Origin of the sequence: Acinetobacter sp. ME22, from assembly GCF_022012315.1 — a bacterium.
In the GTDB taxonomy this organism is placed as follows: Bacteria; Pseudomonadota; Gammaproteobacteria; order Pseudomonadales; family Moraxellaceae; genus Acinetobacter; species Acinetobacter brisouii_A.
Genome location: NZ_JAKLTL010000008.1, coordinates 1 through 115,343, shown reverse-complemented (window position 1 = coordinate 115,343; position 115,343 = coordinate 1). Strand labels below are relative to the sequence as shown.

The following is a 115,343-nucleotide window of genomic DNA, read 5'->3' as shown; positions in this document are numbered from 1 at the left end:
TCTTGGTTTCTAACGTGTAGATAAATTACCCCATAACATTAAATAGAGAATAGACACCATGCCAAACGTGAACAAAGTAATCCTTATGGGTGTATTAGGTCGTGACCCTGAGAGCAAGAATTTCCCCAATGGGGGCAGCCTGACCACATTCAGCATTGCAACGACTGAACACTGGAAAGACAAGACTACCAACGAGCGTAAAGAGGCTACAGAATGGCATCGTATTGTCACCAGTAACCGATTGGCAGAGATTGCCAGTAAGTACCTCAAGAAAGGCAGCAAGGCTTATATTGAGGGCAGCTTACGGACAAGGAAGTGGAAAGACCAAAATGGGAATGAAAAGGAAGTCACAGAGATTCGAGCCGATGTGCTGCAATTGCTGTGAGATATAGCCCCTTTGATATAACTATTCCATCATGTTTACACTATGAGCAGAAATCGACATATGCTTTGCAACATGTTTGTACCATCGACACATTACCCATATCATGTTTATTTAAAGAAAGTTTATCGACATAAGGGTATATTCATGTTTACACCATCGACATATATTACTAATCATGTCGATATTTCATAATAATATCGACATATAAGGCTTTTTATGTTTATGCTAGCGACATAAAGTAAATGTCATGTCGATAGCAGTTGCTACAAACGACATAAGAAAAGAGATAAGTGTTATGAGTCTATGGCAAGCAGACCAACCATATAATCAATTACCACATCTACCACCGAAGCAAGATGTTGAAACTAAAGCTGTACTTAAATTATGTATTGAAGCTCGATCAACTTTAGCTGAGTTAAAACAAGCTGGCGAACTGATTCCTAATCAAACAATACTGATTAATATTATTCCGTTGTTAGAAGCTAAAGATAGTTCTGAGATAGAAAATATTGTGACAACAACAGATAAACTTTTTCAGCATGCTCAAGGTAATGAAGAAAATGCCGACCATGCAACAAAAGAAGCTTTACGCTATAGAACGGCATTATATAAAGGTGTTCAATCTATTAAAGAAAGACCTCTTTGTACAGGTACAGCAATTGAAATATGCCAAACAATCAAAGGGGTAGACTTAGGAATTAGAGCTACTACAGGTACGGCATTAAAAAACAGTTATACAGGTGAAGTTATTTATACACCTCCTGTAGGTGAAAATATTATTCGTAATTTATTGTCAGACTGGGAGAAATTTCTTCATTACAATGAAGATTTAGATCCATTAGTTAAGATGGCAATATCACACTATCAATTTGAAGCAATTCATCCTTTTATTGATGGTAATGGTCGAACAGGGAGGGTTCTCAATATTCTATACCTAATGGATTCCAATCTATTAAGTTTACCTATTCTGTATCTAAGTCGCTTTATAATTCAAAATAAATCAAAATATTATGAACTTCTATTGAGTGTAACTAAGGATGAGGACTGGCATTCATGGGTTATGTTTATGCTACAGGCTGTAAAAAGTACAAGCCAATGGACAATAGATAAGATTACAGCAATTAAAAATTTACATGAACATACTGTGGACTATATCAAAGGGTATGCAGAGAAAATTTATACTAGAGAATTAGTTGACATCATTTTTGAACAGCCTTATAGCCGTATTGCAAACTTGGTCGATAGAAATATTGCAAAACGTCAAGCAGCATCTACTTATTTGAAAAAATTGGTAGAAATAGGAGTATTACAAGAATTACAGCTTGGTAAAGAAAAGTTATTTATACATCCTAAATTACTACAATTATTACAGGATGATAGTAATCAATTTATTCCCTATAAATAGGAATCAACAGCCCCTTAACTGGGGCTTTTTCTTGTTTGACAAGGTATTTAAATTTAGGTTGACAGGATTCAGTGAAAACCATGCCATAAATCATCCTCAAAGCCTTATCTATCAATGCTTTCATGGCTTTTCTAAAAAACCCAATCCGCCCATCTACGTCAACCTAAATATTTTAATTTCGTCATACTACGTCAAACAAAACTGGGGCTTTTTACTAAGTCCGTCACAAAAAACGACCTTTTAATTTTGTTTTACAATAACCCAATAAAAACCACCTCAAAACAGCCCTTAAACCCATATACAGCAAGCATTACAGCCACTTATTAAAAACTGCATTTCGTATCACTACGTAAAACAAAACATCCTCATTCCATCAACGTACATCAACGTAAATTGCTTTACAGACCTGCCCCAAAAACACCACTAAAACCATGCTCAAATATAGACGGTTCAAGGCTTACGCCGTTTTGGACGACAATCCATTCCGTCTAGCTACGTCTAGCAAAACACAACCAACTAACTGGCTAAAATGTCTAGCCAAATGTCACAACAAATTTAAATACAATCAATTAATTACATTATTTCATAGCTAAATCATGTCAAAGAAAATGACTAAACTTAGCTACTCTTACAAAGCACACATCATTTAGCACGACAACACCACCCAAAAAAACCAGTAAAAAACACACTCAAAGCCATATATATCAAGGGTTATAGCTATTTTTCATAAAAGGCGTTTTGTCATGCTACGTCATGCAAGATAAGCCCATTCCGTAAGACTACGTAAGGGTAAATTTCCTTGATCAACTATCAAAAATCTTGTTGGACAACCCCAATCAATTTACCTTTACAGCAAATAATTTAAAAACCACCTCAAAGCCATACAGAACAAGGTTTTCAGGCAGTTTTATAATTTCCATTTCGTACAGCTACGTACAGCAAAAAAACCTGTTTTGTCATGCTACGTCCAACAAGATAAGTCTACATAGGGATAAATCTATTCAATCCGCCTTTTAGCATTTCCTTGATAGGCTACCAGTAAAGAAGCCATCAAAATGACCTCTAATTCATATACAGCAATGTTTACCGCTATTTTGAGAAAAACCCATTTCATCAAGATTCATCAAGGAAAAGTTTGAAAAATTCCTCAATCTGACAAGGTACAACAAGGTAAAGATTGAAAAAGGGATACTCCCCTTAACTTTCATCACTGGTGAAAGTTGAAACGTCCACTATTCTGTCCAAGTACGTCCAAGTAATACGTGCCATTTCCACCATTCCCACTAAGTACAACTAAGTAAAATGTGAAAAGAGCAGCTTTCCATCAACGTACATCAACGTAAAACTTGAAAAGTACGGCGTTTCATCCAAGTACATCCAAGTAAATGCCTGATCTAAATTTGCCATTTCAAATGTGGAATATGAGCAAACTTGCCCACATTTCAAATCCGATCAAGTGGAAATTGATTTTTAATGTCAGGTTTTGTGAGGTTCTAGCCTGAGTTTTCTACAGTTCAAAAATTAGGTTTTATAAGGTTTTGAATGTCAACAATTGTCAACATGCCCCACCTTCACCCTTTCGGATTTAAAATCTAATAGGGTTAGATTTAGAATCTATCCCCTGTCACCAGTGGCAAGCACTCACCCATCGGTATTTCAAATGCCACCCTTTCAATGAAAGCAGACACGGCGCACCTGAACCACAGATTCAGGGAGCAGCTTATAGAAATGTTTTTCGTCAAAATTGGCAAAAACCTAATTGCCCAATCATTTACGGCGTTTAATTGACTACCGTATTGTTTTCAAAGCAAAGCGCAAAAGTGCGTTTTGCGAAACAAACCTTATGAAAGAGGTTTTTCTATGCGTACCAAGCTGCGTACCTTGTGGTGCGCACCAATTCTTAATCATGCTTTTCTATGCGCACATCACCGCGCACACTTAGGGAGCTATAGCACTTCCTCAATTTGAGGATGCGAAAACACACAACCCACCAGTATTGAAAAGATGCAGAATCAAGAAACGCGCGCGGGACAGTGCTTAATACCCTACTGGTGAGGCATAACCGAATTTCGGATTTTAAATCCAATACAGCTACAACCTCATTCAGCATGGGTAATCAATTTGACTCTAAAACAGGGATTCGAACCCACGTTCAATAGAGTACATTGTGAAATGAGGATACATATGGGGATACATTGCAACATATAAAAACACTAAAGCCTTATATACCAATACATACAAGGAAAAGTTCTATACGCGCAGACCGCACCAAACCAATACTATTTATTTCAAAACCTATTTTATAAAACATCCTCACACACCACCTTAGACTTCTTTTTACGAGTCCACTTCATTTCACTCAGAATCACGCCGAATACCACACACAATCCTCCAAGCAAAGCCATAACACCCAAACGTTCCCCAGCTAAACGTCCAAATATCCCCGCCCACACAGGTTCACCTGCATAAATAATCGCAGCTTGCGCAGAATCCACCGAACGCTGTGCCCAATTCATCGTGAGTTGGATAATCGCACTTGCCAAACCCATTCCCACTGCTGTCAAAGCTAAAGTCCAACTAAAAGCAGGAATATGCGTTTCTCCAAGCACAGGCATACTGATAAAGGCACATAATGATGCAATTGCAAGCTGAATCACGGTGACACGTTGTGCATTGACCTTCCCTGCAAAATGCCCAATCCAAATAATTTCCATGGCAATTGCCACTGCACCAAATAAAGTGACAATTTGACCTGAATTTAACTGGATAGATGAAAAACCATTGCCTGTTAAAAGTACCAAGCCCACAAATGCCAATACTGCTGCACACCACATCATAGGTTTTGGATATTTTTTAAAAATCAGCAATTGTAAAATCGGAACCATTGGCACATACAGCGCAGTTAAAAATGCCGATTCGCTACTTGAAATCGTTTTTAAACCAATCGTTTGAGCACCGTAACCAATCGCAATCATTAAACCAATACCAGCTCCTGCGACTACATCCTGTCGAGTCACGCCTTTGAGCAATTTCCAAGACAATAACAACATGATGCTTGCTGCTGCGGCAAAACGACAACCCACGAAGAACATCGGTGAACTTGCAGTCAGTGCATGTTGTACCACCAAAAAAGTCCCCCCCCAAACAACGGTGATGAGAATCAAGGATAACTGAGGCGCATAACGCTGTATGAATGATTTTGACATGACAGAATCTAAAGTGTGCAATATATTGCACATCATATAAGCAATTCAGCTTTTGTGCAATATATTACACAACTGTGCTACACTGCGATTTTTCGCAGACAGCTCAACGGTAAAATGACATGACACAACAGGGAATTTTGGAATATGTCAGTGACAACCTGAAACGCTTACGCGAACAGCATCAATTCAGTCAGCAACAATTGGCTGACCTTGCCAGTGTCAGTCGACGTACCATCGCAGGTTTAGAATCTGGGGAAATGAACATTAGCCTGACCAAACTGGCTGCAATTGCCAGTGTGTTAGATGTTTCTTTTGCTGAATTGGTCAGTTCACCAGCGGCAAAAAATCCACATATTCATCAAGTCAAAACATGGCAAAGTGCCAATGGAAAAAGTTTTGCAGAACTCAACTGCTCTGCACCCGCACAGCAGCAAGTTGAGCTTTGGACATGGTCTTTGGCAAGTGGTGAGACCTATGAAGCCGAAGCCGACCCACAAGGCTGGAGTGAATTGTTATATGTAGTACACGGCACCCTAACGCTGACTTTAGACAAAGTACAACACCAACTCAGTGCAGGTTCATCCTTTGTTTATGCCAGTTCAGTTCCCTATCGCTATGCCAATTTAGGAACTGAACCGTTGCTCTTTACGCGTACTGTGGCTTATTGATTTGAGGGTGCTGAGATAAAATCAGGACGCTTCACCATTAAAAAGCAGAGAATACAACCGAGTAAGCCTAGACAGCCGCCCACCATACCAATTGACTGCAAGCCATAATGCAGACTAATGATACTACCGAGTAATGCTCCACCACCAATTCCGACATTATAGAGTCCTGAAAAGAGCGACATGGCAACATCCGTAGCATCGGATGCCAGTTGCAATACACGCGATTGTAAAGACAAGCCAAAACTCATAATGGCAATGCCCCATAACACGGTTAAGCCCATTAAACTCATGACATGAGATGCAAAGGGTAAAAGCAGCAACATAGAAATGCTGATGCCTAAACTAGATGCCATCACAAAAGTTCGTGGTAATTTTCGGCTAAAGCGGCTAAATAAAATTGAGGCTAAAATACCCGAACCACCATAAATCAATAAAATTGCTGTGGTCTGAGCCGATTGAAAATGCGCAATATGCAATGTAAAGGGTTCAATATAACTATAAGCCGTAAATTGTGCTGTAATCACCACAATCGTTGCCAAATACAGAAGCACCAATGCAGGACGTTTCATGAGTACAGGTAAGCTGCTCAATGAACCCGAATTTTGACTTGGTAATTTTGGCAGTGTTGTTGCCAGCACCAACATAGTCAATAGTGCCAAAGCTGCAATCAGTGCAAAGGTATTGCGCCAGCCAAATAACTCACCCACCACGCGCCCAAAAGGAATTCCCAACACCAACGCCAACACAGTTCCTGTAGACAGTAAACCCAATGCCTGAATGCCCTTCCCAACAGGTGCAACCCGAACAGCGAGAGAGGCTGTAATTGACCAAAAAATGGCATGTGCAAATGCAATCCCAATTCGACTGATCAACAAAATCATAAAATTACTGGCAATACTAGAAAGCAGATGGCTCATCATAAACAACAGAAAAATTGACAATAATAAAGCCTTACGCTCCATATTTCGGGTAATCAGCATCATCGGTAGAGATGCTAAAGCCACAACCCAAGCATAAATGGTGAGCATAATACCGACTTCAGCAGCCTGCATATTGAAACTTTGTGCAATGTCACTCAAGAGAGCAACTGGCACAAATTCAGTGGTATTAAAAATAAAAGCGGCTAAAGCGAGTGCAATAACACTAATCCAGCTTCCTTGCTGCGCTGGTTGTGTAGAGATAGACATAGAAATTGCTAAAATTTGAAGAATAAATGTGCAGGCTTATTATAGCGCCAAGTTAAAAATGGCATACCTGATTCAGTATAAAAAGTTGACTATTTTAGTTTGTTTTAACTCAATCACAACGAAAAAAGGCGCTAAATGCGCCTTTTAAGTTACTCAGGAATACTGCGTTGCGATACAGATCGAATCGCTTGTTTTAATTGCTCATAACCATGAATTGCGGGGAACTGAGGAAATTCTGCAATCACATTATCAGGTGCATCAAATAAGAAGCCATGATCTGCTTCACCCAACATGGTGGTATCATTATATGAATCGCCCGCAGCAATCACTCGAAAATTCAGACCATGTAATGCTTTGACAGCTTCACGCTTTTGATCAGGTTGGCGTAATTTATAATCTGTAATTAAACCATTTTCATCTGTTTCCAACTTATGACAAAAAATCGTTGGCCAGCCCAATTGCTGCATCAAAGGATGCGCAAATTCATAAAAAGTATCTGACAAAATAATCAGTTGAAAATGAGTACGCACCCATTCAACAAATTCTTTTGCACCAGGTAAAGGTCCCATATCCGCAATTACGGCCTGAATATCAGGTAAACCCAAACCATGTTGTTTTAAAATATTTAAGCGTTGGGTCATCAGCACGTCATAATCGGGAATATCACGTGTCGTGGCTTCTAATTCCTTAATCCCTGTTTTTTTAGCGAAATTAATCCAAATTTCTGGAACCAATACCCCTTCGAGATCAAGACAAACTATTTCCATGTGCACTCTCTGTGTCGTGAGTTGTTTAAAATTTGAGTATCATACCTGAAGATCGCATCAATGGAAGGATATTACTGAAATCGATTTTACTTATAAGTATTTACTTTTTCTTGATCGCTACATTTTATGCTTTACTTTACATCATTTTCACTTTATCTCTGTCTTATTAATGAGCCTCCAAGCTGACAGCCAGGAATAACCATGACCAACACCATTCCATCTATTGACCTTATTGATGCACTTGCTGCCGAATATACCCATAAATCACCAAGTGAAATTCTTGAGCTTGCTTTAAACCAACAAGGTGAAGTTGCCATTTCTTTTTCAGGTGCAGAAGATGTGGTGCTGATTGACATGGCCTATCGCCTGCGTAAGCCATTTCGTGTATTTAGCCTCGACACTGGACGCTTACACCCAGAAACTTACCAATTCCTCGAAGCTGTTCGTAAATTTTATAAAATTGATATTGAAATCTGCTTCCCCGAATCTGAAGCAGTACAGAAACTGGTCACAGAAAAAGGCATGTTCAGTTTTTATCAAGATGATCACAAAGAATGCTGTGGCATTCGCAAAGTTCAGCCTCTTCGCAAAAAACTGGCAACGCTTGATGGCTGGATTACAGGTCAACGCAAAGACCAAAGCCCAGGTACACGAAATGAAATCCCTGTGATTCAAGCCGATGCTGGCTTCTCAGGGCCAAATAAACAACTGATTAAATACAATCCACTGGCAAACTGGTCAAGTGCTGATGTTTGGAACTATATCCGTATGATGGAAATTCCATACAACGCATTGCATGAACGTGGCTTTACTTCAATTGGCTGTGAACCGTGTACTCGCCCTGTGCTTCCTAACCAACACGAACGCGAAGGTCGCTGGTGGTGGGAAGAAGCCACCCACAAAGAGTGTGGCTTACATGCAGGTAACTTAAAGTAATTTGTCGCAGTTCCTTACATATTGACCACTGCTCTGCAGTGGTTTTTTTATTTATACTGAGCGTTCGGATGTATGACTAGTTTTTCAATCCGTAGTGTTTATACTTATAACAAAAGTCAGCAAAAATAGAATGACTATCAGTCATATACTGATATACACGCATAGGCAGTGAGGCACAAGGTAATGCGACCATTACACCCAATCGACTTTATTTTTTTATCTCTAGAGAAAAGACAGCAGCCTATGCATGTGGGAGGACTGTTCCTATTCCAAATTCCCAAAAACTCACCATCAACATTTATTCAGGATTTGGTTGCAGACATTCGTAACTCAAAATGCAAACCGATTGCGCCATTCAACAACAAAATTGATGGCTTATTTTGGGATGAAGATGAAGATTTTGATCTTGATCATCATTTTCGTCATATCGCACTGCCTCATCCAGGGCGTATTCGTGAGCTATTGGTTTATATTTCACAAGAACATGGTACTTTAATTGATCGTGCGAAACCCCTCTGGACATGCACCATCATTGAAGGAATTGAAGGCAATCGTTTTGCGATGTACTTTAAAATCCACCATGCCATGGTCGATGGTGTCGCCAGTATGCGCCTCATGGAAAAATCATTTGCCAAAGACCCGAATATTCATAGTATTGTGCCGCCATGGTGTATTGAAAAACGTCGCCCACCTCATGAAAAGAAAAATCCAATTCGTCGTCTAAGTGGGAAACTCAACCATTTAAAACAGCAAATGAATATTGTGCCAGGCATCTACCATGAACTGACCCAAGCTGTACATGACCGTCGCCATGACCCTGACTATGTTTCAAGCTTTCAAGCTCCTGCGAGTATTTTAAACCAAAGAGTAAGTGCCTCACGTCGCTTTGCAGCGCAGTCCTTTAGCTTAAATCGTTTCCGACATATTGCTAAAGTTCTAGAAATCACGCTCAATGATGTGATTTTGTCGGTATGTTCAGGTGCCCTTCGGGAATACTTACTCAGTTTAAATAGCCTGCCTGAGAAACCACTCATTGCTATGGTACCCACGTCAATCCGTTCTGATGACTCAGATACCAGTAACCGTATCACCATGATTCTTGCTAATTTAGCAACGCATATCAGTGATCCAATTGAACGTGCCAAAATCATTTCTCGCAGTGTGAGTAATTCCAAAGCACGCTTCAAACGCATGACCCAAGAGCAAATTTTAGGCTATAGTGCTTTTGTTTATGCCGCAGCAGGGTTAAATATCATCTCAGGTTTAAGACCTAAGCATCAGGCATTTAACTTGGTGATTTCCAACGTTCCAGGCCCACGTGAGCCATTATACTGGAATGGTGCGAAACTCGAAGCACTTTACCCTGCTTCAGTCGTCTTTGATGGTCAGGCGTTAAACATTACCTTAACCAGTTATTTGGATAAACTTGAAGTGGGAATTGTGGCATGTCGCAATACTTTGCCGAAAGTACAAAGCTTGCTGATGTTGCTTGAACAAGAAATTCAACGCTATGAACAAAGTATTGGAATAAAACCTGTCACACAGGATGAATCACATCATCAGCCACATTTAAAACAGGTGGGTTAATATCAAATAAAAGGGCGTACAATTCGCCCTTTTATTTTAACTTCTGACTATACGACATTGTTCAAGCAATTGAATACAGATATCTTGCACCATTGAAGTGGTGATCTGAACTTCTTTACCATGCTCATCGACCATGTAACAGTCATTTTTTACAGGACGATGCTCTTGGTTCGGTTGGGTATGATTTGTCAAGTTGTTGTCTTCTCTCATATGCATTTTCAACTCCCCATCTGGCTAAGACTGAAGGTCTTTGGCTACTGACTAAGGTTATAGTATTGGTAAATGCATAATGAAAGTAAACAGCGAGTTGTAACAAGGCTTATGCGAAATTCTGTTACAAAATCAACTGAGAATGATATCGTATTGCTCTTGCGTATAGAGGTTTTCCACCTGAAATTTGATAACTCGGTTAATAAAGTGCTCTAAATCGGCCACTGCGGGTGCTTCGGCTGTTAACAATTTATCAATCACTAATGGATGTGCAACCACGGTAAAACCTGCTTGTGACTGATAGGCACGGGCATAACGTAAAATTTCACGGAAAATTTCATAACACACGGTTTCTGCTGTTTTGACAAAACCACGCCCCTGACAGGTTGGACATGACTCGCACAGCAAATGCTCTAAAGACTCACGCGTACGTTTACGGGTCATTTCCACAAGCCCAAGTTCAGAGACTTGAGTAATCTTGGTTTTGGCATGATCACGCTCAAGCATGCGCTCAAACTGTTTCATCACTTCATCGCGATGCGTTGCTTCCTGCATGTCGATAAAGTCAATAATGATAATGCCACCCAAATTACGCAAACGGAGCTGACGCGCTATGACTTGGGTCGCTTCCATATTGGTTTTAAAGACCGTGTCTTCTAAGCTACGACCACCCACATAAGAGCCTGTATTGACATCAATCGTGGTCATGGCTTCGGTCTGGTCAATCATCAGATAACCGCCAGATTTGAGTGCTACACGCGTCTGCAAAGCTTTTTGAATATCTTCTTCAACATTGTACAAGTCAAATAAAGGACGCTCACCTGGATAATGAATCAGGCGACTTTGCATTTCAGGCATAAACTCCTGAATAAAGTCTTTGAGCTTGGCATGAATTTCACGTGAATCGATACAAATTTTACTGGTCGATTCAGATGCCAAATCACGCACAATCCGTTGATGAAGAGGTAATTCTTCAAAAATCAGTGAAGGTACTGCAATGATTTTTTGCTTACGCTGAATATATTCCCAAAGCTTTGCCAGATAATTCATATCTTGGGCAATTGAAGCTTCATCAATCCCCTCCGCCGCAGTACGCACAATCACGCTGCCAGGGAGCTGATGTTCTTTCTGAATTTTTTCAATCAGACTGCGTAAACGGTCACGTTCTTCCTCGGACTCGATTCGCTGTGAAACCCCAATATGGCTTCCAAACGGCATCAGCACCAAGTAACGTGAAGGAATCGAGAGATCGGTACTCAGGCGAGCGCCTTTGGTACCCAACATGTCTTTCATGACCTGAACTGTTAAGATCTGTCCAGGCTGAAGTAAATCAAAGACATTTGGCGTTGGTTGATTACGTGGCCAGACCATATCATTGATATGTAAAAATGCCGTTCTTGACAAGCCAATGTCAACAAAAGCCGCTTGCATACCCGGTAAAACGCGAACCACTTTACCTTTATAAATATTGCCAACCAAACCACGTTTAACTGTACGTTCAACAAACAGTTCGTTGACTGTTCCATTTTCAATTAATGCAACGCGGCATTCCATCGGCGTCACATTAATCAGCAATTCATCTGACATAATAAGCCCAAAACATTATAAGAATTCTTGTAAGCGATTAGTTTAATGCATCAATCGCTTTTAATAGCTCAATGGTTTCATGTAAAGGTAAGCCAACCACATTGGTATAGCTTCCCAAAATACGGGGAATATACTGCGCTGCTTGTCCTTGTATGGCATAAGCACCTGCTTTCCCTACAGGTTCCCCTGTTGCCCAATAATTTTCCATATCATGTGGCGCGAGTTGCTGAAACTCAACTTGTGTTTGCACAACTCGATGCAGAGCATTTACTGCATTTGCAACACACACCCCTGTCAAAACATCATGACAACGTCCTGAGAGTTTCTGCCAAATTGCAAAGGCATGTGCCTTTGACTGTGGTTTTCCAATAATTTCGCCATCGACTGAAACTGTTGTATCGGCAGCAATGACAGTCGCATTTGGAAAACGTTGCAATACGGCATATGCTTTTGCTTGCGCCAAACGTGCAACATACTGCTCAGCGTTTTCATCTGGCAGTATGCTTTCATCAATTTCAGGACTAAACACCTCAAACGTCAAGCCAAGCTGTAACAACAACTCTCGGCGACGAGGTGAACTCGAAGCTAAAATTAAATGCGCCATTTTCTTAAGAAATAATATAACACAGGCCAAGCCAAAACACTGCTGATCAAGGGTGGCCAACGGCGCATGACTGGATAATTAATTTCTAGCATGACTTGAGTTGCCCAAATAAAAACCAAATAGGCCACGATTGCCATAATCGCGATAATCCATAGGTTTAAAAAGGTCAATACTCGTCGTTCACGAATAAAATAGCGTGCCACAAAAGTAATGACGACATAAATCAGCGCACTTTGCCCAAGTGGTGCATCGAGCAAAAGGTCTGTAAAAATCCCCAAACCAAATGCAAACCATACGCCACACCATGTCGGCTGACACAATACCCAAAACAGCATGACCAACAACATGATAAACGGACGCCATGCAGACAAGTCATAAGCTAACGGATAAACCGTCAGCACAGAGGCTAGCAAGATTGAAATTACAATCCAAATAAAGGGATCACGCGGTTTTTCAGGACGATAATTAGCGACTAGCATAAGGTTGCTCCTTCGCTAAAGAGTCAGAAAATAGCACAACCACATAATGTCCACCCGCCAGTTGACCTGCAGGTGCAACATCAATCTGAGCAAATTCACCTGAATTATGCCGTTGAATTTTAGACACAATCCCCACCAGATAACCTGCTGGGAAATGCTCACCTAAACCAGAGCTATAAACACGGTCACCCACCATGAGGTCAGCACTGGTTGGGACATATTGCATCTGCAATACACCTGAGTCACCTGTACCAGACACAATGGCACGCATCCCTGTCCGCTCAATACGAATCGACAGTGAGCTTTCTTTATCAGAAAGTAATAACACACGGGCACTATGCGAGTAGACATCAATAATCTGCCCCATGATGCCGTGATCATCCAAGACCGTCTGCCCTTGATATAAGTGATCGGCTTGACCACGGTTAATCACGATAATATGTCGTAGTGGATCCGCATCCGTGCCAATCACTTCAGCAATTTCCATACGACCATCAATAATTAAAGGTGTATCAAGCAGACCGCGCAAGCGGGTATTTTCTGCTGAAAGTTCAGAGAGTTTTTGCAGGCGTACTTGTCCTTGTAACAACTCTGCGCGCATTGCCGTATTTTCACGACGCAGCTGTTCTTCAGACTTGGTTTGTTGATTCAACCACTCTCGCGACATGACAGGATAGCTTGCAATGGCATATATCGGATTATATGCCGCGTACAAGACATCCCTTGCAGGTTGTACTACATGCGGCATGCGCCAATCAAAGAAAAGCACAAGTAGGCAGGTAATGACCGCAATAATAAATGAGCGAAAAGATGGCGGTTGTCTTGAAAAGATGTTCGGTTGCACCGCCCTGTCCTATTTTATCCTACAAAAAGCATGTCATGGTTTGGATTGTCAAAGAATTCTAGGACTTTTCCACCGCCACGTGTTACGCAAGTTAAAGGATCTTCAGCCACAACCACAGGTAAGCCAGTTTCTTGTGCCAATAGTTTGTCTAAGTTGCGAAGCAATGCGCCACCACCCGTCAATACAATACCACGCTCAGCAATATCGGATGAAAGTTCAGGAGGGGTTTGCTCTAGTGCAGATTTTACCGCACTGACGATGCTTTGTAGAGGATCAGCAATCGCTTGCATCACTTCGTCAGAAGTCACGGTAATCGAACGGGGTACACCTTCAGCCAAATTACGACCGCGCACTTCGATTTCCAACTTTTCAGTGTTTTCATCGGCAATCGCCATACCGACTTCTTTCTTAATCAGTTCGGCTGTGGTTTCACCAATCACACAACCATGCGCTTTACGCACATAATTAATGATTTGTTCATCAAAAACATCGCCACCGATACGTAAAGAATCTGCGTAAACACACCCTTGTAAAGAAATAATGGCAATTTCTGAAGTACCACCACCCACATCAACCACCATCGAACCACATGCTTGCTCAACAGGTAAGCCTGCACCAATCGCTGCTGCCATTGGTTCTTCAATCAGACGTACATCACGTGCGCCAGCGTTATACACTGCTTCGCGGATTGCACGGCGCTCAACCAGTGTCGATTTGCACGGTACACACACCACCACACGTGGTGCAGGTGGGAATAAACGTTTTTCGTGCACTTTGCCAATAAATTGGTTTAACATGGTTTCGGTGACTTCAAAGTCTGCAATCACACCGTCTTTCATTGGTCGAATCGCAGAAATATTGGCAGGGGTACGACCTAGCATTTGTTTCGCATCTAGACCTACGGCTGCAACAATTTTTTGTGAACCACTGTGACGGATTGCCACCACCGTCGGTTCATTCAAGATAATGCCCCGTCCTGGTGCATAAATGAGTGTGTTAGCTGTACCTAAATCAATCGCAAGATCTGGCGAAAACAAGCCAATTAGTCGTTTTAAAATCACGGGTCGTACTCAGTTTTTACAAATGTGGACGCAAGGTCGCAACTTTAACTAAATGTGATGATTTGAACAAGTCAATCGCTTATCATATAGCGCGATATTTTGAAATTTTTTGATACTGACAAGGTGATGTTATGTCTACATCGGATGCTCAGCATTCAGATCTAAATGCTCAAACCGTATCACAAATTGCCAATCTTGCACGTTTATCGTTCAATGATACGCAATCTGCTGAGTACGCACAAAGTCTAAATAAAATTTTAGGCATGATGGAAACCTTAAAAGGCATTGATACTACTGGTGTTGAGCCATTAAAAAGTCCATTTGATCATCCACAGCCTTTACGCCCTGACGTAGTGACTGAAACCAACCACCGTGAAGAATATCAAGCCGTTGCACCTGCAACCCAAGATGGCTTGTATTTAGTTCCTCGTGTGATCGAATAATCTTTGTTTCATTTTGTAAATTTTGGCAGTTTTGTGGCGCTTTTCACAAAAATCAGCTCGGCTGCCATTTCTAGGCTAGATTTTAAATTATGACTGATTTACATCGCCTCTCTATTCGCGAATTGTCAGAAGGTTTGCAAAGCAGCAAATTTTCTTCTCGCGAACTGACACAACATTATTTAAAGCGTATTGAAAAAATTGATGCTCAGGTTAAAAGTTATGTCACGGTAACCCCTGAGCTGGCACTTGCCCAAGCCGATGCTGCTGATGCTGCCATCCAAGCAGGCAATGCTTCTGTCCTTGCAGGGATTCCACTGGCGCATAAAGACATTTTCTGTACCCAAGGTGTTCGCACTTCTGCGGGTTCAAAAATGCTCGACAACTTCATTTCACCTTACGATGCCACTGTGGTGAGCAAAGCCAAAGCCGCGGGTCTCGTGACTTTGGGTAAAGTGAACATGGACGAGTTTGCCATGGGTTCAACCTCTGAAAGCTCATACTACGGCGCAACGAAAAACCCGTGGAACTTGGACTATGTGCCAGGGGGTTCTTCAGGCGGTTCAGCAGCAGTGGTTGCGGCTGACCTTGCACCGTTTGCCACAGGCACAGATACAGGCGGTTCGATTCGCCAACCTGCATCATTTTGTGGTTTGACAGGTTTAAAACCAACTTATGGTCGCGTCTCTCGTTTCGGGATCATTGCGTTTGCTTCATCTTTAGACCAAGCAGGTCCAATGGCACGTTCGGCTGAAGACTGTGCTTACCTGATGAATGTGATTGCAGGTCACGATGCCAAAGACTCAACATCTGTAGAAAAAGACGTTGATGATTATGTCGCGAACCTCAATGCAACATCTGTGAAAGGTTTACGTATTGGTATTCCGAAACAGTACTTCAATGTTGCAGGTTTAGCCGCTGACGTGAAAGCACGTGTTGAAGCGTCATTAAAGAAACTTGAAGACATGGGCGCGATTTTGGTCGAAGTTGACCTGAATATGGTTGAAGCTTATGTGCCAACGTATTATTTGATTGCTCCTGCTGAAGCGTCTTCAAACTTGTCACGTTATGACGGCGTGCGCTATGGCTACCGCTGTGAAAACCCTGTGGACTTGATGGACTTGTACAAGCGTTCTCGTTCGGAAGGTTTTGGCGAAGAAGTCAAACGTCGTATCCTGATTGGGACGTATGCACTGTCTGCGGGTTATTACGATGCCTACTATGTCAAAGCACAAAAAGTTCGTCGTTTAATTCAGCAAGATTTCTTAAAAGCCTTTGAACAGGTCGATGTGATTGCTGCGCCTTCTGCACCAACTACAGCGTATAAGATCGGTGCGAACCTTAGCCCAACCGAAATGTATTTGGGTGACGTGTACACCCTTGCGGTGAACTTGGCGGGTCTGCCTGCGATTAACGCACCTGTCGGTTTAGATGATCACAACTTGCCTGTCGGCTTACAGTTGATTGGTAATTACTGGTCAGAATCACAATTGTTGTCGATTGTGCATCAATACCAACAAAACACTGACTTCCACACCCAACGTGCGGCGATTGCTGAGGAGAATGCATAATGGCACAAGCTCAAAAACAATCCTCAAAATCAGCTAAATCAAACCTGATTGATGGTTGGGAAGTGGTGATCGGGATTGAGATTCACACACAACTTGCCACAAAATCTAAAATCTTCTCAGCTTCATCGACTGAATTTGGTCAAGACCCAAATACTCAAGCGAGTTTGGTTGACTTGGCAATGCCAGGGGTTTTACCTGTATTGAATAAAGAAGTGGTTGATCTTGCGATTCGCTTTGGTTTGGGGATTGATGCTTACATCGACCAAGCCTCTGTGTTTGCGCGTAAAAACTACTTCTACCCTGACTCGCCTAAAGGCTACCAAATTAGCCAGATGGACAACCCGATTGTGGGCTTGGGTCATATTGACATTCAACTTGAAGATGGCTCGATCAAACGTATTGGCGTGACGCGTGCCCATCTTGAAGAAGATGCGGGTAAATCAATTCACGACCAGTTTGAAGGCATGTCAGGCATCGACTTGAACCGTGCAGGTACGCCTTTACTTGAAATCGTGTCTGAGCCAGACATGCGTTCGGTTGAAGAAGCAGTTGCCTACATCAAAGCGATTCACACCTTGGTACGTTGGTTAGGCATTTCTGACGGTAACATGGCTGAAGGTTCGTTCCGTGCTGACTGTAACGTGTCTTTACGTCGTCCGGGTCAGCCTTTTGGTACACGTTGTGAATTGAAAAACCTCAACTCATTCCGTTTCATTGAGCAAGCGATCAATGTTGAAATTGAACGCCAAATGGAAATTTTGGAATGGGATGGCACGGTAGATCAAGAAACACGTTTGTTCGACCCTGTGAAAATGGAAACGCGTTCAATGCGTTCCAAAGAAGAAGCGAACGATTACCGCTACTTCCCTGACCCTGACTTGTTGCCTGTGATGATTGCTGATGCTCAAATCGAAGCAGCTCGCGCAGCATTGCCTGAGCTACCTGCAGCACGTCGTGCGCGTTTTGTGGCTGACTTTGGCGTGACCGAGTACGATGCGCATGTGTTGACGCTGACCCGTGAAATGTCTGACTTCTTTGAAGCAGTCGTGGCAGCGGCAGGCGGTGCGGCTCAAGGTAAAGTCTCTGCAAATTGGGTGATGGGTGAATTCTCAGGTGCGCTCAACAAAGCAGGCTTGGACTTGGCTGATTCTCCTGTGTCTGCTGAGCAACTTGGCGGCATGATTGCTCGTATTGTCGATAACACCATTAATGGAAAAATCGCGAAGCAAGTGTTTGGCTTTATGTGGGAAGAAGGCAAAACTGCCGATGCCATTATTGCTGAAAAAGGCTTGAAGCAAGAAACCGATACAGGCGCGATTGAAGCGATTATTAAAGACGTGCTTGCAGCCAATGAAAAAATGGTTGAAGAGTACAAGTCTGGTAAAGAGAAAGCCTTTAACGGTCTTGTCGGTCAAGTGATGAAAGCTGCAAAAGGTAAAGCTAACCCTGCACAAGTCAATGAATTGATGAAGAAATTGATTGGTTAATCTGATCTAATTTTAAAAGAAAACCCGCTTTAGAGCGGGTTTTTTTATATAATGCTTCCATTACAAATTAGTACAACAGCCAATAAATGTCTCACTCTTACTTTTTTTGCATTAGCGCCGGTCAAACTATCACGAGAAAAAAGAAAACTCCATTTTCTTTAAAACATCGTTATTTAAACTATGGCTTACTTTCATTAGCAACACTGTTGAAGGAGCAAAATATTCCTGCAATACAAGTTCAAGGATTGTTTGATGCTCCTCAACAAACTCTTCAAATTTGTATTAATAAGTATGATTTTTTAAACTCAGAGTACCCTCTTTTTTTGTCTATACCAAGCTTTTATGCATTAGAGTGGGCACAAGAATTTATTGATTTGATCTATAAAATCAAACCTGAACAAAAAATTATTGTTGGTGGTCGTTGGGTAATAGGTAATTCAATACAAAATATTCAGAAAGTTCTTCCGCCAGTTGATCATGTTATAACAGGTTTAGGAGAACTTAAGCTATCTGAAATACTCTCAAAATATGGCATAGTATTTATACAAAAAATATCAAAACATTATGAACTTAACTATGAAGCATTACATGACAGCCATCTTTATCAACCAAGTTTTGAAATATCTCGTGGATGTGGTATGGGATGTGCTTTTTGTCAAGAGAAAGATGAGCCTTTAACTCCATTAAAACCCGTAAAGCAACTAATAGAAGAAATAAAAAAATTTATATCCTTTAATAAATCTAATGATATTACCCCATATTTTGAAACCTCCATGTTTACACCTAATCGTAAATGGTCAATTCAATTGAAAGAACAATTGGTAGAGGAAGGATTGAAAATTAAATGGCGAACAGAGGCAAGAATTGATTCTATAAAGCCTGAAAATCTTGAATATCTATTTGAAGCTGGGCTATCAGTATTAGATTTAGGCTTGGAAAGCGCATCTCACCAACAACTCCTATCAATGAAAAAAACAGAAAATCCTCAAAAATACTTAGATAGAGCTTCTAAATTAATAGTTAAAGCTTATGAGCTTGGAATCAAGGTTAAGATTAATATTTTATTATATGCTGGAGAAACCAAGAAAACCCTAAAAGAAACAGAAGACTGGCTTGAAAAACATAAAACTTATATTACTGGTGTATCTATAGGCCCGGTAACTGTATATGGTTGGGACGAAGATACATCTGTATATATGGATGCATTAGAGACTCTGGGAGCCTCTATATATCGCTCATCTACAGGAATAAAATATTTAAATTTAAGTGCAGAAATTACATTCGATGAATCAATAGAAATTTCCAGACAACTTAGTCAAAAGTTTATGACGAAAGAAAACTTTTTCTTCCTTAAATCTTTTTCGTATTTACCAAGAGATTATAAATATGAAAACTTTTTGACAGACTTAGACAAAGTCGAGAATAAAAATGATTTAAGTTTTTCTATTAATTAGAAGTTTTTGACATCATGAAACAGTATCCTCCATCAACAAACTCGAAGACTTAGGACGTATCCAACTTTCAAAGTCCTTTTTTATGCGTGACTTCTAAATACCCTCATCCCCCGCCTTCTCTTGCACTTTGCTTAAAGCAGTGCTTTAAGCTCGCTCAGGGAGAAGGAGCTTTCATTATAAATTAAATGCCGTCATGAATTTAATATTGGATATTCTCTCTCCTTTTAGGAGAGGGCTAGGGAGAGGATTTAAAATTACTTCCCTCTGATCACACCCAACTGATTCCAAATATCAGGCGTCAAAAACGTCACCACCAACTTATTCAAATCCACATAACGGAGCAACCCATTCAACTGCTGCTTCACTTCAGGGATTTTCAAAATTTCTTCGCCCGTAATCTGTCCCAACTGCTGAAAACTCTCCCCAACTGCCTGTACGCCATCCGCCTGAATCACCGCTTTGGTCTGCGCCGAACATTGATCCACCAAAATACGCTGCAACACCTGCGCCACGCTTTGATCTAACGCATTTTTCTGTGCTTCGGTCACATGACTAAACTGCTTTAGCTCAGGATGATTCGACAACGCTACAAACGTCCATTGCAACACGGTAGTTTTATCGCTTGCCGTGGTGGACTTCACCAAACATTCACTGAGTCGGTCAACTGCTGGGCTTGCTTGAGTCACTTGGGTTGTACCCAAAACTGCGGCTGCGAGCAAAACGGCTCGACCTAAAACTAAACCTGTACGTGCTGTGGACATGAACGCCCCTCCATTCAATCATCGGCTTCTTTGTAGCACAGCAAATCAAGATTCACTGTTATGACTCTGTATCGTAGCAGTCGATAGCGTCAACAATGCAAGTGTGTGCTTGACCCTGATATTGGCATCTGCCCGATACACCGCATAAATCGGCGCTAAACAAGGTGGTTCGGCTTTGAGTGTTTTATAAATGATTTGTTTATTCCAAAAATCCTGAATCGATGCAGGGACAATCGACACGCCAATTCCCGCTGCAATCAGGTTTAAACTGGAGGTTAAGCGTGGCGCTTCTTGGACAATATTGGGACTAAACCCCGCCTGATAACAATGTGCCAAAATATTGTCAAACAAGTCCTGCCCTGCCATCCGCCGATACAACACAAATTCATACGGTTCCAAATCGAGTAAATGGATCGCTCCACTTTTATCGGCTAAAGCATGATTATTGGGTAACGCCACAATCAGCGGTTCATCAAGCACATGAATACTCGCAAGTTCCGCATGTAGCGATGCTGGACGGCGCAAAAAAGCAATATCCAGTTTTTCATTGAGTACGGCATCGATCAGATCTCGACTGCTTTCCTCTTCAAGCTGAATTGCCACCGCAGGGAACTGTTCACGAAACTGGCGTAACAGATTGGGTAAAAAGGGATGCAAACCCACCGAGTTGGTAAAACCAATATGCAATTGTCCTTCCAAACCCTGCGCGATATTTTGTACACGCTGGGGAATCGCTTGCGCATGTGCCAAGATGCTCAGCGCTTCCTGATATAACACTCGCCCTGCTTCGGTCACTTCGACTCCACGTGGCAAGCGCTTGAATAGTGCTGTACCGAGTTCCTGCTCCAAACTTTTAATCAGCCGTGTCAACGGTGGTTGTTGCATGTACAAACGGTTGGCTGCTTTGGAAATATTACTTTCTTCAACCACCGCCACAAAGGCGTTGAGTTTGTGAATATCAATCATATCTATACTTTTTAGGTATGTTTTATGCAAAAAATAGCATTGGTAAATATAGCACAAGCGCCGCATGCTATTACACAGAATCAATGGCTTTAGGATCAAATTGTGGATACACGGGTGCTGCATACACCGACTTGTCGAGCATTATTTTTAGGCTTTTTAAAACTGGGCTTAATGGGCTTCGGCGGCGTTTTGCCGTTGGCACACCGCATGATTGTTGAAGAAAATAAATGGCTCAGTACCACACAATTTACCGACTTGCTCGGCATCTGCCAAATCTTGCCAGGGGGCAATATCATCAACATGTCCGTTGCCATTGGCATGGAATTTCAGGGAGTGAAAGGTGCATTTTCAGCAATTCTAGGATTGATCTGCGCGCCTACTATTATTGTGCTGTTGATCTATCAAATTTATAGCCAGTTTCAAAATCTGCCTGCCGTTCAACATGCCATTCAGGGTTTGGCTGCGGCTGCCGCGGGTTTACTGTTATCTACAGGCTTTAAAATGCTGAAACCGATTGCTAAAAGCTATCTCACCGCAAGTAGTATTGTGCTGACGTTTCTGTTGATGATCATCATTAAAATACCGCTGCTGTTCACTTTGATGCTGTTGTTGGCACTGAATATGTGGCTGTTAAATATGGGAGCAAAACGCGCATGATTTGGGTGTTATGGTCGCTCGCCTTATTGTTTACCGAACTGTCTTTATTGGCTTTTGGCGGTGGCAATGCGATTTTGCCTGAAATGCAGCATCAGGTGGTTCATGTTCACCACTGGCTGACTGCGCAAGAATTCAGTTCACTGTTTGCGATGGCTCAGGCTGCACCTGGCCCGAACATGATGATTGTGCCCTTAATCGGCTGGCATGTTGCAGGGACAGCAGGCTTGATTGTCAGCTCGATTGCGAAATTTGCCCCTTCTTCGGTCATTACGGTGTATGCCATGAAATTTTGGCGACAGGTCAAAGATCATCCATTACGTGCCCGTTTTGAAAAAGCCTTGAAACCGATTACTGTGGGTTTGGTTTTGGTCAGTGGATGGTTGATTGCATCGGCATCTGCACAAAATTTATTGCTCGGTGGAATTGTGATTGCCACAGCAGCATTAGGTATGTTTAAAAAAGTCCATCCGCTTTGGGTAATGTTACTGGGTGCAGTCTTGGGCGTGTGTTTCTTATAATTTTATGCCATAGTGATGTACATCATAAAAATGCAATTTTGCCTGAAATGCAGCATCAGGTGCTTAATGCAAGATCCAATATCAGAACCTCAAAACAATGAAAATGAATCTTCTTTTTGGAAAGATAATTGGATCGATATATGCGAATTATGTATCGAATTTTTACCCAATCTATTGATGAGTGCTGTACGCATGATTGCACACGTATTTCTTAAACTACTTGGTCATCGCCATAAAAAAGCCAGTCAAAACTTTGCATGACTGGCTTTTTTATCACAAGGCTTTTGACTTATTTATACAAAATCGATTCAAAGGCTTTTAAACGCTTATAAATCGAAAGCAGTTCAATAATGGTTTTCCATGAATTGATCAAGTACTGGAAAGACTCTCGTACTTTATCAAACACATTCCCAATCTGATTCAGCAGACCCAGCGTCATTTTCCCCGCAGCAATCGAGGGGAAAAGTACCACAAGGCTATATAAAACATCGAGCTGCATGTACCACGTACTCACCAAATTGAAGTAGGTATAGTGGAAATACAGACGGAAATAGTTTTTACGCACATTCCCAAATAACTCTCTTAAAGTCGCTGGCTCGGCACGCTCAACAAAATCTTCGCCATACACCAGTTCTTTACGATAAGCCGCTTCAACTTTTTGGTTATTAAATTCCAAACCTGGAAGTTTAATCCCGACAACCATAAGTAACAGGGTTCCAAAGGCTGCCCATGCCACGGCAGCATAAACCAAGGAATGTTTGACTTCACCAATCAAGGGCAATGCAGGTACATGTGCAGACAATTGGAATAAAATTGGTAAAAAGGCAATTAAAATCATAATCGCTTTGACAAAACTGACGCCTAAGTCCTCCATCGTGGTGGCAAAGCGCATGGTGTCTTCTTGCACACGCTGCGATGCCCCTTCAATACTGCGAAGCTTCGGCCAGTGCTCACTGTAATATTCATTCATTGCAGTTCGCCAACGGAAAATATAGTGGCTCACCAAAAATGAGTTCAGCACTGCCAGTGTCACGGCAACCATCGCAATATATAAAAAGGTCAAGGTTCCCATATACAGGTCTTTAATATTGCCCCCGCCACCTGCTAGCATTTTCTGGATGAGATCCCAAAATGGACCATACCACGCATTGACTGCTACACTAACTTGCACACCAAACCAGATATTAAACAGGATCAGCGCAGAGCCCCAAACTGACCAGCGTTGCCATTTGTTATCTGAGAAAAAGCGCCATATCCCTGCAAAAATAGCTGTGGCAATCAAAAACCAAACATAAAACCACAAAAATGCAGGCGACCAAAAACGACTGACACCAATCGGTAACTCAGCATTTGCATAGCCCTGAGGTAAACCTATGAGCGTACCCCATGCCTGTCCACCTGCATACCACAAGATCAAATTGAAGGACAGCCATGCAACAACTGAGAGAAAAAATGCACGAGGTGCGGGAAAAAACGATTTAAACATGCTTGGGGAATATTCCGTCTAATTTTGAAATTCTGCCTGAGCCAGTATACAGCTTCAACTTAAGCGAGTCTGATGCGAAAATAGTGTAAGTAACGCTTCGGAATGATGTTTTTATTTTTTGTAACCTACAACAAAAAATAGCGCTTTTGCGCTCTTTTTCACAGTTTGAGTATGTAGATTTTAAGATAATGACTAAAAAGAAAGTCTTGCAGGTCATTTAAGTGGAAAGAACTCACAAAAATGTAAAGCTAAAACAGATTATTTAGCCAAAGCGAGCAGCCCATAATCCATTTAATCCAATACAGATCAACTGAAGTAACATCACCATCAAAAACCAAAACCAGCCTTTCTTTTTACGTTCGACCTGTTGCATTGTCAATATACTCCATGCGCATGACTGCATTGAAGAACTGCAAATGCCGTGCCATTTTTAGAACAGTGTGATGTGATCTCACCGCCTGTTTTTTCATGAAAAACGGATTATATTTTTACAAATTATACCTGATGATTTTGAAAAAATCGGTTTAAAATCCGCCAATAAACTGATTTTGACAGAAATGGATGCACGCACAATCCGTATGGATTGTGATGATGGTGGTGATTCACAATGTACGCAATTATTCTTGTAACGATCTTTCTGATTAGTCTGCTCTATACCTATTTTCGAGGAAAAGAGCGCCTTAAACTGTCACGCCAACTGTTCGATCATTCGACTTTTTTAGGCCCAATTAATATGTTTATGACAGGCTTTTCACGTCTGCCCGCTCAGCCTTTTTATGCTGTTGAAGACTTTCCTGAACTGAAACCACTACAAGACAACTGGCAAATCATTCGCGATGAAGCTGTTGCACTACAAAACCAGATTAAAGCTGCACAAAGCAACAATGATGCAGGGTTTAACACCTTCTTCAAACGTGGCTGGAAACGCTTTTATCTAAAATGGTATCAAGACAGTCATCCCTCAGCACAACAACTATGCCCTAAAACGGTCGCGATTTTAGAGAAAATTCCCTCAGTTAAAGCCGCTATGTTTGCCGAGCTTCCATCGGGCAGCTACTTGGGTAAGCACCGTGATCCGTATGCGGGTTCAGTGCGTTATCACTTGGGTTTAAGCACACCGAATAGCGATGATTGTTTTATTGAAGTCGATCAGCAACGTTATAGCTGGCGCGATGGTCAAGCGACGATTTTTGATGAAACCTATGTACACTGGGCACAAAATAAAGCAGATCAAACGCGTATTATTTTGTTTTGTGACATTGAACGCCCTATGAAGTGGCAGTGGGCACAAAACTTTAATCACTGGTTCGGTCGTAATGTCATGTCTGCATCGGCTTCACCAAACGATGCACAAGACCAAACAGGTTTTATTAACCGTATTTTTAAGTATTTTTATGCGATTCATGCCAAAGGTCGCGAGCTGAAAGCCAAAAATCGAAAAATGTATTATTTAAGCAAATGGGCTTTATTCTTGGCATTGATTAGCGCCATTTTATTACCTAGCGTATTGTAAATATCAAATCACAAAAAGCCGTATCACAAGATACGGCTTTTTTTATTTATGTAGCAAAATCATTTAAAATTGTATAATATATGTTTTTATATTTAAAATTAATCCATAGAAAACCCATGAAAAAAATATATCTTAGCATTGCATTACTTGCATCAATGAGCCTGACAGGGTGTGCAACCTCACGTGGACTGATTCAGCTTCCTGCAAAGCCACCTGTTGCAACTAGCAATTCACAACAAAGTAGTCAACATACTGCTATCATTACACTGGTTGAAGATGATCGTGTTTTTGAAGAAGCACCGAAAACACCCGATATTCCCTCTTTAAAAGGTGGTTTGGCACAAGCAACACAAGACGAAAAAGCACGTGCAGTTGCCCGTAAACGTAATGGTTATGGACAAGCTTTAGGTGATATTCTATTGCAAGAAGGCAGTGTAAGTCAGTTGGTACAACAACGTGTTGAACGAGCTTTAAATCAAGCAGGTTATCAGGTTTTACCAAATACCGAAGCCAATAAAGCCACTGCCAATTTAGTTTTAACAGTCAAAATCAATAAATTTTGGTCATGGTTTCAACCCGGCTTTAGCTCAATCAAAATTCATTCTGAAATTGATAGTGACTTGCTAAACAATAAAACATCATCCCAACCTATTCATATTTATAGTAAAGTGACAAATTCTGCCCAAATTGCTAATGGAACGAAATGGATTGCCAATATTAATCAGGTGCTTGATGACTATGAGGCACAACTCATCACCGAATTAAAAAAACAACCATAAAATGGTTATCACCATCATCAGCTGAAGATGAAAGTTGATGATGGTTAGGCTTGCTGAATTAAATGCGTTATCCCTGTTACAATCATATCTACTGCAATTGTTCCGATCAACAAAGCCGATAAACGCCCGACAATATCAAAATAGTAATCGACATATTTGGCATGCTTATAACGCAGGTTATCATGCATAAATTTCATTAAAATCAAAATTATACAAGTCAAAGCCAACGTCACTAACATCACCAGTGCCGCACCTGTTAACCCGATATCCATGCCTGTGACGACTGCCGCACTAATCGTTCCCGGCCCAACCATAAAGGGCATAGCCACCGTTCCCGCCAAGTGCTCAGGCGCACCTCGGATTGCACCAATCGTATCGGCTCCCTGAAACACATAACGGTAGCCAATCACCAAGAAAATAATGCCTCCAAAAATCTGGAACGATTCAAAGCGGACATTTAAATATTGATTAAAAATCCGCTCGCCACCCCATGCAAAAAACATAAACACCAAATAGGCGATTCCGCTCCCCTGTATCAATGCCCGATTAAAGATTCGTGCTTCGATATTTCGGATCATCCCAATCATATAAATACTCATCAGAAAGGGATTCAGTAAAGAAAAGAACAGTGCAAATGAATGTATGTATGGGCTTAGCATAGTCAGAATCTACTCGTCATGATGTTCGTGTGGATCTGGGAAAGTCAGGGTTTTACCTGCTGTTTCTCGGTTAATGTGCAAGAAAGTTAAATGACGTTCGTATTTGTCCAGTACATCATTAATCACCTGTTCTTTGTTGTAGCCCATCAGGTCATTGTCCTGACTACCTTCAAACAAAAACGTTTCTAGTCGGTAATAATAATTTTTAACGAACTTACTGCTACGCATACTAAATTCGGGTGCATGGTAACGCTGTGGCCAAATTTGATAGATAAAACTCTGCTCATTGACCAGATCAATCATAAGATCAATATGATAAAGCGGTTCATCATCTTCTATTAATTTCTCAGTCAGAGTGACCTGCGCTCCTTTACGGCGCAGCTCTTCAACCACAGCTTCCAGTGCAGGTTTACACACCTGATCCAGCATATTTAATGTGGTTTTACGCCCAGGGTGATGCATCACCCGTGATAACCGCTGTCGCCAGTTCAAAATGTCGACATTCCCGACTACAGGCGCGGCATTCATGGTTGAACTTTGATGGCGAAAATCCTCCAGTCGTAAGGATTTAAATAATCCTGCCATCACAAAGAAAATCACGAAGCTAAACGGCAAGCCCATAATGACTGTGGCTTTTTGTAGAGAACTCACCCCATCGGTCATCAGCATGGCAATGGTCAATAAAGCAATTGCGATCGACCAAAACACCCGAATCCAGTTCGGTGCATCACTATTCACATCGGTAAATTTATAGGTGAAATTACCGAGTACAATCGAACCTGAATCCGCCGAAGTCACATAAAACAGTAAACCTGTAATCAGCGCCAACATGGCTGTGACATTGAACCACGGATAAAACGACAGTAATTTATAAAAACCCAGTTCAGGTTTTGCCACAATTTCCTGAGCAAAAGCCAGATTGCCATGAATCACCTGATACAAGGCACTATTGCCCATAATCGACAACCACACCAAAGTAAATACAAATGGAATAATTAAGGTTCCTGTCACAAACTGGCGAATGGTACGCCCCTTGGAAATACGTGCTAAAAACAGCCCAACAAATGGCGACCAAGCCACCCACCATGCCCAGAAAAACAGCGTCCAGTCTTTCATCCATTGTTCAGCATGCGGGTCTTGCTGATAGGCAAAGGTGTCAAGTGTCATTGAAGGGAAACGGCTGACATAATCGCCCAAATTCAGGATCAAGGCATTCAGCAAAAATTTGCTGTCCCCCATAAACAAAATGAAGAGAACCAAACCAATCGCAAAGTAAACATTCAATTCAGAAAGGAATTTCACTCCTTTCTCGACCCCAGTGGTCGCTGAAATAATGGTGATAATCACCGCAAAAATCACCAAACCCAACTGCACGCTTAAGCCTTCAGGTACACCAAAGGTGACATGCAAACCATAATTGAGCTGCACCACGCCGATTCCACACGTGGTTGCAATCCCGAAAATAGTCCCTAAAACAGCTGCAATATCGACCCAGTGTCCCATCCAGCCTTTAATCTTCTGACCAAAGATTGGATAGAGTGCAGAGCGAATGGTAAGCGGCAGGTTATAACGATACGAAAAGTAACCGAGTGCAATCCCGATCAGTGCATACATACACCAGCCTGTTAAGCCGTAGTGAAAGACCGTCCAGACAATCGCCGTACGCGCAGCTTCCAAGGTTTGCCCTTGTCCAACAGGCGGCTGCATATATTGAATAATCGGTTCAGCCACCGAGAAGAACATCAGGTCAATCCCGATGCCTGCGGCGAACAGCATGGCAGACCAACTCATTAAACTGAATTCAGGCTTGGCATGCTTTGGCCCCAATTTCACATCGCCATAACGTGAACAGGCCAGAAATAGCACAAAGACCATATAGGCCGTTGCGGCAGCAAAGTAGTACCAGCCAAATGTGGCACTCACCCAGTCAAGGACTAAATCTAAAAGCCGAGCAGCTTCGGTATTAAAAAATAATGTAAATAAGGAAAATAACAGAACCAATCCTGCTGAAATGAAAAAGACAGTTCGGTTTAAACGACTACTTGCAGGTGCAGTCCGTGTCATGGTGGAGGGGTTGTTTTGAGTCATACCTTCCTCTTTTTTGGCTAACGGAAACGACTTAAGTCGCTCAGAATATGCACATGAGCTTGTGTTTTTTATGATAAAGAGGACTCAAAAATCGGATCATCTTTTCAGGAAAAACATTTGGAGCAGTAAATTTCAGCCCGTACATGTGATTTAATAAAATTAAAAATCAATAACAAATACATGAAATTAAATACAATTTTTGCAGAAATTTCAGTATTGACTACGGATCTCGCACAATTTCTTAACAATGACTATACGTTCCATTGATTGATTGTTCAATCAATGGAACGTATTATCGTTGTAAACATTGTTTCAGGCAGTGTTTGAATGAATAATGGCGCTAATTTTTTTCTGCGTGGTGTCTTTGTATGAATCGTCCTCGTGTCCAACCCGAGCATATTCGTCGTGAACAGATCATGACTGCGGCTTTTGCTGTGATTGCTCAAGAAGGCTTAACCAATACCACCATGGCTAAAATTGCCAAGCAAGCCGACTTATCTACGGGCATCGTCAGTCACTATTTTGGTGACAAACAAGGCTTGATTGATGCCTGCATGCGCGAACTGCTCAATATCTTATTGCGTAAAACCGAAGACTACAAAGCCGAAGCACAAGCTGAACCACAAGCACAGATCCGCGCCATTATTGATTCAAATTTCGATGCCAGTCAGACCACCTCGCAAGCCATGCGAGTGTGGTTAGAGTTCTGGTCAGCCAGTATGCACATGCCCGAATTGCACCGATTACAACGCGTCAATGATCAGCGTTTGTATTCCAATCTGCATCATCATTTCTTGCAATTACTCAGCAAAGAACAAGCCGATGTTGCAGCACGCGGTATGGCAGCACTGATTGATGGCTTATGGCTCCGTGGCTGTTTAAGCAGCCAGCAGGAGGAGTTTGACCGTGAACTGGCACGCAGCATTGCCTACGACTATTTAGAGATGCAAATCAATCTGCACAGCAGGTTGCAGGAGGAACAGAATGAGTAATGTCCCCGTTCAGGGTTTATATCTTCACGGACAGCAGGTCGATGCCAGCAGTGGGCAAAGCATCGACAGCATTAACCCTGCCAATGGACAATTGCTGGCAAAAGTTCAAGTTGCCTCAGCACAAGATGTAGATCGAGCGGTACACAGTGCCCAGCAAGGGCAAAAAGTTTGGGCGAGCATGACTGCCATGCAACGCTCTCGGATTTTACGTCGTGCGGTTGATATACTCCGCGAACGTAACGATGAATTGGCACTGCTCGAAAGCCAAGATACAGGCAAGGCTTATGCTGAAACCTCCACCGTCGATATTGTCACGGGTGCAGACGTTTTAGAATATTACGCAGGTTTAGCCACGGCAATTCAAGGCGAACAACAACCCTTACGTGACAGCAGTTTTTTCTATACCCGTAAAGAACCTCTCGGTGTCGTGGCAGGAATTGGCGCGTGGAATTATCCGATTCAGATTGCGCTCTGGAAATCTGCCCCTGCCCTTGCTGCGGGCAATGCCATGATTTTTAAACCAAGTGAAGTGACACCGCTGAGCGCACTTAAACTTGCAGAAATCTATAGCGAAGCAGGTTTACCTGACGGCGTATTTAACGTGATTCAAGGCGCTGCCGATGTTGGTCGCATGCTGGCTGAACATCCTGAGATTGCCAAAATTTCCTTTACAGGTAGTGTGCCAACAGGCAAGAAGGTCATGGCAAGTGCAGCCAGTTCTTCACTCAAAGAAGTGACCATGGAACTCGGCGGTAAATCTGCACTGATTATTTGTGAAGATGCCCACCTTGAACGTGCTGCCGATATTGCCATGATGGCGAATTTCTTTAGTACAGGTCAGGTGTGCACCAACGGCACACGCGTGTTTATTCCAAAAAAATTACAAAATGCTTTTGAAAACTTGCTACTCGAACGCGTTCAGCGGATTCGTATCGGTGATCCACTTAATCCACAAACCAACTTTGGCCCATTGGTCAGCTTCCAGCATTTAGACAAAGTTTTGTCTTACTTGGGCAAAGGTTTAGCTGAGGGTGCAACTTTATTATGTGGTGGTAAACGTGCAACCGAAGGTGCATTGGCACAGGGCGCATTTGTCGAACCGACTATTTTTACCAATTGCCATGATGACATGGCGATTGTGCAAGATGAAATCTTTGGCCCTGTCATGAGCATTTTAAGCTATGACAGCGAAGACGAAGTGATTCAACGTGCTAACCAAACTCAGTATGGTCTGGCTGCGGGTGTGGTCAGTGAAAATCTGGCGACAGCGCATCGCGTGATTCATCAACTTGAAGCAGGCATTTGCTGGATCAATACATGGGGCGAATCGCCTGCGGAAATGCCTGTCGGTGGCTATAAACAATCTGGCATCGGACGTGAAAACGGACTTGCCACACTGTCTCATTACACACGCACCAAATCCATTCAGGTGGAAATGGGCGAATACGTGTCTATTTTCTAATTTTTCTCTTTCGGCATCGCTATTTTTTGCGCGGTGCCCGCTTTCTTTTCATTCTCCATTTTCGCTCAACAATAAGGATAGACCATGGCTCAACATGAATATGACTATATTATTATTGGCGCAGGTTCAGCAGGCAATGTGCTAGCGACTCGTTTAACTGAAGACCCAAACATTCAAGTGTTATTGCTTGAAGCAGGTGGCAAAGACCACCGTTTAGATTTCCGTACCCAAATGCCCGCGGCTCTGGCTTATCCCTTACAGGGTCGTACCTACAACTGGGCGTATTTGACTGACCCAGAACCCTATATGAACAACCGTCGTATGGAATGTGGTCGTGGTAAAGGGCTTGGAGGCTCATCGCTGATTAACGGGATGTGTTATATCCGTGGTAATGCTATGGATTTAGATAACTGGGCAACTTTTAAAGGTCTGGAAGATTGGCGTTATGCCGACTGCCTGCCGTATTACCGTAAAGCTGAAACTCGTGATATTGGGGCAAATGACTATCATGGTGACTCAGGCCCTGTGAGTGTTGCCACTCCGAAACAAGGCAATAATGAACTGTTCCACGCCATGGTTGCAGCAGGCGTACAGGCAGGCTATCCACAAACGGATGACTTAAATGGTTATCAGCAAGAAGGTTTTGGCCCGATGGATCGAACCGTGACCCCACAAGGTCGCCGCGCCAGTACCGCGCGTGGTTACTTAGATATTGCTAAACAGCGCCCCAATCTGACCATTGTCACGCATGCTGTCACCGATAAAATTTTATTTTCAGGCAAACGTGCCATTGGTGTGCAATATCTAGAAGGTTCAAGCACAACACCAACTGTCGTGCATGCCCGTGCTGAAGTTTTGCTTTCAGCAGGCGCAATTGCCTCACCGCAAATTTTGCAGCGCTCAGGCATCGGCTCACAAACTTTACTCAAGGAATTTGGCATTTCAGTGGTTCAGGACTTGCCCGGTGTTGGTGAAAATCTGCAAGATCACTTGGAAATGTACCTCCAATACGAATGCAAAAAACCTGTCTCCATTTACCCTGCATTAAAGTGGTACAACCAACCGAAAATTGGCGCTGAATGGTTATTTTTAGGTTCAGGCATTGGGTCAAGCAACCAGTTTGAAGCGGGTGGGTTTATTCGTAGCCGTGAAGAATTTGCATGGCCAAATATTCAATATCACTTCTTGCCTGTTGCGATTAACTATAATGGTTCGAACGCGGTCAATGAACATGGTTTCCAAGCCCATGTCGGCTCAATGCGCTCACCTTCACGTGGTCGGATTCGCCTTAAATCGCTGAATCCACACGATCATCCAAGCATTTTGTTTAACTACATGTCGACTGAGCAAGACTGGCAAGAGTTCCGCGATGCGATTCGCATTACCCGTGAAATCATGCACCAACCTGTGCTAGATGCCTATCGTGGCCGTGAAATTAGCCCAAGTAAACTGGCGCAAACCGATGCCGAGCTGGATGAGTTTGTACGCAATCATGCGGAAACCGCCTACCATCCATCGTGTAGCTGTAAGATGGGTGAAGATGACATGGCGGTGGTCGATGGACAAGGTCGGGTGCATGGTGTTGAAGGCTTACGTGTGGTCGATGCGTCAATCATGCCGCTGATTATCACAGGCAATCTGAACGCCACCACCATCATGATCGGTGAGAAAATTGCCGATGCAATTCAAGGTAAAAAACTGCCTGCTTCAACCGCAGATTATTACCGTGCCGATGGCGCTCCTGTGCGTAGCGCACCCCTACGTGAATGGAATGACAATCTATTGCAATAAAATAAAGGCTGCCGCGGCAGCCTTTTTCTTGAAATGAAAGAGATCGGTTAAATTTTAATTTCAGCACCGAGTAATTTCACAAACTGCGCCAACCATGCAGGATGTGCAGGCCATGCAGGTGCAGTCACCAAATGACCATCGGTCACTGCATCAGTCACCGCAATATCAACATAAGTTCCACCCGCCAGTTTGACTTCAGCCGCGCAGGCGGGATATGCCGAACAGGTTTTACCTTGCAGCACATTGGCAGCCGCCAGTAACTGCGCACCATGACACACCGCAGCAATCGGTTTTTTGACCGCATCAAAAGCCTGTACAATGTCCACAACACGTGCGTTCATGCGTAAGTATTCAGGCGCACGTCCCCCTGGAATTACCAAGCCAACATAATCCTCAGGATTGACTGCATCGAAGTCGTAGTTAATCGCAAAATTATGCCCACGCTTTTCGCTATAGGTCTGCTCGCCCTCAAAGTCATGGATCGCAGTAGCGATATGATCGCCTGCTTTTTTATTTGGACAGACCGCATGCACCACATAGCCGAGTCCAGTCAAAAACTGAAATGGCACCATGGTTTCGTAGTCTTCTGCGTAGTCGCCAACCAGCATGAGTAGCTGCTTGCTCATGTTATTCTCCGTGTCGTTTTTGGATGATTTTTTAGACAATAGCATATTGCACTTATAAATAGATTTCGAGCTGTATGTCTTTGTGTAATGTTCATCCTGTTGTTTTTTTATACTGGTTCTTTTCAATCATTATTTACCGTATGCTATAAAAAAAATGGGAAAAATAACGTAAATGCTCAGGGAGAAGCAATGACATCCACCGATCAGGCACTGCGCTATCAGGCGTATGGTTATATTGCAGCAGGCATAAGCAGTTTGATGCTGGTTCATGCGATTGGACGCTTTGCATTTACGCCACTTCTGCCCTATTTCATTCAGGATCATCTCATCACGATTACCCAAGGGGCTGACCTCGCCACCAGTAATTATCTGGGTTATTTGATTGGGGCATTGTTGGCAGTGTATTTAAACCGACCTGATCGGCTGAAACGTTATGTCTGCTTGGGGTTGATCATCAATGCAGCTTTGACCCTGCTGCAATGTTTCACGGCTGCTTATACGCTGTTGTTATTGCTTCGTCTTGCCAATGGCATCAGCAATGGCTTGGTGTTTGTACTCGCGCCTGCGTTAATTTTGGAATGGCTGAGTGAACATCAACTGACTCGTTTAAGTGGTCTGGTGTACTTCGGTGTGGGTTTAGGATTAATCGTCAGCGGTATTCTGGTGGACTGGACAGCTCCATTTTTTATGGGACAATGGCGCTGGCTACCGATTGCCATCGCCTGTATTCCGCTGTTGATCTTTAGTCTGTATCAGATCTCTAAAATTCAGATTCACCCTCAAGTCAAAACGAGTCAAATTCAGCAAAAACTGTTTGATGCCAACAGTACGCCCCTGTTTATTTCCTATATTGGTGCGGGTTTGGGCTATATTTTACCGATGACCTTTTTGCCAGCTTTGGCGCATCAGGTCGGTGGTGATCATGCATTTTTGGTGAAAAATGTTTGGCTGATCACCTCGCTGTCCTGCTCGCTGTTTATTCCGATTTGGAACAGTTTGGGCGCGCGTTGGGGAGATCGTCAGGCACTCCTCGGTTCATACTGGATACAAGGACTCGGTGCGTTATTGGTCTTGGTGATGCCGAACATTTGGGGCGTGTTGGCTTGTGCGATTTTTGTCGGTGCAGGTTTTCTCGGTTCAGTGATGTGTACCCAACGTCTAGCGCGTTTTTTTCAGCCACATCAAGGGCCAAAGCTTTCTGCGGCCATGATTACCATTTATGCAGGGGCGCAATTGTTTGGGCCGTGGATGGCCAAATTCTGGATTGAACACGGCGGTTCATTACAACAAAGTTTTGCGGTGGGTGTACTCGCGTTTATTTGGGGGCTGTTCTGGACATGGCGTACCCCGAAAAAAATGACCGCTTAAAGCGGTCATTTTGGTTTTTACACCGATTAACGTGTCAACACTTTTGCAATGGATTCAGCAACGTAGTACACATTTTTCTGATTCAAACCTGCCACACAGATACGACCACTGCGAAGCAAATAAATTGCAAATTCTTCACGTAAAATATCCGCCTGCTCACCTGTTAAGCCTGTATAGCTGAACATGCCACGTTGTTTCACCAAGTAGCTAAAGTCGCGATCTGGCACACGTTGGGTTAACTCATCACGCAAGATGGTACGCATTTTGGCAATACGGTCACACATCTCTTGTAATTCTTCTTGCCAGTCTAAACGTAAGGCATCATCACGCAGAACCGTATCCACAAGAACCGCACCTGTGGTTGGCGAGCTTGAGTAGATTTTACGAACAGTTGCTTTGAACTGACCCAAAACATGCTCAGCAGATTCGCTCGATTCGCAAATCGCAGTCAAACCGCCAATACGCTCACCATACAACGAGAAGATTTTTGAGAATGAATTGCTGAGTAGGAATTTTGCACCTGCGCGGTCTAACGCACGAATCGCATACGCATCTTTATCAAGATCTTCTGCAAAGCCTTGATATGCAATATCCAAGAATGGAATCAGATTGCGTTCAAGTAGAACGGCAATCACTTGATCCCATTGCTCAGGCGTCAAGTCCGCACCTGTCGGGTTGTGACAGCAAGGGTGCAACAAGACAACGTCTTGCTCTGGAATTTGCTTCAAGCAAGCCAGCATTTCGTCAAACGCCACGCCATTGGTGTTGGCATCGAAGTATGGATATTCTGCAACTTCAAAACCTGAACCTTGGAAAATCGCAATATGGTTTTCCCATGTTGGACGGCTGACCCATACTTTAGATGCAGGGAAATATTTATGTAGGAAGTCTGCACCGACTTTCAATGCACCTGAACCACCCAAAGTCTGAATGGTCACGGCACGTTGTTCCGCACGTGCTTGACTCTCTGCGCCCAAAAGCAATGCTTGGGTAATATCGCAGTAAGATTTCAAGCCCGACATTGGCAAATAAAGTTTGGCTTTATCAACATCGTGAGCGGTGCGCAGCGCTGCCTGTTTCACGGCATTCAACTGCGGCACAATCCCTTCTTCGGTGTAATACAAACCAATACTTAAATTGACTTTATTGCTGCGTTCATCTTTTTGGAATTTTTCCATTAAGGTTAAAATCGGGTCGCCTGCATAAGGCTCAACATGCTGAAACATAAACTCTCTATCCTGATGGTTGCCTCAGCATTATAAACACAGATTGCACCATTTTGGCGCTGATTTTTTAATCAATTATTCAATCCGTTTCGCCATGTTCAATCTGCTCTAGAATCGGGCAATCCGCCGCTTCATTGCCCGCACAGCAATCAGCCGTCTGCTGCAAAATTTCCACCATGTTTTGTAGTGCTTTAATGCGTTGCTGCAACTGTTCAATATGCGCCAAGGCCAACTGTTTGACTTCGGCACTGTGCCGTGACTGATTGCGCCACAGACTCAGCAATTCCTTGATTTGTTCCACTGAAAAATCCAGTGTCCGTGCATGGCGAATAAAACGCAGGGCTTGAAGATCTTGCGCATCATAGACCCGATAGCCTGCACTGCTACGTTGAATATTGGGCAGCAAGCCGACTTCTTCATAGTAGCGAATCATCTTGCTCGACAGCCCAGTTTGCTTGGCGACTTGTCCGATGTTCATGCAAAAACTCCCCGAAATCGTTTTAAACGCAAGGCATTCCCCAGTACAAACACGGATGACATGCCCATAGCAAAGGCTGCAAACATCGGGGATAAAAGAATGCCGTAAGCGGGATACAATGCCCCTGCTGCCACAGGAATCAGCGCAGCGTTATAGACAAATGCCCAGAACAGGTTTTGGCGAATATTGCGAATGGTGGCCTGACTGAGCGCAATGGCATTACTCACGCCCTGCAAATTACCCGACATCAACACCACATCAGCAGATTCAATCGCAACATCTGTGCCTGTGCCTACGGCAATTCCCACATCGGCTGCTGCCAAGGCAGGCGCATCATTAATACCATCACCGACAAACGCCAATTTGCCATATTTTTGCTGTAAAGCCTGAACAGCGTTGACCTTGCCTTCTGGCAAAACTTCGGCAATCACTTCATCAATACCTAACTGTTTAGCAATCGCCTGAGCGGTGATGTGATGATCGCCCGTAATCATCGCCACTTTTAAGCCCAGTTGATGCAGACTTTGAATAGCAGTATAACTGGTCGATTTAATTGGGTCAGACACCACCAGCATGGCAACCAGCTTGCGATCAATTGCGGCATAAATTGGAGTTTTACCCTGTTCTGCCAACTGCTGCACTTGCTCAGAAAATGCCGCGACATCTAAGCCTAATTGTTGCATTAAACGCGCTGCACCCAAGTGAATTTGCTGCTGATTAACGCTTGCTTCAACACCATAGCCTGTCAACGCCTGAAACTGTTCCACAGGCAGCATGGCTAAACCCTGCTGCTGTGCATGTTGCACAATTGCCACCGCAATCGGATGTTCAGATTTGGCTTCGACTGAAGCGACAGCCTGTAAAATCTGCGCGGTTTGGCTTGGGTCAAGCACCACAAAATCGGTCAGGGTTGGTTTGCCTTCGGTCACAGTACCTGTTTTATCCACCGCGACAATTTGGGTTTCCTGCAATTGCTGCAAAGCTTCACCCTGTTTAAATAAAATCCCCAGTTCCGCACCACGACCTGTGCTGACCATAATCGAGGTTGGCGTTGCCAGCCCCATCGCACACGGACAGGCAATAATCAGCACCGCAACCGCATTCACCAGACTCAAAGTCAGTGCAGGTTCAGGGCCAAAGAATAACCACACCGCAAATGTGATCAGCGCCAAGCCCATCACCACAGGCACAAACCACATGGTGACCCGATCGACCAAACCCTGAATTGGCAGTTTAGAACCCTGAGCCTGTTCGACCATACGAATAATTTGCGACAGTACCGTATTCGCACCCACCGCAGTGGCTTGAATGGTGAGTGAACCTTGCTGATTGATCGTGCCCGCCACAACCGTCATCCCAACAGTTTTAGCCACAGGAATTGGCTCGCCCGTAATCATCGATTCATCAACAAAGCTTTGCCCTTCAATGACAGAGGCATCGACAGGGATTTTCTCCCCAGGTTGAATCAAGAGTTGCATACCAAGTTGCACCTGAGCAATTTCGACCTCGCGCACTTGCCCATTTTCAATAATTCGTGCTGTTTTAGGCTGTAAGCCGAGTAAATGCTGAATCGCTTGTGACGTCCGCCCTTTGGCTTTGGCTTCCAGATAACGCCCAAGCAAAATCAAGGTGACAATCACTGCAGCCGATTCAAAATAGACATTCACATTGTTTTCGGGCAGCCATGTTGGTGCAAAGGTCGCGACACAGGAAAACCCATAAGCCGCTAGTGTTCCCACTGCAACCAGCGAGTTCATGTCTGGCGCGAAACGTAGTAAAGCGGGAATGCCTTTTTGATAAAAACGACGACCTGGGAAAATCAGCACCAAAGTGGTCAGTACAAACTGGAACAACCAGCTATTTTGCATGCCGATGTTCTGCATCACCCAATGATGAAAGGCAGGAATTAAATGCCCACCCATCTCAAGAATAAACACGGGAATACTTAAACCAGCCGCGATGATCAAGTCGCGTTTAAGCTGACTGGCTTCCTGTTCACGGCGTTCGCTCAATTCATTGGTCGGTTGTAATGCTTGTTGTGGTTGGAGTTGTGCGTCATAACCTGCTTTATGCACGGCTGCCAATAATGCACTTGCATCGGCTAAATGAGCATGGACAATGGCTTTTTCTGTTGCCAGATTGACTGTCGCATCACTCACCCCCTCCACTTTTTTTAAGGCTTTTTCTACCCGCCCGACACAGGAAGCACAGGTCATGCCTTGGATATTTAGCTCGAACTGTTGCTCAGGTTGAGTCCGTACGTCATACCCTGCACGCTCTACTGCATGGACTAAAGCTTCACGAGGTACGGCAACATCGCTTTGAATCACCGCTTTCTCAGTCGCGAGATTCACCGCAACTTCTGCCACACCTTCGACTTTTTTTAAAGCCTTTTCCACTCGCCCGACACACGAGGCACAAGTCATGCCCTCAATCTCAAGCGTTTGATGATAAGGATGTTGTGACTGACTCATGTCGCCTCCATACCGTGATGCTGTTTTAGAATAGTCTACACCGTTCAGCTTAAACCTTGACATGATGGTAAGGTCAAGCTTCAAATAAAACATATTCTCATTTAAATGGGCTTGACCTTACCATGACGGGAAGCTTTACAATAAGATTTTCTTCTCACAATGAGCAGCAATTATGAAATTTGAAATTGCCAATATGACCTGTGGCGGTTGTGCACGTAGCGTCACTGCAACCATTAAAGACCTTGACCCAAATGCTCAAGTAGATATTGATGTTGCAACTAAACTGGTTAATGTACAAAGCAGTGCCACTGTTGAACAACTCACCGAAGCCCTCACTGAAGATGGTTTTCCACCTGTACTAAAAGCATAATTTTTAAGGTTGATTTTTTGGGTATGACCTGTTGCATGCCCAAAATATTCAATTTCAAGAATTCCATTTCACATTCAACACGCTGTTTCACCTGTGTTTTTATCTCAACACACTCATCCTATATTTTAGGTTTGCTTAAAAATCTGTTCATATCGCTTCATGGTTATTCATCTGCATAAAAAACGGGCCAATCATCAAGATCAGCCCGTTTCTGTTTCATCGCTATTGTCGAGCTACATCGAGCTCAACAACAGCACTTCACTTATTTTTTATCAGGCAAAGCATACGCTACAACATAGTCACCATGATCTGGTGATTGACGCGCACCGCCCGCAGAAATCACGATGTACTGTTTTCCTGTTTTTGGTGAAATGTAGGTCATTGGTGTCCCTTGGCTACCTACTGGCAAGCGAGCTTTCCACAATACTTTACCTGTTGAAGAATCAAAGGCACGTAAGTAGTAGTCTTGAGTTGCAGCGAAGAAGACCAAGCCACCTTGAGTTGCCATTGAACCACCAATGGTTGGCATACCAATCGGCGCTTTCAAGCCCATTTTGAAACCTAGAGGTCCTGTATCTTCAACCGTACCCAATGGCACTTGCCATGCAATTTGACGAGTTTTCATGTCAATTGCTGTCATGGTTCCAAATGGCGGTTTTTGGCATGGAATACCCAATGCTGACATAAAGCGGTTTTTGTTCACTTTATATGGTGTACCTTTCATTGGTACAGCACCCATACCCGTGTTAACTTTCTCACTACCATTCGCTTGAATTTTGATATCTTCAGGGGTTTGTTTAATGAGCTGAATCCATAAACCTAAACGCATATCATTGACGAACATATAACGATGTGTTGGGTCAAATGAGATACTTCCCCAGTTCATCCCCCCCAAAGAACCTGGAAAGCTGAGTGAAACATCAGTCCCTGGTGCAGTGAACAAACCATCATAACGCATTGATTTGAAGCTAATACGACACATCAACTGGTCAAATGGCGTTGCACCCCACATGTCAGACTCTTTCAAGGTCTGGTTACCAATCTGTGGCATTTCAACTGAACGTGGTTGAGTTTTTGAATATTGCTCGTTTGGAATGTCAGCAACTTTGACAGGTTGCTCAATCACTTTCGTCAGCGGTTTACCAGTCATGCGATCAAGCACAAAGAACTGGCCTGATTTAGTTCCAATCACTACTGCAGGTTTAGTCGTACCATCTTTCATTGGGAAGTCAACCAAGCTTGGCTGCATTGGTAAGTCAAAGTCCCAAAGGTCATTATGTACAGTTTGGTAAACCCATTTTTCTTTACCTGTCGTTGCATCAAGTGCCAACACAGACGTATTGTACTTATGGTCAGGTGCAGTACGGTTTCCACCCCAAACGTCCACCGATGAACTACCCATTGGCAAGAACACTGTATTCATTTTCGGGTCATATGACATCGGCGCCCAAGAGTTGGTTGAGCTACGTTTATAGGTTTCACCCGGTTTTAACATGTAGTTCGGGTTTGGATTACGTGGATCAAATACCCAGCGCAGTTTTCCTGTAATCACATCATAACCACGGATTACACCCCCTGGCATATCTGCGGCAACGTTATCAGCAATACGGCTACCGATCACTAATGTTGTACCTGCCAATGTTGGTGCAGAAGTTACTTCAAAACGTGGAGCTTTAGTACCATCGCCCATACCTTCAAGCAAGTTCACTGTTCCATGATCACCAAAGTCTTCACAGCGTTGACCATTGTCTGCATTAATTGCAACTAAACGACCATCTGGTGTATTGGTATATACACGACGTGGGCAAGCGGTATTGTTTGCAACTGTTGTTACAGGGCTAGCGCCTTGTAAAGTCGGTTGTTGCAAGGCTTTGGTTGAATCAAAATAAGCGACACCACGGCAACGTTCCCATGCATCTGCATGTGAGTTTACTTCGGCTTTCCACAACTGTTTGCCCGAATCGGCATCGACTGCAATCACGTTGTTATGTGGCGTACATAAGAAGACTTTATCACCAACTTGTAATGGTGTTTCCTGATCTTCCGCACCACCACCTGTTCCTGTAGTTTTATCCCCTGTTTGATACGTCCAAGCCACTTTCAGGTCTTTGACGTTATCACGGTTAATCTGGTCGAGTGCTGCAAAACGGCTACCGCCAGCATCATTACCATAGTGATCCCAGTTCTTTTGCTGTGTTTCTGCATTTACAGGGACTAACGGCAAAGCCTGACCTGAAGCTGCAACTGTTGGATGGGGAATGAACATGCCATATAAACCGCCAATCATTCCCAAAACGGTTAAGCCTCCCAGTGCATACGCTGGTATTGCAGCATAATTTTGCTGATTTTGAGCTTTACGAATCGCAGGCAAAGTCAATAATACCGCTGCAAATAATCCAGCAGGGAACATTAGGCGTGAGTGTAATGCCCAAAAGTCAAATCCAGCATCTGAAATGGCCCAAATGACAGTTGCAACAAAGGCCAAAGCATAAAGCGCCACACCCAATGCTTTTCGTTTAAAAATAAAAATAGACGATGCTGCTATAAGTAATCCAGCAAGCAGAAAGTACCACGACCCACCCAAACTGATGAGTTTACCGCCGAATACAATAAAGAATAACCCAGTTAGCAATAATGCTAACCCCAATATCAAGCACCATATCTTTAATATGAGATGTGGCTGAGTATGTGAATCAGACATACAACTATCTCCAGTTTTAATGTCAAATCAGTTTTTCATCTGATGCAGAACAGCACGTTCTTATGCTGCAACCGATTTGCACAATGCGCCAAAACAAAACCCAAAAATCGCCTTTATACCCCTTGGCATAAAAACGGCTTCATTCCTTCGCTATAGTCACGATGATTCCTTTCATCTTGATGCTGATGCCGTAGTCTAAACCTCAGGCTACGCATCAACCCATAAAAGTAGCGCAGTTTAAAAACAGTCGGTTTTAGCGTTGTACACCCGCAAAACCGAACTGAGAAAAGAGTGCTCAATCGTCGAAACTTGCTTTAAGTCTGCATTAGAAATTGACACGCATACTTAAGCCTGCAACCCAAGCATCATCGACTTGTTTCACGCCAGAAGGCTGGTGAATATATTGTAAATTTGGACGAATCATGACGGCTGGTGACCACTGATAGGTATAGTTTAATTCCACATTCAGCTCACTGCTTTGTACAGGAACATAGTTGCCTGCCGTTGGGTTATAAGCAAAGTAACCATTGCTGTTATTGGTGGCGATTTCTTTATCACGGGCACGATCATTCACTTCATAACGTGCAAAACCCAGTGCAATTGAGTCGGCTGGTCGGCTGTCAAATACACCTTTGTACCAAAATGCCAATTGCTGAGTGCTTTCAACAAATGTTGTCGCTTTGTCATTAAACACTGCATTGAAACCGACATATAAGCCGCGTTTCGGGTCATCACCACGTTGGGTTAACTGTTGCTGTGAGTTAAACCAGAAACTGTGTTTACCATCGTGAACTTTGCCCGAAGTTTTAATATCTTTGGCTTCAGCAGTCGAATACAAAGCACCCACTTTATATTCACCCGGTAAGCCATTCAGTTTTGGTTTCCATGCCAGTTCTACAGGAATCGTTGCCCCTGTAGTTCCGCGCATATCCAAATTAAATCCATCACTATCAGAATTGGTTTTGATATTGTCGGGATTGACTTCATACACGCCGACACCGAATGTCCACTCAGGTGCAAACTGATATTTAACATTGGCTGCCCAAACGCCAACAGGCAGGTTGTACCAGATTGAACCTATGGATTTGCCAAGTTGACCACCACATAAGAGTAGATTTTGGAACTCACATTGTGAACTGTTAAAGTCATCTGACATGCCCATACGTCCGACTTTGACTTGAACTTTATGATCATCAAAGCCTTTTTTCACCCATGCTTGAGTTAAACGCCAAATCTTCCCGCGTCCGTAAATTTCTTGTGAATTGCCTAAAGTGGTCGCACGAGGGTCTTTAATATTTTCATTGGTTAATGCATTACCATCACGTTTGGTGATTAAAATATTGGCTGTCGTATCATCCCAACCCGCGATTTTATTTAAATCGAAGTTGGCTCCAAGTGATAACTGTGCAGCATTGGCAAAAGTATTGTTATCGTCATAACCACCATCTAAATTGGTGGCTGCCTGACTCATAATCGATACTGTAAACTTATAGCCTTTATCTTCTAAATGCTGACGCTCACCATTCCAATCCCCCAAAAGCCACTGACGATCTTGTGACCACGGCTCATTTGCCAAAGCGGCTTGACTGCATAAAATTGCGAGCGAAACTGCGCTCAATTTAACTAAATTCGTTTTCTTCATCTTTGCTCTTCCTTAGCCCAATAAAGTTAGGCACTCTAACTTTATGCCAAAGTGCCTGTATTTCATCATTTTATTTTTACTGGTTGGCTGAGTTCTGAACTCGCACCCAAGTGATCAGTGATATTTGCAGTGTAATTTGCAAATTTCTCAGTTGGTTTCCATGTCAAAGTCGCCTGACCTTGCGCATTGGTCACAACAGTTGCATAACCGACAAATTGTTCAGCTTCTTTCGACTGCGCATTGCGGTTTCCAAAGAACTCAACACGGTAGCGCTGGTTTTCTTCACCTTTGAAACTCACCACAAGTTGTCCCTGACGTGCAGCCAGTTGAGGTGCTTGAATCCATTGGTTTGGTCGAGCATTACAGCCTTGTTGATCTGGTGTGGTACAGGTCTTTTGCAAATTCTTCGGATCAATCACTACACCGCCGCCACGTGAACCGACAAAACCTTCATGTTCAAGTGCTGGCACACCAAACACAATTGCACCTAAACGCTGATTGGGTACGCAAGAACCACCCGCTTCACAGCGTTTAATGTCTTTACTGTTGTCCCAAATCTGGTTTTTGGTCAAGGTAATGTGGGCATTGGCATCTTTTTCTGAACGTAGTGCAATCCCGATACGGTTGCCATGAACTTTGTTACTGTCAAAGATATTGCCGTCGCCAGTGAGGTTAAAACCTATCGAGTTTGCCGTCAGTTCGTTATAAGCAATGTAATTGCGCTTGCCCCAGTTAATTTGTAAACCATCTGAATAGTTTTCAAATTTGTTGCCGACCACTGCGTTGTCATTGCCCCACAAGATTTCAATACCTTGAGATGGTTCTGGATTGGCTTTGCTATTGGTAAACAAGTTATTGGCAATCAGGTTAAATGCTGCACCACGAGTCAACTCCAAACCATCACCATTGTCTTGGAAGATGTTGTTTAACACTTTATTGTTGTTGGTTGTGGTTGATGTCGGATTACCCTTACCATCATCACCTGTCAACATAATCCCTGAGCCACCATAGTTATTGCTAATACGGTTATGCTGAATCAAGTTATTACTTGAACGGTTCACCAAAACACCAATACAGAAACGGTGAATGTCTAGACCTTTAAGCACAACATTATGTGTGTCACGTAGCACCAAACCTGGAAGTGTCATGGTACGAACATTGGTACCATACTGTCCTGGGTTTGCACCTGGACACGCTTTTGCACCTTCACCCTGAATATAGTTCGAACCATCAATCGCAATAAACTCACCTGTTTTGTCCCATTGTGTCCCAATGATTTTGACAGGGCCTTTAATTTCAGGCAGTGGTGAATTGACCTTAATGGCATAAGGCGCTTTACCCACTGCCTGAATCAAAATTTGATTGTCATCTGATGGATTGGCATTTGATTGTTCAATTGCCCAACGTAATGAACCCTGATTTTGGTCATCCTGATAACGGTCAACCACATAGGTTGTTGCCGCAGCCCAGCCTGAAGCCATGAGTCCTAAACTTAATGCAGTCACTCGCAAAACCATTGCTTTCATTGTAAACATTCCTTTTTTCACTTTTTGTTATGGTGTTGGTTGTACAGTTTGTAAGAACTGACGTAGCTGGGTCACATCAATTTGACCTGGTGCTGAGGCTTGCCCAATCATGCCAAAGCTCAAACTACCGCCCGAACTTGCAGTTGCAATACGGGAAATCGTGCCTAAACGCCCCATCGACATGGTTAACAACGGCTTTTTGCTTTGTTGGCTGACTTTTAGCGTCGCATTCATGAGCGTAAATACATCTGCTTTGGTCTGTGGCATCACTGCAATTTTGAGAATGTCAGCGCCCATCTGATCCTGTTTCATCAAACGATCCACAATTTCTTGTTCACTTGGTGTTTTGGCAAAATCATGATTTGACATCACAACAAGTACTTGTTTCTGGTGTGCTAAATCGGTGACTTTGCGTACCACGGTGGCATCACGGAACATTTCGATATCAAGCAGTTGCATGAATGGTTTTTTGAGATAGGCAGTATAAATCTTGCCGTATTCTGCATCACTGACTGCCAGTTTTCCGCCTTCATTGGCAGTACGGATCGTTGCAATCATTGGCTTGTCTTTGAGAATTTGGTTGAGCTGCTGTCCAAGTGCAATCACCTGTTTGGTATCCGCAGCAAAATTCAATAAATCAATACGAAACTCAGCAATATCAGCATTTGGATTGTCTGCAATCACTTTCGCTTGAGCCAATGCCTCTTCAGCCGTTTTTGCAGTAATTGGTACAATCGTTTTCACTGGCATTGCGCCAATATCCACATTTTTGATCACATAATGCTGACTTTGTTCAGGCTGTGCTAAAGCAACTGAAGCTGTAGTCAACAGGCTGCATGCCAATGCAATTTGAAGTGCGGTGTGTTTCAGGTTCATCATTACCATTCCTTGTGTAATGTCGCTGTATGGGGTTGCCATACAGCGCACAGCTTAGATATCAAAAAAAACTGTTTCATTGTCGCCTTGAATCACAATATCAAAGCGGTAAACAATCTGACCGTCACGTTCTTCACGTTTAGCCACTAAAGTATTGCGACGTGGCGCCCACTCAATACCATTCAAAATCGGGTCATTGGCATTGGCTTCTGCTTCATCGTCAAAATAAACACGCGTGTTCAAACCCATGTTGATACCACGTGCAAAAATGATTAAGGCAATATGTGGTGCTTGCTGAGAGCCTTTACGTCCCGGAACAGCGCCTGGTTTAATGGTGTCAAAGCACCATACGCCTGTTTCAAAGTCTGCACCTGCACGACCCCAACCTTGGAAATGTGGATCAGCCGTTTTAGCTTGTACATCAGCCTTGCTTGGGTAAACACCATTTGCATCGGCTTGCCAGATTTCCACCAATACATCACGTAGTGGTAAACCCAAACCATCAAACACTTGACCTTCAAGACGGATACGCTCGCCTTGAGTCTGTTCTTGAACAAGATTGTTGTTGAAGCTGTGCTCAAATACTTCAATATTCGCCTGATTTGGTAACAGACCAATGTGAACGTAAGGCCCACCTGTTTGAGATGGGGTTTCTGCTAATTCCTGAAAATTCCAACCATTCATGTTGTTTTCTCCCTCAATTATGTCAATTCATTTTCAAAGTAAGTTGCACGACGACCACGTAAAGTGATGTCAAAACGGTAGCAACGGCTATCCATTTCAAGGAAGTTGCTTTTGTCTTCACGCGCAATGAGGGCACGACGTTGTTCTTCAGACGGAATCGTTTTTAAGATTGGGCAGGTATCAATTAAAGTATCGCCTTCAAAATAAAGCTGTGAAATCAGGCGCTGCGCCCAACCATCTGCAATTAAAGAGAAGTGAATATGCGCTGGACGCCATTCATTGATACGGTTACGCCACGGATATGGACCTGGTTTGATGGTACGGAAAATAAAGAAACCATTTTCATCGGTCAGCATACGACCACAACCGCCAAAGTTTGGATCTAAAGAACCCAAAAACTGGTCATTCGGATGGCGGTAACGACCTGAAGCATTGGCTTGCCAGACTTCAAGCAAGGCATTTTTGACTGGGCGACCAAACTGATCACGTACATAACCATGAACCACGATACGCTCACCAATTGGCAAACCATCTTTGGCACAGTTGAGAATCAAGTCATTATCTTTAGGGCCAAATTGATTTGGTGAAAAGTGCGGCGCCGTCACTTCTGTCAAAGTTTCAGCAATTGAGATCAAAGCATTGCTTGGCGAGCGCAACACACTGGTTTTATAGCCTGGGGTGTTTGCTGGCGGATGATGATCTGTATTACGCTGTGCGTAAGCACCCCAAATAATTTGAGACATAGTAACTCTCCTTTTAAATTTTAAGAATTTGCATCCATTACGTTTGTTGGCTAGGTGAAATTCCTAACTCTTTAAATACTTCTTCTGCCATGTGCATTGCTGCATTTGCTGCGGGCAAACCTGCATACAACGAACAGTGAAGAAATAATTCTTTCAAGTCATCTTGCGTCACGCCATTGTTGAAACATGCACGGATATGCATACGCAACTCAGCTTCACGACCCAGTGCCAACAACACCGCCATTGTCACCAGACTACGGGTATGGCGTGGCATTCCTGGGCGAGACCACACTTCGCCCCAAGCAAAACGACTAATGAAGTTCTGAAAATCGCTGTTAAATTCATTCAGGTTTTCAATCGAACGGTTGACATGCTTTTCACCTAAAACTTCCGTGCGAACTTGAATGCCTTGTTTATAGCGTTCATCATCATTCATAAGAAAACCCTCAGATTTAGGTTGCATCAGTATGTGCAACCAAAGATTTAACAAAAATTGAAATTGCTGCTGCCGTCGCTGGAATCAGTAACATGCTCAAGATCGCGGTAAATGACCAGTTTTGCCCCAAAAGCACTGCACCAATCCATGCACCGAACACCGCACCAAAACGTCCAATACCTGACATCCATGCCACACCTGTTGCACGGCATTGAGTTGGGTAAAAACGCGCGCTGAGTGCTGGCATAGAAGACTGTGCGCCATTGATTGCAACACCTGCACATAACACTAAGATCGCCAATAATGTTGGGCTACTCAGGCTCTGACCAACAGCGAAAGCGAAGATCCCTGCAACAAAATAGAAACCTGCAATAATACGGTTCGGGTTGAAACGATCCATTGCCCAGCCAATAAACAATGCGCTCAACACACCACCAAACTGGAACAAGCCACCAATAAATGCCGCACGTTCCATGGTTGCGCCTGTTTCACGCATCAAGGTTGGTAACCAGCTGGTGAGCAGGTAAATCATCACCAAACCCATGAAATACGTGAACCAAAGTAATAACGTGCCTTTCACGTAGCTTGGTGAAAAGAGCATTGCGAACACGTTCTGCTTTTTCTGTACTGTGCTTTTTTCTTCAGGGACATGAAATTCGGTCACATTCTGAACTTGAGTCGGTGCAATACGGCTCAGAATTTTGCGTACTTTTTCTGTGCTATTCCCACGGACAATCAAGAAGCGATACGACTCTGGCAAGAAACCCACCACGAAAATCGTTAGAATCATTGGGCTCCAGCCGCCGAACAGAAATAAACTGTGCCAGCCAAATTTTGGAATTAACCAACTACTTAAAAAGCCACCAATCGCCATACCCAAGTTGTAACCACAGAACATACAGGTCACGAGTAAAGAACGAATACGGTTTGGGCAGTACTCAGAAAACAGTGTGGTGGCGTTTGGCATGGCTGCCCCCAAACCAATTCCTGTCAAGAAACGCAAAATCACCAAAGTATCAAGGTTGCTGGCGTAAGCACAGGCAATGGTAAAACCACCAAAAATCAACATCGATACAGACAGTACAACCTTACGACCAAAACGGTCAGCCGTTGGACCAGACACCAACGCACCAATGATCATGCCGCCCAGTGCAGCACTCATCACAGGGCCAAGCTGAGAACGGTCTAATCCCCAGTCTTGTGCCAATGCAGGTGCAATAAAACCCATTGCAGCGGTATCAATACCGTCTAAAAAAACAATGAAAAAACAAATTGCTGCAATCATCCACTGATAAGCACTTAATGGAGAATCATTGATTAGTGCTTGTGCATCCATGCTGATATTTGAGCGTGTAGTATCCTGAGACGCCATATTTTGCCTCCTTAGGCGAAAATCCTTTTAAAAACAGCAGTATTTTTATGAAATCACTTCAATAAAGTGCTGCAACACCTGAGTAAATCCTTCAGGCTGCTCAATATTTGACAAATGCGATGCTGGCAAAATACTGAGCTGGCTTTGTTCAATTTGCTGCTGCATAAATTCAGCATCAGCAACGGTGGTGATCGGGTCAAACTTCCCAGCGACCAATAAAGTTGGGATATGGATTTGAGCAATTTGCTCTCGCAAATCTTCATGTGCCAAAGCACGGCAGGCATTGGCATAACCCTGAGCAGGTGTATTGGCCAAACTTTGAATGGTTTGTTGCGCCAATGCATCTTCTAGATAGTCAAACTCACTGCTAAACCAGCGGCTATGGGTCGACGCCACCAAATCAGCCAAGCCTTTTTGTTCTACCGCATCAGCTCGAGTCAGCCATGCTTCTGCCGTACCAATTTTTGCTGCGGAGTTCGCCACTGTAATGCTGTTAAAACGCGCAGCATGGTGAATACCCAAATACAGCGCAGTCAATCCGCCCATTGAAATTCCACAAAAATGTGCTTTTTCAATGTCTAACGCATCTAAAATATCAACTACATCTTCAGCAAGGTTTTGAACTGTGGTGTCCGCAATGACATCACTTTGACCATGTCCACGCGTGTCATAAGTAATGACCTTGAAATGCTGTTTAAGTGCAGCAACTTGAGGTTGCCACATCCCATGATCGGTTCCCAAAGAGTTGGAAAAGATAATGGCAGGTGCATTTTCAAGACCTTCCACAACAACCGATAAATGCTTGCCTTGACGATTGGTAATCGTGATCATCACTTTGCCACTCCTGTCCTTGCTTCCTGTAACACCGCATCAATTTGGGCTTGAATATTGCCTAAATACGATTCGGGTTTAAAAATTGCGGAAATTTCTGCTGTAGAAAAATTATTTTTAATGTCATCCAGTTCAGCGATCACGTCTTTTAAATGTTTTTGCTCAGCGACTGCGGTTTTACATGCAGCTTCCACCACATGATGTGCATTTAAACGCCCCAGTTTTGGTGCCAGTGCCATCATGACTGCTTCAGCCATAATCAAACCTTGCGTGCATTCCAAATTGCGCTGCATGTTTTCGATGTTGACTTCCATGCCTTGTAAAACGTCCAAGGTACGCCACAATGCACCCGCACAAAGCTGGAAAATTTCAGGCAATGCCAACCATTCAGCATGCCATGCACCTAAACTACGTTCATGCTCCTGAACCATGCTCTGATACAGACTTGCCATCAGTACTGGAACTCGGTTTGCAGCCGCCAAAATAGACGCTGCTGCAACAGGATTACGTTTGTGTGGCATGGTGGATGAACCACCACGACCTTTGGCTGTCGGTTCAAACACTTCTGCAATTTCGGTCTGCATCATCAATGACCAGTCACGCGCCATTTTGCCTGTTGTGCCGACAATCATGCCGAGTACACTGGCAATCTCAACGATACGGTCACGCTCACCATGCCAAGTACAACTTGGCGCACTTAACTGGAACTGTTGGGCAAATGCTTCGACAACTGCGGATCCCTGATCAAGCAGTGATGCCAATGAACCCACTGCACCGCCGAGCTGAACAGCCAGTACGCGGGCTTTCATTGCCTGAATCCGATCCAAATCACGTTTAAACGCACTTGCCCAACGAGCAAACTTGTGACCCAGCGTAATTGGTAAGGCTTGCTGTAGCCATGTCCGCCCAATCATCACCTGATCACGATAAACCTGTGCTTGTGCTAAAGCCGTTTGATAGTTCTGTTGCAGACTACGTTCGACCCATTGCAACGCATCGCGGCATTGCAAAATACAAGCTGTATCTAAAATATCCTGACTGGTTGCGCCCCAATGCACATAGCGAGCTGCATCTTCATCATGCTGTTTCACAATCGCAGTCAACTGTTTGACAAATGGAATCGCAATATTGCCTGCAAGCCCTGTTGCGGCTGCTAAGTCTGCAAAATCAATACTTTCCAATGCCGTCTTTTGTGCAATGGCTTCAATTGAATCTGCCGCAGATTGAGGAATGACCCCAACCTGCGCCTGAGCTTTTGCCAGTGCCACTTCAGCCTGAATCATGTAAGAAACCAAGGACTGATCACTAAAAATCTCAGTCACTTCTTCCTGATAAAATAAGCTGGCATATAACTGGCTCATACTTAAACTCGCTCAATAATCAAAGCAATGCCTTGACCGACACCAATACACATTGAACATAAGGCATATTTGCCACCTGTCTGTTCAAGTTGGTTCAGTGCAGTGGTCACCAGACGCGCACCTGATGCACCGAGTGGATGACCCAATGCAATCGCACCACCATTTGGATTAACACGGGCATCGTCATCCGCCAAGCCAAGGTCACGGGTACAAGCGAGTGCTTGTGCCGCAAAGGCTTCGTTCAGTTCAATCACATCCATCTGCGCCAAAGTCAGATTGGCTTGTTTCAGTAATTTCTTGATCGCAGGTGCTGGGGCAAAGCCCATGATGCGTGGTTCAACACCCACCGTGGTGGCTGCAACAATCTTGGCACGCGCTTTCAGTTCGTATTTGGCAACAGCTTCATCCGATGCAATCAGCAGTGCTGCTGCACCATCGTTAATACCTGAGGCATTGCCCGCAGTTACGCTACCTTCGGCTTTCACCACAGGTTTGAGTTTGCTGAGCGCTTCAATGGTGGTGGCACGCGGGTGTTCATCGGTATCGATAACAATCGGATCACCTTTGCGCTGTGGAATGGTGACTGGCACGATTTCATTGGCAAAGTAACCTTTGGCTTGCGCAGCAGCCGTACGTTGCTGGCTGTTTAAGGCAAACTTGTCCTGATCTTCACGGTTAATGTGGAACTGTTCCGCCACGTTTTCCGCAGTTTGTGGCATGGTGTCCACACCATACATTTCTTTGAGTTTCGGATTGATGAAACGCCAGCCCATGGTGGTGTCTTCAATCTTCTGGGTACGACCATAAGCGGTTTCAGCCTTACCCATCACAAACGGGGCACGGCTCATGCTTTCTACACCACCTGCGATAATCAGATCAGCTTCACCTGCTTTGATGGTACGCGCTGCCATGGCAATCGCATCGAGTGAAGAACCACATAAACGGTTAATGGTCGTCGCTGGGACTTGATACGGTAAACCTGCAAGCAGTGATGACATGCGTCCAACATTACGGTTGTCTTCACCCGCCTGATTGGCACAGCCATAGATCACATCATCGACTTGTTGCCAGTCTACGCTTGGGTTACGCTGCATCAGGGCTTTAATCGGTAAAGCCCCTAGATCATCTGCACGTACCGCAGCTAGACCACCGGCATAACGACCAAACGGGGTACGAATCGCATCGATAATATAAGCATTTTTCATTTCTGTTGTTCTCTTAATCCTGTCGTTTGAATCCCCCTAAATCCCCCTTTGATAAAGGGGGACTTCTTGTGTTTCCCACTTTAATTTCAGAGAGAAACTCCTCCCTTTTCAAAGGGAGGTTGGGAGGGATTATTTATCCCTGAGTCGCGTCGATAAGTTTCGCACCCGTCATTGCCTGTAATTCGTCAAAGCTTAAGCCTCCAACTTTCTCAAGGACTTTCAAGCCTTCAGCTGTGACATCAATCACACACAGGTCGGTATAGATGCGGTCGACACATTTCAGACCTGTCGCAGGATAAGCCAGTTCAGCCACGATCTTCGGTTCACCTTTTTTGGTGACGTGATCGGTGGTGATAAACACTTTCTTCGCACCCACAGCCAAGTCCATTGCTCCGCCTACGGCAGGAATCGCATTCGGTGCACCAGTATGCCAGTTGGCCAAATCACCATTTTCAGCAATCTGGAAGGCACCAAGCACAGCGATATCAAGGTGACCACCACGCATCATGGCAAATGAATCCCCATGATGGAAAAAGGCACCGCCTTTGAGCATGGTCACGAATTCTTTACCGGCGTTGATCAGTTCAGGATCTTCTTCACCTTCTGCTGGCGGTGGGCCAAAAGCCAACAAACCATTTTCAGAATGCAGGAAGACATCTTTGTCGGCTGGCAGGTAGCTGGCAATCTTGGTGGGTAAGCCAATCCCGAGATTCACATAAGCACCATCGGGAATATCCTGAGCGACACGTTCAGCAATTTGGTCACGGGTTAATTTGTTATAGCTCATCTAGGTCTCCTTATGCCGTTGCCAATGGTGAAGCGGGTTCAACCTGAACCACGTGCTGCACAAAGATGCCTGGGGTAATGATATGTTCAGGATCAAGTGCACCCAGTTCAACCACTTCAGACACCTGAGCAATCGTCACTTTTGCAGCCATCGCCATGATTGGGCCAAAGTTACGTGCGGATTTGCGATACACCAGATTGCCCCAGCGGTCGCCCTGCTGTGCCTTGATCAAGGCAAAATCGGCTTGGATCGGATATTCCAGCACATAGTCTTTACCCTCGATATGACGGGTTTCTTTGCCTTCTGCCAACAGCGTGCCATAACCTGTCGGGGTGAACACTGCGCCCAGACCCATACCCGCAGCCTGAATACGACAAGCAAGGTTGCCTTGTGGTACTAACTCAAGTTCGATTTTGCCTGCACGGTACAATTCGTCGAACACCCAAGAATCAGACTGACGCGGGAAAGAACAGATGACTTTTTTAACAGCGCCTGCTTTCAGCAGTTTCGCCAGACCGTAGTCACCATTACCCGCATTGTTACTGACGATGGTGAGGTCTTTGATGCCCAAATCAATCAAGCCGTCAATGAGTTCAGCAGGTTGTCCTGCGGTGCCAAAGCCACCAATCATAATGGTTGATCCATCTTGAATTTGCGACAAAACCTCGCGAAATGAGGTCGCACTTTTATCTATCATTGGATAACTCCACTGTGCATCATGAAATGATTAATTGATTGGAACTAAACATTAGGCAGGATGAAAGAAGCCAAGTGGCTTAATCTACTCAATCCCGAGTAATTTAATTAGATTTCCATTACTTGCTCATTTTTTATAATTTTCAGCTAAACTTCTAGCACTAAAATGCAGATTTGTTCGATGATAAAAAATATTGTGCGACTATCGAACAATAGTTATTATTTTAATCCTGCTACAAAATCGATTCATCTTTTTATCTGGTCATACTCATGAACAAAAAATTGCTTGAACAGGATAAAATTCTGCAAAACTCAGATAATAAAAAAATGATTCGTCATGAAGATTTTATTGCAGGCATGGCCAAAGGATTGGCAATCTTAGAGAGTTTTGGCAATGATCGCCATCGATTGAATATTTCTATGGCAGCAGAACGCACAGGTTTGACTCGCGCTGCTGCACGCCGTCATTTACTCACTTTAGAATATTTAGGGTATTTAGAATATGATGGTCATTATTTCTATTTAGCACCAAAAGTTTTAAAATTTTCAGGAACTTATCTAAGTGGTGCACCTTTACCTAAAATTTCACAGCCTTTACTGAATCTACTCACCAACCAAACATCGCTTATTTTTTCAGTGATGGTACTCGACGGTTATGAAGCAATTACGGTGGCACGTAGTGCAGCCCATCAACAAACCGATCGAGTCAATCCTTATGGTTTACATTTAGGGAATCGTCTACCTGCTCATGCCACCTCAGCAGGTAAAATTTTATTGGCTCACCGAGAACCCGAGCAACAACTTGAATGGCTTGAAAAATATCCCCTAAAACGCTTAACTAAATATACGCATGTTGAAAATGATGGCTTTTTACAACTTCTGAGAGAGATCAAATTACAAGATTGGTGCTATTCATCTGAAGAACATGAATTAGGAGTACATGCTTTAGCTGTACCTATTTATGATGGAAATTCTAAAGTGGTTGCAGCACTCAATATTGTATCTCCAACGATGCGTACCACCAGAGACTATTTGGTTCAACACATTCTGCCATTACTACAAGAGACAGCGCGTGAGTTACGTAATGTACTTTAAACTTTAGACATCTTCTTTTTAGAAGGTTTTTGAGCTACACAACCTTCAACAATAAGAGTTTTTTTTTGATACTGTCGCATCCAAGGAGAGAGTCCATAATAGGCACCATTTAACTGTGAATATGCGATTAACTCATGTCTAAAATGACTAAAATATAACTTATCAACCTCACCTGGTGAGTTCCAAAAATTCGCCAGTGCTCCCTGATAACTTAAACGGGGTAAATTATATAATGCACGTCCTAAGACTTTCACAGGAATACCATGAAACAGTGCCTGAATACCCGTAGTACTATTCACTGTCACCATACCACAACTATGTTTTAATAACGTTGGTAAGTGAATATCACAGAAATAATGTACTCGCCCAATCAAGCCATACTGTGTGGCATATTTTTGAATTAATTGAGTATAGTTCCGATAACCTCGATCCATAGGATGATGTTTGAGAACCAAATGTTTCTTTGCATCAGCATGTTGGGCAAAAGAAAATAATACTTTTTCAATATAAGTTTCTACATTTTTTTCATCGCTATGGATGCGAATCTGAAAATCATTATGGACTTGTAATGCAAAAATAAAGTAGTTTTGATCTTGCTCTTCTAATAATTTTTTAAAACGCTTCTCTTCAAATATAGCATTATAAACTCGACGAATAGCTGCAACCCACCAATAATAAAATTCATTCAGTGGTGTAATTTCTCTATGATGTTGGTAATGTGGGTAATAAAAAGAGAATAAAATCCAAAAGAAGTAATAAAAAAAGGCGCTCATCACCATACGGTAATATTTATTACTGACCACAATATAAGGATCTAAAGGGCGCGTTGTTGTTGGTACAGGTTGGCTATATAAGTAATTCTTAAAGTTAGAAAAAAAATTGACTCCATCTTGCTCAAAAGTCAAATAATTAGGTCGAATATAGCCCTCCTCAAATGCAAAAAATTGAATATCTAACTTTACAGACACCTGCTGTGCAATACGGTGATATTTCCGACAATCCCCAAAGCAAACGATACTATCAATTTGATGTTGTTGCAGAAAAATTTCTAGCCAACGGTGAAATTGGCTTTTATGATCACGATAATGAAATGTATTTGGACGAGAGCGATAAAAAAAACTATCTCCACCATTAAAATTTAATTTATAACACTCAATTCCTTGCTGAGTTAACCAGTCTGCCAATTCTGCAAAATACCCCCCCATCGGGCCTTGTAATAATAAGACCCGCTTTGAGTTGAGTAATCTCTCTACATGAATTGACATCAATCTTTTTTTCCCACTTGAAAGCGTCTAAAACTCATAAAGATTCGGCTGAACAATGTTGATTTTGGCTTTTGAATCTGTAATTTCATTTGCCTAATATGATCAATAACTTGTTCTGGCTGTGCGAGTGGTATCCGCATATCTTCACTTATCCTAATATTATATATAGGGTACTGAATTAAGGAGATGTAGATTAACTGCTGCAGGGTAATTTTTCGCAACCGTCTGATACATTTATGTTTATCATTTGTAAGTCCCCACCCTGCATAAAAGGGAACTCCATAACAATAAACTGGAATTTTGCGAAGTAGTGCCTCAAAACCACTTAAAGATGTAATGGTATGAACTTCATTGCATATCTTAAAACACTGCAAGATAGAGGCTTCTTCTTCAATATGATTTGCATACTGTAATGCGCTTTCAGTTGCAATTTTTCCTTGGCGTAAGCCACTTTGCACATCAGGGTGCGGTTTATAAATAACATATGCATCTGGATTATTCTTCCTCACTTCCTGAAGTAAACCCAAGTTTGTTTTGATGTCATATCCGCCTAACTGCACGGACATATCATCTTCAACCTGCCCAATTACTAATAGCACTTTTTGTATATTTTTTGGCAATTTAATATCTTTATTTTGCCCAACATTGTATTTCGAAATATTAAAATCAACCAACACATCTATAATTTTTTGAGCCTGATCAAGTTGATCATGATCTAATATCGTTGTATTCAAGAGGTTTTCTAAACGAGAAGGCTGTGTCGCGTCATAATAAATTCCAATATCATCAATCACCAAAGAATAAGGGCGAATCAGAGTTGCTCCTAAACCCAAAGAACGAATAAAACCATCTTCAACAGTCCAAACTTTCTTAAATCCTTTTTGCTTTAATTGATGTGCTTTTTTTCCCCAAGCCAAAATATCTTGGTCTGGATAAGGTTCAAAATATTGCTTAAACTGAAGACGAAAATATGGAAAATCCAAAAACTCTCTTAGAAATTGTCGCTTCCAACGTGAAAAACCGTAAGCAACCATCTGTTTTGGCAATTTTTTCTGCCAATTCGTATTAATCACCAAAAGATCCAAAATATCTTCCAATTCACATCGTTGTTGTGTAATGGGGGATACATAACGAGCATACTGAAAATAAGCACATGCGAATAAATGCTCTACAGATTTCTTTTGTCCTCGCCGCCCTTGTAAGATCTCTAAAGGAGCATATTGATCTTCTGTCACTCCCCAACCTGCATACCATGGCACACCAAAACAAAATACTGACTTACCACACAACAATGCCTCAAAGCCAAGTTGAGAACTCACTACATAAACTGCATCCATTCTTTGAACAAGCTCAATTGGATTTAAAGAATCGCTGCAAATATAAAAACCTTGAGCTTGCAATGTACTTATGCAGAAATGTCCTTTGGCTTTTTTTGCTATGACATCTGGATGTACTTTGACCCAAATTTTTGCGGATGGATGATTTTTGCGAGCAACGCTCAACATGGTTATAAATGATTCTGGAGATGCTCCAGCATAATGAATAGATTGATCATTACAGGTTTGATCAACCACTAAAATATTTTCTTCTCCAAATTGGAGCAAATCTAAAGACTGAAATTTAGAATTATATTTGGTAATACCATGCTTCAGAATGTGTTGAATTGACTTTTTTGCACGTTCGCAAATATCTTGATTTTCTGCAAGTGATATATGTTCCTCTAAATCAGAAACACATGTAGAGTCAAAATAAATACCTTTATAATCAATAACTAAAGATAATGGTGGAAAGCCTTCTTTACCTAAGCCTAAAGAACGAATAAAACCATCTTCTAGCGTTACACATGTTTTTTGGTATTTGTTAGCATACTCCTTTGCTCTAAAATAACTAGGCTTCCTCCCCCACCCTGCAAAATTTTCTGTACTATATGATTGTTGAGAAAAAGATTTGAAATAACATTCCTCTCCAACAAACTTAGAGAGATGTTTAATTTCTAGTATTTTTCGAGAACATACATGCATCACTACTCACATTCAGATAATGTAATTTTTCAGCAGATATTATCGAATAAGATCTCATAAAAAAACTAAAAACTTTTATATACTTACATAAAGTAGCATTTTAAAATTACACATTTTAAATAAAAAATGTGAATTGCCATACTTTTTTATAATTTTATGTGATAACAAATATTTTCTAACAAAAAAATAATTATTTAATATCATTATCTTAAATGAAAGAATAATTTTTAAACAGTTGATTTGTAAATTTAATTTAGCAACTATCCCTTACAAGTTTTTATAAATTAGCAATTGTTTCAAAATCACTAAAAATGCTATACAAGAAGAATCCCCCATTGTTGTATATAAAGTTAAAAATATGAACAATCAAACTATTAGTAAACTACTAGAATCGTCTAGTGACAGCTTAAATTCTCCTATTGTTCCTGTCATTCTTTCAGGAGGATCTGGAACACGCCTATGGCCTGCTTCACGCAAGCTACGTCCCAAGCCATTTATTCGATTGGATGAGTGTGGAAATACTTTATTTGGGAAAACTTTAAACCAGCTTAAAAACTTAAACATCGAAAAAGTTTTGACAGTTACCAATGAAAAGCTCATCTTCCTTAATGATGATATTTTAAAAAAACATAAAGAACTTCATAAAAAAACCAATTATATTTTAGAGCCATTTGGTCGAAATACTGCTCCTGCAATTTTACTGGCTGCACTCAACATTGCTGAAACAGTTTCTGAAGACACCATCATGTTGGTACTCTCAGCAGACCACTTAATTAAAGATACAACTGCTTTTCAAAATGCGATTGGTCAAGCCATACTTCTTGCGAGTCATGATAAACTTGTCACTTTCGGCATCACACCAACTGCACCATCAACGGGTTTTGGCTATATCCAATACGATCCAGAAACACATAGCGTTACTGCATTCAAAGAAAAACCTGATTCAATTACAGCACAAAAATATATTGATAATGGCTATCTGTGGAATGCTGGAATTTTTTGTTTTAAAGCGGGCACTCTCATTTCAGAATTTCAAAAAACAAATGAAGAGTTATACAACAAATTACTGACCTGCCATCAAAATCTTCGTCAAAAGAATGAAAAATCTTTAGCAATCCCTGAAGAGTTCTTTCAAGATATCGATGATATTTCTATTGATTATGCAGTCATGGAAAAGTCAGAAAAAGTTGCTGTTATTCCATGTGATATTGGCTGGTCTGATATTGGATCGTGGAGTGCATTAAGCCAACTTTCCGAAGTAGATAAAAATCAGAACTCGATTACAGAAAATACTATCCATATTAATAGTCGTAACGTTTTTGTTCGTAATTTATCAACCAAGCGCCTTGTAACAACAATTGGTTTAGAGAATTTATTAGTTATTGATACGCCTGATGCACTACTTATTGCAGATAAAAAACACGACCAACAGGTGAAAGAACTTGTTAGTCAAATTGAAAAGAAAGATTGTAATAAGGTTGAGTTTCACCAAACTGTAAATCGCCCATGGGGAACATATACGGTCTTAGAGGAAGATCCTCATTATAAAATTAAGCGAATTGTAGTCAAACCTGGTGAAAGTCTATCTTTACAAATGCATCATCATCGTTCTGAGCACTGGGTTGTAGTTTCGGGTGTAGCAACCATTGTAAATGGAGATAGTGAAACCTTAGTACATCCAAATGAATCAACTTACATTCCAGCTGGGCAGCAGCATCGCTTGACAAATCCTGGCGTAATAGACTGTGTCCTAATTGAAGTGCAAGTTGGTTCTTATCTAGGTGAAGATGATATCGTTCGCTTTACTGATGTGTATGGCCGAAAATAAATTTAACCAAATAAAAAATAGACTAGGATATTCATCTAGTCTATTTTTTAAATCATTAACTGATAAATTGTTCGCAATCTTTAGAATCACATAGTTATACAAGACTTCTGTTATTTACTGATAATGATAAAAATGTTTTCATTGCTGCTATATAAGGTTCCCAATTTACCCATATTTGTTCAGTTATATTTAAATCAATAATATCATACACATAATTATTGACCACATCTTCTACTTTATTATTAACTAATAAAAAACCCTCTATTTTCAAATCACTTTGATTACCTTTTTCATTATATTTGACTAATATAGTAGGTTCAGTTGAAATAATATTATCAACATTTAAAGTTACTACTGTATCTTCTGATATTTCAATACTAGAAATAAACTCAGATGAACTATATAACTTACCAAATGACTTAACCACAAAATAATCCATATTCTTAGATGAAATTATCACACTAGCATAATCATCACACCATGTATTTATTGCTAACAACTGCCATCCTATAAAAATCTTAGGGAATTTATAAAATTTATTATCAATAATAGACAAATTAACTGAAAATGCAGAATTTTTTTTATTCTCAAGATTAGGAGAAATATCAAAGTCTTCGGCAGAGAAGTATTTATATTTATCTTTAACACTATCTCTTATTATTTTTTTAAAACAAAAACCATTATTATTTTTTATAAAATTACAAATATTTAACATTAAGTGATAAATAAAAGCCTCATTTATATGTCTAGGATGTGGCATTAAAAGATTTAAATTATCTAAATTTAAATTATCTATTTTAGATTGAATATCAATATAAAAAAATCCATATTTCAAGCAATTCTCTACATGAATATTATTAATAAAGCATATATCATCCAAACTCTCTTGTTTTCTATGAGTTGGCAAAATAAGAACAAAAATTGGTTTATTAATAGTATTTAACAATTTATAATAATCATCAATTTGAGATTCAATCTTATCTCTAGGTATTTTAAGAGAAGTATAACTCATTATATCATTCACATTTGATTCTGTTACAACAAAATCTGTTTTCAATATTTTATTAAAATTCCTAACAAGTTCCAAAGTATTTTGTATACAACTAGTAGCACCTAATGCATAATTTTCAACAACAAAATTCTCTCGTAAAGCTTTTTGTAAACCATTAATAAGAACAGAATTACTACCACCAAATAAAGAACAATTCATTACAATATCTCGATTAACCATTTTAAATAAAATAATCTTTTAAATTTTGAACAATATTTATATTTGTTCAACTATCTATAATAGTTTACAATATAAAAATTATCTTCTAAAGATTATTTTTATATTCCGACATAGGCTTTCTAAAGGTATATTCAATTATGTTAAAGTCCAGATCAAAATCCATAAAAAGTTCAAGTAAGAAAATGTCTAAACTACCTATTACTTTATATGGCTATGAAGGTTTTTTTAATAGCTCCTCATTACATGGAAATGTAGTAAAAAACTTAGCCAATCCATCTAAAAAAGCTAGTATAATTGGTAATCCTGAAAATTTAGAAGATACTTTAATAGTATCTGGTGGAAATGGCATTAATACAGGAATTCCTGATAGTAAAAATTTCACATATTTTGTAATAATAAAAAATATTGTTTCTGAAGAGCAGCAGCAATCAAAACCTTTCATTATTGGAACTTCATATGGTCGAGCTATAGGTGAAAACAGTAATACTTATGGTACTGCATTAACTATTTCATCTAAAGATAGCATTAATTTTCAATGTGCTAGAGGGAATAAAACTACTGATCAAATTACTGGTTCAGTGACTATTAAAGGTATTGATATATCCAAGTGGAATCTTATTTGGGTAAAATGTTTAAATAATGTTACAACTGTAAGATCTGAAACTGATAATATACAAAATTCGATTGAATTTGATTTACCACGTTTACTCCAAACAGATAATATTAAAATTGGAACAGGAACTAGCATAAACACAGGAAAATCTCAAATTCTTAATACTATGATATTTAACAGAGCACTAGGACAGAATGAAATTGAAAAAATTGTTAATTTACTTAAAAATGAAGCAGAAAAGTTAAATATCATTATTTAATTTCTCAATAAGAGCTCTAATAAGTTAGGGCTCTTCAAAAATTATTATTCAACAATATTTCCAACTTGTGGTTTATTTAGGTAAAGTGCTCTTTTTGTGTAAGGAAATATAATACTATTATCTTTTTTATCAAAATTATTTTTTTCAATAATGTTATAATCACCTTCAACAATAATTCCTTTAGAAACATTATGAAAATAGTTTTTTATTAGTTTATTATGATCAGCATAATCTTGATAATATTTGTTTGAATACATAGGCTTATCTCCACAATCCCATTTAGAAAGATCTTTACTTTGACGAGAAGCAATCCAAATACCAATTTTTTCATTTATAAAATTATTTTCAGAGATATTATTATAATCAGCGCCATCCAAGCGAATAGGAGCATTTCCTTTTGAGGATTGTTCCTGACAATTTTTATATAAAAAAATTCCACCTAATGCATTATTCTTAAAAATATTCTTTGTAATTAAATTACTATAAGACCCATCGACAGAAATTGCTTCTCTAGAACCTCTCTTCTTATTATATCCATTATTTACAAAAACATTATTATCAATAGTATTATTTCTAGATGAAAATTCTAAATATATAGCTGGCGCACCAGAGTTAGAAATCATTGAATTTTTAACAACAACATTACTTACATAGTCATCAATATATAAACCAACCGTTCCTGAATTCTCAATTTTAACATTATCTATTGTTATTTTATTAGGATGAAAATTATATCTCTCTTGTTTTGGTATAGTGTTTTTCAAAACATCAGGAATTCCCCAACCAATCCGAATACCATTATATTTAAAATTCTTAAATGTACAGTTTTTGATTGTTATATTATGAATATCTTGACCATAAGACTCAATCAAAAGTCCTGTTGATACTTTACCACCACCATCGATAACAGCATTATGGCAATCAAATACTATATTACTATCTTTAATTAGATATCCAATTCCATTAGATTCTATAGTTTGATTATCTTTATATATTTTCAACCCTTTCTCATATTGTGAATGTAAAGCTAACAAATTCTTATAATGAATATTATCTGAATAGCTTAAAGGTGAGACTAATAATAAGGCAAAGCTCATTATTTTCTTAAATTTCATCATCACTAAACCTCACACCTTTATTAAAATATCTATGCCTTATTTTCTAATAAGTCTAGAACTTGATTGATATTATCATAAGGAAGTTTATCAAGCTGATCAATATTCTTTAACCACCACTTACTTTTTAACAACCGATCAATAATATCTTCTGAGAAACGATATTTAATAATTTTGGCAGGTACACCACCAACTATAGCATAAGGAGGAACATCTTTAACAACAACAGCTCCTGCACCAACTATAGCACCTATTCCAATCGAAATACCTGATGATATTAGAGCATTATTTCCTATCCAAACATCTGCACCAATATTTGTTAAAAAATGTTCTTCATGCTTATTTTTTTTTAAAGAACAATAGCTCTCAATATTTGGAAACCAAGCAGAATTATATTGAAAAGCGTGTGTACTAAGCCAATTGATTGGATGATGAGCTAAACCGATCTGAACACCTCTACCAATTGAACAATATGATCCAATATATACATTTGGATAAACTACAGTGTCCCAATTGATAAATGTAAACTTATCAATACGTACATCATTTTTGATTTGTATACGAGGTGAAAAATGCACAGGGCAACAAATCATTACACTAGGATGAATCATTACACTTTTTGAAATTACACTTCCTACTTCCTTATGCTGCTCATCAGTATAATCTTGGAATTTTATCCATGCACCTATTTGCATTTTCACCATAGTAACTCCAAATTTAGCCAAATAATCTAAGTAATGAATCATTTAAAGCTTTTAATGAATGCTCTTTATCATAAATAGCCTTTGAATCTCCCTCGGATTTGACTCTTAATTCGGAGTCATTCAACAGCTTAATTAATATATCTGCAAATGATTTAGGATCATCAGTCACATTAGCATCCATCGTATTTGGATAGGTAATTCCATCAAATGCTTTTGGAGTTCCTACAATTGCTTTTTCATAAGATAATGCTTCAACTACTTTAATCTTCATACCAGCACCTCCTAAAATAGGTGCAATAACAATACAGCTATTCGAATAGTAATAACTTAAGTCATCTACACGACCAACAACTTTAATGTTATCACCATATTTATCCCAATCTACATCCTTCGACTTTCCAACATTACCAGCAATTGTCAATTTGAATTCTGGAATTTGTTTTTTAATTAAAGGTAATACCTCTTCTAAAAACCAAGCGATCCCTCCAACATTAAAATTAGAAATAGATCCAACATACAACGCATCTGCACTATATCCCCAAAATTTTGGACCTTTCATTGGCTTAGGGAAAAATGCAGGTATTGTAACAATTTCTTTGTTCGGTAATATTTTTCTAAAAATTTCCTCTTCATTCTTATTGATCGCAATTAACTTATCAGCCTTACCCATAAGAAAATGTTCATTATCTCGAAATCGCTTCAAATTAATATTAGTATTTTTATTATTAAATAGTTGGTCTTCTTCCAAGAACATACTTTGATAATCATGTGTATCTAAAACAACTTTTGTTTTAGATAAACCTTCAGGAATACAAGGTATAGTTTTTGCATAATTCAAAACAACATAATCATAGCTATTAGATAAGAGTTTTTTTCGAACAGCATTTATAAATTTTAATGGTGTCTTACTCTCATTAACAACATCATGATGATTTCCGAGAAATTTATCTTTAACATTCATCAACTCATGTAAGAATATAGATTTAAATATACTCTGTTCTATACCATAGTTCTTAGCAATGTATTGATAAAGGTTTTTTGGTTTTTCTGTTTTTATCTTACCATATAAACCAACAACACTATTTTTATTTACTTTACCTTTAAGTGTTTTTATTTGATATTTTTTCTCTAACTCTGGATCTTTCAATACATCTACATTATTAATCCCTTGATAACAACTCATTAATTGATTCTTAATATCACCACTCTTCATTGACTCAAAACTTGTATTTAAAACAAATAAGTCAACACTATAATCATTATTAATCAACCACCGTACAAATGCATCTATTCTAGCCTGATTTCCTCTATAAATTGGAAATGGAATGAGTGGTGATACGACTAAAACTCGTTTTTTGTGAACTTTTATTTTTTCTCCATTCCAATTAATATTTTCAAAATATATGCTTCTAGTTATGTTTCTAAAGCTTCCATCGCTTTGTTTTACTAATTCAGTTTTAAATTCACCAAAAGAATATACCTTTTCAATCAAATGATAGATGAATTTTTCAACTTGCTCTTTTTCTGGAACAATTGGTTTTTTTATAAACTCTATAGCATCATCAATACTTTCTACTGATTTTGCTAAACCAGCATGTGCATAAAATGCATTACCAAATGCAAGCACTGGCTTTAAGTATGCTAAAGCATTTAAACCAACTCCAGAATTAATAAGCATAACTAGATCAGATAATTCAATTAAATCATAAAAATTAGTATCATCACTGACATATCCGATATGATTACTATCAGAAAAATTAAAATAATCTGTTTCTAATGGGTGTTTTTTTAATAGAAAAACATAATTAGTTTCTGATTGAGAATTCAATTCTTCAGATATCTTCTCTATTTGAGAAATAAAATTAGCAATATTTTGTGAAAATCCAGAGAAAAACTTAATAACTGTATCATCTGGTCTTTGTAAAGGAACAAAAATTACTTTTGTTGATATATCTAAACCAAGTTTTTTTCTTAATTGCTCCCCACCCAATCGATTGCCTTGTTTTTCTAGTGCTAAATCACCTGTTATAAGCTGTTTAATATAATCTTGTGATTTTTTTTGTTGCTCTTGATTTAAAGATATATTCCAAGATTTTGGTTGATAGCTTTCAGAATCATAATTAAAACCTTGATCAAAAAACCATGAATTTGGGAATGCACCTCTATCACTTGTTACTACTTTAATATTTTCTTCTCTAAGTTTTCTATAACATGCATTACGTTTACTATTACCATATGGATTTGGCATTAAAACTTCTGTAATTTTCTCACTCTTTATTAAATCAATAAGTTGAGCTACTTTTGGAAAATCATGCTCTGACTTATAAATTACATCACCTAAAATAGAAATAACATCTGCTAGCATTTTACAGAATTGACTATCTTTTTTTGAAAGAACTAATACTTTTTTCATTTTCACCTAACCATTTAAATTTAATACTTATTAAAGATCAATTGCATATTTTGTTGCTAATGCAATACGATACAACACCTCTGTAATACCTCTAGCAATCTCTACAGGTTTTGCAGTCACTTTTGGTAAAACTAATATTTCATCACCTTGCTGGATTTTATAACGATCATTCACAAGTAAAGCTTCCCCATTTTGATGGAAGACAATAATTTTTGATTTATTGGATTTCTGACTAAACCCACCAACTTGTGCAATATAATCTTTTACACGCATATTTGGCCTATACTCTATCCCATTTGGAAAAGTCACTTGACCATTTACCATAATCACAGATGTTTGCTCAGGAATAACCAATATATCCCCTTGCTGTAAAATAACATTATCTAAATGATTTGGATCAAGTACCACTTGACCTTTGGGTTGAACAGAACGTGCTTTTTGGACAAATTTTTGAACCAATGCTGCATCTTTAGTTCGTAATTCAGACTCTTCTTGAGTGCTTGAGTTCACATTTAAAGTTGATTCTTCTAACTTATCCAATAAAGTATTTAGCATTTCTTTTTGACGTTGTGCTACAGAAGGGCGATAAAGCTGGATTGCCCCCACCTCAGATAGCGCATTTGGTTTTATTTGTTTTAAAACTTCTGATAGTTTCGAGCCATACGGCAGAACAACTGCATGCGCACCTTGATGCGCACCTTCTACACGCACCTGAATGGTTCCTGCATAGCGATCTGCTGTAACTGTAACCTGATCACCGTCTTGAAGCATTACATTTTGTGCATCTGCAAGCGAATAATATTCACTACGATATTCTGCACCTTGACGGCGCATGATACTGATATTGGTTGCTCCAGGCTTTAACTTCGCGACAGATAAAGCTTGTGCAACTGTCAATTGGGAAACATTAAATTCGAAATCATATGGATTATAGACTTCACCAGAAATATTAAAAGTATGTTGCCGTGGCGCAACAACGATCACATCACCATCTTTAAAACTAAATGGTAAAATACGACCCGCAATTAAGAAGTCATATAAGTTGACATGCTGCATGAATTTACCATTTCGCATGATATTAATATCAACATAACTGCCACGTTCAGGATCAACTCCCCCTGCACGATCTAAATATGCTAAAACCGTATCATTAGCCACTCCACCATAGTTACCTGGTTGGTTGACAAAACCTGTCACCAATACTTTTACAGGTTGTGCCTGTTCTAAAGCAGCATACACCCCTACGTTTGCAACATAAATTTTACGAACATTCGCCTCTATCATTTTTTGTAAATTGGCATTGCTTGTTCCTGCAACTTTTACAGGGCCAACATTCGGTACAAAAATATTCCCTTGTGGATCAACTGTCAGAGTTCCTGCAAATTGATAAGCACCCCATAAACGCAAATTAATATTATCGCCAGGATTAATTACATAACTACCATTAAAAGTTGAACCTGCAGTACTTGCAAAAGCCCCTTTAAAGAGTTGTGAACCGAACATATTTTTCGCATTAGGATACTTCAATGAATTACTTGGCGATAAATCTGTTACAGACTGACTTGGTAAAATACTTTGATCTGTAGGTGTCGCTGTCGCCTGAGCAACCGAAGCCAAAGATGCACTTTGTCCTAAACTAGCAACATCTGCTGGAATCATATCATTGGTATTATCGGCCGCAAAAACAGAGCTTATACTTACTGCTAACGTGGAAATGAGTAAAACTTTCTTCATAACTTATTCTCTATGTTCGCGGATAATGGAATGAATTAAAGTTCCAATTCCGAATAAAATATTAAGCAAAATAAATGCCGAAATAGACAAATAAACTTTTCTTGGATACATCGCATCTTGGGCAAGTCGAGGTTCAGAGATCACAACAAGCTTTTTAAGCTTTCTAGATGCTTCTAAACGGGCTTTTTCTAGTGAACCTAAAGCCAATTTGTATAGATCTGTAGAGAATTCTACTTCTGACTTTAACTCTTCAAAGTCAGCAACACTTTGATTGAGTTTATCGGTATTTGGTGACGTTAATTTTGCATTTTCATCATCAATTTGCTTTTGCACAGATTCAATTTGACTGCGAATTGCTACGACTTGTGGTGCATCTGGATTCAGATAACTTAATAATGTTCGCTCTTCTGTTCTGAGTTGGGCTAAATTCCCTTGTAAGGTCGCAACAATGGTCGAAACAGCTTGAGCTTGAGCTTGCGGGTCAAACATCTTATGCTGATTTTGGTAAGCAATCAGATTATCTCTGGATTTTTTTAAATTTGCAGATGCTTCTATCAGCTGTTTTTCAGTGAACTTTAATTGTTCTTGTGCAATATTCTGTGAAATGTCATTAATAAATGCTTCACTTTGACGCAAAATTTCTTGATTTAACAATAATGAAAATTGTGGGGTAAAACCTTGTGCTGAAACATCAAGCATCATTGTTTTATCATCTAAGTTCACTGTAATTCGACTATCATAATAAGCCACTAATTCTTCAATCGTGGCATTTTTATTGAGAGAAAAAAATGGATCTCCTTGAACTTCAAATGCCTTACGTAAATTGAGCTTCTGATCTAGCTTTTCAACCATATCTCGAGAGCTAATATACGTTTTTAAAATATTTGCATCCTCACTACTGGTATTAGATACACCCAATAATGCTGTCAGCCCTGAAGTATCTGTTGCTGCTGTTTCACCAACTTGCTTAACCAAGATCGTAGCATCAGACTCATAACGATCTTTTGCAAACAAGCTCAAATAAGAAATGATAACCGCTAAAGGCAACACCACGAATCCAGCATAAGCTATAGCGATTCGTTTATTTTTTTTGGATTGCATATTCTTTATATACCTCTACAGCCTCTTGTATGTTATCAAAATATTCAGCTTGCCCATCTCGAATAAAGAAAGCAACATCACAATTTCGCGTTAAATCTTTTAAATCATGAGAAACCATAATGACATTTGCTTTCTCTTTTAATTCATCTAATAATGCCTGACTTTTTTTCCGAAATGTCGCATCACCTACGGCACTAGCTTCATCCAATAAATAATAGTCAAAATTAAATGCCATACTCAAACCAAAACCAATTCTAGAACGCATGCCAGAAGAATAACTTTTTACAGGCATATCAAAGTATTTTCCAATTTCTGCAAATTCTTCAACAAATTTAATTACCTGTTCAACCTCATCCTCACCCGATACATAAAGACGGGCCACAAAGCGAACATTTTGTCTTGCTGTCAAACTTCCTTGAAAACCACCTGCGAGAGCAACAGGCCATGAAATTGATTTGCGCGTAATCACTTCACCAGAATCAGCAAAATCAATTCCCCCAATAATACGTAACAACGTACTCTTGCCAGCTCCATTTCGTCCCAATAAAGCAACACTTTTATTTTCAGGCAACACAACATTTAGGTCTTTAAATACAAAATGGCGACCTTTCGGTGTCACATATGATTTAGTTAAATGGCGTAATTCGATCATTTTGATTTCACCATTCGACGTTCAAAACGCTTATAAAGCAATAAACCAAGAAACATGCAACACACGGTCCAAATCAAGAAATAACCAAAACTAATTCCTGTAACTAAAGGATAGCTTGGGGAAATAGCATGACGCATATTTTCAATAACATGAATTAAAGGATTGATAAGTAAATATTTCTGATAATCTTGTGGAATAATATGAATAGAGTACAAAATACCTGACAAAAGGTATAAAACAAAAAATAAAGCAGATACGAGCTTGCCAATCTCTTTAGAAAAATCTCCAATTACCATAAAAATCAAACTAAAAGAGACCATAAATACAAATAGAGCAATCCAATACCCCAATAACTGAGGAATAGACTCTAGACTGATATGAAAGCCAAACCACATCATAACGAGCGTAAAGACAATATAGGTGGTAAAACTAAGAAGTCCTTCTAAAATACTTCTTGATAATAAAGCATCTATAGGCTTGACAGGTCGATAACTAAACAAACCAGCATTTGACTGTACTGCACTCAGTGCTTGTGAAACGCCTGTACGGAACATAAAAAATGGAATGATGCCATTGATCAGAAATACAGGATAGTCCATTCCAGGTAAAGTTCTATGCATCACTTCACCAAAAATTAACACCATAATACCAATATTTAAGAGTGGCTCTAAAAACACCCATAAATAACCTAATCGATACTGACCAAAACGAGTCTGTAACTCTCTAAAAAATAATGCACGGATTGCAGCATACATCACCCGAATGCCACCTCGTGGCTTCAATCTGGGCAATTTTTCAGCGGATGACGTCATGTCTAAACTCTGCCATGTGTTAGCTATTGATCTATAAAAATTGTGTTTTTATACAAAAGCAATCATACATAGATCAATTCTCATTAAAAAGCGTTTCTTGCCGAGAATCTCAGCAAAAAACTTAATAAATGTATGGTTTATTTTAAATACATGAATTTTAATGTATTAATGTTACACATCTATAGCATTTTTTAACAATTGCTTTTGTAAGCATCCATACAAGAATCCTTTTCTCTTGCCTCAAAAATACTCCACATGCACTGCAAACAAGCATTTTTTGCCTACTTATAGAATAATTATTTTTATAGTTTTACATTTTTATATTAATAATTTTACTTTTTTATAAATTTAACCATACTTTTTTATAAATATTACTTTACATATTTATATTTATAATTTTACTTTATTATAATTATAAACTTACTTTTTTATTTTTAATAATTTACATTTTTAATATTTAAATTTTACTTTTTTAATATTTAAAATATACTTTTTTAATCTCATTACTTTACTTTATTACCATTTAAAATAGACATTTTTACATTTATATAAATCAATTCATCTGTACAAATTTTACTTATGCATAGAACCTGCCACGACGGCGACGAAGTCCTAAAACATGGATTGCACGAACTAAAACAGCATAAGAAACACTGTAGCCAAACTCTTGTTCGAATAATGGAATTAAGTCACTAATATTTTGAAATTTATGTTTTTTTATAAAATTCTGGAAAGCTTCCCAGTCTCTAATATGCGATGGTGCTCCACGCTTTTTACTTGGCTTTGGTTGCAAGCTCCCCGTCTCCTCTTCGAGCTTAATCCATGCATCTAAAGTTACTCTAGAGATATTAAATTGTTTACATACAGCAACTTTATAATCTGTTTTTCGATAAGCTTCTAATGCAGCTTTTCTAATTTCAATTGTATATTTAGGCATATTAACTCTCTCAAAAAAAATATTAATGGCACACTTTATGCACAAATAAAAATATGGTTATATATTCCCCCACAGGGATTATTATTGTTACAAGGATTAGATTATGCTGCAAGATGAAGTTCATTTAAAAAAACTATCACTTTGGCAAGTGATCGTCATAGGCGTTGCATACATGACCCCAATGACGGTATTTGATACTTTTGGTATCGTTTCAGGAACAACTGAAGGGCATGTTCCCCTTGCTTATTTGTTTGCATTGGTCGCTATGTTGCTAACTGCTTTTAGCTATGCCCGCTTTAGCCGTGTTTCCGAGAAACCTGGTTCTGCATATACTTACACCGCTGAAAGCTGTGGATCATCGCTTGGGTTCTTTGTCGGTTGGTGTTCTCTGCTCGACTACATTCTCTTACCACTCATCAATGCGCTACTTTGTGGTATTTATCTGGAAGCGATTATTCCAAGTGTGCCTTACTGGGCATGGGTACTGGTTGCAGCAGGTGTGGTCACACTCATTAACTGCTTTAGAGTCAACCTTTTAGCCAATCTAAGCCTCATCTTTGTATTAGCACCTGTTACTTTAATGGTGTTCTTCGTGTATCTGGTTGTGCATGGTGTTGGAACAACCCAAGGCTACGAACATGTGCTGACACTTGCTCCATTAGTCCATGGAAATACGCATATTTTACCCCTGATTGCAGGTGCATCTATTCTCTGTTTCTCATTCTTAGGGTTCGATGCGGTCACAACCCTTTCACATGAAACCAAAGACCCTAAACGTAATATTCCCCGTGCGGTCATGCTCACTACACTGATCGGTGGTGTAATTTTCTTTACAGCAGCATGGTTTATTCAACTGTACTTCCCGACCAATGCTCAATTCAAACATCCAGATGAAGCGCTTCCTGAAATTGTCATGTATGTCGGTGGAGCATTATTTCAATCTGTTTTCTTAACAGGTCAAATCATGAATACCGTTGCTTCTGGTTTAGCGAGCCATGCCAGTGCTTCACGTCTGATTTATATTATGGGCCGTGATGGTATTTTCCATAAAAAGACCCTAGGCAGCATTCACCCGCGCTTCGGCACGCCTTTATACGCCACCCTGTTCATCGGTCTCGTCTCGCTCAGTGCAATTTTTCTTGATCTTGCGCAAGTCGTGAACTTAATCAGTTTTGGTGCTCTAGTTGCATTTACTGCGGTCAATTTCTCAGTCTTCATGCAATTTTATGTGCGTAACAAAGAGCGCCAAGGACTCAAAAATCTTTTCTTCAATGCCATTCTTCCACTGATCTCTGTGGCTGCAATTGTCTGTTTGTGGATGAATCTTGAAAAATCCGCGCTGACTTTTGGTGGTACATGGCTCGGGATTGGCATCATTTTCTTTATCTATAAAAAAGCACGTAAACAATCGATTGCGATTGAAAGTGCCTATTAATCAAGTCAAGTGAGTATCAAAATGCAAAAACTGGTCAACAAACCAACCTTGCTGAATGATGTTGAATTTAAAGTCAGTATCAACCAACTTAACGGCAAAGACTGGAACTGGATTAACCCTAAACATGGGCAAATTGAAAGCCCAGCCAACTATTACGAAAGCTCTTTAGCCGAATGGCACAGCTTTGATGCGCTAGAAACCCATACAGAATGCGATGTTGTGGTCATTGGTGCTGGACTCTTGGGTTCATCCACTGCCCTTCACCTTGCTGAACAAGGCGTAGAAACCATTCTGCTCGACAAAGATCGTATTGGTAGTGCTGCATCAGGGCGTAATGGTGGTCAGCTCACGCCAGGGCTTGCACGTTGGGAAGCTGAAGAGATGATCGAACATTTCAGTCATGAAGATGCCAAACGTCTCTGGAATTTCACTTCCGTTGAAGCCATGCAACTGATTGACAACATCGCTGCAAAATATCAACTCGACTTGCAACGTAAACGTGGGCACATTACCGCCGCTGTACATGAAGGACATCTTGTTGCACTGACACAAGGCTCAGATGCCCGTAAATATCTAGGTGAAAATCATACCCGTGTCGTGGGCAAACATGAATTATTCGATCACGTCAAATCGGAAAGCTATTTTGGTGGACTGATGGATAGCTTAGGCGGGCATATTCATCCATTAGCACTCAATCGCGGCATTGCTTATGGCTTCTTGCAAAATGGCGGAACCATCTATGAGCGTACCGAAGTGACCGAAATTGAAGAACGTGATGATGGAATTTATGTACATACAGCGAATGGGACGATTAAAGCGCGTAAGAGTGTTGTGATTGGCGTGCATCATGCCTCATTTAAATTGTTGCCACAGCATAATCAGACCACCATCCCTTTTTACACCTATGTCTGTACAACTGCACCGCTCGAAGTCGATTTAACTGAGCTATTACCAAGTGATCATCCTGTCTATGACACACAGTTCCAGATCGATTATTATCGTGGTGTCAGCAAAAATCGTTTGCTTTTTGGTGGTCAAGGCACTGGAAGTTGCTGGAGCCCTGAAAAAACCTATCAATACCTATTAGGGCGTATAAATAGCGTTTTCCCGCAACTTAAACAGGTGGAACTCGACTTTGTCTGGAGTGGGACGACAGATTTAACCGTAAATGGCGCAACGGACAGTCGCAAATTTGGCGAAAAGTTCCCAATCTATGCCGTGCATGGTTGGAGTGGTCACGGTGTCGCTCAAACCATCAGAATTGGTAAAGCCATTGCAGATGATTTTGTTGGGCACGCCAAAGATTTTGAAATGCTCACACAAATCCAGCATAAAGACATTACATTTGGGCGTGCATTAGCGCCATTAGTCATTCCTATGGCGAAAGGTGCTTATGGCTTAGGTGCCATGATGAATCCAGGCAAGATGGTGTCATTCTAAACCTGCTATCGCGATTTAATCACAATAAATAAACAACCAACCCAATGCCTAATGTCCTGCATTAGGCATTGTTATTTTCAAAGCAGTAACAACTTAAAAAACCAAACATACAGCAGATAATTTACTTTTAGCTGCAAAATGGTAAGTCTCAAAATTAAGTGATATATGTTTAGCACAGCTTCTTTTATGATGACTTGTACCCTTTTTCTGCTTATCTCAAAGCAAATTGGAGTTTATTTGAATACCGTGTCAGAAAAATCAAAAAGATGTATAAAAAAGCGATTTAGCTCAATCAAATATGCATTGAACTCGCAAAGTTTATTGATCGCGAAATATCAGCAATAAAAAAGCCGCTATAAAAGCGGCTTTTCCACATCTGTAACTAATTAACCAAGTTTTTTAGTTACATAGTCAATCGCTGATTGAACAGTTGTGATTTCGTTTGAATCTTCATCAGGAATAGTGATGTCGAAGTCATTTTCGAAAGACATAACAAGTTCAACTAGGTCTAAAGAATCCGCACCCAAATCATCTGTGAAAGATGCTTCGTTTTTGATTTCTTCAGCACGTAAACCTAATTGTTCAGCGACTGCTTGCTTAACGCGTTGTTCGATATCGCTCACAGGAATTCTCCTCATTGCTTGTGGCGTTTTTTAATGCCGTTAGTGTAATTGAATATAAAAAAATTTAAAAGTTTAATAGCTTAGGATTAAGCCATATACAACCCACCATTTACATGTAATACATTACCTGTAATGTAACTGGATTTGTCACTCGCAAGGAAGCTGACCGCATTTGCGATGTCTTGAGGTTCGCCTAGACGACCAAGTGCAACTTGCTCACTCATTTTCTTACGAATTTCTTCACTTAACTGATCAGTCATCTCAGTTGCAATAAAGCCTGGTGCAACACAGTTCACCGTAATTTGACGGCTACCCATTTCTTTTGCCAGACTGCGACTGAACGCTTCAATCCCTGCTTTAGCAGCAGAATAGTTGGCCTGACCTGGGTTTGCAAAATGTGCAACTACAGAACTGATGTTAATAATGCGACCAAAACGTGCACGAGTCATACCCTTCAATACACGTTTAGATAAGCGATAAACTGCTTTTAAATGAATATTTAAAATATCATCCCAGTCATCTTCTGACATGCGTAGCAACAAGTTATCACGCGTAATACCCGCATTGTTAACCAATACCAATACTGAACCATACTTTTGCTCAATATCAGAAACTAATTGCTCAATCGCTTCAGCATTACGTACATCAAGTACAGCACCTGTACCGTTGTCTGCAAATTGCTGAGTCAATTTCTCTGCGCCAGATTCAGAAGTCGCTGTACCTACCACAAAAAAGCCGTCTTGGATAAGTTGTTGCGCAATCGCAGCACCAATACCACGACTTGCGCCTGTAACTAATGCAACTTTTCGTTCTTGTGTCATGCAATTTTTCCTTCTGCCACTAAAACAGCACTTAGGGCATCTTCAATGCGACTTTTACTATCAATCGCAAATGTTTTTTCAATGTTTGGTAAACGTTTAGCCAAATTGCTCAGTACTGTACCTGGACCACATTCAACAATATAACCAATGCCTTCATCTTGTAGATATTGCATGGTCTTCGTCCATTGCACAGACTGATACAATTGTGCAGTTAAAGCTTGACGCACAGCTGCAACATCTGTTGCTGCCTGAGCATTTACATTTTGTATTACAGGAATACGGGGTAGCTCAATGGCAGTTTGTTCCAAAGCCTGTGCGAATTGTTCAGCAGCAGGTTTCATTAAAGAACAATGTGATGGTACAGATACAGGTAATGCAATTGCCTTGCCATTTTGTGCTTTTGCTTCTGCCATCACAGCTTGTACAAGCGCTGTTGTACCCGCAATAACAACCTGACCTTGAGAATTATAGTTCGCCGCTTCAACTGAACCTGTAGCACCAGCACTTGCTTGTTGGCAAAGTGCAACAACTTGATCATCTGCCAAGCCTAAAATTGCTGCCATTGCACCCTCACCTTGAGGAACGGCACTTTGCATCAACTTACCGCGTAAGTTAACCAATTTCACAGCATCTGCCAAAGTCATTGATTCAGCAGCAACCAGTGCACTGTATTCACCCAATGAGTGACCTGCTAAATATTTAGGTGCAACACCACCTAAATCCAGCCAAGTGCGCCACAATGCAATACTTGCTGTTAACAATACAGGTTGGGTATTTTCTGTTTGATCTAAACCTTCACCTGTTTGAGCAATATGCCACAAGTCAAAACCTAATGCCTCAGAAGCTTCTGCAAAAGTGTCTTGAACACCACTAAACTGCTCTGCGATTTCGGCGAGCATGCCGACTTTCTGTGAGCCTTGACCAGGAAACACAAATGCAGTTTTAGTTGCTTGAACCACTTGCTCGAGTCGTTTAGCAGACATATAAGAGTCCTTTTTTGTCTTCTATTGAAGTTCGGTTCTGCAATTTAACATTAAATTTCACGATTTTTAATTGCCAAATACAACATTTACTTCAATAAAAAAGGGAAGCTTTCGCTTCCCTTTTTCTCACTAAGCCAAGGCTTAATGCAAACCGATTATTCAGCAGATGCTTTAGCGAATAATTGGCGACCACGGTATAAACCGTCTTTAGTTACGTGGTGACGACGATGAGTCTCACCAGTAGCTTGGTCTACAGTTAATGCATTCTCAGTTAAAGCGTCATGTGAACGGCGCATGTCACGGCGAGAGCGACTTTTACGGTTTTGCTGAACGGCCATGATGGCTCCTTACAAATCGAAAAATATGGATCAGAACAAATTCAATTGTCTTATACGCAAGAGTATAACACAAAAATTAGTTAAGTTTACCCTTCAAACTTGCCAAAACACCAAACGGGTTATCCCGCTTCTCTTCGACAAGCTCTTCAATGGCAGGTTGGTGCTTATGTTCACAAGCATCATGCTTAGGAGACAAAGGCATCAACAATAACAATTCATCTTCTATCAGAGAAAGTAAATCAGCAGTCGCAGGCGCATCATAGCTACCTTTCGTCGTTGCTTCACTTTCACCTAAGACGATGAAATCAGCTTCCTCATCCAAGCGCTCTATCAGTGACTCATCATCCACTAGAGCTAGATGAAAATCTGAAACGAGTTCAATATTAACCGCGTCTAAACAACGCTGACATTCGATTGGAACAGTCGTTTCAACGTGACCATCTAACCATACAATGCGATGATACGCATCCATTGATAGCTTACAGTCTATGTTAATCAATTGATCATCAATTGATCCAACAGCTTCACGAGCGATACGAGCAAAGCGAGACAATGGCAGGGTACCTGACCATGTAAAGCCTTGTTCAGCCCATTTAAACGGCTCAATCTGTGCCGGAAAGGTATTTGCTGACATAATTAAGGCGGCAATTCTACAAATTCATCAGTACTCTGTCAAAGATTAAGATACAATTTTGTACTTATTTAGACAGACCATTTTGGGTAACACAGTCATGCATCTGTTGCAGCCGCAAACAGAAGTGAATAAAAAATCACTTGTTAGCACACTTTCAACTGTTCATTTTGACATTTCACCAGACCAAGTGCAACGTTTGGCATGGGCGAATTTACAGACAGAAACTGAACATGTTGACTGGCTCATCTTACACTTTAATCAGTGGTTTTCCCACCACAATGTGATTTTATTCAAAGGTGCTGACGAACCTGAATATTTTCCAGCAACTCCCGATAGTCCTGCCAAAATTCAGTTTGCCCACGGTTTTTTTAACAGTGCGCTACATGAGATTAGCCACTGGACGATTGCAGGGGCAAAGCGTCGGCTACTGCCAGATTTAGGTTACTGGTATGCGCCTGATGGTCGCACTCAAGAACAACAAAACTTGTTTGAGCAAGTTGAAATCATCCCTCAAGCCATTGAATGGTTATTTGCCGTTGCCTTTGGTCGAAAATTTCGGGTTTCACTGGATAATCTAACGGGTGATGGCGGAGATGGTTGCCAGTTTAAAGACAATGTCTATGCTCAGGTACAACGCTATTTTTCTGGTGAAGCACGTTTGCCGCGAGATGCCGCACATTTTATTGCGTGTATCTGTTTATGCACGCGCAATGGCAAAAGTTTACATGCAGATGAGTTTTGTCGCGAAATGTTAGATTAAAAATCCATTGAATAACAAACAACATTGCACCTTTATATGCAATCGTTCCATAATACAAGCAAGCGTAGCACTTCGGAGAGCAACCATGCTTCACTTACGAATTCATCCAGAAAATCCGCAACCGCGACTTATTCAACAGGCGGTTGAGCGAATTCGTGCAGGCGATGTTGTCGTCTACCCAACCGATGCCGCTTATGCGATTGGCTGTCAAATCGGAAATAAAAGTGCTATGGAACGAATTGCACAAATTCGTAACTTGGGCAATAAACATCAGTACGCGATTATTTGCAGTGATTTGTCCGATATTGCGACTTTTGCGAAAGTCGATAATGCAACTTATCGTCTACTCAAAGCCAATACCCCAGCCATTACCACTTATATTTTGACTGCGACCAGTGAAGTCCCTCGCCGTTTAATGCATCCAAAGAAAAAAACCATTGGCTTACGCGTTCCAAGCAACCCTATCTGTCAAATGCTACTCAAGGAGCTTGGCGAACCCTTACTAACCAGTACACTCATCCTTCCCGATCAAAGTGATCCACTGGATGATCCGTATGATATTGAAATGCAACTTGGTAAACGCATTGATGTGTTTATTGATGGCGGTTTTGGTACGCTCACCACAACCAGTATTGTCGATTTATCTGGAGATTCACCTGTCGTGATTCGTCGAGGTATCGGAGATGTCAGTATGTTTGAATAGCGACTGATTTAACCTTTTATCATTTTTATCGGAAATATTGCTTATTTTCATTTCATTCGATCTGCGAATGTCATAAAATATTCATCTTTAGCAGAATTGGAATTTATTTCTCTTCTGCTTTTTTTCAAGCTGTAGAACTTCATGCCTTTGAAAATTCGCGTGGCCTAATATTGTAATGAATCAAGTGCTTCACTCCGTTATGGAATCTGCTCCACACATCCGTGTATTGGATGAATGGCAGGAGACCATTCCTGAAGATTTATATATACCTCCTTCTGCTTTCGAAATTTTACTCGATCACTTCGAGGGACCACTCGACTTTTTAATTTACCTGATTCAAAAAAACGGCTTTGATCTGCTACAACTCGATATCGCTCCGATTGCTAGCCAATACTTGCAATATATGGATGCAATGAAGTCACTGAATATTGAGTTAACCGCAGATTACATGGTGATGGCTGCCTTATTGGCAGATCTCAAATCTCGCCTGTTATTACCAAAACCAAAACATATCGAACTCGAAAAAGACCCGAAACAGCAACTGATTGACCGTTTAGAAACCTATTTACGGATTAAAAAAGCAGCCGAACAACTAGGTCAGTTTTCTATTCTTGAGCGTGACACCTTTAATATCAATGTCAACTTAGGTCAGAGCACAGCTATTTATGAAGGCTATAGCGCTGATTTACTTAAAGATGCTTTGTTTTGCGTATTCAATCGCCCAGAGCCAATGATTCATCAAGTTCAGCAAGAGCCTGTTTTGCTCGAAGAACGGATTGCTTATATTGAACAGTTAATTCAGTCGGGTGAAATCCTTGACTTCTCAGCACTGCTCAAACCAAGCCAAGGTAAAATGGGCATGGTGGTGACCTTTATGGCGATTTTAGAACTAACACGCCAACAAAAAATTCAAATCGTTGCCACAGGTATTGAAGCACCGCTTGCGATCCAAGGGGCAACTGCATGACCATTGAAAATATGAGCATGTCGATTGATGAGTTGCATCATGAAGTGCTAATGCAACTTGAAGCGATTATTTTCGCCAGCGACGCACCTGTTTCTATTGCTCGCTTAAAAGAAGCATTTCAAGATCAATATACTAAACAACAATTACGACAGTTTTTACAGCAACTTGCTGTATTACAACATGGTCGTTCAATTGAACTGATTGAAACTGTACAGGGCTTTCGTTTCCAAGTCCGTGCTAAATATCGACAGGTGATTACTCAAACTTGGCCTGAACGACCAACACGATTATCACCCTCTCTGCTTGAAACACTGGCGGTGGTGGCATATCACCAACCTGTGACTCGCGCAGATATTGAACAAATTCGCGGAGTGACCAATAACAGTCAGATTTTGCGTACATTATTTGACTTTAACTGGATTAAAGAATCTGGTTTTCGTGAACTCCCTGGACGACCGGCGCTGTTGATTACAACGCCCCAATTTTTAAACGCTTTTGGTTTAGCTTCGCTAAGCCAGTTGCCTCCCCTGCAGGATGCCAAGGAAGCTTTCATGACACTTGATGCCCAAGCAGCAAAGTCGTGAATAGGTGGACTGTTGATTGATTAATTCTAAGGTTATGCTGTCATGAGTGAAAAACTACAGAAAGTTTTAGCGCGTATTGGTTTGGGTTCTCGCCGTTATATGGAAGAAGTCATTGCCGCTGGTCGTGTAAGTGTGAATGGTAAAATTGCCCAAGTGGGTGAGCGTATTGAACCGACAGATGAACTCCGTATTGATGGACGTAAAGTTCAGTTTCAAGTGGAAGATGAAATCCGTCGTCGCGTCTTGGTTTACTACAAACCAGAAGGTGAAATCTGTTCGCGTAACGATCCAGAAAAACGCCCGACTGTATTTGATAATTTGCCGCAAATTGCCAATGACCGCTGGGTTATGGTCGGTCGTCTGGATATTAACAGTACGGGCTTATTGCTATTCACAAACGATGGTGAACTTGCCAACCGTTTGATGCACCCTTCAAATGAAATTGAACGTGAATATGCCGTACGTGTGATGGGTGAAGTGACGCCTCAAATGCGTAACACCTTGCTGAAAGGTGTCACACTGGATGATGGCCCTGCAAAATTCGAATCTTTCTCAGACTTGGGTGGTGAAGGGATTAACCGCTGGTATCAAGTTGTGGTGAAAGAAGGACGTAACCGTGAAGTCCGTCGTTTGTTTGAATCGCAAGGTTTAAAAGTAAGCCGTCTGTTACGTACTCGCTATGGTTCAATTACCTTACCTCGCGAATTACGTACAGGTCGTTGGACAGAGCTTGATAAACAAGATATCGACAACTTGGTGAAACTGGTTGAACTCAAACCACGTCAAGGTACTGGCTTATTTGGTATGGCAAAACGTCGTGCTGAACGTATGACCGAAAAACCAATGTCAGCACGTCGTGGTGGTTTCCTCCGTCAACAACGGCGCGACAGCGACAGCCCACAGCAACCACAAAACAATTCTGGTTTTGGTAACGGGAATGGTCAACAACAACGCCGACCTACTGGCCAAGGCAAGAGCTTCAAAAAGTTCTAATTCTTTGTTTCACCTTTATGTCTCAGCTTGAGGCATAAAGGTCTTCTCTCCTCGCTATTTTCAATACTTCAATTTAAATAATCTATTGTTCCTAAAATAACTAAAAATCAATTTAAATTATCCAAATTAGTAAATGATAATTATTTACATTACAATGAGCCACACTTTTGCAGTACGTCTCACCATAAGGATAATTTCATGCTTAGATTTTTTTGCTTTAGCTGCTTAAGCAGTCTGATCTTACTCACAGGCTGTAGCAGCATGCCTAATCAACATTCACACAACCTCGCTCAACGAGGTGAACAAGATGGTCTTAAAGGGATTCGCCCACGTTTGCAACACATTCAGAATGACGAACAAAAAAATCAATATTTACAAGCTTATCAAGCAGGTTTGAGTCAATTCTGCCAACCAAAGCATATTCTAGATGTCAGTTTAAAAGGCGATAACAATTACCAGAACTGCCCGACGGAACAACAAACAGTACTTGCTCCAATCTATCAAGTTGGGCATCAGTATTTTATAGCAAAAAAACAACTGCGTGATTTAGAGCGTAATCAAGCCAAACAAGGCAATCATTCTAGTCACCAATCTTCAGGCTCAAGTTACCATAGTCATAGTAGTAGCATGAGTAGCACCTCAGGCAATTTTGATCAAATGGATGTGCAACAAAACCTAGCGGATGCTCAACACAACCTCGAAATTGCTCAACAGCAAGTTGAAGCTCTAATGCAAATCAATCACTGGAATTAAAGTTCAGCCCATAAAAAAAAGATGAGCCATAAAACTCATCTTTTTATACAAGCTATTTTTAGCATCAAGCCGCTAAAACAGGCACATCAATCCATAAGGCTTCTGGGAAATGTTCTGCCAAATACGCTTTGAGTAATTGCTGCGTATCTTGAGCAATCACTTCATCTTGTGAGTCATCATTCAGGTTATAAGCCAAGGCATACAATGGAATCTGACGCGCCTTTAATGCTTCAAGGCTCAACAAAGTGTGATTAATACTACCCAAACGACCAGAAGACACTAAAATCACAGGATAATTCTGCTGCTTCACAAAATCGATGGTGAGCAAACGACGGGTCAAAGGCACCATTAAACCACCCGCGCCTTCGAGCAAAACCACATCATAGCGCTGTGCTAAAGTTTCGGTTGCTGCATTGATTTTGGCAAAATCAATCTCACGCCCATCCAGTTCACTCGCCAAATGTGGCGATGCAGGATAAGTAAAAATTTCAGGCATGGTCAGCTTTTCATGATCTTCTGGCAGCCAACCTGTTGCCATGATTTCACGATGCTTTTCCAAATCTTCAGAGACATCGACATTACCCGTTTGAATCAGTTTTTGGGTAATGACTTTTTGCTGTTGCTCTGCCAAGGTTTTCGCTAAAAATCCCGTAGCGAAGGTTTTCCCAATCCCTGTATCGATACCACTGATAAAATAAACTTGGGCACTCATGTCAACCTCCGAGCAATGATATAAATAGGATGATAAGTCAGCGGATACTGCTGTTTGGACTGCACGGATTTAAGCGCTGCATAGTCAGCATAAAACTGTTGCAAACGCTGCTTAGTCCATGAAAAGTCACGATTGGTTGCCGTCACGCCTGTAGCTTTCAGATGCTTCAATACATCGCGCGGTTGGGCAAACTCAAGTTCAATCAGTTCCTGTTCAGCATGTACCACTTCAAAACCTTGTTGCTCAAGCATGCTTTGCAACTGCTCGAGAGGTAAGTAATCCAAGCCCTGCCCGATCAATTGTTTGATTTGGCATAAATTCTGTGAACCAAAAGTTGAAAAACACAACCAACCTTGGGCATTGAGCGCTGCATGGATTTTGGCAAAAACCGCCGATAAATCCTGCATCCATTGTAATGCTGAGCTTGAGACTACTGCCGAAAGTTGATTTGGAAATGCAATCTTTTCAGCATCGCCAATACAAAATTCGACCTGTTGTTCAGGAAAAAACTCCATCACTTCAGCATACAGATCATTCACCACATAACGCTGCACAGTGAACTGCTGTTGCAACAGATGGGTCAATGTCCCTGAACCACAGCCAATTTCAAAAATACGAGACAATTGTTCAGGACAAAATTTCTGCATTAATTGGGCAAGATGCTCACAGATCTGCTGCTGTGCCACCGCTTGCACCGTATAGGTTTCACGTGCTTTTGCAAAACGCTGCTGGATCACGCTTTTATCGAGCGAAGTCATCTGATTCACAACCATTGTACCAAGGCTTCTAACGCATCTTGCTGGGTTTGCGCCGTCAGCGATACCCGTAACCGTGCAGCATTTTTTGGAACTGTTGGCGGACGCACAGGCATCACATAAAAACCATGTTGCTGTAACTGTTTGGCTTTTGCTACAGCTTGGTCACTTGCACCAATTACAATCGGCACAATATGTGTGGTCGATGGGCTGTCATAACCACGCGCCAAAACTTGTTGCTGTAAGTACTGACTGGTCTGTGCCAAATGCTGACGCTCAACCGTTAAACCTTGCATGTGTTCAAAAATAAATTTTGTCCAAGCGATATTCACAGGGGGCAACGCGGTACTGAAAATCAGCGGGCGCATGCTATTAATCAGATAGGCTTTAATGATTGGATCACACAACAAATAACCACCGACTGAAGCAATCGCTTTGCCAAATGTACCGACCAAGAAATCAATTTCTTCAATACATTGATGCTGTTCTGCACAGCCTAAACCACGTTCACCACGCACACCAATCGCATGCGCTTCATCAACATACAACATGACTTTCGCGAATTGATGTTTAATCGCCACCAGTGCGGTGAGATCAGTTTCATCACCATCCATACTGAAAATACTTTCAGTCACCACAATTATCCGATCAATATCGGTATCATCGTGGTATTTTTCAAGCAAGCTGTGTAAATGTTGCAAATCATTATGCCGATAACGCACATATTTGGCAGCACTCAGACGAATACCGTCAATCATACTGGCATGAACTAATTTATCTGCCAAAATCAGGGTTTTACTGTCTGCAACCGCAGGTAAAATCCCGACATTCATGTGATAACCACTATTGAACAGTAACGCCGCGCGCCCAGCAAACGCTTGCGAAAGGCTTTGCTCCAAGTCGGCATATTCAGGGAAATTTCCTGTCAGTAAACGCGAAGATGAACTACTCAAATAGCATTCTGCGACTGGATACTGGGCAAAAAACTGCTCACGCAAACTCACTTCAGCAGCAAGCCCCAAATAGTCATTCGATGACAGGTTCAGCATCTGCTGCCCTGCAATTTCGATGTACTGCCCGTGCTGGCGGTTTTCAGTAAACTGGCGATAGTTGCCTTGTTGTTTTAATTGATCAAGCTGTGCTGCATAGTGTTCAAGCAGTGACATGCGCTTCTCCTGAGGTTATTGCTGCGACCACCGCTTTGAGTTCACGTAATAAAATTTCTAATTCTTCGGGGCGAATCACATACGGCGGCATGACATAGACCAATTTTCCAAATGGACGTACCCAAATCCCACGCGCAACAAATTGCTGTTGCAAGCTCGCCATATTGACCGCTTCTGTCAGTTCCACCACACCAATTGCACCGAGTACACGGACATCGGCCACATGCTCCAACTCCGCAAGTGGTGCCAAGCCTTGTTTTAAATGCTGTTCAATACGCTGAATATTGGCTTGCCAGTCTTGAGATAACAACAACTTGGTACTCGCGACTGCCACAGCACATGCGAGTGGATTTGCCATAAAGGTTGGGCCATGCATAAACACGCCTGCTTCACCTTTGGAAATGGTTTCTGCCACATGTCGCGTGGTTAAAGTCGCTGCCAGTGTCATGTAACCACCCGTCAGACCTTTACCAATACACATGATGTCAGGTTCAACCCCCGCATGTTCCCATGCAAACAGCTTGCCTGTACGGCCAAAACCTGTCGCGATTTCATCAAAAATCAGCAAAATATTGTATTTTTCACAAAGCAGTTTGGCTTGGCGCAAATATTCAGGATGATAAAAGCGCATCCCGCCCGCACCTTGCACAATCGGCTCAATAATCAGTGCCGCAATATTTTGATGCTGTTGTTCTAAGGTTTTTGCCAGTTCAGCAATATCTTCTGGATTCCATTCACCGTCAAAACGGCTTTGCGGTGCAGGGACAAAATAACGAATCGGCAAACATGAGCCAAAAATCTGATGCATACCTGTCACAGGGTCACACACCGACATGGCATTCCATGTATCGCCGTGATACCCCGAACGCGTGGTAATAAAATTGGTCTTTTGCTGCTGCCCTTGCGCTGTCCAGTATTGCACCGCCATTTTCAAGGCAACTTCAACCGACACTGAACCTGAGTCTGCATAGAAAATTTTATCGAGTGATGGTGGCACAATTTCAAGCAGCGCCTTACCCAGTTCAATCGCAGGATCATGGGTAAATCCACCAAACATGATATGTGACATGCGTTGCAATTGATCGCTCACTGCCTGATTCAAAACAGGATGATTATAGCCATGAATCGCACACCACCAAGACGACATCCCATCGATGAGTTGGCGACCATCTTCAAGCTCAATGGTCGAGGCAAATGCCTGCTTCACCTTAAATGTGGGTAATGGATTAATCATTGATGTATATGGATGCCATATATGTTGTGCATCAAATAAATCCGTCATCCAAATACCGCCTTTTTAACCTCAATGTCGCCAATCTTAATCCGTTTTTGACATGGATGCGATTGCCAGATCAGTCAAATTCAGACAAACGATGCTTCAGTCACCCATTGACCAATTTGCTCAGCAGTCAGTTCAGGATGAGTCACAGGAAAGGCATGACTCAGATTTTCCCGCATCACAATATGGGCAGCTTCAACCGCAATATCAGGGGCTTTTTGCAAAATCTGGCAAGGAATGACTGCATCTTGCTCAGCAAAGATAAAATAAGCTGAATTGGCAAATTCCAACCATTTGTCTGCCAAGTTTAAATCACGCAGCATGATCAAGCCTTGCATTAAAAGCGCATGATCAGGTGGATTTGCACTATTTTGTAAGTTCAGCCAATGCTGTTTCGCCTGTGCATCACCACGGCAAATATTCAGATAAAAACGTTTGAGTGTTGCTTGAGGATGTTGCTGAAAGGCTTGGAAAAATTGAGAAAATTCAGTTTCAGGCATGGCACAAGACCAGTTCTCTTGTGCCACGAAGCAGGGATTACTGGCTAAGTTAATCAGTGTTTTGTGCTGTCCTGTGAGTTGTTGATAGGCATCGGCTAGCAGCAACGCCAATTGTCCACCGAGTGACCAGCCGATAACGACATCAACTTCGGCAACACGGGAAAGCATCTGTTGTTTTTGAATGGGGTCAAACCAGTCAAAAATATCGGCCAGTTCAACCCGATGCCCGACTTGCTGCAATGCCTGCTGCAATGGCATCAGGGGCGCAGTTCCCACACCCCATCCCGTAATCAGCAAGATTTTCTTTGGCATCGCCCTGTTCTCAACTACAACTCAGTGCTTAGCAGTATAAGACAAAGCATTTATGATCAATGTGCAAGATCTACCATTTTTAGCGTGACTAACACACTAAAGAGGTTGCATCTGACTGTGATACGGCTTGCCGTGCAGGCGCAGCAATCACGCTCATTTCTGCCTCTGGCAAAGTTTGCGGACAGTCACGATTGAAATGCGTTCCGCGACTTTCCTGACGTTGCAGCGCACTATGCACCATGAGCATTGCAGTCAAAAGCATTGGATATCGCTGCTCAGTCATTAGCCACCAGTGATTGAGCTGTGCATACAAATACTGCATGCCTGCAAAGTCACGCTGAATGCCAAAATACTGGGTCATTTTCTGCTGTAATCGCACAACATCAAAATCATCTTCCAGTTCAAACTGGGTGGCAACCGCATTGAAATTTGGCTGTACCAGTTCTGCTTCAGATTTTGGAACTTGCCATTCATCTTGCTGGACAATCGCTTGTGCAACATCACGCCCCATCACAATACATTCAAGCAATGAATTACTGGCTAAACGGTTTGCTCCATGTAAACCTGTACAGGACACTTCGCCAATTGCAAACAGATTTTCAAGATCGGTGTGCCCAATCGCATCGGTTAACACACCACCACAGGCATAATGCGCAGCAGGTGCAACAGGAATCGGCTGCTGGCTGATATCCAAACCTTGTTCAAGACAATGCTGATAAATCGAAGGAAAATGTTCAGTAATAAACGCTTTTTCCAAATGGGTCATATCCAGCAAAACAGGTTGTTGTTGCTGTTTCTGAATCTGATCGGCAATCGCACGCGCCACAATATCGCGTGGCGCAAGTTCTAAGCGCTCATCATAGGCAGGCATAAATCGCTCACCCTGCTGATTACGCAAGATGCCACCTTCACCGCGCAAGGCTTCAGAAATCAGGAATGTTTTACTACCTTTCAGCGCCAATGCTGTTGGATGAAACTGGACGAACTCTAGATTAGCAACGCGACAACCTGCCTGCCATGCCAGTGCTACACCATCACCTGTAGAGGTTTCAGGATTGGTGGTGAGTTCAAACAGTTGACCTGTGCCGCCAGTCGCTAAAATCACATATTTAGCAAAGACTTGGACTGACTGTTGCGCTGCATCTTTAAGTTCAGCCCCATAACAGCGCTGATCTTCTACATAAAGCTGTTGCAAGCGATGCTCAGTTAAACAGGTGACATTATTTTTTTGCGCAAGTTGCTGCTGCAAAGTCTGGGTAACCGACCAACCTGTATGATCAGCCGCATGCACAATACGACGCTGCCCATGTCCACCTTCACGGGTCAAATGCAAACTTTGATCATGGTAGGTAAATGGCACGCCAAACTGACAGAGCCAGTCAATCGCTTCCGCCGCATGCGATAGAATGTGCGTGGTATTTTCCACATGACAGAGTCCCGCACCTGCGACTAGCGTATCTTGAACATGTTCATCGACAGTATCTTGCGGGTCAAGCACCGCGGCGATACCACCTTGTGCCATATTGCTGGAACAGGTGTTTAGATCCTGCTTCGCCAATAGGGCAATTTTAAACTGTTCAGGCAAAGACAGTGCTACGGTAAGCCCTGCCAAGCCTGCACCCACAATTAAAACATCATAATGTTGAATATTTTGCTTCATGTTGTGTTGCCAGCCATTGTTGAAATTGAGCCAGACCTGCACCCAATTGTTGATGCTGTTGATGATAGTTTTTATACGCTTCTGAAAAATCTAACATCCGTTGAATTGGTGCACGTGCTTCTTCAATCAGCGCGGCATCGAGTTGAACTTCCTGACTGTGATCACGCAGGACTTTTGCACAAGCTGCCAAACCATTCATGGCCATCCACGGGCAAAATGCGCAGGATTTACAGGTTGCGCCATTACCCGCAGTCGGCGCAGCAAAGAATTTTTTGTGCGGTGCCTGTTTTTGCATTTCATGCAAAATACCTTGATCGGTCGCCACAATAAACTCATGTTCTGGGCGTTGTACCGCAGCATTCAGTAGTTTACTGGTTGAACCCACCACATCGGCAAGTGCAACCACTTCAGCAGGTGACTCAGGATGTACCAAAACAATCGCTTCAGGATGCTGCTGTTTTAAATGGGTCAGCTCAATACCTTTGAACTCGTTATGTACGATACATGAACCTTGCCAAAGCAGCATATCTGCGCCTGTTTTATCTTGGATATATTGCCCAAGATGACGGTCAGGCCCCCAAATAATTTTTTTGCCTTGGCTATGTAAATGCTCAACAATTTCAATCGCAATTGAAGATGTGACCACCCAGTCTGCATGCGCTTTGACCTCAGCACTGGTGTTGGCATAGACCACCACAGTACGGTCAGGATGTTCATCACAAAATTGTTTAAATTCATCGGCTGGGCAGCCCAAATCGAGAGAACAAGTCGCTTCCAAATCTGGCATCAATACAGTTTTTTGTGGGCTGAGAATCTTGGCGGTTTCTCCCATAAAACGCACACCCACGACCAGTAAAGTATCGGCAGAATGGTTTTTACAGAATTTCGCCATTTCGAGTGAGTCACCTACCATGCCACCTGTTGCAAGTGCAAGGTCTTGTAATTCAGGCTCAACATAGTAATGCGCTACCATCACCGCATTATGCTGTTTCAACAGTTCACGGATTTCTTCTTGGTATTGCTGAATTTCTGTCGCATTTAATGGTGCTGGCACCTTTGCCCACGCTTCATGTAGTGTACAGGCATTGCTTTGCTGAGCATCAACGGCTGACTCAATATGTGCCTGCATATAATCTAAGCTTGGCTTTTCATAAGGATAGCTAGCCAAATGTTCCTTCATAACGGCGTTCCAACGATGATTGTCCGAGCAATTATGCTCATAGTGAGTATATAAATTCAAATCCTTTTTGCTCAAAGAGAGCATAAATAATGTTAAATGACTGTTGTTTATGTATTTATTTTTTATATAGCAAAAGCGTGTAGAGAATGTACGTAAAGGTTTTGTTTCACCCAATATTTCTCATACAATGAACCCGATAGCAACAAACATAAGACCAAAGATGCAGTCACATGTCCATTTAGAACCTTCCCCTTCTCAAGAAACCGCAACCGAACTGGTCGCGGTTTTAATTGCGGTGACTAACTTTTCCGCACGGGTACTCACGATTCAAGATGGCACACTTTTACCTTTTGGGCCGCTCACCCCAATTCACCATTCACTCCAAGCGGGAGCGCGCACTTGGGTACAGCAACAGACCGAGCAGCCGCTTGGCTACATGGAACAGCTTTACACTTTCGTTGACATTAAGCGCTCACAAGACTCTAGACATCCTGTGGTCTATATCAGTTACCTAGGTTTAGTCAAAGAAGCCGACGAACAAAATCTGAAACTGGCTGCAAAATGGCACGATTGGTATGAATATTTTCCGTGGGAAGATCGTCGCAGCAAAGATGCAGAGGAAGTCTGTCAGCAAATTTTGCCTAAAATTCAAGACTGGGTAGACTCCGCAGCCTCAGTCTACCTGCGCCAAGCCCGTCAGCAACGCATGAATTTATGTTGGGGGCTCTCTAGTTATGAATGGCTCGAAGAAAACACGCTTCTTCGCTATGAACTGATGTATGAATCTGGCTTAATCGCCGAATCTCCATATTACGATGCTCGCCTGCCTGAATCAGTTACAGGGAAAGCCATGCACAACCATCATCGTCGTGTTCTTGCAACTGCCATGTCACGTTTACGTTCTAAGTTACAGTACCGACCTGTGATTTTTGAATTAATGCCACCCGAATTCACTTTGTACCAATTACAACAAAGTATTCAAGCACTCAGTGGTGTGGAGCTACACAAACAGAATTTTCGCCGCCTGATTCACAACCAAAATCTGGTTGAACCGACAGGTAAAGAAGCGATTCCTGAACGGGGTCGCCCTGCACAGCTTTATCGCTTCAAAAAAAATGTGCATCAGGAAAGTTTACTTTCAGGTTACAAGCTCCCGATTATGAACAACTAATTTGCTGTTTTTGATCAAAAGTTAAATAGTAAATATTGAGAAATTTACTATTTAACTCAAAATGGTTATAAATCTAGATAAGCTCGCACTAAAAATCACATTAAATAAATCATAAAATATTGAAATTTATATTCTTATTTAAAATAAAAACACCCTATTCTCAATCCTATCTTTTTACTTCTGCTCAAAATCAGCACGATTGCTAAAATTTATGCCAAGTATTTGTGCTAAAAATTAATATTTGCGTGTTGGATAGCGAACAATATATACTCCGTTTGAGCATATATTGGAGAGATTCGTCATGCGTTATGCATTGCCAGATGTGTTACTTCAACCACTGGTTCAATCCGCATTAAGGGAAGACTTGGGACGACGCGGAGATATTACCTCCGAAGCCACCATTGATTCACAGCAAACCACTGAATTACATATCATTGCACGTGAAGCAGGCATTGTGTGTGGTGTTCAGCTGGCTCGCCTTGCCTTTGCACTTATGGACCCAGCAATTGAGTTTAAAGCACAGTTGCAAGATGGTGATGTCTTGGAAAAAGGCAGCATCATTGCAAGCATTCAAGGTAATGCACAAGCCATTTTAAGTGCTGAACGTACCGCTTTAAATTTCTTAACCCATTTAAGCGGCATTGCCACCACCACCCACGAATTGCAAAGCAGTATTTCCCATACGTCAGCAAAAATTACCTGTACACGTAAAACCATTCCTGGTTTACGCGACGTACAAAAATATGCGGTGCGTGTAGGCGGCGGTCGCAATCACCGTATGGGTCTTGATGATGCCATTCTGATTAAAGACAATCATATTGCTTTAGCAGGCGGTGACATTACTCAAACCATTCAACGTGCTAAAGCTTATGCAGGACATTTGATTACCGTTGAAGTTGAAGTCGATACCCTTGAGCAGCTTGAAGAAGTCCTCAAAGAAGGGGTGTCTTTGGTTCTCCTCGACAACATGAGTCTAGAGCAATTGCGTACAGCCGTCGCGATGTGTCAGGGCAAAGCACAAACTGAAGCTTCGGGTGGCATTACCCCTGAAACAGCAGCCAGCATTGCAGAAACAGGGGTCGATTTCTTGGCGCTTGGTTATGTGACTCACAGTGCTCGTTATTTGGATATTGGCTTAGATTACGTCTAGCTTAAATTCAGGATAGCTTGTAACAAAATATAGGCGTTGCAAGCTATCACATATCCTCTAAAATGAACGATATCATGTCATTTAGAGTGAGATTATGACCGTCTTTCGTGCACTCTTGGCCAGTTGTACTATTACAGGCTTAATCACCATGAGTCCTTTCGTTTTTGCCAAAAAAGAAAGTGACAATTTACTCACCGCAATTCAAAAGCAATGGGTTGGACAAAAAGCGCCCACATTCAAATTACAAGATCAACAAGGTCAGTGGCACCAACTTTCTCAGTACAAAGGTCAATGGGTTGTCCTGTATTTCTATCCGAAAGACAATTCACCTGGCTGTACCCAAGAAGCCAATCAATTTAAAGCGCTTTATCCTCAATTTATTAAAAACAATGCTGTCGTCTTGGGTGTCAGTCTTGATGATGTGAAGTCACATCAAAAATTTTCAGAAAAGCTCAATCTTCCCTTTCCCATTTTGGCTGATGATCAACACAAACTTGCCAAACAGTTTGGGATTGTACGCAATTTAGGTTTTACTCAAATTGCCAAGCGTGAAAGCTTTTTAATCGACCCAAAAGGAACGATTGTTTATCACTATACCAGTGTAGACACACAAACCCATGCTGCACAGGTTTTACAAGATATTCAAAAGTTTAGCCAATAAAAAAAGCAGCCTTCGGGCTGCTTCTTCATTTGCTTGATCAGATCAGATTTGCGACTGAATATAGTTTTGCAAACCAATCAGTTCGATCAAACGCATCTGTTTTTCTAACCAGTAAGTATGATCTTCTTCGGTGTCCGACAACTGCTGACGAAGCATGTCACGGCTAATATAATCACCTTTGTCTTCACACAACTTAATACCTTGAACCAACTTTTCACGCACATGATATTCCAGTGCAAGATCGGCTTTTAGACAGCTCACAACATCTGTACCGACATCGACATCATCGCGCTGCATGTTAGGTGTGCCACCTAAAAATAACACACGGCGAATAATGGCATCGGCATGAGAGGCTTCTTCCTGCATTTCATGATCAATGCGTTCGTAAATTTTATTTAAGCCCCAGTCATCGTACATACGTGAATGGATCAGGTATTGATCACGAGCAGCCAGTTCGCCACCGATCAACATATTTAAATAGTCTATGACTTCTGGATTGCCACGCATGATGAAATTCTCCTTATAATATACGCACTAGTATGCAGCGTTTATCTAAAAAATGCAAAAAATAAATTTTATAAGTATATGATTTTCATAAAATTAAAATGAGAAACATACGCATTTGCACTTCAACTTGACTCATTTTATGACTGAAAAATAAGCCCTTAAATCACTTTAAGGGCCTAGACCATGACAAATGCAAGTTACAAATTTCAACATTCCTCAAGCATCAATAGCTCAGAACTTATTCAGCAATTACCTGCTGACCATACTCTGCCATCAGATTTAAAAAGTCAGATTCACTAATGACTTGTACACCCAGCTTTTCTGCTTTTTCAAGTTTAGAACCTGCTTTTTCGCCTGCCACAACACACTTGGTCTTGCTCGACACACTTCCACTGACACGCGCACCCAATGCCTGAAGCATTTGTGTTGCCTGATCACGGGTCAGTTGTTGTAAGGTTCCCGTGAGTACCCAACTTTCACCATTGAGTGGCTGACGTGTTGGCGCTGTAGGCGCATCCCACTCAATTCCTGCTGCCAATAAACGCTCAACCACTTCAATATTGTGCTGTGCCTGAAAGAAGTCCACGATCCATTCCGCGGTAATATCACCCACATCTGGGGTTTTCTTTAGGCTTTCAATATCGGCTTGGCGCAGCGCATCAAAGGTTTGAAACGTGTTCGCAAGCATACGTGCAGTGGTTTCACCCACGCCTCGAATTCCCAAGGCATAAATAAAACGCGCCAGTGTGGTTCTCTTACTGGCTTCTACCGCATCAAATAGGTTTTGAACAGATTTCTCACCCATTTTTTCAATGCCAAGCAAAGTTTCTCGGTGCTGATGTAACTGGTAAATATCCGAAACATCATTCAGTAATTCTAAATGCAGTAAGGATTCCACCCAACGATCCCCCAAACCTTCAATATCCAAGGCTTTACGGGAGACAAAGTGGCGAATCGCTTCAATACGCTGTGCAGCACAGTACAAACCACCTGAACAGCGCGCCAAGGCTTCACCTTCGGGCATGACCACTGGAGAATCACAGACTGGGCACTGGCTTGGAAGCTGAATTTCTAAAGCATCATTTGGACGGAACTCAGGCCAGACTTTTTCCACTTTTGGAATCACATCGCCTGTCCGATAGACACTCACGGTATCACCCACACGTACATCCAAACGGTGAATTTCGCCGATATTGTGTAAGGTCACATTCGACACCGTTACACCACCAACAAAGACTGGATTTAAGCGAGCAACTGGTGTCAATGTCCCTGTACGACCAACCTGCCAGTCGATTTGATCAACCGTGGTTAATGCAGCAACAGCAGGAAACTTATACGCGGTCGCCCAACGTGGTTCACGACTCAAAAAGCCCAATTGCTGTTGCTGTTTCAAGCTATCGACTTTAATCACCATACCATCAATTTCAACTGAAAAATCAGGACGTTCCTGTTGAATCTGTTGGTATTTTTCTTGAACTTCCTGAATAGACTGGCACAAGAACTGGCGTTCAGCGATTTCAAAACCAATCTTGGTTAACCATTCTAAACTTTCATGCATTGAAGGCAAACCATGATCAGGCTGACATTGGGCAATCCCATAAGCATAAAAGGCTAGCGGACGAGACCCTGCTATTTCAGGGTCAAGCTGACGCAAACTACCTGCGGCTGCATTTCGTGGATTGGCAAAGGTTTTGTCACCACGTGCTTGCTGATCGGCATTGAGTTTTTCAAAGCCTGATTTTGGCATCAACACTTCACCACGAACTTCGAGCAAGTCAGGAATCTGAATGTCGCTGCTATATAAGAATTTAGGCAGGTTACGAATGGTTTTGACATTTTGGGTAATGTCTTCTCCTGTTTCACCATCGCCGCGGGTTACACCACGCACCAAAACACCCTGTTCATACCAGAGCGAAATGGCTAGGCCATCTAGTTTCAGCTCAACATCGTATTGAACCTGTTGGCTCGGTAATCGCTCCTCAACACGACGGGCAAAAGCAAACAATTCTTCTTGATTAAAGACATTGCCCAACGACAGCATCGGAACGGCATGGGTCACGCTTTCGAATTTACTCAGTGCCTGACCACCTACTCTCAAAGTTGGCGTATCTTGCTGAATCAGTTCAGGATTTTGTTGTTCTAATGCTTTTAACTGATGAAAAAGATGATCATATTCACTGTCAGAAATGCTCGGTTGATCCATCACATAATAGGCATGGTTATGTTTTGCCAAAATTTGAATCAATTGACGCATCTGCGCAATGATTGCGTTTGTATCCACCATAAAATTTCACCATATAAAAGGGCGGACATCGTCCACCCTAAAGTCTAAACTCAGCGCTTTAAATTAGTTGCTCTGTGCTGCTTGCGGTTTGTAATCAATAATTTGATGACGCCAGTGTTCTTTTAACTGCTGCGTCAGTTCACAGTTATTTTCATCGAATACTTTACCATCAATGTCGCGGGCAATCAGGTTGGCAATGCTAACCATCATGTCAAAGCCTGTTTGTGCATTTGGATTTGGCAATGCCAAGAAAAATGCAAAACCTTGAACCTGCTCAGCCGATAACGTTTCCAAATCAAAACCTGCTGGACCTTCATCGGTTACACGCAACACCGAAAACATCAGCGGACTTTCTTCTTCGGTATTTTCATAGCGATGGAAACACGACAATTCACCAAAACGTAGACCGTATTTCAGTAACACTTTCAGCGCACGGTCGCCAGACAAAACACGGCGCGGGTTCGGATAGACATTGAGTGCAAAAATATATTCGGCATTCGACAAGGCACTTTCATCGTCATAGCGTTGCTGCTCGTGCAAATGCATATCTAAAATTGAGCTTTCTTCTTCAAAGTCTGCAATCTCAACCGTCTCAACATCAGGATTTAGGCTAAGCGCAATTTCTTCTTCTTTTTTAGCTTCTTCAGCTTCAACAGCTGCCGTTTCTTTTACCGTTTCAACTTCTGGTTGTTTGCTTTTTTGTACTACTGCCTCGGACACGACAACTTTTTCAGCAGCAACATTTTGTGCTGTGTCTTCAGTTTTCTTCTCAATAACAGGCTCAGCTTCTGCTACCGCTTCAGTTTTATCATCTTCATCTAAATGAGGTTCAACACGCTGCTCTAGAGCTTGTGCTTTAGACAACTGATCACGTACAAAACGTGGAATCACAGGCTGATTGGTTTCAGGGTTAATGTGCAATTCCGACTCAAGCGATGGCACATATTCTTTCGGTTTTCGAAACATCAAAAACAACCCCAATAAAATAATAGCAACCGCGATCACAATACCTACGATTGTGGTGATTTCCATACTATGACTCCGCAACTAACCCGTATTCTTTCGCTTCTTCTAAATTCACAGTCACCAATTTAGATGTGCCTGGTTCAGGCATTGTAACACCCAATAAATCGGTCGCCATGGTCATTGCCAGTTTATTATGCGTGATGAAAACAAATTGTACCTGCTCGGACAATTCCTGCACCAAATTGCAAAAACGCTGTACGTTGGCATCATCCAGCGGTGCATCAACCTCATCCAGTACACAAAACGGTGCTGGATTCAGACGGAAAATCGCAAAGACCAGTGCCAAGGCGGTCAGGGCTTTTTCTCCGCCCGACAATAATGCCAAAGTACTGTTACGTTTACCCGGTGGTCGAGCCATCAATTTCACACCCGACTGCCAGTCACTTTCTAAACTCAGGCTGGCTTCTCCCCCATTAAACACTTTTGGAAAGAGTTCCTGCAACTCCAGATTGATCTGTTCGAAAGTTTGCATAAATAACTTTCGGGTTTCCTGATCAATACTTTTCATGGCTTGCTGTAACTGTTCCACCGTGTTTTGCAAATCTTGCATTTGGTGAGTCAGTTCTTCATAGCGCTGTGCCACTTCTTCATATTCTTGTGATGCTGCCAAATTCACCGCACCGATTTTGTCGAATTGCTGCTGCGCTTTTTGTAATTGTGCCTGATGCGCTGTAAGCTCAATATCGACCACTTTTAACTGCTCAGCATTGAGCTGTTCAAGTTGCTCGCTATAGTGAGTCAAATCGGATTTGGCTGCCTGCCATGCCAGTCGTTTTTGCTCCAGCAATTCACGGACTTGCTCGTCTTGCTGCTGCAACTGATGGCGCTGCTCGGTCAGATGCTGCTGTTTTTCCTGAACCGTATTGAGTTCAAGTTGCCATTCCTGCCACTGTTTTTGCAGTACCGCGGTTTGCTGTTGCTGTTCTTCAAGCTGCGCCTGCAAACTCGGCAATTCAAGCTGAATCGGTTGCAATACACTTTGTGCTTGCTGAAGCTGTTGTACACACTGCGCGTATTGGCTTTTCAAAAAGCTCAGATCTTTTTCAAGCAGTTCGATTTGTTGTTGCTGCTGTTGGAGCTGCTGCTTGCTGTCTTGTAACTGCCCTTGCACTTGCTGACGTTGCTGTTGTTGTTCTTCACATTGCTCAGCCAGCTCATCAACCTGATATTGCAAGGTTTTATAATGGGGTAATGCCTGCTCCAGCTTGATTGCAACAGCATGCAGATCAATCTCCAGATCATCTTTTTGCATGGCATCTTCTTCGATTTGCAGATCGAATTGCTGGAGTTGCATCTGCAATTGTTGCTGCTGTACGGCAAAGGCTTGCTGTGCGCTGTGTAATTTTGCAACCTGCACATCCAGTTGCTGTTGCTGTTGACGGAGTGCTTTAGTTTGCTGTTGCAGGGTTTGAACCTGTTGCTGCGTGGACTGCAAGGCTTGTTCAGCATCGCTTGTCTGTTGCTGCAAAGCCTGTAACTGCTGCTGCCCTTGTGCCTGTTCCTGCTCAATTTCCTGCAAACGAATACGATGACTCAATGCACCTTGTGCCGCCTGACTTTGCTCGTCATACAGCAGCCCGATGACCCAATCTTGACCCAGCAAATAACCATCCAAACTCAGTAAGCTTTGCCCCGCCTGTAGTTTGGATTGTAAAACCTGTGCCTGAGTAAAATCAGGGACAATCGCCACGTTCTGCCACAACGAATTTCGTGGGTAAGCAATCCAACTGGCGAGTGTTGGCAAACCTAAAAGTTCAGTTTGCACAGTCGTTTCAGTGATGTGCAGTTGTCGTGCCTGTTCAGGGCTAAATGAGCTTTCTTCTGCTAACACATGTGCCGATAGCCACTGTGCCAGATATTTCTCTACCAAGCCTGCATGGGGTTTGGCGACCTCGTGTAACTGCAAAACTTGCATCAACTGCTGGGCTGATGACTGCTGTTTTGGCTGTTGCTTGGTCATCAGTTTTTGCAAGTTGCTTTGTTCAGCCTGCAAGATTTTGAGCTGTGACTGCTGCGCAGCCAGTGCTTTTTGCTGTTGCTGTACAATTTCTTGTTGCTGCTGTTTTTGTTGTTCAAATGCGTGGAGCTGCTGTTCAGTCTGCTGCAATTGCTCGGAAACACGCTGCTGTTGCTCAGTAAAATCGTCCAGTTCAGGTTGAGCCACCTGCGCTTTGACCTGTTGATATTGCTGAGCCAGTGTTTCTTTTTGATGTTCTAGGCGCAGAATATTTTTATTGAGTTGCTCGAGTTGCGACTGCATTTGTGCATGCTTTTGCTGTTGCTGCTCAACTTGGGTTTTAACCTGTTGATACTGCTGCAATGCGATTTGATATTGTGCAGACAAATCTGAATTTTGCTGTTGTTGCTGCTGATCATTTTGCTCAGCATGCTGAACTGTTTCTGCCAGTTGCTCACACTGTTCATGCAAGGTATCCAGTTGCATTTCAGTCAGTTGTAACTGCTCTTTGAGCTGTGTTTTTTGCTGTTCAAGCTGCACAACTTGCTGACTGTTTTGCTGCTGAATATTTTGCTTTTGTTCGACATTGAGTTGCAGTTCCGCCAATTTTTTCTCGGCAATTTGCCAAGCTTGCTGTAACGGCGTGGACTGTTGAATCAGGCGTTGAAACAAACTACTGGTTTCTGTCAGGTTATGTTCCACTGTGTTGAGTTCCGAACGCACCAGTTTAAACTGCTCACCAAACTCGGTCATTTGCGCGGTATATTCCTGCTGCAAACGCTGGCTTTGCTGACATTGGAACGACAAAATTTCGATTTTTAAGGTACGGACTTGCTGTTCAAGCTGTTTGTATTGAACTGCGGCTTCGGACTGGCGTTTCAGGGTTTTGAGTTGGGCTTTCAGCTCGTGGGCAATATCTTCCAGACGTTCCAAATTCTGCGTGGTATGTTCCAGATGTTGCAAAGTTTCACGACGGCGTGCCTGATAGCGCGATACACCTGCGGCTTCTTCCACAAACACGCGCATTTCTTCAGGTTTAGCATCGACCAAACGGTTGATCATGCCCTGTTCGATAATCGCATAAGAACGTGGCCCCAAGCCTGTTCCCAAGAAAATATCGGTAATATCACGGCGGCGGCAGCGCGTACCATTCAGAAAATATTCCGATTTACCCTCACGCGTCACCTGACGGCGCACCGCCAATTCTGAGTAGGCATTGTACATACCACCGAGTTTGCCCAGAGTATTTTCAAAACGCAGTTCGACACTCGCCACGCCCACAGGTTTACGTTTGGCTGTTCCTGTGAAAATTACGTCCTGCATACTACCACCACGCAACTGGCGTGCACTCGACTCGCCCATGACCCAGCGAATGGCATCAATCACGTTGGATTTTCCACAACCATTTGGCCCTACAATCGCACTACGGTTCGCTTTAAAGTGTAATGTGGTACTGTCGGCAAATGACTTGAAGCCTGAGAGTTTTAAACTGCTTAAACGCATACTGTCCTAATTAATGACGTGAGCGACGTGCCCATGCCAACTCGATCTGTTTCATTCGTGTCAGGGAGTCCAACACAAGCCCTCGCAAGTGTCGGCAAAAATCGTGCATAAATAAAGTGGCTTGTTGCAAATTTTGGGTCAAAATAGCATCAATCATCCATTTTATGCGATTAAAGGTTTCCTCCAAATCCCGCCGCGAAGTATTCAGGATTAAAAAATAACAACGGCGCAGTGCGGGGAACAAATCTTGAAAGAACTGGGCGAAATACAAATTATGGAATTGCCCCACGTGATTCAGTAGAAAATAAAACCACAAATCATAAAACTGTTCGGACTGCATCTGTTTGACATGCAGTGCCAGTTGCAGCTCAAGCTGTTCAAATTTTTGTTTTTCGCTAGATACATGCTGATAGATAAAACATTGAATCAACTGACTCAACAACATGTCACAACTTTCAAAGAGCTGATTGACCTGCTCCACACTCATTTCCGTGACAATTGCCCCGCGGCGTGGATAAATCTCGATTAAATGGGTGCGTTGTAATAGCAATAAAGCTTCACGTACTGAACCCCGACTGACTTGCATTTCCTTGGCAATGCGTAGTTCTGGAATACGCTCGCCCTCTAACAATTCGCCAGTAATGATTTGCTGTGCAATCCGATCTGCAATCTGTTCGGCAAGACATTGTTGTGCGGACTGCTGAAGCATGTTTCACCTGCTGAATTTTTTAATTTTGTTTTTAATGTGTGCTGTGTAAAAGTTGTATCACACCCTGATAAATAAAATAACTCCCCACCGTAAAAAGTAAGCCGCTAAAACATTTTTTCAACATGGCTGGGGACAAGGCATGCGCCACTTTTGCCCCAAACTTGGCGGTGACAAAACTCATAATACTAATGCCAATAAAGGCATAAATATGCACATAACCAATCGCATGCGGAATCTGTACGCTCTGTTTAGCACCGAACCACATAAAACCCAGTGCACCTGCAACCGCAATCGGGAAACCACAAGCGGCTGAAGTCGCCACCGCTTTTTGCATCACCACGCCATGTTTGTTTAAGTACGGCACAGTCAGTGAGCCACCCCCAATTCCAAAAATTGCAGAGGCTACGCCAATTCCCGAACCAGCGAGTGCCTGTTGCCAAACTGTAGGGAGTTGTTTTGAAGTATCAACCGTTTTATTGGCACCAAAGAACATACGCTGTGATACCCAAAGTGCAAACACCCCAATAATCAGTTGCAAACTATGTCCCGATAAAACATCGGCAACACCCGCGCCAAGAAAGGAACCAATCACTAAACCAGGGGCAATATTACGCACCACCGTCCACATCACCGCGCCTTTCTGATGATGAGCCATAATCGAACTTAAAGAGGTAATCATAATCGTAGCGAGTGACGTACCGAGCGCCATGTGCATAATCAGGTCGGGCGCATAATGCTGTTGGGCAAACACAATATATAAAATCGGCACAATAATCAGTCCGCCACCCACGCCAAACAGCCCTGCGGCAAAACCTGCAATTGCACCAATCAGTAAATATATGATTAACTCCATCTTATGTTTTCCCACGAATGATTGATTATGGATGCGGATACTCGTCAATTACAGCAGCTACTCGAACAGTCCAACTGTACCCCCGATATTGTATTGCTGAAACACAGCACGACATCGACCAATGACGACGTCCGTGCACTGGCGCAACAAGGCATGCATACGGCTTTGGTGTGTAGTGAAATACAAACACAAGGGCGTGGACAGCATCAGAGACAATGGGTTTCACCACAAGGAAACATCTATTTAAGCACAGTCATTAATACCAAAACAGCAATTGATGGACGTTTGGCACTGGAAGTTGCCTTAAATCTGATTCATATGCCTGTGCTCAAAGACTTTGATTTACAAATTAAATGGCCCAATGATCTCTATAGTAATCAAGGCAAATGGGGCGGCATTCTGGTCGAGCCAATTTCTGCGCATCAAGCAATCGTTGGGGTCGGCATCAACATTATCACCCCACCCGATCTGCAAAATTTAGATCAGGCAGTCACTTCTCTGAGTGAACTCGGACTGCATAATCGTAGCCGAATCGAACTGATTCATGACATATATGTGGCGATTCAGCAGGCAGGCGCATGGTTTAATCATGGTTGCTACAATTTGGCTGAACGCTTTAATCGCGTTGCGATGTTTAAAGGTGAACCTGTTGTTTTCGAACATCAGCAAGGTATTGCTGAAGGCGTATTCCTCGGCATTCAAAATGATGGTGGTATTCTCCTGAGTACCGCTCAAGGACAAACCGTTTATTATCAGGGACGTTTACGCCCACTTCCTTCTGCACAATAATCCGAGAATATCATGCAAAATTTATGGCTCGATATTGGGAACACACGCCTAAAATACTGGATTACCCAAGGTACGGATGTGATTGAACACGGCGCAGAGCTGCATTTGCAGTCCCCTGCCGATTTATTACTGGGCTTAGTTCATCACTTTAAAGCCATGCAGATTAGCCGTATCGGAATTTCTTCGGTACTGGATAAGAAAAATAATGACCGCATTAGTCGCATTTTAAAACGGCTCAACGCCCCACTTGCGATTGCCAAAGTGCAACGAGAATACGCAGGTTTACTTTGTGGTTATGAAGATATTCAGCAACTTGGAATTGACCGTTGGCTGCAACTTTTGGCAGTGGCAAATCCTGATCAGAATTTGTGTGTGATTGGCTGTGGCACTGCCCTCACCATTGATTTGACTCAGGGTATGCAACATTTGGGGGGCTATATTCTGCCAAACCTATATTTGCAACGCGACTCCCTGATTCAAAATACCAAGGGCATTAAAATTCCAGATTCAGCCTTTGAAAACCTAGAACCAGGACGAACAACCGTCGATTGTGTACATCATGGAATTTTACTTGGGCTAATTAGCACCATCCAAAAAATTTTAGAGCAATCGCCACGCCAGTTGATTCTCACAGGGGGTGATGCGGCATTATTTGCCCCTTTTTTACAGGATTATCACCCGATTGTTGAATCAGATCTCTTGCTTAAAGGTCTACAACACTATACTTTGCATCACAAAAACAATACCTGAGCTTAGGACTATCATGAAAAATCATTATAAAGTACTTGCGTTACTGACTTGCGGCGCTATTGTCACTGCATGCCAAAACCCAGCATCTGTACAGCCTCCTGTCACACAGACACCTGTTCAATCAACCACCAATAATCAAAATATTGTTGCCTATTTTTCTTCTATGCAAACAGGTGGGGTTTTACTGACCAATGCGCATAATGCCGATGTCTATCGTGTTCTCATCAAGCATGATGAGCATGGTTATTTGGTGCAGGACTTTTTTCAGGCATCGAAACAGCCGCAATCTAGCCCTGTATTGCTGAGCAATCCTGCGGATCTCAAAAATGTTGCACCTACATCAATCATTGGAGATCTCACGCTGTACTATCGAAATGGCAAGGTGTATCAACAAGCCACTTATAACCCTCAGCATCAGCCGATTGGACGAGCAACTACCTACACTGCTCAAGGCAAACTGATCATGCAAGAAGATAATCGCAGTGATGGTTCATATTCAGGTCAATTTTGGTATCCTGAAAATCTACACTTGGCACTCTCTTTTGAAATGAATGCCAAAAATCAGGTGACTTCTGCCAAAGGCTGGGATCGTCAGCAACATGCCATTGCAAACAGTCAATGTTTTGCTGAAAAGACGCTCAATCCTCAAAATACCAATGACCAATGCTATCAATTGCTGATGCAGTTGTATCAGAATAATGCCACTCTGGCAGATTAACATCGGTTCACGATCACCAAGCAACTGTATCAGTGACCAATGGGGGCAATCATGAAAAATATATTTCGAATACTGGCTTTTAGTTCTGGTTGCCTCATTTCACTTGGAACATCTGCAACCTTACTCAGTCAATATCAATCTACTGGACTGATTGTGGCTTATTTTTCCCCGATTCAGTTTGGCAATGAGTATTCCCCTACTCCACTGACAACAGGCTACTATCGGGTGATCAAACAGAAAAATTCACATGGTCAATACTTAGTACAAGACTTTTATATTGAAAATCGACATAAACAGTCCGATCCTTTTTGGCTAGATAATGCTCAGGACTTACACAGTTTTGACCCTATATCGATTAAAGGAAAAATTAAACTATACTATCCTACTGGTGAGGTCTTTTTTACAACGCAATATAATGCCAAGCACCAACTGATTGGGACAAGCCAACTTTACAATCGACAAGGCAAAGTACTTTCAAAAGATGTTGTATATGCTGATGGCTCAACTCAAAGTGATTATTGGTATAGCCCAAATGTCCCCGCGCTAAAAGTAAAGTTCGATAAAAACTGGCATGTCTTACACGCACAAGGTTGGGATACACATGGTCAAGCCATTCCTAAAAATGAATGCTTTGCTGAAAAATCTTTAGAGCCTCAAAATCAGCTTGATCCTTGTTATTTACTAATGAATCTGCTGAATAATCGCAATCAGACGCTCACCGAAGAAGAACCATAAAAAAGGCGCAATCTGCGCCTTTTTTATCTTCAGAATATTTTATTTCTTCTGATCGTTGTTGCCGAACAATGGACCCATGCCACCGCCGCCACCAAACTGTTTTTGCATACCGCTAAGTGAACGCATCATTTTGCCAATGCCAGATGGATTGGCAAATTTCTTCATCATTTTCGCCATTTGCGCATGTTGCTTAATCAATTTATTGACTTCAGCAACATCCATACCACAGCCTGCTGCAATACGTTTTTTACGGCTTGGGTTCATCAAGTCTGGATTACGGCGCTCTTTAAGCGTCATTGACAAGATAATCGCTTCCATTTTCTTGACTTGTTTTTCAGGATTAGCTTGCTGGATCGCTTGTTGCAAACCTGCTCCGCTCATACCTGGCAACTTATCCAAGAAGCCCATCATGCCGCCCATTTTGCTCATTTGCTCAAATTGCGTCAGCATATCTTCAAAGTTGAAGCTGCCACCTTTTTGCAATTTTTTCGCCATTTTTTCGGCTTTTTCTTTGTCGAGTTTGCGTTCAACTTCCTCAACCAAAGACAGCACGTCACCCATACCCAAAATACGTTGGGCAATACGTTCTGGGTGGAATGGTTCAAGCGCATCGAGTTTTTCACCCATACCCAAGAACTTGATTGGCTTACCTGTAATAGCACGTACTGAAAGTGCCGCACCACCGCGTGCATCACCATCAGTTTTGGTCAGAATCACACCTGTCAGTGGCAAAGCATCGTTAAATGCCTTAGCTGTATTTGCCGCATCCTGACCCGTCATGGCATCAACCACGAATAAAGTTTCAGTTGGTTTAACCGCTGCGTGCAATTCTTTAATTTCGTCCATCATGTCTTCATCGACATGCAAACGACCTGCTGTATCGACAATCAAGACATCGGCAAATTTGATTTTTGCCTGTTCGATAGCACGATTGACAATATCAATCGGTTTTTCTGTCGGTTGAGACGGAATAAATTCTGCACCAACTTCACCTGAAACCGTTTCTAACTGTTTAATCGCCGCAGGACGATAAACGTCGGCAGAAACCGTCATGACTTTTTTCTTTTGGCGCTCTTTTAAGAAGCGTGCCAATTTTGCTGCAGTGGTGGTTTTACCTGCACCCTGCAAACCTGCCAATAATACAACCACTGGCGGTTTCGCTGCCAAATCAAGGGTTTCGTTTTCCGCACCCATCATTTTGGTCAGTTCATCATGCACAATCTTGACAAAAGCCTGCCCTGGAGAGAGCTGGCTCATGACTTCTTGTCCAAGTGCCTGTTCCTTAACTTTCGCGATAAACTCACGCGTTACAGGTAAGGCAACATCCGCCTCTAGAAGTGCCATACGCACTTCTCGCAGGGTGTCTTTAATATTGTCTTCGGTCAGTTGGCCTGTACCGGTAACATTTCTTAAACTCTGTGAGAGTCGTTCTGTTAAGGTGTCAAACATTGCAAATTCCGCTTAAAATGGTCTGTTGCAAAAAAATCTTTCTCAAAAATAGAAAATTTATGCATGAAATGCTATAGGATACTTGAGTTCACATCGAAATTATATCGCATAGCATGAATATTCATTATTCCAACAAAGGTTTGACATGATCAGTCTCCCCTTGGTGTACACGATACTGGCTTTAATCGCTTATACCACTGGTTTTTGGTACTCCTTTATGCACTTATTGGCGAAGCGTGAGCCAAACCGTTGGTTTATTGGCATCATTCTGAGCATAGGTCTGTTGTTGCATGGTTATATTTTACAACATGACATGCTAACAACACATGGGGTCAATTACGACGTTTTCAACCTAATGTCGTTTACTTCTGGGTTAATGCTCCTCTTGAGCGCAGTATATAGCACCTATCGTCCCGTTCTTGCCCTCAATTTGCTGGGCATTCCTGTTGCAGCGACAGGGCTTATTTTTGGTTTTGCGTTTAGCCAGCCCAATCAGTTTATTGAAGAACACTCTTTTGGGCTAGATGCACATATCATTTTATCATTATCAGCTTATGCTGTCTTACTCATGGCAACCATTCAAGCCGTCTTGATGTGGTTCCAAGACCGCGAGTTAAAGAAAAAACAAAAACGGTTGTGGGTCAATCTATTACCCCCTTTTCAGGTCATGGAATCATTGCTGTTTGACATGCTGATCACAGGTTTTGTGGTTTTAACGGTGGCTCTCGGTTTTGGTTTCTTTACTGTAGATAGCTTCTTGGGACAACATTTAGCACATAAAACGGTATTTAGCATTATCTCATGGATTGTCTATGGTGTGTTGCTCGTTGGTCACTTTAAGTTTGGCTGGCGTGGACAAAAAGCGATTCGTTTTACTTTGATTGGCTTTGTATTGCTTGCTGTGGGCTTTATTGGCAGTAAGTTTATTTTGGAGATGATTTTAGGTCGCTAATCAAGTGACCTAGTCGCCTCTCTGTTACATAAATTAATTTGCGACATACTTGGCATTTTTATAAAAAAAAGTTATTCTTTTCAAATATATAAAATTTGTATTTTATTATTTAAATCACTGTTATTATATATTTTGCCAATCAAATTCGAATAAATTTCAATCAAATTATCTAGTTAATAAAAATATTTAACTGTTTTTACATATCTTATTTATCCATCAACAAAATACCAACAAGATGAATAAATAATACTACAGACATTTTATTGGAATATTTTATCTATTCATTTTTTCGATTTCATATTAAATTCGACATACCATAAAATGAATTACAGGCTCAAAAGATGATAAGCAACAATACGCGATCTCCATCAACATCGCTCACACAAACGTCGTCTTGCTGTAATACATGCAAACATATTATGCCCACGCAAAAAATTAACCCTCAGTTTAAAGGTCTGATTGCAACTTATGATGCAAATCACTACTGTATGCTTGAATGCTTAAATCAAAATTTTGAAAAATCTAAATAACTATTTTCATATAGATTTTATTAAAAGTCTGATACATCTTCATTTTATATTTTAATCAAACTAACCTTTATTATCTAAAATTAAAAATCTAACAATTCCTAGAAAAAGATCGACAGCGTTGTACAATTTGCGTATAACGCTGTTTTTATTTTTAGGGCAATCGCTTTGAAACTGATTCTTGCACCGATGGAAGGCTTAACCGATCCGATTATGCGTGATGTGCTGACGCATGTCGGCAGTTTTGACTGGTGTGTCACAGAGTTCATTCGCGTCACCAACTCAGTTTTGCCTGATCATATTTTTCATCAGTTTTGCCCTGAATTACTGAATGGTGGAAAAACAGCTGCGGGGACACCCGTGCATGTGCAATTTTTAGGTAATGATCCTGAAATGTTAGCAGCCAATGCTGTCCGTGCAGTGGAACTTGGTGCTCCTGCTATCGACCTGAACTTTGGCTGTCCTGCCAAGACTGTCAACCGTCACCGTGGCGGTTCTATTCTGCTTGATGAACCTGATGTCGTGCATATTTTAGTGAAAGCGGTTCGCGATGCCGTGCCTGCTCACATTCCTGTGTCTGCCAAAATGCGTTTAGGTTATCTCGATGAAAACCACACCATGGACAATGCCCACGCCATTGAAGATGCAGGTGCAAACTGGCTGACGGTGCATGCGCGTACTAAAGCCGATGGCTATACCCCGCCCGCCTTCTGGGAAAAAATTCGACCGATTCGCGAAGCACTCAAAATCAATGTCATTGCCAATGGTGAAATCTGGAATTATCAACATGCCAAAGCATGTCAAGCCCAGTCAGGCTGTGAAGATTTGATGCTGGGTCGTGGTGCAGTTACCACACCTGATTTGACGCAATGTATTCGCCAAAAATCTGATCAGGCTTTGCTGTCTTGGCAGGAGTTGGTCGAACTACAAATTCGCTTCCTGAATGGCCCAAGCAAAACTGAAATTGGCATGGTCGGACGTTATAAACAATGGCTCGGCATGATGAGCAAAGCCTACCCTGAAGCCAAGCAACTTTGGGATGAAATTAAACGCATTAAAGTGCTAGAGGATGTGATTCTACAGTTACAACGCAGTATCATCCCCTAAATCATTTTCATAAAGCTGTACCTGTTGCTTGAGCCAGTCCAAAAACAGACTGGTTTCAGGTTGCAAAGTCTGCCCTTCAGGTATCACACTTCAGTATGCCCACGGATATGCCACCACAGTAAAGCTGCAACAGCAGATGGAACAGACTGAATTTTTTCAGCACTATGCCTATCCACAAGCATAATCCATAGAGGGATGTTTGACTTCGCATCCCTCATGCTTATTTCACCTGACTGACATAACTCGGTAAATCCCAAGCACCGCCCAATTGAATCATACGGCACATGCCTGTCGTAGTGTCTGAACTTTTTACGAAGTTTTGACCATTCCAAACCCACTGGGCATGCCACCAACAATCTCCCAAACCACGACCTTTCTGTGATGCTTCAATCACACCATTCTCATAACCCGATGCATCAGTTGTTACCAATTGCGGTTTATATGGTTTTTGCTGCTGAATCACCCAGTAACCATAACCTTCGTTATATGCGCCACGCCAACATAATCCACTCACCAGTAAGCGTTTATTCGGTAAAACTGCTTCGACTTGTGGCTCAAATTTGGTGTATTCATCATTTTCAGTCAGGCTCGAACATTCCCGCTCATCGGATTTGTTTTTTGCTTGCTGCACTTTCAAGTTTTGGGTCAGAAGACTCCAATCCACTTGTTTTTGCCAAAGCTTTAAATTGGCGACTGGAATTTTCTGTTGATGAATAATCGGCATCGGTAAAGCAGCTAAAACTGACTTCTCGGACTGGTTCCCCACACGCATCAAAGCTGATGGCGTATTTAATCGACCTTGCTGTTCATCGAGTTTCAGTAAGACTGCATTTGCACCCTCACTCGACAGTTCCCAACGGGATTTGCCCGCAGCAAAATAAATACGCTGGCTGCCTTTTAAAGCACTTAACAAGGCACGGGTTTGTACTAAATTAAAATTCCCAGCAGCATCTTTTAAAATAATTTTGCCTAAATTTTGCTGACCCACCCAGAAATCCACGGCTTTAGGAATAGCAGGATCACCCTCATCACCCACATCGGCAAGTTGAAGCTTGGCAGTAACCGACTGATTCACACCCGCCTTACGCATCAACAATACAGACACCCTTGCTTGTGCATCATCACTCGAATATCCAGCTGCACGACAGGTTCGGGTATTGTCACAAGTCATTTCCCAGTCTTTATATTGAAATGAGCCATCATCTGCATGGGCAAAAACTGCCATGCCGCCAAGTAACATACCCACTGCGATACTTTTTTTCATTTTCACTATTTTTATCAGATACAAAAAAGCTGATTATGCCGAAAACGATTACTTTTATGCTGTAACAAAATTGCAAATCGCTTGAGAATAAATCATGTCTTCTATTTTAAAAATAAGTCTCATTAGCACCAGTCTATGCCTTGTCATGAGTTCTTTCGCACATGCAGACTGGCCAGAAAATGAAACCCAGCAACTCAAGTTTTGTACCACACTCGCAGCAAAAAATACTCAGGCCATGCAGTACTATCAAAAAGCACAGTATCTACAAGCCCGCAAAGTTTGGACAGAACATGTGGGATATTTGGAAAGCTGTTTACGCATGAAAGAAGATCCGAGTGATCAAGCCAAGCAGATTTTCACTGCAAAAAATTCTGCTTATTTGACCCAAAACAGTTTGGATACCTTATACAACAGCATTGCCCTAACCTATATCAAAACTCATGATTATGGCAAAGCCAAAGCGTGGCTGAGCCTTGCACCTCAATCGCCAAAAACTGCATTCAATTTAAAACTGATTCCACAACATTCAACCAACAACAGTGTCGCTGGTGAATACTGGATGTATGCAGGCTTAGGTAGTTGGCAAAGCTATACTGTAAAAGTCCAAGCCCATCAGCAATATCAGATTCATTTTGAAGGTCTATATTTTGGTTTAAATGGTTTGCTCTATGGGCCAAATCTCGGTGAGTATGAATATCAAGGAAAAATTCAAAATCGACAATCGACTTGGACATATCCTGATCCAATCGAGCATGATTTTTGCCGAATTGAACTCAAATTCCAACCAGATCGACTGCATGTCACCACAACGACCAATGGTTCACCCGACAGCAGTTGTGGCTTCGGACATAATGTCACCGCAGATGGTGATTACCTCAAAGTTTCCTAAAAATACTGTAAAAATAACAAGTCACTCATTTTAATCATGAACATTAAAGACAAGTTGATGATCCTCAACGTATAATTTCATGATTCAGTTAAAAAACTGTACTCACTGTACATTTTTGATCACAAGACAATCTTTGACTGGGGAAAATACAACTTGAATCTTGGGCTAAATCGCATTCGTCAAGTGACCTACAATGCATCGCTGATGTATAACTTCCGTATGGCTATCGCCTTTATTGGAACAGCTTTTGTGCCTTATTTTCTGCATTTTCAACTGGCAACAATCCCGCTGACATTAGGCGTAGTTGCAGCAGGATTAAGTGATATTGATGACCGCTTTACGGTTCGTATTTTAAATCAGTTCTATACCTATTTTGGGTTCTTTATTGCGGCAAGCTCAGTTCAACTGTTATTTCCCCACCCCTTTGTCTTTGCATTTAGTTTAATTATTGCCTGTGTTGTACTGATTTTATTAGGCTCTTTAGGGCGACGTTACGCCACAATTTCATATGGCTGTTTGGTGGTTTCTGTGTATGCCATGCTCGGTGTGCATTTGTTTGATGAATGGTACATGCAACCTCTGCTATTGATTATTGGGGCGGTGTGGTATGGCCTACTCTCAACCATCAGTTTTTTACTGTTTCCGATTCGTCCCGTCCAAGTCAAATTAGCGCAAAGCTACGCTTGTCTTGGTGATTTTTTATTTTCCAAATCCAACTTGTTCGATGTCGATATGACACCAGAAAGCTATCGACAAAGCATGATCGATTTGTCGATGGAAAATGGCAAATTGATTGCACTGTTTAATGACATGAAAACCGCACTACTCACCCGCCTAAAAGGTGACCGTGGGCAAAAAGATACGCGTCGCAGTTTACAATATTATTTTGTTGCGCAAGATATTCATGAACGTGCCGATTCAGCTCATATTGACTATCAACAACTGGCAGATAACTTTAAGCACAGTGATGTACTTTTTCGCTTTCAACGCATTTTATCTTTGCAAGGTAAAGCCTGTAAGGATTTGAGTGACAGCATCATTAAGCAAACACCCTATCAGCACAATACACGCTTTAAACATGCGTTTGAAAACCTACGCTTATCTCTCAAAAAATTACCAGAGCAATATCCTGACGATCCCATTTGGGTCAATGCGCTCCTATCACTCTATCAAAACTTAAAAGCGATTGATGGACAGTTACGCAACCTAGAAGCAGAACGTGCCATAAGCATGGAAATGAGCAAACAACAAGATCAACAACTGAAAGATGATGATCTAAAAGGTTGGGCAGATATCAAGGTACGCATTATGCAGAATCTCACCCCTGAATCTGTTTTATTTCGACATGCGATTCGCTTATCTACTGTACTGTTTTGTGCTTATATTTTTGTACAGTTCACCCATGATCATATTCAATATGGTTACTGGATTCTATTGACCGCATTATTTGTTAGCCAGCCTAACTTTAATGCGACCAAACGTCGCTTACGTCTGAGAATTTGGGGCACGTTACTGGGTATTCTGATCGGATTAGCCATTTTAAAATTTGTTCCTTCCCTTGAGGGACAATTAATCATGCTCATTTTAAGTGGCATCTTGTTCTTTGAACTTCGTAGTAAACAATATGCCCAAGCCACAGCATTTATCACCATTTTAGCTTTAATCAATTTTAATCTTGATGGAATGGGTACAACGGCAGCTTTCCCACGCATGATCGACACATTGATTGGCTGTGGTTTTGCATGGTTAGGCGTCACTTTTATCTTCCCAGACTGGAAATTCCGTCGTCTACCACATAGCATTCGCCGCACACTCAACGCGCAATGTGACTATTTAACTGAAGTCATTCAACAATACCGTCATGGTCGCAATAACGGGCTAGATTATCGTGTTAAACGTCGTACCGCACATAACCGCGACGCAGAACTGGCTTCACTGATTTCAACACTAGCAACAGAACCTGATTTTGACCCTAGTCAAAAAACAGCAGCATTTGATCTACTCTGCTTGAGCCATACCTTTTTAAGCTATATTGCTGCACTCGGTGCACATCGTGAGCAAATTCAAGATCCTGAAATTCTGACTTTGCTCGATACTGCATTAGATGACATTCGTGGCGCTCTCCTGCGTGATGAACGCCCAAATTTAAATGCGCCAAATATGGTACAAAATATTCGACAACGTTTATCACAAAATAATCAGGACGATCAGAAAGCATTGATAATTTTGCAGCAACTTTCGCTAATGTTTGGCATACTGAACCAGCTCATGACCTTGAAACAAAATTTAAGTAATGAGCACAATACCGATGCCAGTGAGTTGGCATCTCTGTAAAAGCTGCGATTTTGGTGTAATATGTTGACGTTTCGCCAATGTTTAATGCTAAACTTTTTTGAGTTTCTATTTGTAACGATTCACTATGACCGCTAAATCCTTATATGCATATACTTTGCAACCCGTAAACTATGAAGTTTCTGAAGCCGAACAGCGTAATGCGCAGTTAATGATTTGGCGCAGTACCAACAAAATCAGTCTAAAAGCTTGGGCAATTATGGGTGCTGTTGTGGTATTAGCACTTTTAGGAATCGCGCTTATCAAAAACTACTCAACTATTTTTTGTTGGGTTGCGATTGTCTGTGTGATTATCTACTTGGCTATTCGTAAATTTGGCTTAGAGTGGTATGTCAAACGCAAAATGAACGAATTTCCTGCACAGGAAATTAAAGGCATTCGTTTAGGCGTACAGCCTCATGGTCTTGTTATGCGTCAACAAATGGGTATGCAAGAAGGGGTTGGTACTGTTGGCTGGAAAGATATGTACGAATGGTACAACACGCCTGATTTCTTACTGATCAATTTTAAAGTCAAAGATCAGCAAGGCGCATATATTCTGCCAAAACGTATGGATTCAAAAAATTTCTCATTTGAAACCATTCGTAAACACCTAAAAGAAAGTGTTGGCGAACCAAAACAAATCTAAGTACCAAAATACAGAAAAACCTCCCATGCGGA

At 41.6% G+C, this 115,343-nt stretch carries 103 protein-coding genes and 1 pseudogene; 41 read left to right on the top strand and 63 right to left on the bottom strand.

Annotated features, from left to right (window positions below):
* Positions 1–58: 58 nt before the first annotated feature.
* Positions 59–382, top strand: a pseudogene (gene ssb, locus LVY74_RS12300) (single-stranded DNA-binding protein); the annotation flags it as partial.
* Positions 383–680: 298 nt separating this feature from the next.
* Positions 681–1,790 carry a protein adenylyltransferase Fic gene (fic, locus tag LVY74_RS12295; protein WP_237815306.1) on the top strand — a complete coding sequence of 370 codons (1,110 nt, stop codon included), beginning with the start codon at positions 681–683 and terminating at the stop codon, positions 1,788–1,790.
* A 2,300-nt stretch (positions 1,791–4,090) separates the two neighbouring features.
* Here fic and LVY74_RS12290 read toward each other — a convergent pair.
* On the bottom strand, positions 4,091–4,996 hold the full coding sequence (locus LVY74_RS12290) for a DMT family transporter (protein WP_237815305.1): 906 nt from the start codon (positions 4,994–4,996) through the stop codon (positions 4,091–4,093).
* A 119-nt stretch (positions 4,997–5,115) separates the two neighbouring features.
* On the opposite strand from LVY74_RS12290, the gene LVY74_RS12285 reads away from it, so the two are divergent.
* On the top strand, positions 5,116–5,664 hold the full coding sequence (locus tag LVY74_RS12285; protein WP_237815304.1) for a helix-turn-helix domain-containing protein: 549 nt from the start codon (positions 5,116–5,118) through the stop codon (positions 5,662–5,664).
* On the opposite strand, the gene LVY74_RS12280 is transcribed toward LVY74_RS12285, so the two are convergent.
* Both LVY74_RS12280 and thrH read right to left on the bottom strand, forming a co-directional pair.
* Positions 5,658–6,851 (bottom strand): sugar transporter, encoded by a 1,194-nt coding sequence (locus LVY74_RS12280; protein ID WP_237815303.1) that lies wholly within the window; start codon positions 6,849–6,851, stop codon positions 5,658–5,660. The two genes, LVY74_RS12285 and LVY74_RS12280, sit on opposite strands and share 7 nt — an antisense overlap.
* Before the next feature lie 149 nt (positions 6,852–7,000).
* Positions 7,001–7,618, bottom strand: a complete 618-nt coding sequence (gene thrH / locus LVY74_RS12275) for a bifunctional phosphoserine phosphatase/homoserine phosphotransferase ThrH (protein WP_151708947.1) — start codon at positions 7,616–7,618, stop codon at positions 7,001–7,003.
* Between the two features lie 201 nt (positions 7,619–7,819).
* Here thrH and LVY74_RS12270 point away from each other — a divergent pair, with 201 nt between their 5' ends.
* Together LVY74_RS12270 and LVY74_RS12265 are read left to right on the top strand one after the other, a co-directional pair.
* The gene (locus tag LVY74_RS12270; RefSeq protein ID WP_237815302.1) at positions 7,820–8,554 is read left to right on the top strand and encodes a phosphoadenylyl-sulfate reductase; all 735 of its coding nucleotides are present in this window, start codon (positions 7,820–7,822) and stop codon (positions 8,552–8,554) included.
* Positions 8,555–8,737: 183 nt separating this feature from the next.
* Positions 8,738–10,141 (top strand): WS/DGAT/MGAT family O-acyltransferase, encoded by a 1,404-nt coding sequence (locus LVY74_RS12265; RefSeq protein ID WP_237815301.1) that lies wholly within the window; start codon positions 8,738–8,740, stop codon positions 10,139–10,141.
* A 36-nt stretch (positions 10,142–10,177) separates the two neighbouring features.
* Here the strand turns inward: LVY74_RS12265 and LVY74_RS12260 are convergent, their stop codons facing one another.
* The 6 genes from LVY74_RS12260 to LVY74_RS12235 form a co-directional block, all read right to left on the bottom strand.
* Positions 10,178–10,357 carry a PA1571 family protein gene (locus tag LVY74_RS12260; protein WP_151708944.1) on the bottom strand — a complete coding sequence of 60 codons (180 nt, stop codon included), beginning with the start codon at positions 10,355–10,357 and terminating at the stop codon, positions 10,178–10,180.
* 126 nt (positions 10,358–10,483) lie between these two features.
* Complete coding sequence (gene rng, locus LVY74_RS12255; protein WP_237815300.1) at positions 10,484–11,938, bottom strand: ribonuclease G; 1,455 nt, start codon at positions 11,936–11,938, stop codon at positions 10,484–10,486.
* Positions 11,939–11,975: 37 nt separating this feature from the next.
* A complete protein-coding gene (locus tag LVY74_RS12250) occupies positions 11,976–12,542 on the bottom strand; it encodes a Maf family nucleotide pyrophosphatase (protein ID WP_237815299.1) in 567 nt (188 codons plus the stop codon).
* On the bottom strand, positions 12,530–13,021 hold the full coding sequence (gene mreD, locus LVY74_RS12245) for a rod shape-determining protein MreD (protein WP_151708941.1): 492 nt from the start codon (positions 13,019–13,021) through the stop codon (positions 12,530–12,532). The genes LVY74_RS12250 and mreD overlap by 13 nt, the downstream gene beginning before the upstream one ends.
* Positions 13,008–13,865 carry a rod shape-determining protein MreC gene (gene mreC, locus LVY74_RS12240; protein WP_237815298.1) on the bottom strand — a complete coding sequence of 286 codons (858 nt, stop codon included), beginning with the start codon at positions 13,863–13,865 and terminating at the stop codon, positions 13,008–13,010. The genes mreD and mreC overlap by 14 nt, the downstream gene beginning before the upstream one ends.
* 14 nt (positions 13,866–13,879) lie before the next feature.
* Entirely contained in the window at positions 13,880–14,926 is a 1,047-nt protein-coding gene (locus tag LVY74_RS12235; protein ID WP_151708939.1) for a rod shape-determining protein, read from the bottom strand.
* A gap of 131 nt (positions 14,927–15,057) precedes the next feature.
* Between LVY74_RS12235 and gatC the strand changes: the two genes are divergently transcribed.
* The 4 genes from gatC to LVY74_RS12215 all read left to right on the top strand — a co-directional run bounded on the left by gatC (position 15,058) and on the right by LVY74_RS12215 (position 19,878).
* On the top strand, positions 15,058–15,369 hold the full coding sequence (gatC, locus tag LVY74_RS12230; protein WP_151708938.1) for an Asp-tRNA(Asn)/Glu-tRNA(Gln) amidotransferase subunit GatC: 312 nt from the start codon (positions 15,058–15,060) through the stop codon (positions 15,367–15,369).
* 89 nt (positions 15,370–15,458) lie between these two features.
* Positions 15,459–16,937 carry an Asp-tRNA(Asn)/Glu-tRNA(Gln) amidotransferase subunit GatA gene (gene gatA / locus LVY74_RS12225; RefSeq protein ID WP_111894844.1) on the top strand — a complete coding sequence of 493 codons (1,479 nt, stop codon included), beginning with the start codon at positions 15,459–15,461 and terminating at the stop codon, positions 16,935–16,937.
* Positions 16,937–18,424 carry an Asp-tRNA(Asn)/Glu-tRNA(Gln) amidotransferase subunit GatB gene (gene gatB, locus LVY74_RS12220; RefSeq protein ID WP_237815297.1) on the top strand — a complete coding sequence of 496 codons (1,488 nt, stop codon included), beginning with the start codon at positions 16,937–16,939 and terminating at the stop codon, positions 18,422–18,424. The genes gatA and gatB overlap by 1 nt, the downstream gene beginning before the upstream one ends.
* 86 nt (positions 18,425–18,510) lie before the next feature.
* Positions 18,511–19,878 (top strand): B12-binding domain-containing radical SAM protein, encoded by a 1,368-nt coding sequence (locus tag LVY74_RS12215; protein WP_237815296.1) that lies wholly within the window; start codon positions 18,511–18,513, stop codon positions 19,876–19,878.
* A gap of 254 nt (positions 19,879–20,132) precedes the next feature.
* On the opposite strand, the gene LVY74_RS12210 is transcribed toward LVY74_RS12215, so the two are convergent.
* Both LVY74_RS12210 and LVY74_RS12205 read right to left on the bottom strand, forming a co-directional pair.
* Complete coding sequence (locus LVY74_RS12210) at positions 20,133–20,639, bottom strand: hypothetical protein (RefSeq protein ID WP_237815295.1); 507 nt, start codon at positions 20,637–20,639, stop codon at positions 20,133–20,135.
* A 45-nt stretch (positions 20,640–20,684) separates the two neighbouring features.
* A complete protein-coding gene (locus tag LVY74_RS12205; RefSeq protein WP_237815294.1) occupies positions 20,685–21,605 on the bottom strand; it encodes a LysR family transcriptional regulator in 921 nt (306 codons plus the stop codon).
* A 102-nt stretch (positions 21,606–21,707) separates the two neighbouring features.
* On the opposite strand from LVY74_RS12205, the gene LVY74_RS12200 reads away from it, so the two are divergent.
* Positions 21,708–22,262: a chromate transporter gene (locus LVY74_RS12200; protein WP_237815293.1), complete on the top strand. Its 555-nt coding sequence runs from the start codon at positions 21,708–21,710 to the stop codon at positions 22,260–22,262.
* Positions 22,259–22,780 (top strand): chromate transporter, encoded by a 522-nt coding sequence (locus tag LVY74_RS12195; RefSeq protein ID WP_237815292.1) that lies wholly within the window; start codon positions 22,259–22,261, stop codon positions 22,778–22,780. The genes LVY74_RS12200 and LVY74_RS12195 overlap by 4 nt, the downstream gene beginning before the upstream one ends.
* A gap of 289 nt (positions 22,781–23,069) precedes the next feature.
* Here LVY74_RS12195 and sbmA read toward each other — a convergent pair whose 3' ends face one another.
* Together sbmA and LVY74_RS17775 are read right to left on the bottom strand one after the other, a co-directional pair.
* Positions 23,070–24,266, bottom strand: coding sequence for a peptide antibiotic transporter SbmA (gene sbmA, locus LVY74_RS12190; protein WP_237815291.1), 1,197 nt, complete (start codon positions 24,264–24,266; stop codon positions 23,070–23,072).
* A 262-nt stretch (positions 24,267–24,528) separates the two neighbouring features.
* Positions 24,529–24,639 (bottom strand): KGW motif small protein, encoded by a 111-nt coding sequence (locus LVY74_RS17775; protein ID WP_269091369.1) that lies wholly within the window; start codon positions 24,637–24,639, stop codon positions 24,529–24,531.
* A 234-nt stretch (positions 24,640–24,873) separates the two neighbouring features.
* Here LVY74_RS17775 and lpxO point away from each other — a divergent pair, with 234 nt between their 5' ends.
* Positions 24,874–25,779 carry a lipid A hydroxylase LpxO gene (gene lpxO / locus LVY74_RS12185; RefSeq protein ID WP_237815290.1) on the top strand — a complete coding sequence of 302 codons (906 nt, stop codon included), beginning with the start codon at positions 24,874–24,876 and terminating at the stop codon, positions 25,777–25,779.
* 116 nt (positions 25,780–25,895) lie between these two features.
* On the top strand, positions 25,896–26,558 hold the full coding sequence (locus LVY74_RS12180; RefSeq protein ID WP_237815289.1) for a YajG family lipoprotein: 663 nt from the start codon (positions 25,896–25,898) through the stop codon (positions 26,556–26,558).
* A 44-nt stretch (positions 26,559–26,602) separates the two neighbouring features.
* On the opposite strand, the gene LVY74_RS12175 is transcribed toward LVY74_RS12180, so the two are convergent.
* Together LVY74_RS12175 and betT are read right to left on the bottom strand one after the other, a co-directional pair.
* The gene (locus tag LVY74_RS12175; RefSeq protein ID WP_151708931.1) at positions 26,603–27,217 is read right to left on the bottom strand and encodes a MarC family protein; all 615 of its coding nucleotides are present in this window, start codon (positions 27,215–27,217) and stop codon (positions 26,603–26,605) included.
* 9 nt (positions 27,218–27,226) lie between these two features.
* Positions 27,227–29,305 (bottom strand): choline BCCT transporter BetT, encoded by a 2,079-nt coding sequence (betT, locus tag LVY74_RS12170; protein ID WP_151777787.1) that lies wholly within the window; start codon positions 29,303–29,305, stop codon positions 27,227–27,229.
* Between the two features lie 368 nt (positions 29,306–29,673).
* On the opposite strand from betT, the gene betI reads away from it, so the two are divergent.
* From betI to betA, 3 genes are all read left to right on the top strand, one after another.
* Positions 29,674–30,297: a transcriptional regulator BetI gene (betI, locus tag LVY74_RS12165; protein WP_237815288.1), complete on the top strand. Its 624-nt coding sequence runs from the start codon at positions 29,674–29,676 to the stop codon at positions 30,295–30,297.
* On the top strand, positions 30,290–31,759 hold the full coding sequence (betB, locus tag LVY74_RS12160; RefSeq protein ID WP_237815287.1) for a betaine-aldehyde dehydrogenase: 1,470 nt from the start codon (positions 30,290–30,292) through the stop codon (positions 31,757–31,759). The genes betI and betB overlap by 8 nt, the downstream gene beginning before the upstream one ends.
* A gap of 84 nt (positions 31,760–31,843) precedes the next feature.
* Entirely contained in the window at positions 31,844–33,550 is a 1,707-nt protein-coding gene (gene betA / locus LVY74_RS12155) for a choline dehydrogenase (RefSeq protein ID WP_237815286.1), read from the top strand.
* A 47-nt stretch (positions 33,551–33,597) separates the two neighbouring features.
* Here betA and LVY74_RS12150 read toward each other — a convergent pair whose 3' ends face one another.
* Positions 33,598–34,176: a DJ-1/PfpI family protein gene (locus tag LVY74_RS12150; protein WP_237815285.1), complete on the bottom strand. Its 579-nt coding sequence runs from the start codon at positions 34,174–34,176 to the stop codon at positions 33,598–33,600.
* A 189-nt stretch (positions 34,177–34,365) separates the two neighbouring features.
* On the opposite strand from LVY74_RS12150, the gene LVY74_RS12145 reads away from it, so the two are divergent.
* On the top strand, positions 34,366–35,544 hold the full coding sequence (locus tag LVY74_RS12145; RefSeq protein ID WP_237815284.1) for a YbfB/YjiJ family MFS transporter: 1,179 nt from the start codon (positions 34,366–34,368) through the stop codon (positions 35,542–35,544).
* Between the two features lie 26 nt (positions 35,545–35,570).
* Here LVY74_RS12145 and LVY74_RS12140 read toward each other — a convergent pair whose 3' ends face one another.
* The 3 genes from LVY74_RS12140 to LVY74_RS12130 form a co-directional block, all read right to left on the bottom strand.
* Positions 35,571–36,770: an amino acid aminotransferase gene (locus tag LVY74_RS12140; protein WP_237815283.1), complete on the bottom strand. Its 1,200-nt coding sequence runs from the start codon at positions 36,768–36,770 to the stop codon at positions 35,571–35,573.
* 79 nt (positions 36,771–36,849) lie between these two features.
* Positions 36,850–37,248: a Cu(I)-responsive transcriptional regulator gene (gene cueR, locus LVY74_RS12135; RefSeq protein WP_237815282.1), complete on the bottom strand. Its 399-nt coding sequence runs from the start codon at positions 37,246–37,248 to the stop codon at positions 36,850–36,852.
* Entirely contained in the window at positions 37,245–39,722 is a 2,478-nt protein-coding gene (locus tag LVY74_RS12130; RefSeq protein ID WP_237815281.1) for a heavy metal translocating P-type ATPase, read from the bottom strand. Before LVY74_RS12130 ends, cueR begins: the two co-directional genes overlap by 4 nt.
* Positions 39,723–39,894: 172 nt before the next feature.
* Between LVY74_RS12130 and LVY74_RS12125 the strand changes: the two genes are divergently transcribed.
* Complete coding sequence (locus tag LVY74_RS12125) at positions 39,895–40,092, top strand: heavy-metal-associated domain-containing protein (protein WP_237815280.1); 198 nt, start codon at positions 39,895–39,897, stop codon at positions 40,090–40,092.
* Positions 40,093–40,354: 262 nt separating this feature from the next.
* On the opposite strand, the gene LVY74_RS12120 is transcribed toward LVY74_RS12125, so the two are convergent.
* The 13 genes from LVY74_RS12120 to LVY74_RS12060 form a co-directional block, all read right to left on the bottom strand.
* The gene (locus tag LVY74_RS12120) at positions 40,355–42,793 is read right to left on the bottom strand and encodes a glucose/quinate/shikimate family membrane-bound PQQ-dependent dehydrogenase (RefSeq protein WP_237815279.1); all 2,439 of its coding nucleotides are present in this window, start codon (positions 42,791–42,793) and stop codon (positions 40,355–40,357) included.
* 325 nt (positions 42,794–43,118) lie between these two features.
* Positions 43,119–44,435 carry a carbohydrate porin gene (locus tag LVY74_RS12115; RefSeq protein WP_237815278.1) on the bottom strand — a complete coding sequence of 439 codons (1,317 nt, stop codon included), beginning with the start codon at positions 44,433–44,435 and terminating at the stop codon, positions 43,119–43,121.
* Between the two features lie 65 nt (positions 44,436–44,500).
* Entirely contained in the window at positions 44,501–45,961 is a 1,461-nt protein-coding gene (locus LVY74_RS12110) for a right-handed parallel beta-helix repeat-containing protein (protein ID WP_237815277.1), read from the bottom strand.
* Positions 45,962–45,988: 27 nt separating this feature from the next.
* Positions 45,989–46,840, bottom strand: coding sequence for a type I 3-dehydroquinate dehydratase (aroD, locus tag LVY74_RS12105; protein ID WP_237815336.1), 852 nt, complete (start codon positions 46,838–46,840; stop codon positions 45,989–45,991).
* Between the two features lie 51 nt (positions 46,841–46,891).
* Entirely contained in the window at positions 46,892–47,521 is a 630-nt protein-coding gene (gene pcaG, locus LVY74_RS12100) for a protocatechuate 3,4-dioxygenase subunit alpha (RefSeq protein ID WP_237815276.1), read from the bottom strand.
* A gap of 17 nt (positions 47,522–47,538) precedes the next feature.
* Positions 47,539–48,264: a protocatechuate 3,4-dioxygenase subunit beta gene (pcaH, locus tag LVY74_RS12095; protein WP_151708916.1), complete on the bottom strand. Its 726-nt coding sequence runs from the start codon at positions 48,262–48,264 to the stop codon at positions 47,539–47,541.
* A gap of 37 nt (positions 48,265–48,301) precedes the next feature.
* Positions 48,302–48,700: a 4-carboxymuconolactone decarboxylase gene (gene pcaC, locus LVY74_RS12090; protein ID WP_131314576.1), complete on the bottom strand. Its 399-nt coding sequence runs from the start codon at positions 48,698–48,700 to the stop codon at positions 48,302–48,304.
* A gap of 16 nt (positions 48,701–48,716) precedes the next feature.
* Positions 48,717–50,072: an MFS transporter gene (locus LVY74_RS12085; protein WP_237815275.1), complete on the bottom strand. Its 1,356-nt coding sequence runs from the start codon at positions 50,070–50,072 to the stop codon at positions 48,717–48,719.
* A gap of 45 nt (positions 50,073–50,117) precedes the next feature.
* Positions 50,118–50,903: a 3-oxoadipate enol-lactonase gene (gene pcaD, locus LVY74_RS12080; RefSeq protein WP_269091372.1), complete on the bottom strand. Its 786-nt coding sequence runs from the start codon at positions 50,901–50,903 to the stop codon at positions 50,118–50,120.
* Positions 50,903–52,264: a 3-carboxy-cis,cis-muconate cycloisomerase gene (locus tag LVY74_RS12075; protein WP_237815273.1), complete on the bottom strand. Its 1,362-nt coding sequence runs from the start codon at positions 52,262–52,264 to the stop codon at positions 50,903–50,905. Before LVY74_RS12075 ends, pcaD begins: the two co-directional genes overlap by 1 nt.
* Before the next feature lie 2 nt (positions 52,265–52,266).
* Positions 52,267–53,469 carry a 3-oxoadipyl-CoA thiolase gene (gene pcaF / locus LVY74_RS12070; RefSeq protein WP_237815272.1) on the bottom strand — a complete coding sequence of 401 codons (1,203 nt, stop codon included), beginning with the start codon at positions 53,467–53,469 and terminating at the stop codon, positions 52,267–52,269.
* Positions 53,470–53,602: 133 nt separating this feature from the next.
* Positions 53,603–54,256 (bottom strand): 3-oxoacid CoA-transferase subunit B, encoded by a 654-nt coding sequence (locus LVY74_RS12065; RefSeq protein ID WP_237815271.1) that lies wholly within the window; start codon positions 54,254–54,256, stop codon positions 53,603–53,605.
* Positions 54,257–54,266: 10 nt separating this feature from the next.
* Complete coding sequence (locus tag LVY74_RS12060) at positions 54,267–54,953, bottom strand: 3-oxoacid CoA-transferase subunit A (RefSeq protein WP_237815270.1); 687 nt, start codon at positions 54,951–54,953, stop codon at positions 54,267–54,269.
* Between the two features lie 269 nt (positions 54,954–55,222).
* On the opposite strand from LVY74_RS12060, the gene pcaU reads away from it, so the two are divergent.
* Complete coding sequence (gene pcaU / locus LVY74_RS12055; RefSeq protein ID WP_442862796.1) at positions 55,223–56,047, top strand: IclR family transcriptional regulator PcaU; 825 nt, start codon at positions 55,223–55,225, stop codon at positions 56,045–56,047.
* On the opposite strand, the gene LVY74_RS12050 is transcribed toward pcaU, so the two are convergent.
* Both LVY74_RS12050 and LVY74_RS12045 read right to left on the bottom strand, forming a co-directional pair.
* A complete protein-coding gene (locus tag LVY74_RS12050; protein WP_237815269.1) occupies positions 56,044–57,312 on the bottom strand; it encodes a capsule biosynthesis protein in 1,269 nt (422 codons plus the stop codon). The two genes, pcaU and LVY74_RS12050, sit on opposite strands and share 4 nt — an antisense overlap.
* Complete coding sequence (locus tag LVY74_RS12045; RefSeq protein ID WP_237815268.1) at positions 57,312–59,333, bottom strand: capsular polysaccharide biosynthesis protein; 2,022 nt, start codon at positions 59,331–59,333, stop codon at positions 57,312–57,314. The genes LVY74_RS12050 and LVY74_RS12045 overlap by 1 nt, the downstream gene beginning before the upstream one ends.
* 358 nt (positions 59,334–59,691) lie before the next feature.
* On the opposite strand from LVY74_RS12045, the gene LVY74_RS12040 reads away from it, so the two are divergent.
* Positions 59,692–61,161, top strand: a complete 1,470-nt coding sequence (locus LVY74_RS12040) for a mannose-1-phosphate guanylyltransferase/mannose-6-phosphate isomerase (RefSeq protein ID WP_237815267.1) — start codon at positions 59,692–59,694, stop codon at positions 61,159–61,161.
* A gap of 94 nt (positions 61,162–61,255) precedes the next feature.
* On the opposite strand, the gene LVY74_RS12035 is transcribed toward LVY74_RS12040, so the two are convergent.
* Positions 61,256–62,371: a hypothetical protein gene (locus tag LVY74_RS12035; RefSeq protein WP_237815266.1), complete on the bottom strand. Its 1,116-nt coding sequence runs from the start codon at positions 62,369–62,371 to the stop codon at positions 61,256–61,258.
* A 203-nt stretch (positions 62,372–62,574) separates the two neighbouring features.
* On the opposite strand from LVY74_RS12035, the gene LVY74_RS12030 reads away from it, so the two are divergent.
* Positions 62,575–63,264 carry a hypothetical protein gene (locus LVY74_RS12030; RefSeq protein WP_237815265.1) on the top strand — a complete coding sequence of 230 codons (690 nt, stop codon included), beginning with the start codon at positions 62,575–62,577 and terminating at the stop codon, positions 63,262–63,264.
* Positions 63,265–63,308: 44 nt separating this feature from the next.
* Here LVY74_RS12030 and LVY74_RS12025 read toward each other — a convergent pair whose 3' ends face one another.
* The 8 genes from LVY74_RS12025 to LVY74_RS11985 all read right to left on the bottom strand — a co-directional run bounded on the left by LVY74_RS12025 (position 63,309) and on the right by LVY74_RS11985 (position 72,732).
* On the bottom strand, positions 63,309–64,382 hold the full coding sequence (locus LVY74_RS12025) for a right-handed parallel beta-helix repeat-containing protein (protein WP_237815264.1): 1,074 nt from the start codon (positions 64,380–64,382) through the stop codon (positions 63,309–63,311).
* Between the two features lie 29 nt (positions 64,383–64,411).
* Positions 64,412–65,083, bottom strand: a complete 672-nt coding sequence (locus LVY74_RS17815) for a CatB-related O-acetyltransferase (RefSeq protein ID WP_330848010.1) — start codon at positions 65,081–65,083, stop codon at positions 64,412–64,414.
* Positions 65,084–65,096: 13 nt separating this feature from the next.
* Positions 65,097–67,496, bottom strand: a complete 2,400-nt coding sequence (locus LVY74_RS12010; RefSeq protein ID WP_237815263.1) for a glycosyltransferase — start codon at positions 67,494–67,496, stop codon at positions 65,097–65,099.
* Between the two features lie 30 nt (positions 67,497–67,526).
* Positions 67,527–69,230, bottom strand: coding sequence for a polysaccharide biosynthesis/export family protein (locus LVY74_RS12005; protein WP_237815262.1), 1,704 nt, complete (start codon positions 69,228–69,230; stop codon positions 67,527–67,529).
* Between the two features lie 3 nt (positions 69,231–69,233).
* Complete coding sequence (locus LVY74_RS12000) at positions 69,234–70,331, bottom strand: capsule biosynthesis protein (protein ID WP_237815261.1); 1,098 nt, start codon at positions 70,329–70,331, stop codon at positions 69,234–69,236.
* On the bottom strand, positions 70,312–70,983 hold the full coding sequence (locus tag LVY74_RS11995) for an ABC transporter ATP-binding protein (protein ID WP_237815260.1): 672 nt from the start codon (positions 70,981–70,983) through the stop codon (positions 70,312–70,314). The genes LVY74_RS12000 and LVY74_RS11995 overlap by 20 nt, the downstream gene beginning before the upstream one ends.
* Positions 70,980–71,795 carry an ABC transporter permease gene (locus LVY74_RS11990; RefSeq protein WP_237815259.1) on the bottom strand — a complete coding sequence of 272 codons (816 nt, stop codon included), beginning with the start codon at positions 71,793–71,795 and terminating at the stop codon, positions 70,980–70,982. Before LVY74_RS11990 ends, LVY74_RS11995 begins: the two co-directional genes overlap by 4 nt.
* A gap of 577 nt (positions 71,796–72,372) precedes the next feature.
* Positions 72,373–72,732 carry a helix-turn-helix domain-containing protein gene (locus LVY74_RS11985; protein ID WP_151778661.1) on the bottom strand — a complete coding sequence of 120 codons (360 nt, stop codon included), beginning with the start codon at positions 72,730–72,732 and terminating at the stop codon, positions 72,373–72,375.
* A 103-nt stretch (positions 72,733–72,835) separates the two neighbouring features.
* On the opposite strand from LVY74_RS11985, the gene LVY74_RS11980 reads away from it, so the two are divergent.
* The gene (locus tag LVY74_RS11980) at positions 72,836–74,167 is read left to right on the top strand and encodes an APC family permease (protein ID WP_237815258.1); all 1,332 of its coding nucleotides are present in this window, start codon (positions 72,836–72,838) and stop codon (positions 74,165–74,167) included.
* Between the two features lie 21 nt (positions 74,168–74,188).
* Positions 74,189–75,607: an NAD(P)/FAD-dependent oxidoreductase gene (locus LVY74_RS11975; protein ID WP_237815257.1), complete on the top strand. Its 1,419-nt coding sequence runs from the start codon at positions 74,189–74,191 to the stop codon at positions 75,605–75,607.
* A 386-nt stretch (positions 75,608–75,993) separates the two neighbouring features.
* On the opposite strand, the gene acpP is transcribed toward LVY74_RS11975, so the two are convergent.
* The 5 genes from acpP to LVY74_RS11950 all read right to left on the bottom strand — a co-directional run bounded on the left by acpP (position 75,994) and on the right by LVY74_RS11950 (position 79,006).
* Positions 75,994–76,230 (bottom strand): acyl carrier protein, encoded by a 237-nt coding sequence (gene acpP, locus LVY74_RS11970; RefSeq protein WP_004750816.1) that lies wholly within the window; start codon positions 76,228–76,230, stop codon positions 75,994–75,996.
* Positions 76,231–76,316: 86 nt separating this feature from the next.
* A complete protein-coding gene (fabG, locus tag LVY74_RS11965) occupies positions 76,317–77,051 on the bottom strand; it encodes a 3-oxoacyl-ACP reductase FabG (RefSeq protein ID WP_111895770.1) in 735 nt (244 codons plus the stop codon).
* Positions 77,048–78,034 (bottom strand): ACP S-malonyltransferase, encoded by a 987-nt coding sequence (fabD, locus tag LVY74_RS11960; protein WP_237815256.1) that lies wholly within the window; start codon positions 78,032–78,034, stop codon positions 77,048–77,050. Before fabD ends, fabG begins: the two co-directional genes overlap by 4 nt.
* A 155-nt stretch (positions 78,035–78,189) precedes the next feature.
* On the bottom strand, positions 78,190–78,372 hold the full coding sequence (rpmF, locus tag LVY74_RS11955) for a 50S ribosomal protein L32 (RefSeq protein ID WP_111895768.1): 183 nt from the start codon (positions 78,370–78,372) through the stop codon (positions 78,190–78,192).
* 76 nt (positions 78,373–78,448) lie between these two features.
* Entirely contained in the window at positions 78,449–79,006 is a 558-nt protein-coding gene (locus tag LVY74_RS11950) for a YceD family protein (RefSeq protein WP_237815255.1), read from the bottom strand.
* A 97-nt stretch (positions 79,007–79,103) separates the two neighbouring features.
* Between LVY74_RS11950 and LVY74_RS11945 the strand changes: the two genes are divergently transcribed.
* From LVY74_RS11945 to LVY74_RS11920, 6 genes are all read left to right on the top strand, one after another.
* On the top strand, positions 79,104–79,766 hold the full coding sequence (locus tag LVY74_RS11945; protein ID WP_237815254.1) for an elongation factor P hydroxylase: 663 nt from the start codon (positions 79,104–79,106) through the stop codon (positions 79,764–79,766).
* An 85-nt stretch (positions 79,767–79,851) separates the two neighbouring features.
* Positions 79,852–80,469 (top strand): L-threonylcarbamoyladenylate synthase, encoded by a 618-nt coding sequence (locus LVY74_RS11940; RefSeq protein ID WP_151708903.1) that lies wholly within the window; start codon positions 79,852–79,854, stop codon positions 80,467–80,469.
* Between the two features lie 175 nt (positions 80,470–80,644).
* Entirely contained in the window at positions 80,645–81,436 is a 792-nt protein-coding gene (locus tag LVY74_RS11935) for a segregation and condensation protein A (protein WP_237815253.1), read from the top strand.
* Positions 81,433–82,020 carry an SMC-Scp complex subunit ScpB gene (gene scpB / locus LVY74_RS11930; RefSeq protein ID WP_237815252.1) on the top strand — a complete coding sequence of 196 codons (588 nt, stop codon included), beginning with the start codon at positions 81,433–81,435 and terminating at the stop codon, positions 82,018–82,020. The genes LVY74_RS11935 and scpB overlap by 4 nt, the downstream gene beginning before the upstream one ends.
* A 42-nt stretch (positions 82,021–82,062) precedes the next feature.
* Complete coding sequence (gene rluB / locus LVY74_RS11925) at positions 82,063–83,013, top strand: 23S rRNA pseudouridine(2605) synthase RluB (RefSeq protein ID WP_237815251.1); 951 nt, start codon at positions 82,063–82,065, stop codon at positions 83,011–83,013.
* Positions 83,014–83,211: 198 nt separating this feature from the next.
* Positions 83,212–83,766, top strand: a complete 555-nt coding sequence (locus tag LVY74_RS11920) for a DUF2799 domain-containing protein (RefSeq protein WP_237815250.1) — start codon at positions 83,212–83,214, stop codon at positions 83,764–83,766.
* A gap of 64 nt (positions 83,767–83,830) precedes the next feature.
* On the opposite strand, the gene bioD is transcribed toward LVY74_RS11920, so the two are convergent.
* The 7 genes from bioD to nadA all read right to left on the bottom strand — a co-directional run bounded on the left by bioD (position 83,831) and on the right by nadA (position 91,279).
* A complete protein-coding gene (gene bioD / locus LVY74_RS11915) occupies positions 83,831–84,478 on the bottom strand; it encodes a dethiobiotin synthase (protein ID WP_151778272.1) in 648 nt (215 codons plus the stop codon).
* Positions 84,475–85,251: a malonyl-ACP O-methyltransferase BioC gene (gene bioC, locus LVY74_RS11910; protein WP_237815249.1), complete on the bottom strand. Its 777-nt coding sequence runs from the start codon at positions 85,249–85,251 to the stop codon at positions 84,475–84,477. The genes bioD and bioC overlap by 4 nt, the downstream gene beginning before the upstream one ends.
* Positions 85,242–86,399, bottom strand: coding sequence for an 8-amino-7-oxononanoate synthase (locus tag LVY74_RS11905; RefSeq protein ID WP_237815248.1), 1,158 nt, complete (start codon positions 86,397–86,399; stop codon positions 85,242–85,244). The genes bioC and LVY74_RS11905 overlap by 10 nt, the downstream gene beginning before the upstream one ends.
* The gene (gene bioA, locus LVY74_RS11900) at positions 86,386–87,681 is read right to left on the bottom strand and encodes an adenosylmethionine--8-amino-7-oxononanoate transaminase (RefSeq protein ID WP_237815247.1); all 1,296 of its coding nucleotides are present in this window, start codon (positions 87,679–87,681) and stop codon (positions 86,386–86,388) included. The genes LVY74_RS11905 and bioA overlap by 14 nt, the downstream gene beginning before the upstream one ends.
* Before the next feature lie 80 nt (positions 87,682–87,761).
* On the bottom strand, positions 87,762–88,490 hold the full coding sequence (locus tag LVY74_RS11895) for an alpha/beta fold hydrolase (protein WP_237815246.1): 729 nt from the start codon (positions 88,488–88,490) through the stop codon (positions 87,762–87,764).
* A gap of 88 nt (positions 88,491–88,578) precedes the next feature.
* Positions 88,579–90,150 carry an L-aspartate oxidase gene (nadB, locus tag LVY74_RS11890; protein ID WP_237815245.1) on the bottom strand — a complete coding sequence of 524 codons (1,572 nt, stop codon included), beginning with the start codon at positions 90,148–90,150 and terminating at the stop codon, positions 88,579–88,581.
* Positions 90,125–91,279, bottom strand: coding sequence for a quinolinate synthase NadA (gene nadA / locus LVY74_RS11885; protein WP_237815334.1), 1,155 nt, complete (start codon positions 91,277–91,279; stop codon positions 90,125–90,127). Before nadA ends, nadB begins: the two co-directional genes overlap by 26 nt.
* A gap of 271 nt (positions 91,280–91,550) precedes the next feature.
* Here nadA and LVY74_RS11880 point away from each other — a divergent pair, with 271 nt between their 5' ends.
* The 3 genes from LVY74_RS11880 to LVY74_RS11870 all read left to right on the top strand — a co-directional run bounded on the left by LVY74_RS11880 (position 91,551) and on the right by LVY74_RS11870 (position 94,312).
* Positions 91,551–92,501, top strand: a complete 951-nt coding sequence (locus tag LVY74_RS11880) for an NUDIX hydrolase (protein ID WP_237815244.1) — start codon at positions 91,551–91,553, stop codon at positions 92,499–92,501.
* A 301-nt stretch (positions 92,502–92,802) separates the two neighbouring features.
* Positions 92,803–93,651 (top strand): carboxylating nicotinate-nucleotide diphosphorylase, encoded by an 849-nt coding sequence (gene nadC, locus LVY74_RS11875; protein ID WP_151778280.1) that lies wholly within the window; start codon positions 92,803–92,805, stop codon positions 93,649–93,651.
* 148 nt (positions 93,652–93,799) lie between these two features.
* On the top strand, positions 93,800–94,312 hold the full coding sequence (locus LVY74_RS11870) for a peroxiredoxin (RefSeq protein WP_237815333.1): 513 nt from the start codon (positions 93,800–93,802) through the stop codon (positions 94,310–94,312).
* A 42-nt stretch (positions 94,313–94,354) separates the two neighbouring features.
* Here LVY74_RS11870 and ftn read toward each other — a convergent pair whose 3' ends face one another.
* The 6 genes from ftn to LVY74_RS11840 form a co-directional block, all read right to left on the bottom strand.
* A complete protein-coding gene (gene ftn, locus LVY74_RS11865) occupies positions 94,355–94,819 on the bottom strand; it encodes a heteropolymeric bacterioferritin subunit Ftn (protein WP_111895751.1) in 465 nt (154 codons plus the stop codon).
* A gap of 238 nt (positions 94,820–95,057) precedes the next feature.
* Positions 95,058–97,103, bottom strand: a complete 2,046-nt coding sequence (ligA, locus tag LVY74_RS11860) for an NAD-dependent DNA ligase LigA (protein ID WP_269091367.1) — start codon at positions 97,101–97,103, stop codon at positions 95,058–95,060.
* A 63-nt stretch (positions 97,104–97,166) separates the two neighbouring features.
* Entirely contained in the window at positions 97,167–98,135 is a 969-nt protein-coding gene (locus LVY74_RS11855) for a cell division protein ZipA C-terminal FtsZ-binding domain-containing protein (protein ID WP_237815243.1), read from the bottom strand.
* A gap of 1 nt (position 98,136) precedes the next feature.
* Positions 98,137–101,589: a chromosome segregation protein SMC gene (gene smc / locus LVY74_RS11850; RefSeq protein ID WP_237815242.1), complete on the bottom strand. Its 3,453-nt coding sequence runs from the start codon at positions 101,587–101,589 to the stop codon at positions 98,137–98,139.
* Between the two features lie 10 nt (positions 101,590–101,599).
* Positions 101,600–102,298, bottom strand: a complete 699-nt coding sequence (locus LVY74_RS11845; RefSeq protein WP_237815241.1) for a GntR family transcriptional regulator — start codon at positions 102,296–102,298, stop codon at positions 101,600–101,602.
* A gap of 31 nt (positions 102,299–102,329) precedes the next feature.
* Positions 102,330–103,151 (bottom strand): sulfite exporter TauE/SafE family protein, encoded by an 822-nt coding sequence (locus tag LVY74_RS11840; RefSeq protein WP_237815240.1) that lies wholly within the window; start codon positions 103,149–103,151, stop codon positions 102,330–102,332.
* A 27-nt stretch (positions 103,152–103,178) separates the two neighbouring features.
* Here LVY74_RS11840 and LVY74_RS11835 point away from each other — a divergent pair, with 27 nt between their 5' ends.
* From LVY74_RS11835 to LVY74_RS11820, 4 genes are read left to right on the top strand one after another with little or no spacing between them, the layout of a single operon-like run.
* Positions 103,179–103,940, top strand: coding sequence for a biotin--[acetyl-CoA-carboxylase] ligase (locus LVY74_RS11835; RefSeq protein WP_237815239.1), 762 nt, complete (start codon positions 103,179–103,181; stop codon positions 103,938–103,940).
* 12 nt (positions 103,941–103,952) lie between these two features.
* Positions 103,953–104,690 carry a type III pantothenate kinase gene (locus LVY74_RS11830; protein ID WP_237815238.1) on the top strand — a complete coding sequence of 246 codons (738 nt, stop codon included), beginning with the start codon at positions 103,953–103,955 and terminating at the stop codon, positions 104,688–104,690.
* A 13-nt stretch (positions 104,691–104,703) separates the two neighbouring features.
* Positions 104,704–105,408, top strand: coding sequence for a hypothetical protein (locus LVY74_RS11825; RefSeq protein ID WP_237815237.1), 705 nt, complete (start codon positions 104,704–104,706; stop codon positions 105,406–105,408).
* Between the two features lie 51 nt (positions 105,409–105,459).
* Positions 105,460–106,143 (top strand): hypothetical protein, encoded by a 684-nt coding sequence (locus LVY74_RS11820; RefSeq protein WP_237815236.1) that lies wholly within the window; start codon positions 105,460–105,462, stop codon positions 106,141–106,143.
* A gap of 39 nt (positions 106,144–106,182) precedes the next feature.
* On the opposite strand, the gene ffh is transcribed toward LVY74_RS11820, so the two are convergent.
* Positions 106,183–107,592, bottom strand: coding sequence for a signal recognition particle protein (ffh, locus tag LVY74_RS11815; RefSeq protein WP_151710529.1), 1,410 nt, complete (start codon positions 107,590–107,592; stop codon positions 106,183–106,185).
* 145 nt (positions 107,593–107,737) lie between these two features.
* On the opposite strand from ffh, the gene LVY74_RS11810 reads away from it, so the two are divergent.
* Both LVY74_RS11810 and LVY74_RS11805 read left to right on the top strand, forming a co-directional pair.
* The gene (locus LVY74_RS11810; RefSeq protein ID WP_237815235.1) at positions 107,738–108,544 is read left to right on the top strand and encodes a cytochrome C assembly family protein; all 807 of its coding nucleotides are present in this window, start codon (positions 107,738–107,740) and stop codon (positions 108,542–108,544) included.
* Between the two features lie 695 nt (positions 108,545–109,239).
* On the top strand, positions 109,240–110,178 hold the full coding sequence (locus LVY74_RS11805) for a tRNA-dihydrouridine synthase (protein ID WP_237815234.1): 939 nt from the start codon (positions 109,240–109,242) through the stop codon (positions 110,176–110,178).
* Between the two features lie 220 nt (positions 110,179–110,398).
* On the opposite strand, the gene LVY74_RS11800 is transcribed toward LVY74_RS11805, so the two are convergent.
* On the bottom strand, positions 110,399–111,442 hold the full coding sequence (locus LVY74_RS11800; RefSeq protein ID WP_237815233.1) for a DUF1176 domain-containing protein: 1,044 nt from the start codon (positions 111,440–111,442) through the stop codon (positions 110,399–110,401).
* 145 nt (positions 111,443–111,587) lie between these two features.
* Between LVY74_RS11800 and LVY74_RS11795 the strand changes: the two genes are divergently transcribed.
* The 3 genes from LVY74_RS11795 (at position 111,588) to LVY74_RS11785 (ending at position 115,311) form a co-directional block, all read left to right on the top strand.
* Entirely contained in the window at positions 111,588–112,331 is a 744-nt protein-coding gene (locus LVY74_RS11795; RefSeq protein ID WP_237815232.1) for a hypothetical protein, read from the top strand.
* Positions 112,332–112,484: 153 nt separating this feature from the next.
* Entirely contained in the window at positions 112,485–114,665 is a 2,181-nt protein-coding gene (gene yccS / locus LVY74_RS11790) for a YccS family putative transporter (protein ID WP_237815231.1), read from the top strand.
* 85 nt (positions 114,666–114,750) lie between these two features.
* Positions 114,751–115,311 carry a hypothetical protein gene (locus LVY74_RS11785; protein ID WP_151710523.1) on the top strand — a complete coding sequence of 187 codons (561 nt, stop codon included), beginning with the start codon at positions 114,751–114,753 and terminating at the stop codon, positions 115,309–115,311.
* Positions 115,312–115,343: the final 32 nt, after the last annotated feature.

Coding starts and splice junctions, on each gene's coding strand:
- fic (WP_237815306.1), top strand. CDS start 681: ATGAGTCTATGGCAAGCAGACCAACCATATAATCAATTACCACATCTA.
- LVY74_RS12290 (WP_237815305.1), bottom strand. CDS start 4,996: ATGTCAAAATCATTCATACAGCGTTATGCGCCTCAGTTATCCTTGATT.
- LVY74_RS12285 (WP_237815304.1), top strand. CDS start 5,116: ATGACACAACAGGGAATTTTGGAATATGTCAGTGACAACCTGAAACGC.
- LVY74_RS12280 (WP_237815303.1), bottom strand. CDS start 6,851: ATGTCTATCTCTACACAACCAGCGCAGCAAGGAAGCTGGATTAGTGTT.
- thrH (WP_151708947.1), bottom strand. CDS start 7,618: ATGGAAATAGTTTGTCTTGATCTCGAAGGGGTATTGGTTCCAGAAATT.
- LVY74_RS12270 (WP_237815302.1), top strand. CDS start 7,820: ATGACCAACACCATTCCATCTATTGACCTTATTGATGCACTTGCTGCC.
- LVY74_RS12265 (WP_237815301.1), top strand. CDS start 8,738: ATGCGACCATTACACCCAATCGACTTTATTTTTTTATCTCTAGAGAAA.
- LVY74_RS12260 (WP_151708944.1), bottom strand. CDS start 10,357: ATGCATATGAGAGAAGACAACAACTTGACAAATCATACCCAACCGAAC.
- rng (WP_237815300.1), bottom strand. CDS start 11,938: ATGTCAGATGAATTGCTGATTAATGTGACGCCGATGGAATGCCGCGTT.
- LVY74_RS12250 (WP_237815299.1), bottom strand. CDS start 12,542: ATGGCGCATTTAATTTTAGCTTCGAGTTCACCTCGTCGCCGAGAGTTG.
- mreD (WP_151708941.1), bottom strand. CDS start 13,021: ATGCTAGTCGCTAATTATCGTCCTGAAAAACCGCGTGATCCCTTTATT.
- gatC (WP_151708938.1), top strand. CDS start 15,058: ATGTCTACATCGGATGCTCAGCATTCAGATCTAAATGCTCAAACCGTA.
- gatA (WP_111894844.1), top strand. CDS start 15,459: ATGACTGATTTACATCGCCTCTCTATTCGCGAATTGTCAGAAGGTTTG.
- gatB (WP_237815297.1), top strand. CDS start 16,937: ATGGCACAAGCTCAAAAACAATCCTCAAAATCAGCTAAATCAAACCTG.
- LVY74_RS12215 (WP_237815296.1), top strand. CDS start 18,511: ATGTCTCACTCTTACTTTTTTTGCATTAGCGCCGGTCAAACTATCACG.
- LVY74_RS12210 (WP_237815295.1), bottom strand. CDS start 20,639: ATGTCCACAGCACGTACAGGTTTAGTTTTAGGTCGAGCCGTTTTGCTC.
- LVY74_RS12205 (WP_237815294.1), bottom strand. CDS start 21,605: ATGATTGATATTCACAAACTCAACGCCTTTGTGGCGGTGGTTGAAGAA.
- LVY74_RS12195 (WP_237815292.1), top strand. CDS start 22,259: ATGATTTGGGTGTTATGGTCGCTCGCCTTATTGTTTACCGAACTGTCT.
- sbmA (WP_237815291.1), bottom strand. CDS start 24,266: ATGTTTAAATCGTTTTTTCCCGCACCTCGTGCATTTTTTCTCTCAGTT.
- LVY74_RS17775 (WP_269091369.1), bottom strand. CDS start 24,639: ATGCAACAGGTCGAACGTAAAAAGAAAGGCTGGTTTTGGTTTTTGATG.
- lpxO (WP_237815290.1), top strand. CDS start 24,874: ATGTACGCAATTATTCTTGTAACGATCTTTCTGATTAGTCTGCTCTAT.
- LVY74_RS12180 (WP_237815289.1), top strand. CDS start 25,896: ATGAAAAAAATATATCTTAGCATTGCATTACTTGCATCAATGAGCCTG.
- LVY74_RS12175 (WP_151708931.1), bottom strand. CDS start 27,217: ATGCTAAGCCCATACATACATTCATTTGCACTGTTCTTTTCTTTACTG.
- betT (WP_151777787.1), bottom strand. CDS start 29,305: ATGACTCAAAACAACCCCTCCACCATGACACGGACTGCACCTGCAAGT.
- betI (WP_237815288.1), top strand. CDS start 29,674: ATGAATCGTCCTCGTGTCCAACCCGAGCATATTCGTCGTGAACAGATC.
- betB (WP_237815287.1), top strand. CDS start 30,290: ATGAGTAATGTCCCCGTTCAGGGTTTATATCTTCACGGACAGCAGGTC.
- betA (WP_237815286.1), top strand. CDS start 31,844: ATGGCTCAACATGAATATGACTATATTATTATTGGCGCAGGTTCAGCA.
- LVY74_RS12150 (WP_237815285.1), bottom strand. CDS start 34,176: ATGAGCAAGCAGCTACTCATGCTGGTTGGCGACTACGCAGAAGACTAC.
- LVY74_RS12145 (WP_237815284.1), top strand. CDS start 34,366: ATGACATCCACCGATCAGGCACTGCGCTATCAGGCGTATGGTTATATT.
- LVY74_RS12140 (WP_237815283.1), bottom strand. CDS start 36,770: ATGTTTCAGCATGTTGAGCCTTATGCAGGCGACCCGATTTTAACCTTA.
- cueR (WP_237815282.1), bottom strand. CDS start 37,248: ATGAACATCGGACAAGTCGCCAAGCAAACTGGGCTGTCGAGCAAGATG.
- LVY74_RS12130 (WP_237815281.1), bottom strand. CDS start 39,722: ATGAGTCAGTCACAACATCCTTATCATCAAACGCTTGAGATTGAGGGC.
- LVY74_RS12125 (WP_237815280.1), top strand. CDS start 39,895: ATGAAATTTGAAATTGCCAATATGACCTGTGGCGGTTGTGCACGTAGC.
- LVY74_RS12120 (WP_237815279.1), bottom strand. CDS start 42,793: ATGTCTGATTCACATACTCAGCCACATCTCATATTAAAGATATGGTGC.
- LVY74_RS12115 (WP_237815278.1), bottom strand. CDS start 44,435: ATGAAGAAAACGAATTTAGTTAAATTGAGCGCAGTTTCGCTCGCAATT.
- LVY74_RS12110 (WP_237815277.1), bottom strand. CDS start 45,961: ATGAAAGCAATGGTTTTGCGAGTGACTGCATTAAGTTTAGGACTCATG.
- aroD (WP_237815336.1), bottom strand. CDS start 46,840: ATGATGAACCTGAAACACACCGCACTTCAAATTGCATTGGCATGCAGC.
- pcaG (WP_237815276.1), bottom strand. CDS start 47,521: ATGAATGGTTGGAATTTTCAGGAATTAGCAGAAACCCCATCTCAAACA.
- pcaH (WP_151708916.1), bottom strand. CDS start 48,264: ATGTCTCAAATTATTTGGGGTGCTTACGCACAGCGTAATACAGATCAT.
- pcaC (WP_131314576.1), bottom strand. CDS start 48,700: ATGAATGATGATGAACGCTATAAACAAGGCATTCAAGTTCGCACGGAA.
- LVY74_RS12085 (WP_237815275.1), bottom strand. CDS start 50,072: ATGGCGTCTCAGGATACTACACGCTCAAATATCAGCATGGATGCACAA.
- pcaD (WP_269091372.1), bottom strand. CDS start 50,903: ATGATCACGATTACCAATCGTCAAGGCAAGCATTTATCGGTTGTTGTG.
- LVY74_RS12075 (WP_237815273.1), bottom strand. CDS start 52,264: ATGAGCCAGTTATATGCCAGCTTATTTTATCAGGAAGAAGTGACTGAG.
- pcaF (WP_237815272.1), bottom strand. CDS start 53,469: ATGAAAAATGCTTATATTATCGATGCGATTCGTACCCCGTTTGGTCGT.
- LVY74_RS12065 (WP_237815271.1), bottom strand. CDS start 54,256: ATGAGCTATAACAAATTAACCCGTGACCAAATTGCTGAACGTGTCGCT.
- LVY74_RS12060 (WP_237815270.1), bottom strand. CDS start 54,953: ATGATAGATAAAAGTGCGACCTCATTTCGCGAGGTTTTGTCGCAAATT.
- pcaU (WP_442862796.1), top strand. CDS start 55,223: ATGAACAAAAAATTGCTTGAACAGGATAAAATTCTGCAAAACTCAGAT.
- LVY74_RS12050 (WP_237815269.1), bottom strand. CDS start 57,312: ATGTCAATTCATGTAGAGAGATTACTCAACTCAAAGCGGGTCTTATTA.
- LVY74_RS12045 (WP_237815268.1), bottom strand. CDS start 59,333: ATGCATGTATGTTCTCGAAAAATACTAGAAATTAAACATCTCTCTAAG.
- LVY74_RS12040 (WP_237815267.1), top strand. CDS start 59,692: ATGAACAATCAAACTATTAGTAAACTACTAGAATCGTCTAGTGACAGC.
- LVY74_RS12035 (WP_237815266.1), bottom strand. CDS start 62,371: ATGAATTGTTCTTTATTTGGTGGTAGTAATTCTGTTCTTATTAATGGT.
- LVY74_RS12030 (WP_237815265.1), top strand. CDS start 62,575: ATGTCTAAACTACCTATTACTTTATATGGCTATGAAGGTTTTTTTAAT.
- LVY74_RS12025 (WP_237815264.1), bottom strand. CDS start 64,382: ATGATGAAATTTAAGAAAATAATGAGCTTTGCCTTATTATTAGTCTCA.
- LVY74_RS17815 (WP_330848010.1), bottom strand. CDS start 65,083: ATGGTGAAAATGCAAATAGGTGCATGGATAAAATTCCAAGATTATACT.
- LVY74_RS12010 (WP_237815263.1), bottom strand. CDS start 67,496: ATGAAAAAAGTATTAGTTCTTTCAAAAAAAGATAGTCAATTCTGTAAA.
- LVY74_RS12005 (WP_237815262.1), bottom strand. CDS start 69,230: ATGAAGAAAGTTTTACTCATTTCCACGTTAGCAGTAAGTATAAGCTCT.
- LVY74_RS12000 (WP_237815261.1), bottom strand. CDS start 70,331: ATGCAATCCAAAAAAAATAAACGAATCGCTATAGCTTATGCTGGATTC.
- LVY74_RS11995 (WP_237815260.1), bottom strand. CDS start 70,983: ATGATCGAATTACGCCATTTAACTAAATCATATGTGACACCGAAAGGT.
- LVY74_RS11990 (WP_237815259.1), bottom strand. CDS start 71,795: ATGACGTCATCCGCTGAAAAATTGCCCAGATTGAAGCCACGAGGTGGC.
- LVY74_RS11985 (WP_151778661.1), bottom strand. CDS start 72,732: ATGCCTAAATATACAATTGAAATTAGAAAAGCTGCATTAGAAGCTTAT.
- LVY74_RS11980 (WP_237815258.1), top strand. CDS start 72,836: ATGCTGCAAGATGAAGTTCATTTAAAAAAACTATCACTTTGGCAAGTG.
- LVY74_RS11975 (WP_237815257.1), top strand. CDS start 74,189: ATGCAAAAACTGGTCAACAAACCAACCTTGCTGAATGATGTTGAATTT.
- fabG (WP_111895770.1), bottom strand. CDS start 77,051: ATGACACAAGAACGAAAAGTTGCATTAGTTACAGGCGCAAGTCGTGGT.
- fabD (WP_237815256.1), bottom strand. CDS start 78,034: ATGTCTGCTAAACGACTCGAGCAAGTGGTTCAAGCAACTAAAACTGCA.
- rpmF (WP_111895768.1), bottom strand. CDS start 78,372: ATGGCCGTTCAGCAAAACCGTAAAAGTCGCTCTCGCCGTGACATGCGC.
- LVY74_RS11950 (WP_237815255.1), bottom strand. CDS start 79,006: ATGTCAGCAAATACCTTTCCGGCACAGATTGAGCCGTTTAAATGGGCT.
- LVY74_RS11945 (WP_237815254.1), top strand. CDS start 79,104: ATGCATCTGTTGCAGCCGCAAACAGAAGTGAATAAAAAATCACTTGTT.
- LVY74_RS11940 (WP_151708903.1), top strand. CDS start 79,852: ATGCTTCACTTACGAATTCATCCAGAAAATCCGCAACCGCGACTTATT.
- LVY74_RS11935 (WP_237815253.1), top strand. CDS start 80,645: ATGAATCAAGTGCTTCACTCCGTTATGGAATCTGCTCCACACATCCGT.
- scpB (WP_237815252.1), top strand. CDS start 81,433: ATGACCATTGAAAATATGAGCATGTCGATTGATGAGTTGCATCATGAA.
- rluB (WP_237815251.1), top strand. CDS start 82,063: ATGAGTGAAAAACTACAGAAAGTTTTAGCGCGTATTGGTTTGGGTTCT.
- LVY74_RS11920 (WP_237815250.1), top strand. CDS start 83,212: ATGCTTAGATTTTTTTGCTTTAGCTGCTTAAGCAGTCTGATCTTACTC.
- bioD (WP_151778272.1), bottom strand. CDS start 84,478: ATGAGTGCCCAAGTTTATTTTATCAGTGGTATCGATACAGGGATTGGG.
- bioC (WP_237815249.1), bottom strand. CDS start 85,251: ATGGTTGTGAATCAGATGACTTCGCTCGATAAAAGCGTGATCCAGCAG.
- LVY74_RS11905 (WP_237815248.1), bottom strand. CDS start 86,399: ATGTCACTGCTTGAACACTATGCAGCACAGCTTGATCAATTAAAACAA.
- bioA (WP_237815247.1), bottom strand. CDS start 87,681: ATGACGGATTTATTTGATGCACAACATATATGGCATCCATATACATCA.
- LVY74_RS11895 (WP_237815246.1), bottom strand. CDS start 88,490: ATGCCAAAGAAAATCTTGCTGATTACGGGATGGGGTGTGGGAACTGCG.
- nadB (WP_237815245.1), bottom strand. CDS start 90,150: ATGAAGCAAAATATTCAACATTATGATGTTTTAATTGTGGGTGCAGGC.
- nadA (WP_237815334.1), bottom strand. CDS start 91,279: ATGCAGGCACATATTGAGTCAGCCGTTGATGCTCAGCAAAGCAATGCC.
- LVY74_RS11880 (WP_237815244.1), top strand. CDS start 91,551: ATGCAGTCACATGTCCATTTAGAACCTTCCCCTTCTCAAGAAACCGCA.
- nadC (WP_151778280.1), top strand. CDS start 92,803: ATGCGTTATGCATTGCCAGATGTGTTACTTCAACCACTGGTTCAATCC.
- LVY74_RS11870 (WP_237815333.1), top strand. CDS start 93,800: ATGAGTCCTTTCGTTTTTGCCAAAAAAGAAAGTGACAATTTACTCACC.
- ftn (WP_111895751.1), bottom strand. CDS start 94,819: ATGCGTGGCAATCCAGAAGTCATAGACTATTTAAATATGTTGATCGGT.
- ligA (WP_269091367.1), bottom strand. CDS start 97,103: ATGGTGGATACAAACGCAATCATTGCGCAGATGCGTCAATTGATTCAA.
- LVY74_RS11855 (WP_237815243.1), bottom strand. CDS start 98,135: ATGGAAATCACCACAATCGTAGGTATTGTGATCGCGGTTGCTATTATT.
- smc (WP_237815242.1), bottom strand. CDS start 101,589: ATGCGTTTAAGCAGTTTAAAACTCTCAGGCTTCAAGTCATTTGCCGAC.
- LVY74_RS11845 (WP_237815241.1), bottom strand. CDS start 102,298: ATGCTTCAGCAGTCCGCACAACAATGTCTTGCCGAACAGATTGCAGAT.
- LVY74_RS11840 (WP_237815240.1), bottom strand. CDS start 103,151: ATGGAGTTAATCATATATTTACTGATTGGTGCAATTGCAGGTTTTGCC.
- LVY74_RS11835 (WP_237815239.1), top strand. CDS start 103,179: ATGGATGCGGATACTCGTCAATTACAGCAGCTACTCGAACAGTCCAAC.
- LVY74_RS11830 (WP_237815238.1), top strand. CDS start 103,953: ATGCAAAATTTATGGCTCGATATTGGGAACACACGCCTAAAATACTGG.
- LVY74_RS11825 (WP_237815237.1), top strand. CDS start 104,704: ATGAAAAATCATTATAAAGTACTTGCGTTACTGACTTGCGGCGCTATT.
- LVY74_RS11820 (WP_237815236.1), top strand. CDS start 105,460: ATGAAAAATATATTTCGAATACTGGCTTTTAGTTCTGGTTGCCTCATT.
- ffh (WP_151710529.1), bottom strand. CDS start 107,592: ATGTTTGACACCTTAACAGAACGACTCTCACAGAGTTTAAGAAATGTT.
- LVY74_RS11810 (WP_237815235.1), top strand. CDS start 107,738: ATGATCAGTCTCCCCTTGGTGTACACGATACTGGCTTTAATCGCTTAT.
- LVY74_RS11800 (WP_237815233.1), bottom strand. CDS start 111,442: ATGAAAAAAAGTATCGCAGTGGGTATGTTACTTGGCGGCATGGCAGTT.
- LVY74_RS11795 (WP_237815232.1), top strand. CDS start 111,588: ATGAGTTCTTTCGCACATGCAGACTGGCCAGAAAATGAAACCCAGCAA.
- LVY74_RS11785 (WP_151710523.1), top strand. CDS start 114,751: ATGACCGCTAAATCCTTATATGCATATACTTTGCAACCCGTAAACTAT.